Origin of the sequence: Curtobacterium sp. PhB146 (assembly GCF_004342995.1) — a bacterium.
Taxonomy (GTDB): Bacteria; Actinomycetota; Actinomycetes; order Actinomycetales; family Microbacteriaceae; genus Curtobacterium.
The window spans coordinates 286,847-402,189 of sequence record NZ_SMBN01000003.1; the positions used below are offsets into that span (position 1 = coordinate 286,847).

General features: G+C 71.1%; 101 protein-coding genes, 1 tRNA gene and 1 pseudogene (2 of these 103 running past the window's edge). 74 read left to right on the top strand and 29 right to left on the bottom strand.

Features of this window, described 5'->3' with window-relative positions; genetic code table 11:
- The 6 genes in view from carB to EDF33_RS13480 are tightly spaced (at most 27 nt apart) and all read left to right on the top strand, a layout consistent with a single transcriptional unit that may run on beyond the window.
- Window positions 1–419, top strand: partial view of a carbamoyl-phosphate synthase large subunit gene (carB, locus tag EDF33_RS13455; RefSeq protein ID WP_132100300.1) — the final stretch only. The gene continues 2,875 nt to the left of window position 1, outside the view; the window shows 419 of its 3,294 coding nt (coding positions 2,876–3,294); its start codon lies beyond the left edge, outside the window; the stop codon is at window positions 417–419.
- Window positions 416–1,300, top strand: a complete 885-nt coding sequence (pyrF, locus tag EDF33_RS13460; protein ID WP_279388063.1) for an orotidine-5'-phosphate decarboxylase — start codon at window positions 416–418, stop codon at window positions 1,298–1,300. The genes carB and pyrF overlap by 4 nt, the downstream gene beginning before the upstream one ends.
- The gene (gene gmk / locus EDF33_RS13465; protein WP_243692448.1) at window positions 1,297–2,250 is read left to right on the top strand and encodes a guanylate kinase; all 954 of its coding nucleotides are present in this window, start codon (window positions 1,297–1,299) and stop codon (window positions 2,248–2,250) included. Before pyrF ends, gmk begins: the two co-directional genes overlap by 4 nt.
- A gap of 27 nt (window positions 2,251–2,277) precedes the next feature.
- Entirely contained in the window at window positions 2,278–2,541 is a 264-nt protein-coding gene (rpoZ, locus tag EDF33_RS13470) for a DNA-directed RNA polymerase subunit omega (RefSeq protein WP_114849971.1), read from the top strand.
- 5 nt (window positions 2,542–2,546) lie between these two features.
- A complete protein-coding gene (metK, locus tag EDF33_RS13475) occupies window positions 2,547–3,758 on the top strand; it encodes a methionine adenosyltransferase (protein WP_111083919.1) in 1,212 nt (403 codons plus the stop codon).
- An 8-nt stretch (window positions 3,759–3,766) separates the two neighbouring features.
- Window positions 3,767–5,773, top strand: a complete 2,007-nt coding sequence (locus EDF33_RS13480) for a primosomal protein N' (protein WP_123339708.1) — start codon at window positions 3,767–3,769, stop codon at window positions 5,771–5,773.
- A gap of 210 nt (window positions 5,774–5,983) precedes the next feature.
- Here the strand turns inward: EDF33_RS13480 and EDF33_RS13485 are convergent, their stop codons facing one another.
- Window positions 5,984–6,439, bottom strand: a complete 456-nt coding sequence (locus tag EDF33_RS13485; RefSeq protein WP_123294323.1) for a DUF4383 domain-containing protein — start codon at window positions 6,437–6,439, stop codon at window positions 5,984–5,986.
- A gap of 96 nt (window positions 6,440–6,535) precedes the next feature.
- On the opposite strand from EDF33_RS13485, the gene EDF33_RS13490 reads away from it, so the two are divergent.
- From EDF33_RS13490 to EDF33_RS13575, 18 genes are all read left to right on the top strand, one after another.
- Window positions 6,536–7,471 carry a methionyl-tRNA formyltransferase gene (locus EDF33_RS13490; protein WP_132100301.1) on the top strand — a complete coding sequence of 312 codons (936 nt, stop codon included), beginning with the start codon at window positions 6,536–6,538 and terminating at the stop codon, window positions 7,469–7,471.
- Complete coding sequence (locus EDF33_RS13495; protein ID WP_243692449.1) at window positions 7,468–9,042, top strand: transcription antitermination factor NusB; 1,575 nt, start codon at window positions 7,468–7,470, stop codon at window positions 9,040–9,042. Before EDF33_RS13490 ends, EDF33_RS13495 begins: the two co-directional genes overlap by 4 nt.
- A 44-nt stretch (window positions 9,043–9,086) precedes the next feature.
- Window positions 9,087–9,746: a ribulose-phosphate 3-epimerase gene (rpe, locus tag EDF33_RS13500; protein ID WP_123294325.1), complete on the top strand. Its 660-nt coding sequence runs from the start codon at window positions 9,087–9,089 to the stop codon at window positions 9,744–9,746.
- 59 nt (window positions 9,747–9,805) lie between these two features.
- Window positions 9,806–10,069: a phosphoribosyl-ATP diphosphatase gene (locus EDF33_RS13505; RefSeq protein WP_111084162.1), complete on the top strand. Its 264-nt coding sequence runs from the start codon at window positions 9,806–9,808 to the stop codon at window positions 10,067–10,069.
- Between the two features lie 70 nt (window positions 10,070–10,139).
- A complete protein-coding gene (gene hisG, locus EDF33_RS13510) occupies window positions 10,140–10,979 on the top strand; it encodes an ATP phosphoribosyltransferase (protein ID WP_111083926.1) in 840 nt (279 codons plus the stop codon).
- Window positions 10,976–11,761 (top strand): imidazole glycerol phosphate synthase subunit HisF, encoded by a 786-nt coding sequence (hisF, locus tag EDF33_RS13515; RefSeq protein ID WP_243692450.1) that lies wholly within the window; start codon window positions 10,976–10,978, stop codon window positions 11,759–11,761. Before hisG ends, hisF begins: the two co-directional genes overlap by 4 nt.
- A 43-nt stretch (window positions 11,762–11,804) precedes the next feature.
- A complete protein-coding gene (hisI, locus tag EDF33_RS13520) occupies window positions 11,805–12,251 on the top strand; it encodes a phosphoribosyl-AMP cyclohydrolase (protein WP_132100302.1) in 447 nt (148 codons plus the stop codon).
- Window positions 12,248–13,792 (top strand): anthranilate synthase component I, encoded by a 1,545-nt coding sequence (locus EDF33_RS13525; protein WP_123294327.1) that lies wholly within the window; start codon window positions 12,248–12,250, stop codon window positions 13,790–13,792. The genes hisI and EDF33_RS13525 overlap by 4 nt, the downstream gene beginning before the upstream one ends.
- Window positions 13,789–14,454, top strand: a complete 666-nt coding sequence (locus tag EDF33_RS13530; RefSeq protein WP_132100303.1) for a Trp biosynthesis-associated membrane protein — start codon at window positions 13,789–13,791, stop codon at window positions 14,452–14,454. Before EDF33_RS13525 ends, EDF33_RS13530 begins: the two co-directional genes overlap by 4 nt.
- Window positions 14,451–14,690: an HGxxPAAW family protein gene (locus tag EDF33_RS20210; RefSeq protein WP_159571188.1), complete on the top strand. Its 240-nt coding sequence runs from the start codon at window positions 14,451–14,453 to the stop codon at window positions 14,688–14,690. Before EDF33_RS13530 ends, EDF33_RS20210 begins: the two co-directional genes overlap by 4 nt.
- Before the next feature lie 16 nt (window positions 14,691–14,706).
- Window positions 14,707–15,492: an indole-3-glycerol phosphate synthase TrpC gene (gene trpC / locus EDF33_RS13540; protein WP_123294446.1), complete on the top strand. Its 786-nt coding sequence runs from the start codon at window positions 14,707–14,709 to the stop codon at window positions 15,490–15,492.
- 64 nt (window positions 15,493–15,556) lie between these two features.
- A complete protein-coding gene (gene trpB / locus EDF33_RS13545) occupies window positions 15,557–16,771 on the top strand; it encodes a tryptophan synthase subunit beta (protein ID WP_132100305.1) in 1,215 nt (404 codons plus the stop codon).
- Window positions 16,768–17,562, top strand: coding sequence for a tryptophan synthase subunit alpha (trpA, locus tag EDF33_RS13550; RefSeq protein ID WP_123294330.1), 795 nt, complete (start codon window positions 16,768–16,770; stop codon window positions 17,560–17,562). Before trpB ends, trpA begins: the two co-directional genes overlap by 4 nt.
- A gap of 98 nt (window positions 17,563–17,660) precedes the next feature.
- Window positions 17,661–18,659, top strand: a complete 999-nt coding sequence (gene lgt, locus EDF33_RS13555; protein WP_132100306.1) for a prolipoprotein diacylglyceryl transferase — start codon at window positions 17,661–17,663, stop codon at window positions 18,657–18,659.
- A gap of 202 nt (window positions 18,660–18,861) precedes the next feature.
- On the top strand, window positions 18,862–23,379 hold the full coding sequence (gltB, locus tag EDF33_RS13560; RefSeq protein ID WP_132100438.1) for a glutamate synthase large subunit: 4,518 nt from the start codon (window positions 18,862–18,864) through the stop codon (window positions 23,377–23,379).
- A 53-nt stretch (window positions 23,380–23,432) separates the two neighbouring features.
- Complete coding sequence (locus EDF33_RS13565; RefSeq protein WP_131846522.1) at window positions 23,433–24,890, top strand: glutamate synthase subunit beta; 1,458 nt, start codon at window positions 23,433–23,435, stop codon at window positions 24,888–24,890.
- A gap of 157 nt (window positions 24,891–25,047) precedes the next feature.
- A complete protein-coding gene (gene pyk, locus EDF33_RS13570; protein WP_123294333.1) occupies window positions 25,048–26,493 on the top strand; it encodes a pyruvate kinase in 1,446 nt (481 codons plus the stop codon).
- Between the two features lie 482 nt (window positions 26,494–26,975).
- Complete coding sequence (locus EDF33_RS13575) at window positions 26,976–28,070, top strand: VIT1/CCC1 transporter family protein (protein WP_132100307.1); 1,095 nt, start codon at window positions 26,976–26,978, stop codon at window positions 28,068–28,070.
- An 18-nt stretch (window positions 28,071–28,088) separates the two neighbouring features.
- Here the strand turns inward: EDF33_RS13575 and EDF33_RS13580 are convergent, their stop codons facing one another.
- Window positions 28,089–28,628 carry a DUF308 domain-containing protein gene (locus EDF33_RS13580; RefSeq protein ID WP_165918821.1) on the bottom strand — a complete coding sequence of 180 codons (540 nt, stop codon included), beginning with the start codon at window positions 28,626–28,628 and terminating at the stop codon, window positions 28,089–28,091.
- A 211-nt stretch (window positions 28,629–28,839) separates the two neighbouring features.
- Here EDF33_RS13580 and EDF33_RS13585 point away from each other — a divergent pair, with 211 nt between their 5' ends.
- The 3 genes from EDF33_RS13585 to EDF33_RS13595 are packed head-to-tail and all read left to right on the top strand — an operon-like array spanning window position 28,840 to window position 32,010.
- A complete protein-coding gene (locus EDF33_RS13585; RefSeq protein WP_123294335.1) occupies window positions 28,840–30,381 on the top strand; it encodes an aldehyde dehydrogenase family protein in 1,542 nt (513 codons plus the stop codon).
- Complete coding sequence (locus tag EDF33_RS13590; RefSeq protein WP_111083940.1) at window positions 30,381–30,779, top strand: DUF779 domain-containing protein; 399 nt, start codon at window positions 30,381–30,383, stop codon at window positions 30,777–30,779. The genes EDF33_RS13585 and EDF33_RS13590 overlap by 1 nt, the downstream gene beginning before the upstream one ends.
- A 52-nt stretch (window positions 30,780–30,831) precedes the next feature.
- The gene (locus tag EDF33_RS13595) at window positions 30,832–32,010 is read left to right on the top strand and encodes a helix-turn-helix domain-containing protein (protein WP_132100309.1); all 1,179 of its coding nucleotides are present in this window, start codon (window positions 30,832–30,834) and stop codon (window positions 32,008–32,010) included.
- 79 nt (window positions 32,011–32,089) lie between these two features.
- Here the strand turns inward: EDF33_RS13595 and EDF33_RS13600 are convergent, their stop codons facing one another.
- A complete protein-coding gene (locus tag EDF33_RS13600; protein ID WP_131920094.1) occupies window positions 32,090–32,608 on the bottom strand; it encodes a hypothetical protein in 519 nt (172 codons plus the stop codon).
- A gap of 147 nt (window positions 32,609–32,755) precedes the next feature.
- On the opposite strand from EDF33_RS13600, the gene EDF33_RS13605 reads away from it, so the two are divergent.
- From EDF33_RS13605 to EDF33_RS13625, 5 genes are all read left to right on the top strand, one after another.
- Window positions 32,756–33,439: a response regulator transcription factor gene (locus EDF33_RS13605; RefSeq protein WP_243692451.1), complete on the top strand. Its 684-nt coding sequence runs from the start codon at window positions 32,756–32,758 to the stop codon at window positions 33,437–33,439.
- Window positions 33,436–34,944 (top strand): HAMP domain-containing sensor histidine kinase, encoded by a 1,509-nt coding sequence (locus tag EDF33_RS13610; protein WP_131920098.1) that lies wholly within the window; start codon window positions 33,436–33,438, stop codon window positions 34,942–34,944. Before EDF33_RS13605 ends, EDF33_RS13610 begins: the two co-directional genes overlap by 4 nt.
- 12 nt (window positions 34,945–34,956) lie before the next feature.
- Window positions 34,957–35,038: transfer RNA gene (locus EDF33_RS13615), tRNA-Leu, on the top strand.
- Window positions 35,039–35,151: 113 nt separating this feature from the next.
- Window positions 35,152–35,757 carry a response regulator gene (locus EDF33_RS13620; protein ID WP_071291723.1) on the top strand — a complete coding sequence of 202 codons (606 nt, stop codon included), beginning with the start codon at window positions 35,152–35,154 and terminating at the stop codon, window positions 35,755–35,757.
- Between the two features lie 276 nt (window positions 35,758–36,033).
- Entirely contained in the window at window positions 36,034–36,504 is a 471-nt protein-coding gene (locus tag EDF33_RS13625) for a GNAT family N-acetyltransferase (RefSeq protein ID WP_159571203.1), read from the top strand.
- 12 nt (window positions 36,505–36,516) lie between these two features.
- Here the strand turns inward: EDF33_RS13625 and EDF33_RS13630 are convergent, their stop codons facing one another.
- Both EDF33_RS13630 and EDF33_RS13635 read right to left on the bottom strand, forming a co-directional pair.
- Window positions 36,517–36,891: a VOC family protein gene (locus tag EDF33_RS13630; protein WP_131879602.1), complete on the bottom strand. Its 375-nt coding sequence runs from the start codon at window positions 36,889–36,891 to the stop codon at window positions 36,517–36,519.
- A gap of 46 nt (window positions 36,892–36,937) precedes the next feature.
- Entirely contained in the window at window positions 36,938–37,306 is a 369-nt protein-coding gene (locus tag EDF33_RS13635) for a hotdog fold thioesterase (protein ID WP_111084165.1), read from the bottom strand.
- Between the two features lie 100 nt (window positions 37,307–37,406).
- Here EDF33_RS13635 and polA point away from each other — a divergent pair, with 100 nt between their 5' ends.
- Window positions 37,407–40,076, top strand: coding sequence for a DNA polymerase I (gene polA, locus EDF33_RS13640; protein ID WP_132100311.1), 2,670 nt, complete (start codon window positions 37,407–37,409; stop codon window positions 40,074–40,076).
- Window positions 40,077–40,161: 85 nt separating this feature from the next.
- On the opposite strand, the gene EDF33_RS13645 is transcribed toward polA, so the two are convergent.
- Window positions 40,162–40,947 (bottom strand): VOC family protein, encoded by a 786-nt coding sequence (locus EDF33_RS13645; RefSeq protein WP_132100312.1) that lies wholly within the window; start codon window positions 40,945–40,947, stop codon window positions 40,162–40,164.
- A gap of 89 nt (window positions 40,948–41,036) precedes the next feature.
- Between EDF33_RS13645 and EDF33_RS13650 the strand changes: the two genes are divergently transcribed.
- From EDF33_RS13650 to EDF33_RS13675, 6 genes are all read left to right on the top strand, one after another.
- The gene (locus EDF33_RS13650; protein WP_132100313.1) at window positions 41,037–42,716 is read left to right on the top strand and encodes a DUF885 domain-containing protein; all 1,680 of its coding nucleotides are present in this window, start codon (window positions 41,037–41,039) and stop codon (window positions 42,714–42,716) included.
- Between the two features lie 161 nt (window positions 42,717–42,877).
- Window positions 42,878–44,356, top strand: coding sequence for a 30S ribosomal protein S1 (gene rpsA / locus EDF33_RS13655; RefSeq protein WP_111083948.1), 1,479 nt, complete (start codon window positions 42,878–42,880; stop codon window positions 44,354–44,356).
- Window positions 44,357–44,447: 91 nt separating this feature from the next.
- Window positions 44,448–45,050: a dephospho-CoA kinase gene (gene coaE, locus EDF33_RS13660; RefSeq protein WP_132100314.1), complete on the top strand. Its 603-nt coding sequence runs from the start codon at window positions 44,448–44,450 to the stop codon at window positions 45,048–45,050.
- Window positions 45,047–46,090, top strand: coding sequence for a hypothetical protein (locus EDF33_RS13665; protein ID WP_132100315.1), 1,044 nt, complete (start codon window positions 45,047–45,049; stop codon window positions 46,088–46,090). Before coaE ends, EDF33_RS13665 begins: the two co-directional genes overlap by 4 nt.
- A gap of 22 nt (window positions 46,091–46,112) precedes the next feature.
- Window positions 46,113–47,606 carry an AMP-binding protein gene (locus EDF33_RS13670; RefSeq protein ID WP_132100316.1) on the top strand — a complete coding sequence of 498 codons (1,494 nt, stop codon included), beginning with the start codon at window positions 46,113–46,115 and terminating at the stop codon, window positions 47,604–47,606.
- Window positions 47,603–48,808 carry an acyltransferase gene (locus EDF33_RS13675; protein WP_132100317.1) on the top strand — a complete coding sequence of 402 codons (1,206 nt, stop codon included), beginning with the start codon at window positions 47,603–47,605 and terminating at the stop codon, window positions 48,806–48,808. The genes EDF33_RS13670 and EDF33_RS13675 overlap by 4 nt, the downstream gene beginning before the upstream one ends.
- A gap of 289 nt (window positions 48,809–49,097) precedes the next feature.
- On the opposite strand, the gene EDF33_RS13680 is transcribed toward EDF33_RS13675, so the two are convergent.
- Window positions 49,098–50,426: an MFS transporter gene (locus EDF33_RS13680; RefSeq protein ID WP_132100318.1), complete on the bottom strand. Its 1,329-nt coding sequence runs from the start codon at window positions 50,424–50,426 to the stop codon at window positions 49,098–49,100.
- Between the two features lie 193 nt (window positions 50,427–50,619).
- On the opposite strand from EDF33_RS13680, the gene uvrB reads away from it, so the two are divergent.
- The 11 genes from uvrB to EDF33_RS13735 all read left to right on the top strand — a co-directional run bounded on the left by uvrB (window position 50,620) and on the right by EDF33_RS13735 (window position 64,842).
- On the top strand, window positions 50,620–52,692 hold the full coding sequence (gene uvrB / locus EDF33_RS13685; RefSeq protein WP_111084166.1) for an excinuclease ABC subunit UvrB: 2,073 nt from the start codon (window positions 50,620–50,622) through the stop codon (window positions 52,690–52,692).
- Entirely contained in the window at window positions 52,682–53,599 is a 918-nt protein-coding gene (locus tag EDF33_RS13690; protein ID WP_132100319.1) for an SDR family NAD(P)-dependent oxidoreductase, read from the top strand. Before uvrB ends, EDF33_RS13690 begins: the two co-directional genes overlap by 11 nt.
- A gap of 49 nt (window positions 53,600–53,648) precedes the next feature.
- On the top strand, window positions 53,649–56,675 hold the full coding sequence (gene uvrA / locus EDF33_RS13695; RefSeq protein WP_228505224.1) for an excinuclease ABC subunit UvrA: 3,027 nt from the start codon (window positions 53,649–53,651) through the stop codon (window positions 56,673–56,675).
- Window positions 56,676–58,769 carry an excinuclease ABC subunit UvrC gene (uvrC, locus tag EDF33_RS13700; RefSeq protein WP_132100320.1) on the top strand — a complete coding sequence of 698 codons (2,094 nt, stop codon included), beginning with the start codon at window positions 56,676–56,678 and terminating at the stop codon, window positions 58,767–58,769.
- Window positions 58,770–58,872: 103 nt separating this feature from the next.
- A complete protein-coding gene (gene rapZ / locus EDF33_RS13705) occupies window positions 58,873–59,772 on the top strand; it encodes an RNase adapter RapZ (protein ID WP_111083956.1) in 900 nt (299 codons plus the stop codon).
- Window positions 59,773–59,847: 75 nt separating this feature from the next.
- A complete protein-coding gene (gene whiA, locus EDF33_RS13710) occupies window positions 59,848–60,828 on the top strand; it encodes a DNA-binding protein WhiA (RefSeq protein ID WP_111083957.1) in 981 nt (326 codons plus the stop codon).
- Between the two features lie 280 nt (window positions 60,829–61,108).
- The gene (gene gap / locus EDF33_RS13715; protein WP_111083958.1) at window positions 61,109–62,113 is read left to right on the top strand and encodes a type I glyceraldehyde-3-phosphate dehydrogenase; all 1,005 of its coding nucleotides are present in this window, start codon (window positions 61,109–61,111) and stop codon (window positions 62,111–62,113) included.
- A 3-nt stretch (window positions 62,114–62,116) separates the two neighbouring features.
- Complete coding sequence (locus EDF33_RS13720) at window positions 62,117–63,334, top strand: phosphoglycerate kinase (protein ID WP_132100321.1); 1,218 nt, start codon at window positions 62,117–62,119, stop codon at window positions 63,332–63,334.
- Window positions 63,331–64,110, top strand: a complete 780-nt coding sequence (gene tpiA, locus EDF33_RS13725; protein WP_111084168.1) for a triose-phosphate isomerase — start codon at window positions 63,331–63,333, stop codon at window positions 64,108–64,110. Before EDF33_RS13720 ends, tpiA begins: the two co-directional genes overlap by 4 nt.
- Window positions 64,111–64,218: 108 nt before the next feature.
- The gene (gene secG, locus EDF33_RS13730) at window positions 64,219–64,470 is read left to right on the top strand and encodes a preprotein translocase subunit SecG (protein WP_017887256.1); all 252 of its coding nucleotides are present in this window, start codon (window positions 64,219–64,221) and stop codon (window positions 64,468–64,470) included.
- A gap of 3 nt (window positions 64,471–64,473) precedes the next feature.
- Complete coding sequence (locus tag EDF33_RS13735; protein WP_027465686.1) at window positions 64,474–64,842, top strand: RNA polymerase-binding protein RbpA; 369 nt, start codon at window positions 64,474–64,476, stop codon at window positions 64,840–64,842.
- A 446-nt stretch (window positions 64,843–65,288) separates the two neighbouring features.
- Here the strand turns inward: EDF33_RS13735 and pgl are convergent, their stop codons facing one another.
- From pgl to tkt, 6 genes are all read right to left on the bottom strand, one after another.
- Entirely contained in the window at window positions 65,289–66,059 is a 771-nt protein-coding gene (pgl, locus tag EDF33_RS13740; protein WP_132100322.1) for a 6-phosphogluconolactonase, read from the bottom strand.
- Between the two features lie 98 nt (window positions 66,060–66,157).
- Window positions 66,158–67,102 (bottom strand): glucose-6-phosphate dehydrogenase assembly protein OpcA, encoded by a 945-nt coding sequence (locus EDF33_RS13745; protein ID WP_111083961.1) that lies wholly within the window; start codon window positions 67,100–67,102, stop codon window positions 66,158–66,160.
- Entirely contained in the window at window positions 67,099–68,637 is a 1,539-nt protein-coding gene (gene zwf / locus EDF33_RS13750; RefSeq protein ID WP_132100323.1) for a glucose-6-phosphate dehydrogenase, read from the bottom strand. The genes EDF33_RS13745 and zwf overlap by 4 nt, the downstream gene beginning before the upstream one ends.
- 22 nt (window positions 68,638–68,659) lie before the next feature.
- On the bottom strand, window positions 68,660–70,258 hold the full coding sequence (locus EDF33_RS13755) for a glucose-6-phosphate isomerase (RefSeq protein WP_132100324.1): 1,599 nt from the start codon (window positions 70,256–70,258) through the stop codon (window positions 68,660–68,662).
- Window positions 70,258–71,370, bottom strand: a complete 1,113-nt coding sequence (gene tal / locus EDF33_RS13760; RefSeq protein WP_132100325.1) for a transaldolase — start codon at window positions 71,368–71,370, stop codon at window positions 70,258–70,260. Before tal ends, EDF33_RS13755 begins: the two co-directional genes overlap by 1 nt.
- A gap of 127 nt (window positions 71,371–71,497) precedes the next feature.
- A complete protein-coding gene (gene tkt / locus EDF33_RS13765; protein ID WP_123671736.1) occupies window positions 71,498–73,591 on the bottom strand; it encodes a transketolase in 2,094 nt (697 codons plus the stop codon).
- 445 nt (window positions 73,592–74,036) lie between these two features.
- On the opposite strand from tkt, the gene EDF33_RS13770 reads away from it, so the two are divergent.
- Complete coding sequence (locus EDF33_RS13770) at window positions 74,037–74,963, top strand: heme o synthase (RefSeq protein WP_111083966.1); 927 nt, start codon at window positions 74,037–74,039, stop codon at window positions 74,961–74,963.
- Window positions 74,964–75,304: 341 nt separating this feature from the next.
- Here EDF33_RS13770 and EDF33_RS13775 read toward each other — a convergent pair whose 3' ends face one another.
- Window positions 75,305–76,282, bottom strand: a complete 978-nt coding sequence (locus EDF33_RS13775) for a COX15/CtaA family protein (protein WP_111083967.1) — start codon at window positions 76,280–76,282, stop codon at window positions 75,305–75,307.
- 252 nt (window positions 76,283–76,534) lie between these two features.
- On the opposite strand from EDF33_RS13775, the gene sufB reads away from it, so the two are divergent.
- From sufB to EDF33_RS13800, 5 genes are all read left to right on the top strand, one after another.
- Window positions 76,535–77,953 (top strand): Fe-S cluster assembly protein SufB, encoded by a 1,419-nt coding sequence (gene sufB, locus EDF33_RS13780; RefSeq protein WP_111083968.1) that lies wholly within the window; start codon window positions 76,535–76,537, stop codon window positions 77,951–77,953.
- Complete coding sequence (gene sufD, locus EDF33_RS13785; RefSeq protein WP_132100326.1) at window positions 77,954–79,219, top strand: Fe-S cluster assembly protein SufD; 1,266 nt, start codon at window positions 77,954–77,956, stop codon at window positions 79,217–79,219. It begins immediately after the preceding gene.
- Window positions 79,219–79,545, top strand: coding sequence for a non-heme iron oxygenase ferredoxin subunit (locus EDF33_RS13790; protein ID WP_111083970.1), 327 nt, complete (start codon window positions 79,219–79,221; stop codon window positions 79,543–79,545). The genes sufD and EDF33_RS13790 overlap by 1 nt, the downstream gene beginning before the upstream one ends.
- A gap of 71 nt (window positions 79,546–79,616) precedes the next feature.
- Window positions 79,617–80,399: a Fe-S cluster assembly ATPase SufC gene (sufC, locus tag EDF33_RS13795; protein WP_111083971.1), complete on the top strand. Its 783-nt coding sequence runs from the start codon at window positions 79,617–79,619 to the stop codon at window positions 80,397–80,399.
- On the top strand, window positions 80,399–80,728 hold the full coding sequence (locus EDF33_RS13800; RefSeq protein WP_111083972.1) for a metal-sulfur cluster assembly factor: 330 nt from the start codon (window positions 80,399–80,401) through the stop codon (window positions 80,726–80,728). Before sufC ends, EDF33_RS13800 begins: the two co-directional genes overlap by 1 nt.
- Window positions 80,729–80,999: 271 nt before the next feature.
- Here the strand turns inward: EDF33_RS13800 and EDF33_RS13805 are convergent, their stop codons facing one another.
- The gene (locus tag EDF33_RS13805) at window positions 81,000–81,599 is read right to left on the bottom strand and encodes a biotin transporter BioY (RefSeq protein ID WP_123294377.1); all 600 of its coding nucleotides are present in this window, start codon (window positions 81,597–81,599) and stop codon (window positions 81,000–81,002) included.
- A gap of 115 nt (window positions 81,600–81,714) precedes the next feature.
- Between EDF33_RS13805 and EDF33_RS13810 the strand changes: the two genes are divergently transcribed.
- Window positions 81,715–83,313 (top strand): ABC-F family ATP-binding cassette domain-containing protein, encoded by a 1,599-nt coding sequence (locus EDF33_RS13810; RefSeq protein ID WP_123294378.1) that lies wholly within the window; start codon window positions 81,715–81,717, stop codon window positions 83,311–83,313.
- Between the two features lie 329 nt (window positions 83,314–83,642).
- On the opposite strand, the gene EDF33_RS13815 is transcribed toward EDF33_RS13810, so the two are convergent.
- From EDF33_RS13815 to EDF33_RS13825, 3 genes and pseudogenes are all read right to left on the bottom strand, one after another.
- Window positions 83,643–84,623, bottom strand: coding sequence for an SURF1 family protein (locus tag EDF33_RS13815; RefSeq protein WP_132100327.1), 981 nt, complete (start codon window positions 84,621–84,623; stop codon window positions 83,643–83,645).
- A gap of 98 nt (window positions 84,624–84,721) precedes the next feature.
- A pseudogene (locus EDF33_RS13820) lies at window positions 84,722–84,928 on the bottom strand (hypothetical protein); the annotation flags it as partial.
- Complete coding sequence (locus EDF33_RS13825; protein ID WP_123294380.1) at window positions 84,928–85,350, bottom strand: DUF3099 domain-containing protein; 423 nt, start codon at window positions 85,348–85,350, stop codon at window positions 84,928–84,930. The pseudogene EDF33_RS13820 and the gene EDF33_RS13825, both read right to left, overlap by 1 nt.
- A 165-nt stretch (window positions 85,351–85,515) precedes the next feature.
- Between EDF33_RS13825 and fabG the strand changes: the two genes are divergently transcribed.
- Window positions 85,516–86,229: a 3-oxoacyl-ACP reductase FabG gene (fabG, locus tag EDF33_RS13830; protein ID WP_027465673.1), complete on the top strand. Its 714-nt coding sequence runs from the start codon at window positions 85,516–85,518 to the stop codon at window positions 86,227–86,229.
- 92 nt (window positions 86,230–86,321) lie between these two features.
- On the opposite strand, the gene serB is transcribed toward fabG, so the two are convergent.
- Entirely contained in the window at window positions 86,322–86,960 is a 639-nt protein-coding gene (gene serB / locus EDF33_RS13835) for a phosphoserine phosphatase SerB (protein ID WP_131920127.1), read from the bottom strand.
- 73 nt (window positions 86,961–87,033) lie between these two features.
- On the bottom strand, window positions 87,034–88,275 hold the full coding sequence (glgC, locus tag EDF33_RS13840) for a glucose-1-phosphate adenylyltransferase (RefSeq protein WP_132100328.1): 1,242 nt from the start codon (window positions 88,273–88,275) through the stop codon (window positions 87,034–87,036).
- A 47-nt stretch (window positions 88,276–88,322) separates the two neighbouring features.
- Between glgC and glgA the strand changes: the two genes are divergently transcribed.
- From glgA to EDF33_RS13855, 3 genes are all read left to right on the top strand, one after another.
- Entirely contained in the window at window positions 88,323–89,522 is a 1,200-nt protein-coding gene (glgA, locus tag EDF33_RS13845) for a glycogen synthase (protein WP_132100329.1), read from the top strand.
- Between the two features lie 9 nt (window positions 89,523–89,531).
- The gene (locus tag EDF33_RS13850; RefSeq protein ID WP_111083979.1) at window positions 89,532–90,314 is read left to right on the top strand and encodes an ABC transporter ATP-binding protein; all 783 of its coding nucleotides are present in this window, start codon (window positions 89,532–89,534) and stop codon (window positions 90,312–90,314) included.
- A gap of 108 nt (window positions 90,315–90,422) precedes the next feature.
- Window positions 90,423–90,671, top strand: coding sequence for a type B 50S ribosomal protein L31 (locus tag EDF33_RS13855; protein WP_017887280.1), 249 nt, complete (start codon window positions 90,423–90,425; stop codon window positions 90,669–90,671).
- 79 nt (window positions 90,672–90,750) lie between these two features.
- On the opposite strand, the gene EDF33_RS13860 is transcribed toward EDF33_RS13855, so the two are convergent.
- A complete protein-coding gene (locus tag EDF33_RS13860) occupies window positions 90,751–91,515 on the bottom strand; it encodes a 3'-5' exonuclease (RefSeq protein ID WP_132100330.1) in 765 nt (254 codons plus the stop codon).
- 37 nt (window positions 91,516–91,552) lie between these two features.
- Entirely contained in the window at window positions 91,553–93,262 is a 1,710-nt protein-coding gene (gene treS, locus EDF33_RS13865) for a maltose alpha-D-glucosyltransferase (RefSeq protein ID WP_111084171.1), read from the bottom strand.
- A 113-nt stretch (window positions 93,263–93,375) separates the two neighbouring features.
- Between treS and EDF33_RS13870 the strand changes: the two genes are divergently transcribed.
- Window positions 93,376–94,383, top strand: a complete 1,008-nt coding sequence (locus EDF33_RS13870; protein ID WP_132100331.1) for an alpha/beta hydrolase — start codon at window positions 93,376–93,378, stop codon at window positions 94,381–94,383.
- Between the two features lie 5 nt (window positions 94,384–94,388).
- Window positions 94,389–95,462: a glycosyltransferase gene (locus EDF33_RS13875; protein WP_132100439.1), complete on the top strand. Its 1,074-nt coding sequence runs from the start codon at window positions 94,389–94,391 to the stop codon at window positions 95,460–95,462.
- Window positions 95,463–95,566: 104 nt separating this feature from the next.
- On the opposite strand, the gene EDF33_RS13880 is transcribed toward EDF33_RS13875, so the two are convergent.
- The 3 genes from EDF33_RS13880 to EDF33_RS13890 are packed head-to-tail and all read right to left on the bottom strand — an operon-like array spanning window position 95,567 to window position 97,845.
- Entirely contained in the window at window positions 95,567–96,307 is a 741-nt protein-coding gene (locus EDF33_RS13880; RefSeq protein WP_132100332.1) for a hypothetical protein, read from the bottom strand.
- A 57-nt stretch (window positions 96,308–96,364) separates the two neighbouring features.
- Window positions 96,365–97,003: a histidine phosphatase family protein gene (locus EDF33_RS13885; RefSeq protein ID WP_132100333.1), complete on the bottom strand. Its 639-nt coding sequence runs from the start codon at window positions 97,001–97,003 to the stop codon at window positions 96,365–96,367.
- Window positions 97,000–97,845 carry a Sir2 family NAD-dependent protein deacetylase gene (locus EDF33_RS13890; protein ID WP_123938113.1) on the bottom strand — a complete coding sequence of 282 codons (846 nt, stop codon included), beginning with the start codon at window positions 97,843–97,845 and terminating at the stop codon, window positions 97,000–97,002. Before EDF33_RS13890 ends, EDF33_RS13885 begins: the two co-directional genes overlap by 4 nt.
- Window positions 97,846–98,065: 220 nt before the next feature.
- On the opposite strand from EDF33_RS13890, the gene EDF33_RS13895 reads away from it, so the two are divergent.
- Window positions 98,066–98,884: an RNA methyltransferase gene (locus EDF33_RS13895; RefSeq protein WP_132100334.1), complete on the top strand. Its 819-nt coding sequence runs from the start codon at window positions 98,066–98,068 to the stop codon at window positions 98,882–98,884.
- A gap of 35 nt (window positions 98,885–98,919) precedes the next feature.
- Here the strand turns inward: EDF33_RS13895 and EDF33_RS13900 are convergent, their stop codons facing one another.
- From EDF33_RS13900 to EDF33_RS13910, 3 genes are read right to left on the bottom strand one after another with little or no spacing between them, the layout of a single operon-like run.
- Window positions 98,920–100,506, bottom strand: coding sequence for an AtzH-like domain-containing protein (locus EDF33_RS13900; RefSeq protein WP_132100335.1), 1,587 nt, complete (start codon window positions 100,504–100,506; stop codon window positions 98,920–98,922).
- A complete protein-coding gene (locus EDF33_RS13905) occupies window positions 100,503–101,603 on the bottom strand; it encodes an acetamidase/formamidase family protein (RefSeq protein WP_132100336.1) in 1,101 nt (366 codons plus the stop codon). The genes EDF33_RS13900 and EDF33_RS13905 overlap by 4 nt, the downstream gene beginning before the upstream one ends.
- Window positions 101,603–102,295: a FadR/GntR family transcriptional regulator gene (locus EDF33_RS13910; RefSeq protein ID WP_132100337.1), complete on the bottom strand. Its 693-nt coding sequence runs from the start codon at window positions 102,293–102,295 to the stop codon at window positions 101,603–101,605. The genes EDF33_RS13905 and EDF33_RS13910 overlap by 1 nt, the downstream gene beginning before the upstream one ends.
- A 147-nt stretch (window positions 102,296–102,442) precedes the next feature.
- On the opposite strand from EDF33_RS13910, the gene EDF33_RS13915 reads away from it, so the two are divergent.
- From EDF33_RS13915 to EDF33_RS13930, 4 genes are read left to right on the top strand one after another with little or no spacing between them, the layout of a single operon-like run.
- Entirely contained in the window at window positions 102,443–103,795 is a 1,353-nt protein-coding gene (locus EDF33_RS13915; RefSeq protein ID WP_132100338.1) for an amidohydrolase family protein, read from the top strand.
- Complete coding sequence (locus EDF33_RS13920; RefSeq protein WP_243692452.1) at window positions 103,788–104,366, top strand: DUF1097 domain-containing protein; 579 nt, start codon at window positions 103,788–103,790, stop codon at window positions 104,364–104,366. The genes EDF33_RS13915 and EDF33_RS13920 overlap by 8 nt, the downstream gene beginning before the upstream one ends.
- 25 nt (window positions 104,367–104,391) lie before the next feature.
- Entirely contained in the window at window positions 104,392–105,621 is a 1,230-nt protein-coding gene (locus tag EDF33_RS13925; protein ID WP_132100339.1) for a D-alanyl-D-alanine carboxypeptidase, read from the top strand.
- 50 nt (window positions 105,622–105,671) lie between these two features.
- Entirely contained in the window at window positions 105,672–107,054 is a 1,383-nt protein-coding gene (locus EDF33_RS13930; RefSeq protein ID WP_132100340.1) for a serine hydrolase, read from the top strand.
- 132 nt (window positions 107,055–107,186) lie between these two features.
- Here EDF33_RS13930 and EDF33_RS13935 read toward each other — a convergent pair whose 3' ends face one another.
- On the bottom strand, window positions 107,187–107,981 hold the full coding sequence (locus EDF33_RS13935) for an SGNH/GDSL hydrolase family protein (RefSeq protein ID WP_111084173.1): 795 nt from the start codon (window positions 107,979–107,981) through the stop codon (window positions 107,187–107,189).
- Window positions 107,982–108,004: 23 nt separating this feature from the next.
- On the opposite strand from EDF33_RS13935, the gene EDF33_RS13940 reads away from it, so the two are divergent.
- The 6 genes from EDF33_RS13940 to EDF33_RS13965 form a co-directional block, all read left to right on the top strand.
- Complete coding sequence (locus tag EDF33_RS13940) at window positions 108,005–109,198, top strand: acyl-CoA dehydrogenase family protein (RefSeq protein WP_132100341.1); 1,194 nt, start codon at window positions 108,005–108,007, stop codon at window positions 109,196–109,198.
- 190 nt (window positions 109,199–109,388) lie between these two features.
- Window positions 109,389–111,716 (top strand): FUSC family protein, encoded by a 2,328-nt coding sequence (locus EDF33_RS13945; protein ID WP_132100342.1) that lies wholly within the window; start codon window positions 109,389–109,391, stop codon window positions 111,714–111,716.
- 37 nt (window positions 111,717–111,753) lie between these two features.
- Entirely contained in the window at window positions 111,754–112,998 is a 1,245-nt protein-coding gene (dinB, locus tag EDF33_RS13950; protein WP_111083991.1) for a DNA polymerase IV, read from the top strand.
- Window positions 112,999–113,174: 176 nt separating this feature from the next.
- Complete coding sequence (locus EDF33_RS13955; protein WP_132100440.1) at window positions 113,175–114,968, top strand: DEAD/DEAH box helicase; 1,794 nt, start codon at window positions 113,175–113,177, stop codon at window positions 114,966–114,968.
- A gap of 25 nt (window positions 114,969–114,993) precedes the next feature.
- The gene (locus tag EDF33_RS13960) at window positions 114,994–115,191 is read left to right on the top strand and encodes a hypothetical protein (RefSeq protein ID WP_111083992.1); all 198 of its coding nucleotides are present in this window, start codon (window positions 114,994–114,996) and stop codon (window positions 115,189–115,191) included.
- A gap of 59 nt (window positions 115,192–115,250) precedes the next feature.
- A protein-coding gene (locus EDF33_RS13965) for an FAD-dependent oxidoreductase (RefSeq protein ID WP_111083993.1) crosses the window boundary here: on the top strand, window positions 115,251–115,343 show its 5' end (the start). 1,236 nt of this gene lie beyond the right edge of the window; only the first 93 of its 1,329 coding nucleotides appear in the window; it begins with the start codon at window positions 115,251–115,253; its stop codon lies beyond the right edge, outside the window.

Below are 115,343 nucleotides of genomic sequence, written 5' to 3' on the forward strand. Positions count from 1 at the left end.
GCCTGCCGACCAGCGGCACGGTCTTCGTGAGTGTCGCGGACACCGACAAGCGCGCCATCGTGCTGCCGGTGCACCGCCTGCAGCAGCTCGGCTTCACGATCATCGCGACCGAGGGCACGGCGGAGATCCTCCGCCGCAACGGCATCGAGGTCGGCATCGTCGGCAAGTACAGCCAGGGCGGCGAGAGCGTCGTCGACCTGCTGACGCGCAACGAGGTCGACATCGTCATCAACACGCCGTCGGGTGCCGCCGGTCGTGCGGACGGGTACGAGATCCGAGCGGCCACGGTCGCAGCGGACAAGCCGCTGTTCACGACGATCGCGCAGATCGGTGCGGCAGTCGCGGCGATCGAGACGATCGGCACGCCGCTCAACGTCCGGAGCCTGCAGGACTACGCGCGGGAGCGCGCCACCTGGTGAGCGAGGGGCAGACGGGAGGCCCGGCCTCCTTCGGTGATCGGCTCGCGTCCGCGATGCGCGAGCGTTCACCGCTCTGCGTCGGCATCGACCCCCACGCCACCACCCTGGCGGCGTGGGGGCTCGGCCGCGACGAGCAGGGCCTGACGGCCTTCGGCGCGGCCCTGGTCGACGCGGCCGCCGGCCGCGCGGCGATCGTGAAGCCGCAGATCGCGTTCTTCGAGGCGGCGGGGGTGGCGGGCTACCGCGCGCTCGACGCGACGATCCGTCGTGCACGTGATGCGGGCCTCCTGGTCGTCGCCGACGTGAAGCGCGGCGACATCGGGTCGACCGGTGACGACTACGCACTCGCGTGGCTCGACCGTGACGGGCCGTTCGCGGCCGACGCGATGACGGTGTCGCCGTACCTGGGCTACGGCTCGCTCAGCGGGACGGTCGACGTCGCTCGGCGGAACGGTGCCGGGGTCTTCGTGCTCGCCGCGACGAGCAACCCGGAGGCGCGGGTGCTGCAGACCGCGGTCCTGGCGGAGGGCCCGCGTGCCGGGCGGTCCGTGGCTGCCGGTATCGTCTTGGACGTGGCAGACGACAACCGGGCCGCGGGCGACCAGGCCCTCGGCGACGTCGGGCTCGTGCTCGGCGCGACCCTTCACCTCGACGACTTCGGCATCGACGCGGACGCGATCGACACCGCGCCGGTGCTCGCCCCGGGCTTCGGTGCCCAGGGCGCCCGGATCGAGGACCTCCGTGCGCTGTACGGTGCGCGCGCCGAGCAGGTGCTCGTGAGCGAGTCGCGCGGTCTGCAGACCGACGGTCCGGACGGGGTCGCGGCACTCGTGTCCGACCGCGCCGACCGGATCCGCGCCGCCCTCGGAGCCGCAGCATGACCACCGACGGCGACCGCACCGGCGGCGACCGCTCCGACGGCACCGACCTGCCGGCCCACCGCACCCCACCGGAGGTCGACCGCGTCGCGGCGGCCCAGGCGGCGGTCGCCGCGCGACGCGCCCGGGCCGCGGTGAAGTCCCAGGTCGCGTCGGGGGAGCGCTCGGCACTCGAGGTCGCTCGATCGGCATGGGACGACGCCCTCGTCGACACGACCTCGGCGGAGCGCTCGCTCCGGGTGCGCGACCTGCTCGTCAGCCTGTCCGGCATCGGTCCGGCGCGTGCCGAGTCGATCATGGGCACCCTGCGCATCGCGCCGTCGAAGCGCCTCGGGGGCCTCGGCACCCGGCAGCGCACGGCCCTGGCCGACTGGCTCGCCGCGCGCGGTCGCAAGCGCGGTGCCTCGAAGCTCGTCGTCCTCGCCGGGCCGACCGCCGTCGGCAAGGGAACGGTGAGCGCGTACATCCGCGAGCAGTACCCGGACGTGAACCTCAGCGTCTCCGCCACGACCCGGAAGCCCCGCCCGGGCGAGGTCGACGGCGTGCACTACTACTTCGTGGACGACGCCGAGTTCGACCGGATGATCCGCGAACGCGAACTGCTCGAGTGGGCCACGGTGCACAACTCGTACCGGTACGGCACCCCGCGGCCGCCGATCGACCGAGCGCTCGACGCCGGCGAGCGGGTCATGCTCGAGATCGACCTGCAGGGTGCTCGGCAGGTCCGTGACGCCATGCCCGAGGCCGTGCTCGTGTTCCTGCTGCCCCCGACGTGGGAAGAACTGGTGCGTCGACTCATCGGCCGCGGCACCGAGTCGCCCGAGGAACAGGCGCGTCGACTCGACACCGCGAAGGTCGAACTGGCCGCCCAGGACGAGTTCGACGTCCGCATCGTGAACTCCGATGTCGGCACCGCGGCACGACAGGTCGTAGACTTGTTCTCTGCGCCCTGACGGGTGCACCGACGACGAGGAGACTCCATGGCCAACCCCCAGGGCATCATCGACCCGCCCATCGACGACCTGCTCAGCAAGGTCGAGTCGAAGTACGCGCTCGTCATCTTCGCTTCCAAGCGCGCGCGTCAGATCAACGACTACTACGCCGACCTGCACGAGGGCTCGCTCTTCGACAACGTCGGCCCGCTCGTCGACTCGACGATCGACGACAAGCCGCTGTCCGTGGCTCTCCACGAGATCAACGAGGACAAGCTCACCGTCACCAAGCAGCAGCAGCCCTCCGACTGATCCCGGTGACTGCAGCTGCTCTGCGCCTCTTCACGTCCGAGTCGGTGACCGAGGGGCACCCCGACAAGATCTGCGACCAGATCTCGGACAGCATCCTCGACGCACTGCTCACGGTGGACCCGCACGCTCGGGTCGCCGTCGAGACGATGGTGACGACCGGCCTCGTGCACGTCGCCGGCGAGGTCACGACCTCGGGCTACGTCGAGATCCCCAAGCTCGTCCGCGACGTCATCACGGGCATCGGCTACAACTCGTCGGACGTCTCCTTCGACGGCGCCACGTGCGGCGTCGAGGTGTCGATCGGTGCGCAGTCGCCGGACATCGCGCAGGGCGTCGACGAGTCGCTCGACTCCCGCACCGGTGCGGTCGACCCGCTCGACCGTCAGGGTGCCGGCGACCAGGGCATCATGTTCGGCTTCGCGACCAACGAGACCCCCGAGTACATGCCGGTCGCGATCTGGCTGGCGCACCGCCTGGCCGAGCGTCTGGCCGCCGTGCGCAAGTCCGGCGAGCTGGCGTTCCTGCGCCCGGACGGCAAGACGCAGGTCACCGTCGGCTACGACGGCGTGGTGCCGAAGACCGTCGAGACCGTCGTCCTGTCGACGCAGCACTCGCCGAGCGTCACGCTGGAGCAGCTCACCGCCGAGATCACCGAGCACGTGATCCGTCCGGTGCTCGACCTCGTCGACCTCGACTCCTCGCACGTCGACGTCATCGTCAACCCGACCGGCCGCTTCGAGATCGGTGGCCCCCAGGGCGACGCCGGACTCACCGGCCGCAAGGTCATCGTCGACACCTACGGCGGGGCCTCCCGTCACGGTGGCGGCGCGTTCAGCGGCAAGGACCCGTCCAAGGTCGACCGCTCGGCGGCGTACGCGCTGCGCTGGGTCGCGAAGAACGCGGTCGCCGCGGGCCTCGCCGACCGGCTCGAGGTGCAGGTCGCCTACGCGATCGGCCGCGCGAAGCCCGTCGGGCTCTACGTCGAGACCTTCGGCACCGGACACGTCGACGACGCCACGATCGAAGCCGCGATCCGCCAGGTGTTCGACCTGCGTCCGGCCGCGATCATCCGCGACCTCGACCTGCTCCGTCCGATCTACGCGCAGACCGCGACGTACGGACACTTCGGCCGCGAGCTCCCCGGGTTCACCTGGGAGCAGCTCGACCGCGTCGAGGAACTCCGCGCCGCCGCAGGGCTCGTCACCGCCGCCGTCTGAGGCACCGCGTGACCACCGTCGCGCGCGTCGTCCTCGACTCGCCGCTCCCGCAGTTGGACCGTCTGTTCGACTACCGGGTGCCGGCCGAGCTCGAGGACGACTGCGTGCCGGGCGTCCGCGTGAAGGTCCCGCTCCGCACCGGGGCCCGGATGTCCGACGGCTACGTCGTCGAGATCGTCGACGAGGGCGACTACCCGGGTGAGCTCAGCGCGATCGAGACCCTGGTGTCACCCGTCCCGGTCCTGGCGCCGGAGATCTGGAAGCTCGCCCGCGCCGTGGCCGACCGTGCCGCCGGTGTGGCGTCCGACGTCCTCCGCCTGGCCGTGCCGACCCGCCAGGTCCGCGCCGAGAAGGCCTGGCTCGCGCGGGACACCTCGTGGTCCCCGCCCCCGGTGTCCGCACCGCCGGTGACCGGCTACACCCCGGGCATGCTCGAAGGCGTGATCGCCGAGCACGATCGCGCTGCGGTCGCCGCCGTTCCCCACCCGGTGGCGCTGGCCGGGCCCACCAGCGACGAGGGCGACGGCGACTCCGATCCGATCTGGGTGCCCGGCTGGGCCGCCACCCTCGCCCAGGCCGCCGCCCACACGCTGGCGAGCGAGCAGTCCGCCGTCATCGCCGTCCCCGACTTCCGCGACGTGATCGACCTCGAGCGCGCGCTGCTCGCGGTGCTGCCGCCGGAACGGGTCGTGCGCTTCGACGCCAAGCAGACGAACGGTCAGCGGGCCAAGGCACTGCTGCAGGCGCGGACGCACCCCGTCGTCGCGATCGGCAACCGCACGGCGGTGTACGCACCGGCGACCGACCTCGGGCTCATCGCGATGTGGGACGACGGCGACGCCTCGTTCATCGAGCAGCGCGCGCCGTACGTGCACACGCGTGACGTCGCCCTCGTGCGGGCAGCGCAGTCGGGTGCCGCACTGCTGTTCCTCTCGCACGCCCGCAGCACCGACGTGCAACGGCTCGTCGAACTGCACTGGCTGCAGGACGTCACGCCGTTCCGGGTGAAGACCCCGAAGGTCATCCCGACCGTGCAGCAGACCTCGGCCGAGGGGTACGCCGCGCAGGCACGCATCCCGAGCTCCGCGTGGCGTGCCGCGCGCGAGGCCAGCCAGCACGGCCCGGTGCTCGTGCAGGTCGCGAGCCCCGGGTTCGGCACCGGACTCGTCTGCGCGGAGTGCGGTGAGCGGGCGCACTGCCGCATCTGCGGCGGTCCGCTCGGCAGTCCGCACCGCGGTGCCACGCCGCAGTGCCGGTTCTGCGGTGCCCTCGCCGTGGGGTTCCGCTGCCCGACGTGCGGCAACGGCACCGTGAAGCCCGTGGGACAGGGCGCCCAACGCACCGCCGACGAACTCGGGCGGGCGTTCCCCGGCACCCGGATCGTGGTGGCCGACGGCTCACGCCCGCTCGACGAGGTGCCCGCGCGGCCCTCCGTCGTCGTCGCGACCCGTGGCGCCGAGCCGAGCGTGCCCGGGGGCTACGCGTGCGTCCTGCTGCTCGACGGCGAGAAGATGCTCGCGCGCGAGGGGCTGCGCGTGCAGGAGGACGTGCTCCGCTTCTGGACGAACGCCGCCGCGAAGGGTGCTCCCGGGGCCGAGGCGTACCTGGTCGGCATCGGCGGCAAGCTCGCTACGGCGATGGCGCTCTGGCGGCTCGACGGTCCCGCGCACGACGAACTCACCGACCGGCGCGAACTGCACTTCCCGCCGGCGGTCCGCGTGGCGACGATGACCGGCACCGACGAGGCCGTCACCGCCGCGGTCGAGGCCCTCGAGGGGGCGACCGCGGGCCCGGTGCTCGGCCCGGTCCCCGTCGAGGACGACGCCCTGCCGGGCACGGTCCGGGCGATCGTGCGGTTCCCGTACGCCCACGGTGCCGAGGTCGCGGCGACCCTGAAGGCCGAGGTCATCCGGCGGTCGTCGACCCGGCGGGTCCTGAAGGGCGGCAACCGGCGTCGGGCGGCACCGACGCTGCGGGTCCGGCTCGACGACGCCGAACCCTTCAGCGAGGTCTGACCCGCACCGGCCGTCGGGGCGGGGCCTCCGTGGCGGAGTTGCGCCGCGCCTCCCGGGCCGTGTGCCTTCGCACCTTGCGACGTTCCACGCGTCGATCACCTCGTGTTCTGTCGGCCGATGCGCACGCACCCGATGCGTGTGCACCTTCCGACGAACCACGCGTCGATCAACGAGTGGTTCGTCGCGAAACGAGTCCGCCGCGCAGCAGCGTCAGGCGCGCGCGGCCCGCCCACCGACGCGCGGGAACACCACGCCGAGCGCGACCATCCCGACCGCGAGCACGAGGTGCAGCCAGTTGTCCGCCCAGTTCAGCGGCACGAAGTTCGCGCCGAACGAGTGCCCGGCGGTGAACAGCCCGTAGACCCAGAGCACGAAGTAGACGACCCCGCCGAGCACCAGGTACATCCGCGACCCGGTGGCGTACCCCGCCGCGAGGACCCCGACGACCCCGAACAGCAGGTGCACGACGTTGTGCAGCACCGACACCTGGAAGACCCCGAGCAGCATCGCCATCGACCCGTGGCCGGCGCCCGCGAGCGAGCCGGACGTCAGCCCGGGCACGAACCCGGCGATCCCGACCAGCAGGAACACGACGCCGACGAGCAGCGCGACCTTCTGGATGCTGGACCCTGCGAAGCGGTCGGTGGACGTGGTGACATCGGACATGGGAACCCCTCTCGTGCTGTGCCGCAGACCGTACCCACCCGGCGCGGGCCCGGTTCGGGTCAGTCCACCGAGCGCGCGCGTGGGAGGATCGAACCCATGCGTCTCGTCGTCGCCGGCAGCCCCGCTGCGGCCGTCCCCACCCTCCGCCGTCTGGCGGCGTCCGACCACGAGATCGCCGCGGTCCTCACGCGTCCGCCGACACCGCAGGGCCGGAAGCGCGTCCTGACGCCGACACCGGTCGCGCAGGTCGCCGCGGAGCTCGGGCTGCCCGTCATCGAGGCCAGCCGCGTCGACGACGACGTCACCGCGCGCATCGCCGACCTCGACGTCGACCTCGGTGTCATCGTCGCCTACGGCGCGTTGCTCCGCCGTCCCGCGCTCGACGCCCCGCGCCTCGGCTGGGTGAACCTGCACTTCTCCGACCTGCCGGCGTACCGCGGCGCGGCGCCGGTCCAGCGGGCCGTGATGGCGGGGGACACCCGCACCGCCGCGTCGGTCTTCCAGCTCGTCGAGGCGCTCGACGCCGGCCCGGTGTTCGCGGCGGACCCGTTCGAGATCGACCCGGAGGCGACCGCCGGCGAGGTCCTCGCCGCCATGGCGGAGTCCGGTGCCGAGACCGTCGCCCGGGTGGTCGACGCCATCGCCGCCGGCACGGCCGTCGCGACCGAGCAGACCGGCGAGCCGACGCTCGCGCCGAAGACGACCATCGACGACGGGCGCATCGACTTCGACGCTCCGGCGGCGGTCGTGCACGCCCGTCTGCGCGGGGTCACCCCCGAGCCCGGCGCGTACGCCCACCTCGGCGAGACCCGCGTGAAGCTGCTCCGCAGCAACCGTCTGACAGGAGGCCCCGCGGACCCCGCCCCGCAGCTCGCGCCCGGTGCGCTGGCACTCCACGGCGGTCGGCTGCTGGTCGGGACCGGTGACACTCCGCTGGCGCTGCTCGAGGTGCAGCCGGCCGGCAAGAAGGCGATGGACGCCGCAGCCTGGGCCCGTGGCCTGGGCGAACTGGACGGGAAGGTCCTCGCATGAGCCAGCCGACGAACACCCGGGGCGCCCGCCGCGGTCCCCGTCCCGCGAACGCCCGTCGTGTCGCGTTCGACGTGCTCCGCGCCGTGCAGGTCGACGACGCGTACGCGAACCTGCTGCTGCCGACACGCATCCGTCGTGCCGGCCTCACCGCGCGCGACGCCGCGTTCGCCACCGAGCTCACCTACGGCTCGATCCGGATGCTCGGTCGCTACGACGTCATCATCGCGCTGGCGTCGGGTCGTCGGCCGGAGAACATCGAGGCCGACGTCCTCGACGTGATGCGGCTCGGCGCCCACCAGCTGCTCGCCATGCGCACCCCGACGCACGCCGCGGTCGACGCCACGGTCGAGCTCGCCCGCGAGGTCGGTGCCCGCCGTGCCACCGGCTTCGTGAACGCCGTGATGCGCAAGATCGCCGCGCGCACCGACGACGAGTGGGACGCGCAGATCACCGAGGGCCGTGGTGGCGACGCCCTGCTCGCCACGCGGTGGTCGCACCCGGTCTGGGTCGTCTCGGCACTGCGCGACGCCCTCGCCGCCGAACGCTCCCGCGACGAGCTCGCCGCCCTGCTCGCCGCCGACAACGCCGCGCCCCGGGTGCAGCTCGCGGCGCTGCCCGGGCTCGCCACCGACGAGGACATCGCCACCGCGACCACGCGCACGGTGCTCGACGAAGACGCAGACGACGACGCCGCGTTCGCCGACGCGACCGGCGCGGCGGACGTGCCAGCGGCCCTGGTACCCGCCGACGACGAACCGGAGGCCGACGGCGCGACCGGCACCGTGCCTCCCGTCCGGACCGCCGACCCCGTGCCGGCCGCCGACGCCCTGCCGGTCTCGCCCGTCGGGATCCGCGGCATCTCCGGTGACCCCGCGCGCGTGCCGGGCGTCGCTGCCGGGCGCCTGCGCGTGCAGGACGAGGGCTCGCAGCTCGCCGCCCTCGCGCTGAGTCGGTCGTCCGCGGTGCGCGAGGGCGAGCGCTGGCTCGACATGTGCGCCGGCCCCGGCGGCAAGGCCGCGCTGCTCGCCGCCGAGGCGCAGCAGGGTGGCGCGACCCTCGTCGCGAACGAGCTCGTGCCGGCACGTGCCGGACTCGTGCGGAACGCCCTCGGGGTGTTCGGCGACCACGTCCGCGTCGTCGAGGGCGACGCCCGGCGCTACGGCCGCGACGGCACCGGGATGACCTTCGACCGCATCCTGCTCGACGCGCCGTGCACCGGCCTCGGCGCCCTGCGTCGGCGTCCGGAAGCACGCTGGCGGAAGACCCCCGAGGACGTCCAGGAGCTCGCGGCACTGCAGACCGAGCTGCTCGACGCCGCGGTCCGGGTGCTCGCACCGGGTGGGACGCTCGCGTACGTCACGTGCTCGCCGCACCTGGCCGAGACGCGCGGGCAGGTCGACGCGCTGATGGGGCGGCACGGGGGAGTCCTCGAGCAGCTCGACACCGCGACGATCGTGCGGGGGGTCGCCGCGCGCGACCCGGAGATCGCGGACGGCGCGACGGCGCAGCTCTGGCCGCACCGGGTCGGCACGGACGCGATGTTCATCGCGTTGTTCCGTCGCGTGGGCTGAGGCCGTCGAGCGGGGCGTCGCGCTCGCGCCGGTAGGCTTGCCCGGTGACGATCCGCATCTCGCCGAGCATCCTGTCCGCCGACTTCGCGAACCTCGAGCGTGAACTCCACCGCATCGAGACCGCCGACCTGGTGCACGTCGACGTGATGGACAACCACTTCGTGCCGAACCTGACGCTCGGGCTGCCGATCGTCGAGCGCCTGCAGCAGGTCTCCCCGGTGCCGCTCGACGTGCACCTCATGATCACCGACGCCGACGTCAACGCACCGAAGTACGCCGAGACCGGTGCGTCGAGCGTGACGTTCCACTTCGAGGCCGCGGACGACCCCGTGGCCACGGCCGCCGCGATCCGCTCGAACGGGGCCCGTGCCGCCGTCGCGGTGAAGCCCGGCACCCCGATCACCCAGGTGCTGCACCACCTCGACGCCTACGACATGATCCTGCTGATGACCGTCGAGCCCGGCTTCGGCGGGCAGTCGTTCATGCCGTCCGTGATGCCGAAGCTCGCCGACGCCCGTGCGGCGGTCGACGCCTCGGGGCTCGACGTGTGGCTCGAGGTCGACGGCGGCATCTCGGTGGACACCGTGCCCGAGGCCGTGCGCAGCGGCGCCGACACGCTCGTCGCCGGGTCGGCCGTGTACGGCGGTGAGCCCGCCGCGCGGATCACGGACCTGCGCGAAGCGGCCGCGCGGGCGCGGGCATGAGCGCGACCCGTCCGGACGGTACGTCGGCAGCGTCAGCGGAGACCGGTAGCCTGGACCGCGTGAAGACGTTCGACGACCTGTTCCAGGAGCTCACCGAGAAGGCGCGCACGCGCCCCGAGGGCTCCGGCACCGTCGCCGAACTGGACGCCGGCGTGCACCAGATCGGCAAGAAGATCGTGGAAGAAGCGGCCGAGGTCTGGATGGCGGCCGAGTACGAGGGCGACGAGCGCACCTCGGAGGAGATCTCGCAGCTCGTGTACCACCTGCAGGTCCTCATGGTCGCGAAGGGGCTGTCCCCGGCGGACATCTGGCGACATCTGTAGGACGCGCTCGGGCACTGCCCCTGCACCGACCTCGATCCGCCACGACCCCGACCAGAAAGCAGACCCCCTGATGCTCCGCATCGCCGTGCCCAACAAGGGCTCCCTGTCCGAGACCGCGTCCGACATGCTGCGCGAGGCCGGGTACGCCGGTCGCCGCGACCCGAAGGCGCTGCACCTGCTCGACGAGCGCAACGGCGTCGAGTTCTTCTTCCTCCGCCCGCGGGACATCGCGACCTACGTCGGCTCCGGCGCACTCGACGTCGGGATCACCGGCCGCGACCTGCTGCTCGACTCCGGTTCCGAGGCGCACGAGGTCGACGCGCTCGGCTTCGCGGACTCCACGTTCCGGTTCGCCGGCACGCCGGGCCGGTACAGCACCCTGCAGGACCTCGACGGCGTCCGCGTCGCGACGAGCTACCCGGGCCTGGTCGGCGACTTCCTCGCTCGCCACGGGGTGACGGCGACGCTCGTCAAGCTCGACGGGGCCGTCGAGAGCGCCGTGCGTCTCGGTGTCGCCGACGCCGTGGCCGACGTGGTGTCGACGGGCAGCACGCTGCGGCAGGCCGGCCTCGAGATCTTCGGCCCGGTCATCCTCGAGTCGACCGCGCTGCTGGTGTCGACCGACGAGACGATCCCGGGCATCGACGTGCTCCGCCGTCGGCTGCAGGGCGTGCTCGTCGCCCGCGGCTACGTCATGCTCGACTACGACATCCCCACCGCGCTGCTCGAGCAGGCGACGGCCGTCGCGTCCGGCATCGAGTCGCCGACGGTGTCGCCGCTGCACGGCCGCGACTGGTCCGCGGTGCGCGTGATGATCCCGCGCGACGACGCGAACCTCATCATGGACGCCCTGTACGACCTCGGTGCCCGCGCCATCCTCGTCAGCCCGATCCACGCGGCACGACTGTGACCGCGGCTGCCACGGCGCCGGGCGGCGTGGCCGTCCGTGTCATCCCGTGCCTCGACGTCAAGGGCGGCCGGGTCGTCAAGGGCGTGAACTTCCTCGATCTGCAGGACGCCGGTGACCCGGTCGAGCTCGCCGCGCGCTACTACGAGCAGGGCGCCGACGAGCTGACCTTCCTCGACGTCGGTGCCACGGTCGAGAACCGCGCCACGATGTACGACACGGTCACCCGCACCGCCGAGCAGGTGTTCATCCCGCTCACGGTCGGTGGCGGCGTTCGTTCCGTCGACGACGTGTCCCGCCTGCAGCAGTGCGGCGCGGACAAGATCGGCGTGAACAGCGCAGCGATCGCCCGGCCCGACCTCGTCGGCGAGATCGCCGACCGGTTCGGTGCGCAGGCCGTCGTGCTGTCGCTCGACGTCAAGCGCTCCGACCGGACTGCGTCTGGCTTCGTGGTCACCACGCACGGCGGCCGCACCGAGACCGACATCGACGCGATCGCCTGGGCGCGCGACGCCGTCGAGCGGGGTGCGGGGGAGCTGCTCGTCAACTCCATCGACGCGGACGGCACGAAGAACGGGTTCGACCTCGAGCTCGTCGCCGCGGTGCGGTCGGTCGCGCGGGTCCCGGTCATCGCTTCGGGAGGCGCGGGTCGGGTCGACCACTTCGCCCCCGCCGTCGACGCGGGTGCGGATGCCCTCCTCGCCGCGTCCGTCTTCCACCGTGGCGAGATGACGGTGGGCGACGTCAAGGCCGCGCTGCGCGCGACCGGCCACGCCGTCCGCTGAACCGCCGCCGCCCGCTGATCCGCCGCCGTAGGCTAGGAGTCTCATGACCGACAGCACCAGCACCGACACCGACGCGGTCCTCGACCGCGCACGTTTCGGTGCGGACGGGCTGCTCCCCGCCATCGTGCAAGAGGAGTCGTCGAAGGACGTCCTCATGCTCGGGTACATGGACCGGGAAGCGCTCCGCCGCACCCTCACCGAGGGGCGCGTGACCTTCTGGTCGCGGTCGCGGAACGAGTACTGGCGGAAGGGCGACACGTCGGGGCACGCGCAGTACGTGCGCGACGCGGAGTTCGACTGCGACGCCGACACCCTGCTCGTCACCGTGCAGCAGGTCGGGGCCGCGTGCCACACCGGGGCGCACCGCTGCTTCGACGTCGATCCGCTCGCGCCCACGACGGCGTCAGCCCCGACCGGCACAGCGGCGTCGGCGCCGACGGACGCGACCGCGTCTGCCCCGGCCGACACGGCAGTGGAGGCGACCCGATGACGACCGCGACGATCTCCGATGCGCCGCACACCACCTCCCGGCCGGAGTTCGACGCCCTGCTGAGCGACCACCGCGTCGTCCCGGTGGTGCGCGCGCTCTACGCCGACAGCGAGACGCCGGTGGGCGTCTACCGGAAGCTCGCCGACGGCCGGCCCGGGTCGTTCCTGCTGGAGTCCGCGGGCCAGGGCGGCCTCTGGTCGCGCTGGTCGTTCGTCGGTGTGCGCAGCTTCGGCGTCCTCACGCAGGAGGGCGACCGCGCCGCCTGGATCGACACCGGCATCGACGCCGAACGTGCGGTCGGCTCACTCGACGGCGAACCGCTCGAGGTCCTGGCACGCTTGCACGAGCGCTGGGCCACCCCGCGGGTGCCCGGCTCCCCGCCGCTCGTCGGTGGGACGGTCGGGTTCATCGGGTGGGAGGCCGTGCGCCAGCTCGAGCACCTGCCGAACGTGCCGCCGGCCGACTTCGACGTGCCCGGACAGGCGCTGTCCTTCGTCTCCGAGCTCGTCGCGCTCGACCACCGCACGGGGCTCGTCCTGCTCGTCGCGAGCGTGCTGAACGACGGCACCGACGACGCCGACACGCTCTGGTCCGACGCGCAGCGCCGCCTGGACCGCCTGCAGGCCGACCTCGTCCAGCCGAGCGTCGCGACCGTCGCCGAGGCGTTCGAGATCGCCGAGCCGACGCCGACGCACCGTTCCACGCCGGACGAGTACATGGCCGCGGTGGAGCGCTCGAAGGAGTTCATCCGCGACGGCGACGTGTTCCAGGTCGTGATCTCGCAGCGCTTCGACCACGAGGTGACCGCCGACCCGCTCGACGTGTACCGGGTCCTCCGGACGCTGAACCCGAGTCCGTACATGTACTTCCTGGCCCTGGCGGACACCGCCGACGAGCGGTACTGGATCGTCGGTGCCTCGCCCGAGGCCCTGGTGAAGGTGCAGTCCGGCCGCGCCATCACGCACCCGATCGCCGGGTCGCGTCCACGTGGTGCGACCCCGGAAGAGGACGTCCGCTTCGGCGACGACCTGCTCGACGACCCGAAGGAACGCGCCGAGCACCTGATGCTCGTCGACCTGGCCCGCAACGACCTGCAGAAGGTCTGCGAGCCCGGTACCGTCGCGGTCACCGAGTTCATGACGGTCGAGCGGTTCAGCCACATCATGCACCTGGTGTCGAGCGTCGAGGGTGCGGTGCGCCCGGGGATGTCCGCCATCGACGTGTTCCGGGCGACGTTCCCGGCGGGCACCCTGTCCGGCGCGCCGAAGCCCCGCGCGCTGGAGATCATCGACGAGCTCGAGCCGGCGAAGCGCGGTGCCTACGCCGGTGTCGTCGGCTACTTCGACTTCGCCGGTGACGCGGACATCGCGATCGCGATCCGCACCGCCCTGATCAAGGACGGCGTGGCACGTGTGCAGGCCGGGGCCGGCCTGGTGGCGGACTCCGACCCCGCCACCGAGCACGAGGAGACCATCAACAAGGCGGCGGCACCCCTGCGGGCCGTGGCCACGGCGAACCGGATGCGCGAGGTGCGCTCGTGAAGCGCTCGCGCCCGATCGTCGTCGTCGCCGGACTGCTCGTCGCCGGCATCATCATGCTCGCGTGGACGCAGACCTGGTTCACCGTGGACCTGCACGCCGGTGCGGCCGTCACCTCGACGGTCGACGCCGACGGGGCCGCGGTCGTGCCGCAGTACACCGCCCTGGCGATCGCGAGCCTGGCCCTGTTCCTCGCGATGACGATCGCCGGCCGGGTGCTGCGCATCGTGCTCGCGTGCGTCGAGATCCTGCTCGGACTCGGCGTCGTGGTCAGTGGCATCACGGCCCTTGGTGACCCGGTCGCCGCGGCGAAGGGTGCCGTCGGCGCGGTGGCCGGGGTCAGCGACCTGACCGCCGTGCGCCGCGTCGTGTCCGGCGTCGACGTGTCGCTCTGGCCGGCCGTCGGCATCGCCGGTGGGGTCCTGGCCGTCCTGCTCGGTGTCGTCGTCATCGTCGTGCAGCGTGCGTGGCCCGGTCCGAGCCGGAAGTACGGGGCAGCGACCGCCGGAGCCGCCGCCGACGCGCGTGCCGCAGCCCCGGTCGTGCGCGACGCCGTCGTGGACTGGGACGACCTCAGTGCTGGGGTCGACCCGACCGACGGCACGGTAGGATCGGATGGGTGTCGGTCGACCGACGACGCCGGAGCAGAACGAGGAGCACCGTGAGCAACACTGAGCCCGCAGAACTCGGCGAAGGCCACTCGCCGGCCGCCTGGACCGCCGTCGTGATCATGCTGATCGGATTCGCGGCAGGCACGCTGTTCTTCTGGTTCGACCAGCCGTGGGGCGTCTGGGTCTCCGCTGCCGTCGTCGTCATCGGTCTGGTCATCGGCGCGGTCATGGCGAAGGCCGGCTACGGCGTGAACGGCCCGAAGTACGTCGCCAAGCACCACGCCGAGTAGGACTCGCATGCCGAACGTGCTCGAGACCCTCGTCGCGGGCGCGCTCGAGGACGCCGCCGCCCGTCGTGTCGACCGCCCGTACTCGGACGTCGAACGCGACCTCGACCGGGTGGCGTCGCCGCTCGACGCCCTCGCGTTCCTCGCCCCGGGCGACCGGGTGAAGATCCTCGCCGAGGTCAAGCGCGCCAGCCCGTCCCGTGGCTCGATGGCCCCCATCGAGGACCCGGCCGCCCTCGCTGCCGACTACGAGCGCGGTGGTGCGTCGACGATCAGCGTCCTGACCGAGGGGCGCAAGTTCCTCGGCAGCCTCGCCGACCTCGAAGCCGTCAAGGCCCGCGTGGGCATCCCCGTGCTGCGCAAGGACTTCATCGCCGACCCGTACCAGGTCGTCGAGGCCCGGGCCGCCGGCGCCGACGTCGTGCTGCTCATCGTGGCCGCGCTCGAGCAGCAGCAGCTGGTCGAGCTCCACACGCTGGCCGAAGAACTCGGCATGCGCGTGCTGGTCGAGGCGCACTCCGCCGACGAGGTCTCCCGTGGCCTCGACGCCGGTGCGCGGATCCTCGGCGTCAACGCGCGCGACCTCACCGACTTCTCGCTCGACCGCGACCTGTTCGGGTCGCTCGCCGACCGCATCCCCGACGGGGTCGTGCGCGTCGCCGAGTCCGCCGTCGCAGGTCCCGCCGACGTCGCCCACTACCGCGCAGCGGGTGCCGACGTCGTCCTGGTCGGGGAAGCGCTCGTCACGGGTGCCGACCCCGCCACCACCCTCGCGTCGTTCATCGAGGCCGCCGACCGCGGCTGAACGTTCCACCCGTCCGACCATCGGCACCGCCGGTCGCGTCGGACTCGTCCCGGGAAGACCCATCGTGACCTCACTCCGCGACCTGCACGGCCCGTACTTCGGTGACTTCGGCGGACGCTTCGTCCCCGAGTCGCTCGTCCTCGCGCTCGACGAGCTCGAGGCCGCCTTCCGCACGGCCTGGGCGGACCCGGCCTTCCGTGTCGAGCTCGACGAGCTCCAGCGCGACTACACCGGTCGTCCGTCGATCATCACCGAGGTGCCGCGGTTCGCGAAGCACGCCGGTGGTGCCCGCGTGATCCTGAAGCGCGAGGACCTGAACCACACCGGGTCGCACAAGATCAACAACGTGCTCGGTCAGGCGCTCGTGGCCCGTCGGCTCGGCAAGACCCGCCTCATCGCGGAGACCGGTGCCGGCCAGCACGGCGTGGCCACGGCGACCGCCGCGGCGCTGTTCGGCATGGACTGCGTCGTGTACATGGGCGCCGTCGACACCGAGCGGCAGGCGCTCAACGTCGCCCGGATGCGCCTGCTCGGCGCCGAGGTGATCCCGGTCGAGACCGGGTCGCGCACGCTGAAGGACGCCATCAACGAGGCCCTGCGTGACTGGGTGGCGAACGTCGACTCGACCCACTACCTGCTCGGCACGGTCGCCGGCCCGCACCCGTTCCCCGAGATGGTGCGCGAGTTCCACAAGGTGATCGGTGAAGAGGCCCGCCAGCAGGTCCTCGACCGCGTCGGGCGTCTCCCCGACGCCGTCGCCGCGTGCGTCGGTGGCGGCTCGAACGCGATGGGCATCTTCGAGGCGTTCCTCGACGACGAGTCCGTCGCGCTGCACGGCTTCGAGGCCGGTGGCGACGGCGTCGAGACCGGTCGGCACGCTGCGAGCATCACGCTCGGTCGCGAGGGCGTCCTGCAGGGCGCGAAGTCCTACCTGATGCAGGACGAGGACGGCCAGACCATCGAGAGCCACAGCATCTCCGCCGGGCTCGACTACCCGAGCGTCGGGCCGGAGCACGCCTACCTGGCGTCGATCGGTCGCGCACAGTACGCGCCGATCACCGACACCGAGGCGATGGAGGCGTTCCGGCTGCTCAGCCAGACCGAGGGCATCATCCCGGCGATCGAGTCGGCGCACGCGCTCGCGGGTGCGATGAAGCTCGGCAAGGACCTCGGCCCCGAGGGGGTCGTGCTCGTGAACCTGTCCGGCCGTGGTGACAAGGACGTGGCGTCCGCCAGTCGCTACTTCGGCATCCTCGACGAGAACGCGGTGCAGCTGTGACCACGAACCAGACCGTCGCCACGACGATCGACACCGCCAACGCCGAGCGTGCCGGGGCCGTCGTCGGCTACCTGCCCGCCGGGTACCCCGACGTGCAGACCAGCGTCGACGCTGCCGTCGCCCTCGCCGAGAACGGCGTGGACGTCATCGAGCTCGGCCTGCCGTACTCCGACCCCGTCATGGACGGCCCGGTCATCCAGCGTGCGGCCGAGGAGAGCCTGGCCAACGGCTTCCGGGTCGCGCAGGTCTTCGATGCCGTGCACCAGATCACCGAGCGCGCCGACGTGCCGGTGCTCGTGATGACGTACTGGAACCCGGTCCTCCGCTACGGCGTGGACCGCTTCGCCGACGACCTCGTCGCCGCCGGAGCCGCGGGCCTCATCACGCCCGACCTGATCCCGGACGAAGCCGCCGAGTGGATGGCCTCGTCGGAGCGGACCGGCCTGGACCGCGTGTTCCTCGCGGCACCGTCCTCGTCCGACTCCCGGATGCAGCAGGCGGTGCAGGCGAGCCGCGGGTTCGTCTACGCCGTCTCGACGATGGGCGTCACCGGAGCACGGGCCGGCGTCGACGTCGCTGCACGCACCGTGGTGTCGCGGCTCCGTGACGCCGGCGTCGCGCGCACCTGCGTGGGCCTCGGCATCTCGACGGCCGAGCAGGTCGCCGAGGTCCTGGAGTACGCCGACGGCGCGATCGTCGGCTCGGCGTTCGTCCGCGCACTGGCCGACCTCGGGGTGCAGGGGGTCGCCGACCGCGCGGCCGACCTCACCACCGGCGCCCGCCGCTCCTAGTCCAGTTCCTGGCGGGCCCACGACCCGCGCTACAGTGAGCGGGGCCGACGACACGTCGACACCGCGCCCCGTCAGTTCCGAAAGGCGACCGTTCCTCCATGCCCCTCCTGAGCATCCCGAGCCCGAGCACCGCCTGGCAGTACTTCGACCTGACCGCCTGGCTGCGCGACGTGTTCGGTTGGTCGCTGCCGCTCGACTTCCGCATCCACGCGTACGCGATCTGCATCCTGCTCGGGATCGTCGCCGCGGTCCTGCTCGCGAACCGCCGCCTCAACGCGCGCGGCGTCGAGCGTTGGATCATCATCGACATCGCGATCTGGGCGGTGCCCGCCGGCATCATCGGCGGCCGGCTCTTCCACGTGTTCACGCACGTGTCGGACTACTTCGGCCCCGGCATCGACCCGCTGTCCTTCCTGTACATCTGGGAGGGCGGGCTCGCCATCTTCGGCGCCCTGATCCTCGGGTCCGTCGGCGCCTGGATCGGCTGCCGCCAGGTCGGCCTGCGGTTCACGTCGTTCATCGATGCGGTGGTGCCCGGGGTGCTGCTCGCACAGGCGTTCGGTCGGCTCGGGAACTACTTCAACCACGAGCTCTTCGGCATGCCGACCAGCCTGCCGTGGGGCCTGCAGATCGAGTCGACGAACGCCGCGTTCCCGAAGGGCCTGCCCGAGGGCACGCTGTTCCACCCGACGTTCCTCTACGAGATCATCTGGAACGTCCTGGGCGTCGTCGTCATCCTGCTGCTCGACCGCAAGTTCACGCTCCAGTGGGGCAAGGTCCTCGCCCTGTACCTGATCTGGTACGGCGTCGGCCGGTCCTTCCTCGAGTCGATCCGCGTCGACACCAGCGAGACCTTCGCGGGCATCCGCACGAACGTCTGGATGTCGTTCGCGGCCATCCTGCTCGGGATCGTCATCTTCATCGTGCAGACCCGTCGGCACACCGGCAAGGAGCCGAGCCCGTACCTGACCGGTCGCGAGCCGCGTCCGAAGTCCGATGTAGACTCCGACGACACCTTCTCGGAGCACGAGGACGACGACGAACGCCTCGTCGCCCAGGGCTCCGGAGCGGTCACGACTCCCACTGACCGCGCCTAGGAGCACTCCTCCCCGCCACAAGCGGGGCACGGGCACCAGTCCCGCCCGTCTGGGCGGAACGCACCACCGGGCCACCGCTGTCCCTGTTCCACTTCCTCGTGAGGACGGTTCCCCCATGGCGCTCCAGCCACTCCAGCCCTCGGCACCGAAGTCCCTCGTGCCGCCGCACCGTCGGTTCTCGGCGGTCCCCGACGCCACCGGCATGTACGACCCGGCGAACGAGAAGGACGCCTGCGGTCTCGCGATGGTCGCGACGCTGCGCGGGACGCCCGGCCACGACATCGTCGACGCTGCACTCGGTGCCCTCCGCAACCTCGAGCACCGCGGTGCCGTCGGTTCGGACGCCGGCACGGGCGACGGCGCGGGCATCCTGTGCCAGGTGCCGGACGAGTTCCTGCGCGCCGTGGTGCCGTTCGACCTGCCGGCGGCGGGGGAGTACGCGGTCGGCACGGCCTACCTGCCGACCGACGAGGGCGACCGGCACGCCGTCAAGGGCGCCGTCGAACGACTGGCGCGCGAAGAGGGCCTCAAGGTCCTCGGCTGGCGCGAGGTCCCGGTGCGCCCCGAGGTGCTCGGCACCCTGGCGCGTGCGGCCATGCCGGCGTTCGAGCAGCTGTTCGTCGCCTCGGTGCGCCACGACGTGCACGGCGCGTCCTGGAGCGGCATCGCCCTGGACCGCCAGACCTACCGGCTGCGCAAGCGCGCCGAGCACGCGAACGACCTGTACTTCATGTCGCTGTCGAGCCGCACCATGGTCTACAAGGGCATGGTCACGACGCTGCAGCTCGAGCCGTTCTACCCGGACCTCAGCGACGAGCGCTTCGCGTCGAAGCTCGCGATCGTGCACTCGCGCTACTCGACCAACACGTTCCCGTCGTGGCCGCTCGCGCAGCCCTTCCGGACGATCGCGCACAACGGTGAGATCAACACGGTGCGCGGCAACCGCAACTGGATGCGCGCACGCCAGTCGCAGCTCGAGAGCGAACTGCTCGGCGACGTCGCGCCGCTGCTGCCGATCGTCAGCCCCGGTGCGAGCGACTCGGCGTCGTTCGACGAGGTGCTCGAGCTCCTGACCCTGACCGGCCGGACGCTGCCGCACGCGGTGTCGATGATGGTGCCGGAGGCCTGGGAGAACCAGGTCGGGATGGACCCGGAGCTGCGGGCGTTCTACGAGTACCACTCGATGCTCATGGAGCCGTGGGACGGTCCGGCCGCCATCACCTTCACCGACGGCTCGCTCGTCGGCGCGACCCTCGACCGCAACGGGCTGCGTCCCGGGCGCTTCCTCGTCACCGACGACGGGCTCATCGTCATGGGGTCGGAGACCGGTGTCATCGACGTGCCCGCCGCGAAGGTCGTCCGCAAGGGCCGTCTGCGCCCCGGCCGGATGTTCCTGGTGGACACCGAGGCCGGCCGCATCATCGAGGACGACGAGGTCAAGCAGGGCCTGGCGTCCTCCGGCCCCTGGGGCGAATGGCTCGACGAGGGGCGCATCAACCTCAACGACCTGCCCGACCGCGAGCACATCGTGCACACCCCGGCGTCGGTCACCCGCCGCCAGCGTGCGTTCGGCTACACCGAAGAAGAGGTCCGCATCCTGCTCCGCCCGATGGCGCAGGTGGGCGCGGAGCCCCTCGGTGCGATGGGGTCCGACACCCCGATCGCGGTGCTCTCGCAGCGCCCCCGGCTGCTGTTCGACTACTTCACCCAGCAGTTCGCCCAGGTGACGAACCCGCCGCTCGACTCGATCCGCGAGCAGGTCATCACCTCGATGGGCATGGGCCTCGGTCCGGAGCGGAACCTGCTGTCGGCCGGTCCCGAGCACGCGAAGCAGATCACGCTCGACTTCCCGGTGATCGACAACGACCAGCTCGCCAAGGTGCAGCACTTCGAGACGGAGTCGGGGCGGCACCTGACGGTCACGATCAAGGGCCTGTACCGCGTCGACGCCGGCAAGAAGGCGATGCAGAAGCGCATCGCCGCCGTGTGCGACGAGGTCGACGCCGCGATCGAGTCGGGCAAGCAGTTCATCGTGCTGTCGGACCGCGACGGCAACGCCGAGCAGGCGCCCGTGCCGAGCCTGTTGCTGCTCGCCGCCGTGCACCACCACCTGATCCGCACCGAGCAGCGCATGAAGGTCGGCCTGATCGTCGAGGCCGGCGACGTGCGCGAGGTCCACCACGTGGCGTCGCTCATCGGGTACGGCGCGTCGGCGATCAACCCGTACCTCGCGATGGAGACCTGCGAGAACCTGGTCCGTGCCGGCATGATCACCGGGATCACCCCGGAGCAGGCCGTCAAGAACGTGATCAAGGCACTCGGCAAGGGTGTCCTGAAGATCATGTCGAAGATGGGCATCTCGACGGTCTCGAGCTACGCCGGTGCCCAGGCGTTCGAAGCCGTGGGGCTCAGCCAGGAGTTCGTCGACAAGTACTTCACCGGCACGTCGTCGATCCTCGGCGGGGTCGACATCGACGTCATCGCGAAGGAGAACGCCGAGCGGCACGCCCAGGCGTACCCGCAGGACGGCGCGGTCCTGTCGCACGAGCGGCTGCAGACCGGCGGCGAGTACCAGTGGCGTCGCGAGGGCCCCCCGCACCTGTTCAACCCGGACACCGTCTTCCGGCTGCAGCACGCCACCCGTGCCCGCCGGTACGACATCTTCCGTGAGTACTCGAGCGCCGTGGACGACCAGTCCGAGGAGCTCATGACACTGCGCGGGCTGTTCCGCTTCAAGCACGGGGCGCGGAAGCCCGTCGCGCTCGACGAGGTCGAGTCGATCGAGTCGATCGTCAAGCGCTTCAACACGGGCGCGATGTCGTACGGCTCCATCTCGAAGGAAGCCCACGAGACGCTCGCGATCGCGATGAACCGCCTCGGTGGTCGCTCGAACACGGGCGAGGGCGGCGAGGACGTCGACCGGCTGCTCGACCCCGAGCGCCGCAGCGCGATCAAGCAGGTCGCCTCCGGGCGGTTCGGCGTGACGAGCATGTACCTCACCCACGCCACCGACATCCAGCTGAAGATGGCGCAGGGTGCGAAGCCCGGCGAGGGCGGCCAGCTGCCCCCGCAGAAGGTGTACCCGTGGGTCGCCCGCACCCGGCACGCCACCGCCGGCGTCGGCCTCATCTCGCCGCCGCCGCACCACGACATCTACTCGATCGAGGACCTCAAACAGCTGATCTTCGACGTGAAGCGCGCCAACCCGGCCGCACGCGTCCACGTGAAGCTCGTGAGCCAGTCCGGGATCGGCGCGGTCGCGGCCGGTGTGACGAAGGCCCTGGCCGACGTCGTGCTCGTGTCCGGACACGACGGTGGCACGGGTGCGTCCCCGCTCAACTCGCTCAAGCACGCCGGCACCCCGTGGGAGATCGGCCTCGCCGAGACGCAGCAGACGCTCATGCTGAACGGCATGCGCGACCGCGTCGTCGTGCAGGTCGACGGTCAGATGAAGACCGGGCGCGACGTCGTCGTGGCAGCCCTGCTCGGCGCCGAGGAGTACGGCTTCGCCACCGCTCCGCTCGTCGTCGAGGGCTGCATCCTGATGCGCGTGTGCCACCTGGACACTTGTCCGGTGGGGGTCGCGACGCAGAACCCCGAGCTCCGCAAGCGCTTCTCCGGCAAGCCCGAGTTCGTCGTGAACTTCTTCGAGTTCATCGCGCAGGAAGTGCGCGAGCTCCTCGCCGAGCTCGGCTTCCGCACCCTCGACGAGGCGATCGGCCGGTCCGACGCCCTCGACGTCGACCGTGCCCTCGAGCACTGGAAGGCGTCAGGGCTCGACCTCGCACCGGTCCTCGCGGGTCCGCACTTCGAGGACGCCGAGCCCCGTCGCCACCAGCGCGAGCAGGACCACGAGCTCGAGCAGCACTTCGACGTGGGGCTGATCCAGCAGACCGCCGACGTGCTCGACCACGGTGGCTCGATCGCGCTCGACCTGCCCATCCGCAACACCGAACGCGCGGTCGGCACGATGCTCGGCCACGAGGTCACCAAGCGGCACGGCGAGCACGGGTTGCCGAGCGGCTCGATCGACGTCACGCTGCGCGGTTCCGCCGGACAGTCGCTCGGCGCGTTCATGCCCGCCGGCATCACCCTGCGCCTCATCGGCGACAGCAACGACTACGTCGGCAAGGGCCTGTCCGGTGGCGAGATCATCGTGCGGCCGGACGCCGGCTCGGGCTTCGACCCGGCGGAGAACGTCATCGCCGGCAACGTGATCGGCTACGGCGCGACCCAGGGCAGCATGTTCATCCGCGGCATCGTGGGCGAGCGCTTCCTGGTGCGCAACTCGGGGGCGACCGCGGTGGTCGAGGGCGTGGGGGACCACGCGCTCGAGTACATGACGGGCGGGCTCGCGCTCATCCTGGGCGAGACCGGTCGGAACCTCGGCGCCGGCATGTCCGGCGGCACCGCGTACGTCCGTGGTCTGCGCGAGGAGCACGTCAACACCGACGCCCTCGCGACCGGTGAACTCCGACTCGAGGCGCTCGACAGCGCCGACGTCGAGATCGTCACCGACCTGCTCATCCGGCACGCCGAGGAGACCGGTTCGACGCTCGCGTCCGACCTGCTCGAGTCCGGCGACCTGAGCGACTTCGTCAAGGTGCTGCCGCGTGACTACGCGGCGGTGCTCGAGACCCGTCAGCGCGCCGTCGACGAGGGGCTCGACCCCGACGGCGACGTCGTCTGGAACAGAATCATGGAGGTGACCGGTGGCTGAGCGTCACGCACGTCCGGAACAGGCAGCGCCCGACACGACCCCGGAGGTGACCGGTGGCTGACCCCAAGGGATTCCTCAAGGTCCAGGAACGCGAACTGCCCGCACGGCGCCCCGTGCCCGTCCGGCTCATGGACTGGAAAGAGGTCTACGAGCAGCAGGAGTCGGGTGCCCTCAAGCGCCAGGCCGGCCGCTGCATGGACTGCGGCGTGCCGTTCTGCCACCAGGGCTGCCCCCTCGGCAACCTGATCCCGGAGTGGAACGACCTGACCTGGCGCGGTGAGGGCCGTCAGGCGATCGAGCGGCTCCACGCGACGAACAACTTCCCGGAGTTCACGGGCCGGCTGTGCCCCGCTCCGTGCGAGTCCTCGTGCGTGCTCGGCATCAACCAGCCGCCCGTCACGATCAAGCAGGTCGAGGTCTCGATCATCGACGAGGCGTTCCAGAACGGCTGGGTCACCCCGCACCCGCCCGAGCGCCTGACGGGCAAGACCGTCGCCGTCGTGGGTTCCGGCCCCGCCGGGCTGGCCGCCGCGCAGCAGCTCACCCGCGCCGGGCACACCGTTGCCGTCTACGAGCGCGACGACCGCATCGGCGGGCTGCTCCGCTACGGGATCCCGGACTTCAAGATGGAGAAGCGCCAGATCGACGCGCGCCTGTCCCAGATGCAGGCCGAGGGCACCCGCTTCCGTGCGGGCGTCGAGATCGGCCGCGACATCACCTGGGACGACCTGAAGTCGCGCTACGACGCGGTCGTCGTCGCCACCGGCGCGACGGTGCCGCGCGACCTGCCGATCCCGGGGCGCGACCTCGAGGGCGTGCACTTCGCGATGGACTACCTGGTCCAGCAGAACAAGGCGAACGCCGGCACCCGGGTCGACAACCAGCTGACCGCCGAGGGCAAGCACGTCGTCGTGATCGGCGGCGGTGACACCGGTGCGGACTGCATCGGGACCGCGCACCGGCAGGGTGCCCTGAGCGTGACGAACCTGGCGATCGGCAAGCAGCCGCCGCTGGAGCGTCCGTCCGAGCAGCCGTGGCCGATGTTCCCGACCGTCTTCGAGGTGACGAGCGCCCACGAAGAGGGCGGCGAGCGGCACTTCCTCGCCTCGACCGTCGAGTTCCTGGCGAACGAGGCCGGCGAGGTCCGGGCGCTCCGGGTCGCCGAGACCGAGTACCTCGACGGCCGTCGCGTGCCGAAGGCCGGCTCCGAGCGTGAGATCCCCGCAGACCTCGTCCTCGTCGCGATGGGCTTCACGGGTCCGGAATCCGACACGATCGAGCCGCAGCTCGGTCTGCCGACGACGGTGTCCGGTGCGCTCGACCGCCGCGCCGACTACACGACGAACGAGGCGGGCGTGTTCGTCGCCGGTGACGCCGGCCGCGGGCAGTCCCTGATCGTCTGGGCGATCGCCGAGGGCCGTGCCGCGGCGGCGAAGGTCGACGAGTACCTCGAGGGCTCGACGATCCTGCCGGCGCCGGTGAAGGCGACCGACCGCGCGATGTCGGTCTGAGATGACGGATCGCCGCATGACCAACCACCACCAGATGCTCACCCCCCGGTGAGCGAGGGGCCACCAGCACTCGATAAGGTGCTGGTGGCCTCGCTTCGTTCCGCGCGGCCCCACAGCGCGGAAACCAGAGCATCACCCACCACCACGAAGGAATCCATTGAGACGCGCAAAGATCGTTTCGACGCTCGGACCGGCAACGTCGGACTACGAGACCGTCAAGGAGATCATCGAAGCGGGCGTCGACGTCGCCCGACTCAACCTCAGCCACGGTGACTACAGCGTCCACGAGGCCAACTACGTGAACGTCCGTCGCGCTGCCGAGGAGCTCGGCAAGCCGGTCGCGATCCTCGTCGACCTGCAGGGTCCGAAGATCCGTCTGGCCAAGTTCGCCGACGGCCCGCACGACCTGGCGGTCGGCGACGTGTTCACGATCACGACCGAGGACGTCCCCGGCTCCAAGGAGATCTGCGGCACGACGTTCAAGGGCCTGCCCCAGGACGTCAAGCCCGGCGACCCGCTGCTCATCGACGACGGTCGGGTCCGCCTGCGCGTGCTCGACACCGACGGCGTCCGTGTCCGCACCGAGGTCGTCGTCGGCGGCACCGTGTCGAACAACAAGGGCATCAACCTGCCCGGCGTCGCCGTCAACGTCCCCGCGCTGAGCGAGAAGGACGAGGCCGACCTCCGCTGGGGTATCCGCCAGGGCGCCGACCTCATCGCGCTCTCGTTCGTCCGCAACGCCTCGGACGTCGTCCGCGCGCACGAGATCATGGACGAAGAGGGCAAGCGCCTCCCCGTCATCGCGAAGATCGAGAAGCCGCAGGCCGTCGACGCGCTCGAGGAGATCATCGACGCCTTCGACAGCATCATGGTCGCCCGCGGTGACCTCGGCGTCGAGCTGCCGCTCGAGGCCGTCCCGATCGTGCAGAAGCGGGCCGTCGAGCTCGCCCGCCGCATGGCGAAGCCGGTCATCGTCGCGACCCAGATGCTCGAGTCGATGATCTCGTCGCCGATCCCGACCCGCGCCGAGACCTCCGACGTCGCGAACGCCGTCCTCGACGGTGCGGACGCGGTCATGCTCTCGGGCGAGACCAGCGTCGGCGAGTACCCGGTGCAGACCGTCCGCACGATGGCCCGCATCGTCGAGTCGACCGAGGACCACGGCCTCGAGCGCATCGCGCCGCTCGGCACGAAGCCGCGCACCCTCGGCGGGGCGATCACCCTCGCCGCGGTCGAGATCGCGGAGTTCACCGAGGCCTCGTACCTCTGCGTGTTCACCGAGTCCGGCGACTCGGCGCGCCGCATGTCGCGTCTGCGCCACGGCCTGCCGATCATCGCCTTCACCCCGAACGAGGCCACGCGTCGCCGCATGGCGCTCACCTGGGGCGTCCGGTCGTTCCTGGTCGAGCGCAAGACCCACACCGACGAGCTCTTCTCGCAGGTGGACGACGTCCTGCTCGAGAACGGCCTGGCCGCCCCCGGCGACCGCGTCATCGTGACGGCCGGTTCGCCTCCCGGGATCGAGGGCTCGACGAACGACCTGCGCGTGCACCGGGTGGGCGACGCCCACGCCGAGGCCGCTCCGGCCTACGTGCGGGACTGATCCGCAGGATCCCGACGCCGACAGGGCGCGGACAGGAGGCCCGGCGCACGAACACGCGTCGCCTCCGGTCCGCGCCCTGCCGCGTTCCGCCCGGACGCCGGACGCCGGACGCCGGACGCTGGACGCGCCGCGGCTGCGCCCCGCCGTGGTCGTCGCGCCCCCGCACACCGGGGCGCGACGGCGTCTGCGGGGCGCGACAGCCCGGCCCGACACCGACGCCCGTCGCGTCCCATCCGGGCGCGGACGGAAGGCACGGGGCACGTGGTGCGCGCAGCCTCCGGTCCGCGCCCTGTCGCGTCCCGCCGCCAACGTACCCGTGGGGCGCCCCGCCGTGGTCGTCGCGCCCCCACACACCGGGGCGCGACGGCGTCCGCAGGGCGCGGACAGGAGGCACGGCGCACGAACACGCGTCGCCTCCGGTCCGCGCCCTGCCGCGTCTCCACGGCCCCGGTGGCGACCACCGGTCGGCCGCAGGCGGCAGGATGGCTGCTGTGAGCCTCCAGACCGAACACCCGACGCCGCGCGCCGACGTCCGCCGCTGGCGCCGCTACCTGGCCGACGAACGCGCCGAGGGCGCGGTCTACCGCAACCTGGCCGCTCGGCGGACCGGCGAGGAACGCGAGATCCTGGCCGCGCTGGCCGAGGCCGAGGGACGGCACGAGCAGCACTGGCTCGACCTGCTCGGTGACGACGTCGGACGTCCGCAGCGGGGCAGTCTGCGCACCCGGGTCCTCGCGACACTTGCGAAGCGGTTCGGGTCGGTGTTCGTCCTCGCGTTGATGCAGCGCGCCGAGGACCGCTCGCCGTACGCCGACGACGACGACGCGACCGCGAGCATGGCCGCTGACGAGCGCATCCACGGCGAGGTGGTGCGCGGGCTCGCGAACCGCGGTCGGATGCGGTTGTCGGGCACGTTCCGCGCGGCGGTCTTCGGCGCCAACGACGGACTCGTGTCGAACCTGGCCCTCATCATCGGCATCAGCGCCTCGGGCGCCGACCGGCACTTCGTCCTGCTGAGCGGCATCGCGGGCTTGCTCGCCGGCGCCTTGTCGATGGGGGCGGGGGAGTACGTGTCGGTCCGGTCGCAGCGCGAACTGCTCGAGGCATCTGCACCGCACCCCGAGGCCGGCCGCGCCGTGGCGGACCTCGACGTCGACGCGAACGAGCTGGCCTTGGTGTACCGCGCCCGCGGGATGTCCGAGGCCGAGGCGACCGAGCACGCAGCGCACGTGCTGTCCGGGATCGGTGAGCGACACCCGTCGACCGGTCCGGTCACCGTCACCGACGACCACGAGGCAGTGGGCAACGGCCTGAGTGCCGCGGTGTCGAGCTTCCTGTTCTTCGCGTCGGGCGCGATCATCCCGGTGCTGCCGTTCCTGTTCGGCATGCAGGGGTGGGCGGCCATCGCGGTCGCCGGCACGCTCGTCGGACTCGCCCTGCTCGGCACCGGTGCGGTCGTCGGCGTGCTGAGCGGTGCGTCGCCGGGCAAGCGGGCGTTCCGGCAGCTGGCGATCGGGTTCGGCGCCGCCGTCGTGACCTACGCGCTCGGGCTGCTGTTCGGGACGGGCACCGCGTAGCGGCGGACGGGGCACCGCCTACCGGCGGACGGCGGCTCGCGGCGGGAGCAGCAGCAGGGCCGCGGCACCGACGACGATGAGGGCGATGCCGGCGAAGACCATGAACACGGTGAGCGCGAGGCCGGGCGCGACGAGCACGACGACGCCGCCGAGGATCGACAGCACGCCGCTCACCAGCGTCGGCACCCGGGACGACCCGGGGTGGCCGACGAAGCCGGCCACGATCGACACGATGCCCTCGATCACGAAGCCGACCCCGGCGAGCACGGCGTAGACGACCAGCGGGATCGCGGGGTCGAGCAGCGCGACGAGTCCGGCGACCGCGACGAGCGCACCGACGATCCCGGAGGTCCACCGCCACACCGTCGGCGTCCCGTGCCCGCGCGCCGCAGCCACGACCCGCAGGGCGCCGGCGACGACGAGGTAGACGCCGAACAGCAGCGCCACGAGGACGAGCGACGGCCGAGGCCACACGATGGCGACGATCCCCAGGGCGATCGCGACGACCGCCGTGACGACGACGAACACCCGGAACGTGCGGACGGCACGAGAATCCACGGACACTCCTCCTGATCGGACCGCTGGAGTCCCGAACGCTACCCGGCCGACGGCGAGCCCGTGCGGTCCTCGGTCGAGCGGGCGTGAGCCCGTGCGGTCCTCGGAGGAGCGGGCGTGAGCCCGTGCAACCGGATGCAACCCCCGTGGTCGTACGGTGCGAGCAGCACGCGAACCGTGCGTGCCCCGACAGTGTCGTCGAAAGGCCACCACCATGACCATCGCACCATCGCCCACCAGCTACGCCGCACCCGGCGAACCGGGCTCCCTCGTGCAGTACCGATCGCGGTACGACCACTTCATCGGCGGCGAGTACGTCCCGTCGGCGAGCGGCCAGTACTTCGAGAACCCCACCCCCGTCACCGGCAAGGTCTTCACCGAGGTCGCGCGCGGTGACTCCACCGACGTCGACCGTGCGGTGGCGGCGGGCTGGAAGGCGTTCCCGACCTGGGGGCGGACGAGCGCCGCCGAGCGCGCGGTCATCCTCAACAAGATCGCCGACCGCATGGAGGAGCACCTCGAGATGCTCGCCGTCGCCGAGACGTGGGAGAACGGCAAGCCGATCCGCGAGACCCTCGGCGCCGACATCCCGCTCGCGATCGACCACTTCCGCTACTTCGCCGGAGCGATCCGCGCGCAGGAGGGTTCGGCCGGCGAGATCGACCACGACACCGTGGCGTACCACTTCCACGAACCGCTCGGCGTCGTCGGACAGATCATCCCGTGGAACTTCCCGATCCTGATGGCGGTGTGGAAGCTCGCGCCGGCCCTGGCCGCGGGCAACTGCGTCGTGCTGAAGCCCGCCGAGCAGACCCCGGCGTCGATCCACGTGCTCGTCGAGCTCATCCGCGACCTCCTGCCCGCCGGCGTGCTCAACGTCGTCAACGGCTTCGGCATCGAGGTCGGCGCACCGCTCGCCCAGCACCCGGACATCCGGAAGATCGCGTTCACCGGCGAGACCACCACCGGTCGGCTGATCATGCAGTACGCCTCGCAGAGCCTCATCCCGGTGACGCTCGAGCTCGGCGGCAAGAGCCCGAACGTGTTCTTCCCCGACGTCGCCGCCGAGAAGGACTCGTTCTACGACAAGGCGCTCGAGGGCTTCACCTTCTTCAACCTCAACCAGGGCGAGGTCTGCACGTGTCCGTCCCGGGCGCTCGTGGCGAAGGAGATCTACGACGGGTTCGTCGCCGACGGCCTCGACCGGGTGCGCGCCGTCAAGCAGGGCCACCCGCTCGACCTGTCCACGATGATCGGCGCCCAGGCGTCGAACGACCAGCTCGAGAAGATCCTGAGCTACATCGACATCGGCAAGCAGGAGGGCGCGAAGCTGCTCACCGGCGGGGAGCGCGCGGACCTCGGCGGGGAGCTCTCCGGCGGGTACTACGTCACGCCGACGGTGTTCGAGGGCGTCAACTCGATGCGGATCTTCCAGGAGGAGATCTTCGGTCCGGTCCTCGCGTTGACGTCCTTCAGCGGCTACGACGACGCGATCGCCACGGCCAACGACACCCTCTACGGACTCGGTGCCGGGGTGTGGAGCCGCGAGGCCACGACGCTGTACCGTGCCGGCCGTGACATCCAGGCCGGACGGGTGTGGTCGAACACCTACCACCAGTACCCGGCGGGTGCGGCGTTCGGTGGGTACAAGCAGTCCGGCATCGGGCGCGAGAACCACAAGATGATGCTCGACCACTACCAGCAGACGAAGAACCTGCTCGTGTCCTACGCCGATGGTCCGATGGGCTTCTTCTGATGCCCGACACCGCACGCGTGGCGGTCACGCCGGCGGCGGGGGAGCTCCTGCGCACCCTCGCCGCCCGGCACGGCCCGCTGATGTTCCACCAGTCGGGCGGCTGCTGCGACGGCTCGAGCCCGATGTGCTACCCCGTCGGCATGTTCCGGACCGGTTCCGGCGACGTGCTGCTCGGGGCGCTCGAGGTCGACGGCATCGACCCCGTCGAGGTGTACATGTCGGTGTCGCAGTTCGAGTACTGGAAGTACACGCACCTCACGATCGACGTCGTCGACGGTCGCGGCGGCGGGTTCTCGGTCGAGAGCCCCGAGGGCAAGCGGTTCCTGACCCGGTCGCGGATGTTCGACGACGCCGAGCTGGCGGATCTCGGCCTGGTCCCGGTCGCGCACCGGACGTAGGCTGGCCGTACTCGTCGCGACGGTGCGGCGGGTGGGGTCGATCGGAGGACGCATGCGCGCACCCGACCGGCTCCGCCCGCTCGTTGCCGCGTCCTGGCGGCGGTCCGCGGCGGTCGACCCGGACGGCGTGCCATCGCTCGCACTCGGTGACGACGAGCTCGACGCCGCCCGCCGGGACGGCCCGCTCGCCACCCTGCTGCCCGTGGTCCGGCACCTGCTGCTCGACGACACCCGGTCCGCCGGCTGCGTCCTGGCAGTCGGTGACGCCTCCGGTCGGCTCGTGTGGGTCGACGGCGCGCGGACGGCCCGACGTGCGGCCGAGGACATGGGCTTCGTCCCAGGCGCCGACTGGGCCGAGGACCGCGTCGGCACGAGCGCGCCCGGTACCGCCCTGCGGCTCGACCGGCCGGTGCAGATCCGCTCCGACGAGCACTACGCGAACGCCGTCAAGCCGTGGTCGTGCACCGCAGTGCCCGTGCACGACGCCCACGGGGCCACCGTCGGCGTGCTCGACCTGACAGGCGACGACCGGGCCGTCGAACGGCACACCCTCTCGCTCCTCGCGGCCACGGTCGCCGCCGCCGAGGCGCAGCTCGCCTTGGCCGCGAGCCGGTTGCCGAGGCCCGCCGCGTCGACGCCGCGCGCGCCCGGCGCGGAGCTGACGGTCCTCGGCACCGACACCGCCGTCCTGCGCGTCCACGACCGCCGGGTCCACCTGTCCGCGCGGCACTCCGAGCTCCTGGTCGTCCTCGCCGCCCACCCCGACGGGTTGGCGGCCGCCGACCTCGCGCACGCCGTGTACGGCGACGCCGGCGCCGTCGTGACGCTGCGCGCCGAGGTGGTGCGGCTCCGACGGGTCCTCGCGGAGCACGCGTCGGGCGTGACCGTGACGTCGCGACCGTACCGGGTGACCGGGATGGGGACCGACGTCGACACGGTGCTGTCCGCGCTCGACCGCGGGGCGCGCCTCCAGGCCGTCGACCGGTACACCGGGCCCGTCTTGCCGGGGTCGGCTGCGCCGGGGGTGGACGCCGTGCGCGACCTGGTGCGCGGTCGGTTCCGCGAGTCGGTCGTCGCGGACGGCAGCGTCGAGGCGCTGCTCGCGTGGGCGCGGACGCCGGACGGGGCGGCGGACGCGCGCGTGCTCCGCGCGCTGCTCGCGGTCCTGCCGCGGCGGTCGCCGCGACGAGCCGGTCTCGTGGCGGCGATCGAGGCGCTCGAGGGTCCCTGAGCCGGTCGGGACGACCCGGCCTGGAGGCACGCCCCGCGCGGTCGGGACCGCCGACGGTGCGCGCCTCCCGGCCTGGTGATCAGGAACCGGAGGTCGGCGCCGGCGTGGTGGTCGCGTCGGGCGTCGGCGGGGTGGGCGTCGTGGGCTTCGCACCGTCCTTCGGCGGGGTGGGTGCCGTGGTCTTCGCACCGTCCTTCGGCGGGGTGGGTGCCGTGGGCTTCGCACCGTGCTTCGGCGGGGTGGGTGCCTTCCCCTCGTCGCCCTTCGGCGGCACGGGCACCGTCGCGGTGTCGCCGGCCTTCGGCAGCGCCGTGCAGCCGGGCGCCGCCGCGGGGCCGCCCTCGGGTGGTGCGGGCACCGTCGCGGTGTCGCCGTCCGACGGAACCGGGGCCGGTGTGGTCGCGCTGTCCGGTGCACCGCTCGGCGCACCGGTCGGGGCGCTCGGCGCCGGGGTCGTCGTCGCGGCGTTCGCCGTGGCGATGCCGAACCCGCCGAGCACCAGCACCGCGGCTGCGGCCGTGCCGATCCCGACCCGTCGCAGGAGTGCGCCGCGTCGCGGGGTGGCGGTGGTGGTCGAGTCGTCTCGTTCGTCGAGCATGGTGGTTCCGTTCCGTGACCGGGCGGATCCGGGTGATCCGCCGCTGGAGACGACGCTCGAGTCCGAATCTGAAGCATGCCTGAAGCACAGGGGTTCTCCAGCGTCCTCCATGCTCGGTGGCCGCCGGAGCGTCCTACGGTGTCCGCCGTGCCTGTTCCCGCTCGAATCCTGGTCGTCGACGACGACGACTCCATCCGGACCTCCGTCGCGACGACCCTGCGTGCGGAGGGCTTCTCGGTCGCCGAGGCATCCGACGGACGCGACCTCGTCGAGGACCTCCGACGCGCCGCACCCGACCTCGTCCTGTTGGACTGGATGCTGCCCGGGCCGAGCGGCATCGTGCTCGCCGGCCGGGTGCGCTCCACCTCGGACGCCGCCGTCGTCATGATGACCGCGCGGGACGAGCTCGACGAGCGCTTGCGCGGCTTCGCCGAGGGTGCCGACGACTACGTGGTGAAGCCGTTCGCGATGGCCGAGCTGGTGGCGCGGGTGACGGCGGTGCTCCGGCGGCGCGGGCGGATCCCGTCGGTCGTCGAGGTCGGCGACCTCGTCCTCGACCCGGACGCCGCCACCGCTCGGCGTGCCGGGGTCCTGCTCGACCTCACCGCGACGGAGTTCCGCCTGCTGCGGTTCCTCGCCGAGAGCCGGGGCCGCACCGTGTCGAAGGGGCAGATCACGACGCAGGTGTGGGGCTACGACGACGTCGCGGCGAACGTCGTCGAGGTCCACCTCAGCGCCCTCCGACGCAAGATGGAGGCGCACGGGCCGCGGCTCGTGCACACCGTCCGCGGCCTCGGGTACCGGCTGAGCGACGAGCGGACGGCGGCGTGAGGGTCCACGACGGCGCGCTCCGCACGACCTCGTTGCGGCTGCGCACGGTCGTCGCGATCGTGGTCCTGCTCGCGGTGCTGCTCGCCGGGCTGGCGGTCGCCGTCGAGGTGCTGCTCGGCATCCGACTGCGCGCCCAGGCCGAGGACCGGCTCCGTGACCGGGCGTCGGCCGCCGCGGCGCTCGTCGGGACCGTCGACGCCGAGGACCTCGCCGACCGGCTCTCCGCGCAGGGGCTGTCGGTGCGCATCGTCCGGCCGGACGGCGGGGCCGTCGAGGCCGGTCCGACGCCGGACCAGCTGCGGACGGGCCCGCCGGACCCCGGCAGCCTGCCGGCAACGGTTCCGCGCGGCAGCGCACTCGTCGGCGGGACCACACCCACGGCCGCGGCGACGCCGACGACCACCGAGGACGGCGCCACGGTCACGTCGTCGTCCGTGCGCGAGGACGACGGGGTGCTCACCCTCGTGAGCCGACTCGACGACGGCACCCGCATCACGCTGACCGCCGGGACCCGCGATGTGCAGGACACCCTGGTCCAGCTCGGCTGGGTCATGGGCGGTGCCTCCGCGGCGTTCCTCGGGGTCGCCGTCCTCGGGGTGGTGGTCGTCGTCCGGCGGTCCCTGCGGCCGCTCGACGAGATGGCGACGACCGCGCGGTCGATCGCGGGCGGCGACCGTGGGCGGCGACTCCGACCCTCGCGGCAGGACACCGAGATCGGTCGCGTCGCCGTCGCCCTGGACGAGATGCTCGACGCCGTCGAGGGCGCGGAGCGTGAGGCGGTCGCCGCGGAGGCACGGGTCCGCTCGTTCCTCTCCGACGCCGCGCACGAGCTGCGGACGCCGGTCGCCGGGGTCCGGGCTGCAGCCGACACGCTCGTGCGCGACGGTGGCGGCGACGTCGCCACGCGCGAGGTGCTCGCCGTGCACGTCGTCCGCCAGGCCGACCGAGCCGCACGGCTCATCGAGGACATGCTCACGATGGCCCGGCTCGACCGGGGGATCGAACTCGACCGACGACCGGTGGACCTCGGCGCCTTCCTGGTGGCGGAGGGCGACCGGCTGCGGTTGCGGCTGCCGTCCGTCGCGCTCGAGGTCGTGGTGCCCGAGCGGCCCGTGTGCGCCGACGTCGACCCCGAGCGGCTCGCCCAGGTCGTCGGGAACCTCGTCGACAACGCCGCCCGCGCTGCCGGACCCGCCGGCCGGATCGTCGTCTCCCTCGACGACCGGGGAGCGGGCCCCGTGCTCCGGGTGGCGGACGATGGTCCGGGCATCCCGGCCCAGGACCGCGTGCGGGTGTTCGACCGACTCGTCCGCCTCGAGGCCGCTCGCGACGCCCGTTCCGGCGGGGCCGGACTGGGCCTGCCGATCGCACGGGGCATCGCCGAGGCGCACGGCGGGTCCCTGCAGCACGCCGACGACAACGAAGGCGGCGAGGGCGACGTGCTCGGCGGTGCGGTGTTCGACCTGCGGCTGCCGGCGGCGGTCGAGGGGCGGGGGCCCTGCTAGCCTGGAGGCCTCGCGAGTGTGGTGGAATCGGCAGACACGGGGCACTCAAAATGCTCTGCCTCACGGCGTGCGGGTTCAAGTCCCGCCACTCGTACAACGCAGGCTCACGGCGTGCGTGGCTGTTCCGGTACCGCGTCCCGCCACTCGTACCAACCGATTGTCGTGTGCTGACATGAAGCACTTCTGACGTCTAGTAGGCTTGCGGCTGTGAGTGACACAGAAGCAACTGCAACAGCACCCCGTCGCGTCGTCGTCGCCGAGGACGAGTCGCTCATCCGCCTCGACATCGTCGAGATCCTCCGCGACAACGGGTTCGACGTGGTCGGCGAGGCCGGCGACGGCGAGACCGCCGTGCAGCTCGCCACCGACCTCCGTCCCGACCTCGTCGTGATGGACGTCAAGATGCCTCAGCTCGACGGCATCTCCGCAGCCGAGAAGCTGTCCAAGAACCACATCGCTCCGGTGGTCCTCCTCACGGCGTTCAGCCAGAAGGACCTCGTCGAGCGTGCGACCGAGGCCGGCGCGCTGGCCTACGTGGTCAAGCCGTTCACCCCGAACGACCTGCTCCCCGCGATCGAGATCGCCCTCTCGCGGTACCAGCAGATCATCACGCTCGAGGCCGAGGTCGCCGACCTCGTCGAGCGCTTCGAGACCCGCAAGCTCGTCGACCGCGCCAAGGGCCTGCTCAACGAGAAGATGGGCCTCACCGAGCCCGAGGCGTTCCGCTGGATCCAGAAGGCCTCGATGGACCGCCGTCTGACCATGCACGACGTCGCCAAGGCGATCATCGAGCAGCTCAGCGCCAAGAAGTAGTACCACCCGTCGCTCACACCAGCGCCGTCGGACCCCGGTCCGGCGGCGCTGCTGCGTTCCCGGGCGCGTGGCGCGCTCGGTGTGTGTGCATGTTCCGACACGACACCGGTCGATCGACGCGTGTTCTGTCGCAGTGTGCAGACGCATCGTCTGCGTGTGCATGTTGCGACACGACACCAGTTGATCGACGCGTGGTCTGTCGGAGTGTGCGGACGCATGCACTGGCGGCCACGGGCGCGTGGGGCGGTGGAGGCGACCACCTGGCAGGCTGGAGCCGTGGACGACGTGGTGATCCGGGCCTCCCGGCCTGACGACATGCCGGCGGTGGCCGACCTGCGGTGGCGGTGGAGTGTGGGCGAGGGCGGCGCCGAGCCGGCCGCGACGCCGGACGACTACCGCGCGGCGATGACGGCCTTCGCCCGCGAACACCCGGACACGCACCGGTGCGTGGTCGCGGAGCGCGACGGTGCGGTGCTCGGCATGGCGTGGCTCGGACTCGTCGCCCGGCCGCCGACCCCGGACCGGCCGGGGCGACGCCTGACCGCCGACGTGCAGACCGTCTACGTGCACCCCGACCTGCGCGGGCTCGGCGTCGCCGGACGACTCGTCACCGCGCTGCTCGACATCGCGGACGACCTCGGCGTCGAGCGGACCTCGGTGCACTCGAGCGTCGACGGGGAGCGGCTGTACCGACGGCTCGGCTTCGGCGACGCACGGTTGCTGCTGCAGCGTCCGCCAGAGGACTGAGCGCCCGGTGCCTCAGCCGCGCGCGGGGAGCTGCTGGAGCGTCCAGGCGTTGCCGTCCGGGTCGGTGAAGAACACGAAGCGACCCCAGGCCAGTTCGTCGACACCGATCGCGTCGACGCCGAGTCCTTGCAGGTGGGCGAGGGCTTCGTCGGCGTCGGGGACCACCACCTGGACGGACTTCAGCGACCCGGGCTGGACGTCGGGCGACATGATGCCCTCGCCGAACGCGATCGAGCACGCCGACCCGGGCGGGGTGGCCTGCACGAACCGCACGTCGTCGGACACGCGCTGGTCGTGGTCGATCGTGAAGCCGATGCGTTCGTAGAACTCGCGGGCCCGGTCGACGTCGCTGACGGGGAACATGACGAGTTCGATCTTCCAGTCCATGACGGACTCCCTGCGTGCGTGCGAGGGGTTCAGCGCTGTTCGCAGTTCAGCGTGCCTCGCGGATGAGGTTGGTGATGCGGACGGTGGAGCAGCGGCGCCCCTGGTCGTCGGTGAGCACGATCTCGTGCGTGGTGAGCGTGTTGCCGAGGTGGATCGCGGTGCAGACACCGGTGACGGTGCCGGACGTGGCGCTGCGGGTGTGCGAGGCGTTCAGCTCGATGCCGACGGCGTAGCGGCCCTCGCCGGCGTGCACGTTGGCGGCCATCGAACCGAGGCTCTCGGCGAGGACGACGTAGGCGCCCCCGTGCAGCAGGCCGACCGGTTGGCGGTTGCCCTCGACCGGGATGCTGCCGACGGCGCGGTCGGCCGACATCTCGGTGATGACCATGCCCATCTTGTCGGCGAGCTCGCCCATCCCGCGGGCAGCGAGCCGCTCGTCGACGTTCCCGGTGATGGTGGCTTCGTCGGTCACGCGCTCGAACTCCTGTGTCGGATGGCGTCGGTAGGCTGTCCGGGTGTCGGACTCCGCAAAGCCTACCCTCATGGTCATCGACGGCCACTCGCTCGCCTTCCGGGCCTTCTACGCGCTGCCGGTCGACAGTTTCGTGAACCGCGACGGGCAGCACACGAACGCCATCCACGGCTTCATCTCGATGCTGCTCATGCTCCTGCAGCGCGAGAAGCCGACGCACCTGGCGGTGGCGTTCGACATCTCCCGGTTCTCGTTCCGCACCCGTGAGTACGAGGCGTACAAGGGCACCCGCTCCGAGACCCCGGCCGAGTTCAAGGGGCAGATCCCGCTGCTGCAGCAGGCGCTCGAGGCGATGGGCATCACGACGGTGACGAAGGAGGACTACGAGGCCGACGACATCCTCGCGACCCTGTCGTCCCAGGGTGCGGCGCAGGGGTACCAGGTGTACGTCGTCTCCGGCGACCGCGACGCCATCCAGCTCGTCAACGACGACGTGACACTGCTGTACCCGTCGGTCCGTGGCGTCTCCGAACTCACGCGGTACGACCGCGACAAGGTGTACGAGCGCTACGGCATCGAGCCGCACCAGTACCCGGACATCGCCGCGCTCGTCGGCGAGACCAGCGACAACCTGATCGGCATCGACAAGGTCGGCGAGAAGACCGCGGTGAAGTGGGTCACGCAGTACGGCTCGCTCGAGGGGGTCCTCGAACACGCGGACGAGATCAAGGGCGTCGTCGGCAACAACCTGCGCGAGCAGCAGGACCGTGCCGTCCGCAACCGCCGGCTCAACCGCCTGGTCACCGACGTCGAACTGCCCGTCGGTCCGGCCGACGTCGCGCTCCGGCCCCTCGACGAGACCGCCGTGCGCGAGCTGTTCGCCAAGCTGCAGTTCCGCACGCTGCTCGACCGCGTCTTCAAGGTCGCCGGCTCCGGTGAACCATCCGAGCAGCCGGCAGAGGGCGGGGTGACCGACGGCGCCGCGACCCCGCCGTCGGTGAAGACCCTGATCGACGAGGAACTCGGGTACTGGCTCGAGCGCCGCAACGCGTCCGAGGCGGCGAACGGCTACGGCGTCGCGGTCGAGGTCATCGACGGCCGACTCAGCACCATCGGCATCGCCACCCACGACGACGCCGTCCAGGTGCCCGGTGGCAGCGGCGCGAAGGACTACGAGCAGCTGTCGGCGTGGTTCGCCTCCGACGCTCCGAAGCACTTCCACGACGCCAAGACCGCGATCAAGGTGCTCGCGACCGCAGGTTTCGTCGTGAACGGCATCGCCGGCGACGCCCGCATCACGGGGTGGCTCGCCCAGCCCGGTAAGCAGGGCCAGCCGCTGGCCGACCTCGTCTACCAGGAGCTCGGCGAAGAGCTCCCCACCGCCGACCCGAACCAGCTCGTGCCGGAGACCGACCCGGTCAACGTCGGCGTGCACGCGTGGTTCGTCCTGCGGGTCACCACGGCGCTCCGTGCCCGGATCGACGAGTCGTCGCTCAAGGTCCTCGACGACATCGAGCTCCCGCTGGTGTCGGTGCTCGCGAGCATGGAGACGATCGGTGTCGGCATCGACCGCCCGGTGCTCACGGGGCTGTCGAAGGAACTGGGGGAGCGTGCCGCAGAGCTGGCGCAGCAGGCGTTCGCCGAGATCGGGCACGAGGTGAACCTCGGGTCGCCGAAGCAGCTGCAGGAAGTGCTGTTCACCGAGCTCGCGATGCCGAAGACCCGCAAGACGAAGACCGGGTTCTCGACCGACGCCGCGAGCCTGGCCGACCTGCAGGAGCAGCACCCGCACCCGTTCCTCGGCCTGCTGCTGCAGCACCGCGACGCCACGAAGCTCCGCCAGATCGTCGACACGCTCGACGCGGCGATCGTCGACGGGCGCATCCACACCCGGTACGAGCAGACCGGCAGCAGCACCGGCCGCATCTCGTCGACCGATCCGAACCTGCAGAACATCCCGGTGAAGACCGCGGTCGGACGCCGGGTCCGGTCGGCGTTCGCCGTCGCGGAGCCGTACACGACGCTCATCACGGCCGACTACTCGCAGATCGAGATGCGCATCATGGCGCACCTGTCCGGCGACCCCGGTCTCATCCAGGCGTTCAACGAGGGCGAGGACCTGCACCGCTTCGTCGGCGCCCGGGTGTTCGGCGTCGAGCCGGCCGAGGTCTCCGCCGAGATGCGCACCAAGGTCAAGGCGATGTCGTACGGCCTGGCCTACGGGCTCAGCGCGTTCGGGCTGTCGAAGCAGCTCCGCATCGAGCAGTCCGAGGCCCGGACGCTCATGACCGAGTACTTCGCCCGGTTCGGCGCCGTGCGCGACTACCTGCGCAACGTCGTCGAGCAGGCGCGCGAGGACGGCTACACCGAGACGATCTTCGGTCGTCGCCGGCCGTTCCCGGACCTGAAGAGCCCGAACCGCGTCCTGCGCGAGAACGCTGAGCGCGCTGCGTTGAACGCGCCGATCCAGGGCTCGGCGGCCGACATCATGAAGATCGCGATGCTCGGCGTCGACCAGGACCTGCGCGACGGCGGACTCGAGTCGCACCTGCTGCTCCAGGTGCACGACGAGCTCATCCTCGAGGTCGCGCCCGGTGAACAGGACCGCGTCGAGGAGATCCTGCGCACCCGGATGGGCAACGCCGCCGAACTCACCGTGCCGCTCGACGTCTCGGTCGGTCTCGGTGCGAACTGGGAGAGCGCGGCGCACTGACCGCGGGTCGCGACGCGACCACAGAACGGACGGGAGGCCCGGTGCCAGCTGGCACCGGGCCTCCCGTCCGTTCGTGGCCGGGCCCTCAGGCCGGCATCGCGACGACGCCGAACAGCTCGCCCTGGGGGCCGAGCACGATCGCCGAGCGCCCGAACGGGCTGTCGAACGGCTCCATCAGGGCGGTCCCACCCCGCTGGACGGCCGCCTCGACGGTCGCGTCGGTGTCGTCCGAGCCGAACCACGTCAACCAGTACGCCGGGACGCCCTCCGGCAGTCCGCCTGGTGGCGCGAAGACGCCAGCGACCGGGTCGGCCTCGGCGGGCGCTCCGGGCAGCTTCGCCGAGGCGTAGGGCTCCGACGGATCGCCGAACACGTCGTACGACCAGCCGAACAGGGCCGTGTAGAAGGCCTTCGCCGCCTCGGCGTCGCGCGTGTGCACCTCGGCCCAGCACGGAGCACCGGGCTCGTTGACCCGACCGGAGCCGTCGTGCGCCCCTGCCTGCCAGAGTCCCACGACCGCACCCGTCGGGTCTGCGGCGATCGCCATCCGACCGGCATCGAGCACGTCGAACGCGGGTGTCAGGACGCTGCCGCCTGCGGTGGTGACGCGAGCGGTGATGGCATCGACGTCGTCGGTGGCGAGGTACGCCGTCCAGCTCGGCGGCTGTCCCTCGCCCGTGAGCGGACCGATCCCGGCCACCGGGCGGCCACCGAGGAGCGCCGTGACGTACCCACCGGCCTCAGCGGGGCCGTCCTCGACGTGCCACCCGAACACCTCGGTGTAGAAGGTGCGGGCCGCGTCCACGTCGGGCACACCCAGGTCGGACCAGCAGGGCGTGCCCTCGGTCCAGCGACCATCGTGTTCGGACATGCAACATCCTTTCCTCTGACCGGACGGTCCCGGTGGCCACGATCCTAGGACCGCTGTCCGCCGTCCGAGCCGGTCGGTAGGGTCGAAGCATGAGCGAAGAGCGTCCCGTCCGCCAGCAGACCGCCGTCGACCACGTGGCCGAGGGATGGGTCGCCACCCTCGTCGACCTCGACCCGACGACGGCCACGTACATCGGTGTGCCGGGTCGCACCGGGGAGTACGGCGACACCTCGCCCGCCGGCGCGGCCGCCCTGGCCGACGCGGCACGGGCGGCGAAGCGCGCGCTCGACGCCGCGGCCGTGGTGGACCCCGTCGACGAGGTCACGAAGGCGGACCTCGGTGCCGAACTCGACCTGGTGCAGGAGTCGTACGCGCGGAAGCTGCACCTCCGCGACCTCAACGTGATCGCGAGCCCGGCCCAGTCGGTCCGCGAGATCATCGACCTGATGCCGACGGCGACCGAGTCGGACTGGCACGACGTCGCCAGCCGACTGCACGCGTTGCCGGACGCGCTCGAGGGCATCCGCGAGACCCTGCTCGAGGGCACGCGCGAGGACGTGACCCCGGCGAAGCGGCAGGTCGCCCTGGTCGCGGAGCAGGCCGCCCGCAACGGTGCCGAGGACGGCTTCTTCCGCCGGCTCGCCGAGGGTGCGGCGTTCGACGACGGCTCTCCCGTGCCGGACTCGCTCCGTGCCGAGCTGACCCGCGGGGCCGAGGTCGCGTCGGCCGCGTACCGGAGCCTCGGGCAGTTCCTCGAGCACGAGCTGTTGCCGCTCGCCACCCCGGTCGACGCCGTCGGGCGCGAGGCCTACGAGCTGCACTCCCGCCGGTTCCTCGGTGCCGTCGTCGACCTGGACGAGACGTACGAGTGGGGCCTCGAGGAACTCGCCCGCATGCGTGACGAGCAGGAGCGGATCGCGGACCGGATCGAACCGGGTGCCAGCGTGGCCCGGGCGATCGAGGTGCTGGACACCGACCCGTCGCGGATCCTGCACGGCACGGACGCCCTGCAGCGCTGGATGCAGGAGACGAGCGACGCCTCCGTCGCGGCGATGGCCGGCACGTACTTCGACATCCCGGAGCCGATCCGCCGGCTGGAGTGCCGCATCGCCCCGACGCAGGAAGGCGGGATCTACTACAGCGGGCCGTCCGACGACTTCTCGCGCGCGGGCCGGATGTGGTGGTCGGTGCCCGAGGGCGTCACCGAGTTCGGCACCTGGCGCGAGAAGACGACGGTCTACCACGAGGGCGTCCCCGGGCACCACCTGCAGATCAGCCAGGGCGTCTACAACCGCGGTGAGCTGAACACGTGGCGCCGCCAGCTGTCCGGATCGTCCGGGCACGTCGAGGGCTGGGCGCTCTACGCCGAGCGCCTGATGGAGCAGCTCGGGTTCCTCGACGACGACGGCGACCGGCTGGGCATGCTCGACGGCCAGCGCATGCGTGCCGCCCGCGTGGTGCTCGACATCGGCGTGCACCTGCAGAAGACCAACCCGGACGGCGGCGGCTGGACGTGGGAGTACGCCCTCGACTTCATGCGCGAGAACGTGAACATGGACGACGCGTTCGTGCAGTTCGAGGTCGCGCGGTACTTCGGGTGGCCAGGACAGGCGCCGTCGTACAAGGTGGGCCAGCGCGTGTGGGAGTCGATCCGCGACGAGGTCGCCGCCCGCGAAGGCGCCGACTTCGACCTGAAGTCGTTCCACCGTCGTGCGCTCGCCCTCGGCAGCATCGGTCTCGACACGCTGCGGAGCGCGCTGCTCGGCTGACGCGCGGGTGACACGCCCGGTTGTGGGGGCTCCGCCGGTGCGGTTAGACTTGTGCGGCGCAATCCGCGCCACTCAATCAATCGCCACGGCGGAGCACCACGGGGGTCTTCGACTCCCCGCACGCCACGGCCCGACTCATGTCCGTTCGGAGCAATCTCTACATGACAACCACTACGACCAAGGCTCCTAAGCAGGTCGCCATCAACGACATCGGTTCGGCTGATGACTTCCTGGCCGAGGTCGAGAAGACCCTGAAGTTCTTCAACGACGGTGATCTCATCTCCGGCACCGTCGTGAAGATCGACCGCGACGAGGTCCTCCTCGACGTCGGTTACAAGACCGAGGGCGTCATCCCCTCGCGCGAGCTCTCGATCAAGCACGACGTCGACCCCAACGAGGTCGTCAAGGTCGGCGACGAGGTCGAGGCCCTGGTCCTCCAGAAGGAGGACAAGGAAGGTCGCCTCATCCTGTCCAAGAAGCGTGCGCAGTACGAGCGCGCATGGGGCGACGTCGAGAAGATCAAGGAGTCCGACGGCGTCGTGACCGGCACGGTCATCGAGGTCGTCAAGGGTGGCCTGATCGTCGACATCGGTCTCCGCGGCTTCCTCCCCGCCTCGCTCATCGAGCTCCGTCGCGTCCGCGACCTCACGCCGTACCTCGGCCAGGAGATCGAGGCGAAGATCCTCGAGCTCGACAAGAACCGCAACAACGTGGTCCTGTCGCGCCGTGCGCTCCTCGAGCAGACGCAGTCCGAGTCCCGGACCACGTTCCTCAACAACCTGCACAAGGGCCAGGTCCGCAAGGGCATCGTGTCCTCGATCGTCAACTTCGGTGCGTTCGTGGACCTCGGCGGCGTCGACGGTCTCGTCCACGTCTCCGAGCTCAGCTGGAAGCACATCGAGCACGCCAGCGAGGTCGTCGAGGTCGGTCAGGAAGTCACTGTCGAGATCCTCGAGGTCGACCTGGACCGTGAGCGCGTGTCGCTCTCGCTCAAGGCGACGCAGGAGGACCCGTGGCAGGTCTTCGCCCGCACCCACGCGATCGGTCAGATCGCACCGGGCAAGGTCACGAAGCTCGTCCCGTTCGGTGCCTTCGTCCGCGTTGCCGACGGCATCGAGGGCCTGGTGCACATCTCCGAGCTCTCGAACAAGCACGTCGAGCTCGCCGAGCAGGTCGTCTCGGTCAACGACGAGGTCTTCGTCAAGATCATCGACATCGACCTCGACCGTCGCCGCATCTCGCTCAGCCTCAAGCAGGCGAACGAGGGCGTGGACCCCGAGGGCACCGAGTTCGACCCGGCGCTCTACGGCATGCCGACCGAGTACGACGACAAGGGTGACTACAAGTACCCGGACGGCTTCGACCCGGAGACGAACGAGTGGCTCGAGGGCTACGACACCCAGCGCACCGAGTGGGAGGGCCAGTACGCGGCCGCCCAGGGTCGTTGGGAAGCCCACAAGGCGCAGGTCGCGAAGACCATCGCCGACGAGGAAAAGGGTGGCTTCGACCTCCCGGCCGGCGCATCGACGTCGTCCGCTTCCTCTTCGTCGTCGTTCTCGAGCGAGACCGGTGGTGCAAGCCCCCTCGCCGACGACGCTTCGCTGGCGGCGCTCCGCGAGAAGCTCAGCTCGACCAACTGATCGAGCGAGTCGCACTGACCGGAAGCCCGGCATCCCCCAGGGGGTGCCGGGCTTCCGGCGTTTCCACGCTGCGGGTCGTTAGCCTGTCGCAGTGCGCATCATCGGTCTCACGGGCGGCATCGCCGCGGGCAAGTCGACGGTCTCCAAGCGGTGGGCGGAGCTCGGCGGCATCGTCGTCGATGCCGACCGGCTGGCACGGGACGCCGTCGCACCCGGCAGCCCCGGGCTCGCGCAGGTCGCCGAGCGCTTCGGTCACTCGGTGATCGCGGCCGACGGCTCACTCGATCGCCCCGCGCTCGGAGCGATCGTGTTCTCCGACCCGGCGGCACGCAAGGACCTCGAGGCGATCACCCACCCCGAGGTCTGGCGGCTCGCCCAGCGTGCGTTCGACGCGGCCGAAGCCGCCGACCCGGACGCCGTCGTCGTGTACGACGTACCCCTGCTCGCCGAGGCCCGCGGATCCCGGCCGCTCCGGTTCGATGCGGTCGTGGTCGTCGACGCCCCCGCTGCGCAGCGCATCGAGCGGCTGGTGGAGCACCGTGCCATGGAACGCGACGAGGCCGAGCGCCGGGTGGCCGCACAGGCGAGCGACGCCGACCGACTCGCCCTCGCCGACCACGTCGTCGACGCGACGGGCACCCTCGACCAGACGATCCGATCGGCCGACGAGGTGTGGTCGCGGATCACCTCGTGAAGCACCGTCTGCTGCTCGTCCTCGCCGCGATCGTGCTCGTCGCGATCGGCGGCGGCGCGCTGGTCGCGGCGAACCTGCTCGGTGCGCAGCGCATCGAGGACGAGGGACGGGTCCCCACGATCGATCGTTCGCACGCCGACGAGCCACCGTCGGGCGACGAGCGCGGACCCGAGGGGGAGTTCCACCGCTTCCGTCTCGGAACCGTCAACGGCGAGCGACTGACCCCGAACCGCGACGACTTCGCCGCCCGCACCTCGACCGACGGCCCCCTGCTGTTGTTCCTGCCCGCGACGAGGTCCCGCCCGGCGGAGTACCAGCGGTTCCTCGGGCAGGCCCTGGCGGACGGGTACCACGTGCTCGGGCTGGACTACTGGAACCTCGGTCGCACCCTGTCCGGCACGTGTGAGTCCGACGCCCGCTGCTACGGCATGGTGCAGCGCAACCGGTTCGACGGCACCCGTCAGTCCGAGTTCAGTTCGGTGACGCCCGCCGGGTCGATCGTGTCGCGTTTCCGTGACGCGGTGGCCTACCTCGACGACCACGACCCCGACGGCGGGTGGGGCCGCTTCGTGCAGGGTGACGACGACATCGCCTGGCAGGACATCGTCGTGGCGGGACACTCCCAGGGCGGCGGCGAGGCGGCGTACATCGCGCACATCCGGTCCGTCCGCGGCGCGCTGATGTTCTCGTCGCCCGTCGAGTCACGGGGGCCGTCGCACGCGGCGTGGATGAACCGCCCCGGCAAGACCCCCGTCGCCCGGATGTACGCCGTCGACGACGTCCGCGACACCTTCGGCCCGCGGATCACCGGGTCGTGGCGGGTCCTCGGGCTCGACGGCGTCGACGGCCCCTTCCGGACGGACACCGATCCACCGCTCGCCGGCGCGGACCCGCACGCGATCCTGACCGACGTCCGGGGCCGGGGGAAGGCGCACTCGTTCATCATCAAGGACTCCACGCCGCTCGGACCGGACGGGGAACCCCGGATGACCGCGCTCTGGCAGTGGATGCTGCACCGGTTCCCCTCTGACGGCTCATAGGCTCGCGCAATAGCCTCTGCTGGTGCAGCCCGTCGACGGAGAACCCGACCTGCGCTCGCTCATCCGCGACCGCGCGGCGGAGAGCCCCGAGCGCCCCTACCTGGAGGACGCCCGTTCCGCGCGCGTCCTGACCTACCGAGCGCTCGAGGACGCCGTGACCGCCTGGTCCGCGACGTTCGACGCGATCGGCGTACCCGCCTCCGGAGCCGTCCTCGTCGACGTCGGCGACCCCCTCGCGTTCGCCGTGGTGCACCTGACCGCCGTGGCGACCGGGCGCCGTGCCGTCCCGGTGGACACCGGACAGCCGGCGACCGAGCCGGGCCGTCTCGCAGACCTGATCGGCGGGGCCTCGATCGTGGTGTCGGACCGCGCCGTGGACGGGACCGTCCCCGGAGTGCCCGCCAGCGGGATCGACGCGGCCACGTTCCTCCCGGCCGCCGTCCGTGACGGTGACGTGCCCACGCAGAGCCCGGACGCACCGGGCGAGGGGTCCGTGGTGCTCTTCACCTCCGGGTCGACCGGCGCTCCGAAGGGCGTCGAGCTGCCGGAGTCGCAGCTGCTGTTCGTCGCGCGGGCGGTCGCGCGGCACAACGGGTTGACCGGCCGCGACCGCGGGTTCAACTCGCTGCCGCTGTTCCACGTCAACGCCGAGGTCGTCGGCCTACTGGCGACGCTCGTCGCCGGGGCGACGCTCGTGCTCGACGTGCGCTTCCGGCGGACCGGGTTCTGGGAACTGCTCGCCGAGCGGCGCATCACCTGGCTGAACGCGGTGCCGGCGATCCTCGCCGTGCTCGCGAAGACCGGGCCGTTGGACTTCCCGGAGGGCCTCCGGTTAGTCCGGAGCGCTTCGGCACCGCTGCCGGACCCGGTGCGCACGGCACTCGGTGACGTCCCGCTCGTCGTGAGCTGGGGGATGACCGAAGGTGCGTCGCAGATCACCGCGACACCGCTGGACGCGCCTGCTCGCCCCGGGACCGTCGGCGTGCCCGTCGGGTCCGAGGTGCAGGCACGCGACGAGGACGGCGCAGCCCTGCCCGCCGACGAGGTCGGTGCGCTGTGGGTGCGCGGCCCGGGGATCGTCGGGCGCTACCTGTTCGGGCGCGCTCCCGACCGCTTCGACGCCGACGGCTGGCTGAGCACGGGAGACGTGGGGTCCGTCGCTGCGGACGGCTGGGTCTCGCTCGCCGGACGCTCCGACGACGTCATCAACCGTGGCGGCGAGAAGGTCTACCCCTCCGAGGTCGAGGACGTCCTGCTCGGCGATCCCCGGGTGCTCGAAGCCGTGGTGGTCGGGCGGCCGGACGACGTGCTCGGGGCCGTCCCGGTGGCGTACGTGATCCTGCAGCAGGACGCAGCGGACGCCGCTGGGCTCGTCGCCGACCTGACCGCGCGCGCCGAGGCCCACCTCACCCGCTTCCGCCGCCCCGTCGAGATCATCGTGGTCCCCGACCTGCCGCGCGCGCCCACCGGCAAGGTGCAGCGGGCGAAGGTGCGGACGATGGCGCAGCCGTCGTGACCGGCGTGCAGCCGCAGCCACAGGCCCAGCCGCAGCCGCAGGTCCAGCCGCAGGTCCAGACCCCGACCCGCACCGCGGCGGGCAAGCCACGCCACCTGTACGAGGTCGACGTCCTCCGGATCCTGACCTTCGCCTGCGTCATCGGCGTGCACACCACCAGCCACACCGCCGCCTCCGACGACGTCGGCCTGAACGCGCTGCTCGCCCTGCTGCACTTCACGCGGCTCGTCTTCTTCTCGCTGACGGCGTTCGTGCTCGTCTACAGCTACACACTGCGACCGCGGCCGATGGCGCAGTTCTGGCCGAAGCGGTTCCTGCTCGTCGGCGTGCCGTACCTGGCGTGGTCGTTCGTGTACGTCGGCTCGAGCTGGCTCCTCAGCAGCACCCGTCGGGGCGACGTGCCCGACCTGGTGCGCACCCTCGCCGAGGGCATCGTCACCGGCTCGTCCTGGTACCACCTGTACTTCCTGCTCGTGACCATGCAGGTGTACCTGCTGTTGCCGGTCATCGTGTGGCTGGTCCGGAAGACCCGCGGGCACCACGTCACGACGCTCGTCGTGGCGCTGGTGGTGCAGCTCGTCGTGTTCGCCGGGTACAAGTACTTCCCGGCGAGCGACGCCTGGCTGCACGGCTACCAGAAGCAGTTCTTCTTCTCGTACGTGTTCTTCATCGTCTCCGGGGCGATCGCCGCCGACCACGCCGACGCGTTCCTCCGGTTCATCCGGGTGCACCGCCGGGCCGCGCTCTGGGCCTTCGCCGGCGTCGGCGCACTGACGCTCGGTGTCTGGGCGCTCCAGGTCGCCCTCGGACAGTCGCTCTACGCCGCCGGCACGCCACTGCAACCGATCGAGGCCGTGTGGAGCACCGCGGTCTTCGTCGGCTTCCTGGCGATCGGTGCGCGCTGGGCGGATCGTCGGCGTCCCGGCAGCCCGGTCGCGCGCTTCGTCGACTACGCCTCGGACCGGTCGTTCGGGATCTTCCTGAGCCACCCGTTCCTGATCTGGATCCTGCTGTACGGCGACAGCTGGCTCGAGGCCGTGGTGCCGCGGCCGTGGCTGACGCTCGTCACGTACCTGCTCGTGGTGGTGCTGTCCGTGGCGGTCACCGAGGTGTTCCGGTGGACTCCGCTGAGCGTGCCGCTCACCGGCCGGCCGTCGCTCGCGTCCCGCGCCCAGCGTCGGGCGCGCAGCCCGCAGCGCTGACCCGTGCGTTCCGGGCGTCCCTGGTCGGTCCTCCCGACCAGGGACGCCCGTTCCTGCTTGCTGTGCGCGGCGGCGGGTGCGCGTCGCGGCGGTGGAGGCGCTGCGCGGCGGACGGGAGGCGCGGGTCGGCCCAGACCCGTGCCTCCCGTCCGCCTCGTGGGGACCACCAGGGCCCCGCGCACGCCCGCGGGTCCCGCTGCGAACAGTGGAATCGGGCGTACCTGGTCGTTCCTCTCGACCAGGTACGCCCGATCCGGCGCGGCGTGCCGCTGACAGCGCGAGTCGCGGGTCAGGCGGCGCGCTGCTCGGCGGCGGGGGTGCCGACCTCGAGGACGCCGTTCGTCGACGTGAGCCGCTGCGGCTTCATGAACCACGCGACGACCGCCGCGGCGCCGAGCAGCACGCACGACAGGGCGAACGGCAGCTGCCAGCCTGACGCGTCGATGAGCAGCCCGAAGACAATGGGGGAGACCACGCCGGCGATGCCGAAGCCGGTGTTCATGAAGCCGGACGCGGTGCCGGACCACTGCGGGGCGACGTCCATCGGGATCGCCCAGAGGTTCGCGTTGCAGAGCTCCAGGAAGAAGAACGACAGCGCGAGCGAGATCGTCGCGACGAGCAGGCCCTGCCCGATGACGAGCGGGATGAGGCAGACGAGCGACCCGCCGAGTCCGATCACCAGGACGGTCCGTCGGGCGTTCCGGGTGTTGCCGCCGCGGTGGATGATCCGGTCGCTGAGCATGCCGCCGACCGTGTCCCCGACGACGCCGGCGAGCAGGATGAGCGTGGTGAACAGCGCGAAGTCGCCGATCTCGAGCCCGTAGGTCGAGCTGAGGAACGTCGGCAGCCACGTGAGGAACACCCAGAGGGTCCAGCCGTAGCCGAAGTCGACGAAGGTCACCGGCAGGATCTGCCGCGCCATCTGCCGCCACGGCACCGGCGGACGGGTCGCACGCGTCTCGACGGGCGGGAGCTCGTCGATCTCGACCTGCGTGATGCCCTTCGTGGACTCGGGCTTGTCGCGGAACCAGACGAACCAGACGATGCCCCAGGCGAAGGACAGGACCGCCGTGGCGAAGAACGCCCACCGCCAGCTGCCCGTCGAACCGATCACCCAGGCGACGAGCAGCGGGGCCAGCGCGTTGCCGAGCCGGGCCGCGGAGTGCACGACGCCCTGCGCGAAGCCGTTGCGGTCGCGGGGGATCCAGCGGGTCATGGCCTGGGTCGCGGTCGGGAACGCCGCGGCCTCGCTGAGCCCGAGGAGCGCCCGGGCCGCGAACAGGGTCCAGAAGCCGACGGCGAAGCCGGTCCACAGTGTCGCGACGCCCCACACCACGGTGATGACGAAGAGGGCCTTGCGCGGTCCGAACTTCTCGCTGATCGTGCCGCCGAAGACCTGCAGCAGCGCGTAGGGCAGCGAGAACGCGGACACGATCAGGCCCGCGGTGGCCTCGTTGAAGCCGAACTCCTCGGTGATGTGCGGCAGTGCCGTCGAGATGTTCGTCCGGTCGATGTACGAGATCGCGTACATGCAGCAGAGCAGGAGGAGCACTCGTCCGCGGATGCGACCGCGGAACGGGGTGCCCTTCGTCGGTGCGGCGGGGGTCGCCGTCGTCATGGGGCCTCTTCGGGTGTGGCTCGTGCTGGCTCGTCGGGGACGTGCGGAGCGATCGGGTTGCTGAACGGACCGGATGCTATGCCCGCTGGTTATCAGCGGACTTGGAGGCTGCTTGGCGAGGACGATACGCCCAGGGCGAGCAGGGGCGCCGGTGTCAGGGGTGCCGACTACCGTTGATGCCATGGGTGTTGCGATCGAACCGACCCGAGCGGTACGTCCGTTCGAGGTCATCAGCGAGTACACGCCGAGTGGCGACCAGCCCGCGGCCATCGCCGAGCTCGCCGGGCGCATCAACGCCGGTGAGACCGACGTCGTGCTGCTCGGTGCGACCGGTACGGGCAAGTCAGCGACGACCGCGTGGCTCATCGAGCAGGTGCAGCGGCCGACGCTCGTGCTCGCGCACAACAAGACCCTCGCGGCCCAGTTGGCGAACGAGTTCCGCAGTCTGATGCCGAACAACGCGGTCGAGTACTTCGTGTCGTACTACGACTACTACCAGCCCGAGGCGTACGTCCCGCAGACGGACACCTTCATCGAGAAGGACTCCTCGGTGAACGCCGAGGTCGAGCGGCTCCGGCACTCGACGACCAACTCGCTGCTCAGCCGGCGCGACGTCGTCGTGGTGTCGACGGTGTCCTGCATCTACGGCCTCGGCACACCCGAGCAGTACATGAACGCCTCGGTGGCACTGCACGTCGGGCAGACGATCTCGCGCGACCAGCTCGTGCGCAAGTTCGTCTCGATGCAGTACCAGCGCAACGACGTCGACTTCGCCCGCGGTACCTTCCGCGTGCGCGGCGACACCATCGAGATCATCCCGATGTACGAAGAGCACGCCATCCGGATCGAGATGTTCGGCGACGAGGTCGAAGCGCTCTCGTCCCTGCACCCGCTGACCGGCAACGTGATCAACGACCTGCCCGCCGTGTCGATCTTCCCGGCGTCGCACTACGTCGCCGACACCGACGTCATGCACCGCGCCATCGTCGACATCAAGGCGGAGCTCGCCGAGCGCCTGGCCGAGCTCGAGGGGCAGGGCAAGCTGCTCGAGGCCCAGCGGCTCCGCATGCGCACCACGTTCGACATCGAGATGATGGAGCAGATCGGCTTCTGCTCCGGCATCGAGAACTACTCGCGGCACATGGACGGCCGCGTCGCGGGCGAGGCACCGCACTGCCTCATCGACTACTTCCCCGACGACTTCCTCATCGTCATCGACGAGTCGCACGTCACCGTGCCGCAGATCGGCGCGATGTACGAAGGCGACGCCTCGCGCAAGCGCACCCTCGTCGACCACGGGTTCCGGCTGCCGAGCGCGCTCGACAACCGTCCGCTGCGGTTCGAGGAGTTCCTCGACCGCGTCGGGCAGAAGGTCTTCCTGTCGGCGACGCCCGGTCGGTACGAGCTCGGCATCACGGACAGCGTCGTCGAGCAGATCATCCGCCCGACCGGCCTCGTCGATCCCGAGATCGTCGTGAAGCCGAGCGACGGCCAGATCGACGACCTGCTCGAGGAGATCAAGCAGCGCGTCGACAAGGACGAGCGCGTGCTCGTCACGACCCTGACGAAGCGCATGGCGGAAGAGCTGACCGACTTCCTCGGCAACGCCGGTGTGCGGGTGCGGTACCTGCACTCCGACGTCGACACGCTCAAGCGCGTCGAGCTCCTGACCGAACTGCGACAGGGCGTCTACGACGTGCTCGTCGGCATCAACCTGCTTCGAGAAGGCCTCGACCTGCCCGAGGTGTCCCTGGTGGCCATCCTCGACGCCGACAAGGAAGGCTTCCTGCGGTCGTCGACGTCGCTCATCCAGACGATCGGTCGCGCGGCCCGCAACGTGTCGGGCCAGGTGCTCATGTACGCCGACAAGATGACCGACTCGATGAAGACCGCGATCGAGGAGACCGATCGTCGTCGCGAGAAGCAGGTCGCCTACAACCTGGAGCGCGGCATCGACCCGCAGCCGCTCCGCAAGAAGATCGCCGACATCACCGAGGTGCTGCAGCGCGAGAACGACGACACGAAGGCGCTGCTGCAGGGTCGTCCCGGCGCCGACGGTCGCCGCTCGCCCACGCCCAACCTGAAGCGGGGCGGCATCGCGGGCGAGGGCGCGACCCAGCTCGAGGCGACGATCGGCGACCTCAACGACCAGATGCTGCAGGCCGCGGCCGAGCTGAAGTTCGAGCTCGCCGCGCGACTCCGTGACGAGGTGCAGGACCTGAAGAAGGCGCTGCGGCAGATGGAGTCGGCCGGGCATGTCAGCTGACGGTCGCCGCACGGTCGTCGTCACCGGGGCGAGCGCGGGCCTCGGGTACCACGCGGCCGAGCAGCTCGCCGCGTCGGGGCACCGGGTCGTGCTCGCCACCCGCGACCGCGGTCGCGCAGCAGCAGCGGAACAGAGCATCCGGCGGCACGTGGACGGAGCGTCGTTGGCGCACGTGCACCTCGACCTCGCCGACCTCGACTCCGTCCGTGCCGCCGCTGACGAGCTCGCGGCCCTCGAACCGGACGGCGTCGACGCGATCGTGAACAACGCCGGCGTCGTCGGGGCCTCGACCCCGAGCACCACTGCACAGGGCACCGAGCTGCAGATCGGCACGAACCACCTGGGGCACTTCGCCTGGACGGCGCTGACGATGCCGCTGCTCGAACAGCGTGGCGGTCGCGTCGTGCACCTCGGGTCGATCGCACACCGGTGGGCCAGCCTCGACACGGGCGACCCGTTCCGCGTCGGCCACTACTCCAGCTACCGGCAGTACGGCCGCAGCAAGCTCGCGGTGATGCTGTTCGGCTTCGAACTCGCCCAGCGGTTGGCGGATGCGGGCTCGTCCGTCGCCAGCGTGGTCGCGCACCCCGGACTGTCGCTCGACGCGCTCTCGCCGGAGCGCCCGGACGTCGCACCGTCGCGCCCGGAACCCGCGTGGACCCGGCCGGCGCAGCGTCTGTACGCCCAGGGCAAGGACGCCGGTGCCGAACCCCTCGTGCACGCTGCGGTCGCCGCGGACGTGCGCTCGGGGGAGTACTGGGGCCCGGCCGGGTGGATGCAGCTGCGCGGACCCGCAGCCGTGGTCCGTGCCGAGCCGCGCGCCCACGACCGGACCGCCGCCGCTCGGCTCTGGACGGCCAGCGAGCGTCGTTCCGGGGTCGCGTTCGCTCTCGACGCACTCGTCTGACCACCGACTCGCGGGCGGATGTCGGACCCCTTTCGTAGAATCGACGGCGATGACAATCACCTCTGACCGCGGCACCGCGACCTCGGGCCGGAACGCCTTCGGCGAGCCGACCGACCCCCACCTCCCCGGCGTGACCGTCCCGACCGGCTCCTCGACGCTCAGCGTCCGCGGGGCCCGGGTGCACAACCTCCGGAACGTCGACCTCGAGATCCCCCGTGACTCCCTCGTGGTGTTCACCGGCCTGTCCGGATCCGGCAAGTCGTCACTGGCCTTCGACACGATCTTCGCCGAGGGCCAGCGACGCTACGTCGAGTCCCTGTCCGCGTACGCGCGACAGTTCCTCGGCCAGGTCGACCGGCCCGACGTCGACTTCATCGAAGGGCTGTCGCCCGCGGTGTCGATCGACCAGAAGTCGACGAACCGGAACCCGCGGTCGACGGTGGGCACGATCACCGAGGTCTACGACTACATGCGTCTGCTCTGGGCGCGCATCGGGGTGCCGCACTGCCCGACGTGCGGCGAGGTCATCAGCAAGCAGACCGTGCAGCAGATCGCCGACCAGCTCATGGAGTTCGAGTCCGGCACGCGCTTCCAGGTGCTCGCCCCGGTCATCTCCAAGAAGAAGGGCGAGTTCGTCGACCTCTTCCAGGAACTCGCGGCGTCCGGCTACGCCCGCGCGATCGTCGACGGTGAGCGCATCCAGCTCAGCGACCCGCCGAAGCTCAAGAAGCAGGTCAAGCACGACATCTCGGTGATCGTCGACCGTCTGGTGTCGAACGAGGACATCCTCGGTCGGCTCACCGACTCGCTCGAGACAGCACTGCGCCTGACCGGTGGCACCGTCGGCATCGACCTGGTCGACCACGACGGCCCCGGTGCGGTGCGCACCTACTCCGAGAACCTGTCGTGCCCGAACAACCACCCGCTCGCGCTGACCGAGATCGAGCCCCGCACGTTCTCGTTCAACGCGCCGTTCGGCGCCTGCCCGGAGTGCTCCGGGCTCGGCACGCGCATGTCGGTGGACCCGGACCTGGTGCTCGGCGACCCCGATGCCTCGCTGCGCGACGGCGTCCTGCTGCCCTGGACCGGAGCGAGCGGGCTGTACTCGTACTTCGAGAAGCTCCTCGCCGGCCTCGGCAAGGACCTCGGGTTCACGCTCGACACCCCGTGGAGCCAGCTCGACGCCTCGGTGCAGGCCGCGATCCTGACGGGCAAGGACTTCCAGGTGTCGGTGTCGTGGCGCAACCGCTTCGGCCGCGAGATGCGCTACACCAGCGGGTTCGAGGGCGTCATGCCCTACATCGAGCGCAAGTTCGCCGAGGCCGAGTCGGACTCGCAGCGCCAGCGCTTCCAGGGCTACCTGCGCGAGGTCCCCTGCCCGGTGTGCGAGGGCACACGACTGAAGCCCGAGGTCCTGGCGGTCACGGTCGACGGCCGCAGCATCGCCGACGTCACCGACATGTCCCTCGACAACGCGTACGCGTTCATGGACACCCTGACGCTCACCGACCGCGAAGCGCACATCGCCGCGGCGGTCCTGCGCGAGATCCGGGCGCGCCTCGAGTTCCTGCTCGAGGTCGGCCTGAACTACCTGACCCTGGCGCGCGGCGCCGGTGGGCTGTCCGGTGGCGAAGCACAGCGCATCCGCCTCGCGACGCAGATCGGCTCCGGCCTGACCGGGGTGCTCTACGTGCTCGACGAGCCGAGCATCGGGCTGCACCAGCGGGACAACCGCCGTCTCATCGACACCCTGGTCAAGCTCAAGGACCTCGGCAACACCCTGATCGTCGTCGAGCACGACGAGGACACCATCCGCACGGCCGACTGGGTCGTCGACATCGGCCCCGGGGCCGGCGTCAACGGCGGCAACGTCGTGCACTCGGGCTCGTACGAGGGCATCATCGCGAACCGCGAGTCGGTGACGGGGGACTACCTCGCCGGCCGTCGTGCGATCGAGGTCCCCGCCGAGCGCCGCAAGGTGAACCTGAAGCGCACCATCAGCGTGCAGGGCGCACGGGCGAACAACCTCAAGACGATCGACGCCGACTTCCCGCTCGGGGTGTTCACCGCGGTCACCGGCGTGAGCGGGTCGGGCAAGTCCACCCTGGTCAACGACATCCTGTACAAGGTGCTCGCGAACCAGCTCAACGGCGCCCGGCACATCGCCGGCAAGCACACCCGCGTCAAGGGCCTCGACCAGCTGGACAAGGTCGTGCACGTCGACCAGGCCCCGATCGGCCGCACGCCGCGCTCGAACCCGGCGACCTACACGGGCGTGTTCGACCGGATCCGTCAGCTGTTCGCCGAGACACCCGAGGCGAAGACCCGTGGCTACCAGCCCGGTCGGTTCAGCTTCAACGTCAAGGGCGGCCGGTGCGAGAACTGCTCCGGTGACGGCACGATCAAGATCGAGATGAACTTCCTGCCCGACGTCTACGTCGCGTGCGAGGTCTGCGGCGGCGCGCGGTACAACCGCGAGACGCTCCAGGTCCACTACAAGGGCAAGAGCATCTCCGAGGTCCTGGACATGCCGATCAGCGAGGCGGCCGAGTTCTTCGAGCCGATCTCCGCGATCCACCGGTACATGGCGACGCTCGTCGACGTGGGCCTCGGGTACGTCCGTCTCGGCCAGAGCGCGACCACACTCTCCGGCGGCGAGGCACAGCGCGTGAAGCTCGCCACCGAGCTGCAGCGCCGCTCGAACGGCCGCACCGTGTACGTGCTCGACGAGCCGACGACGGGTCTGCACTTCGAGGACGTCCGCAAGCTGCTCATCGTGCTGCAGAGCCTGGTCGACAAGGGCAACACCGTCATCACGATCGAGCACAACCTCGACGTGATCAAGTCGGCCGACTGGGTCATCGACATGGGCCCAGAGGGCGGCGCCGGCGGCGGTACGGTGCTCGCCACCGGCACCCCGGAGCACGTGGCGGACGTGCCGGAGAGCTTCACGGGCGTCTTCCTGCGGGAGATCTTCGACGCACAGGACGCCCGGGTCGGCAAGCAGCAGGCGGTGGAGGCCCGCACGGCGAGCCGACCGGGCAAGTCGACCAAGCAGAAGGCGGGTGCACGGTAGGTGGCGGACACCGTTCCGTGGCGCCCGAAGGCGGGGGAGATCCCGACCGACCCGGGCGTCTACCGCTGGCGTGACGAAGCCGGCCGGGTGCTCTACGTCGGCAAGGCGAAGAACCTCCGCGCCCGGCTGAGCAACTACTTCGCACCGCTGCCCACGCTGCACGAACGCACCCGGCGCATGGTGCTGACGGCCCGCAGCGTGGAGTGGACGACGGTCGGCTCCGAGATCGAGGCACTGCAGCTCGAGTACACCTGGATCAAGGAGTTCGACCCGCCGTTCAACGTCAAGTTCCGTGACGACAAGTCGTACCCGTACATGGCGATCACCATGGCGGACGAAGCCCCACGGGTGATGGTCACGCGGAACCGGAAGATCAAGGGTGCGAAGTACTTCGGGCCGTACCCGAAGATCTGGGCGGTGCACGACACCATCGACCTGATGATCAAGGTGTTCCCGATCCGCACCTGCTCGGACTCCTCGTACAAGCGCGCGATGCAGACGGGCAAGCCCTGCTTCCCCGGGCAGATCGGCAAGTGCGGCGGTCCCTGCTCGCAGCGCGTCACCATCGAGGAGCACCGTGCGCTCGTCGAGGAGTTCGTGCGGTTCATGAACAGCTACGACCGCCGGGTGATCACCGAGCTGCGCCAGCGCATGGGTGCCTCGGCCGACGCCATGCAGTACGAACAGGCCGCGAAGTTCCGCGACCAGGTCGAGGCGCTCGAGGCCGTGCTCGAGAAGTCCGCCGTGGTGCTCCGCGACTCGGTGGACCTCGACCTGTTCGGCATCGCCGAGGACGAACTCGCCGCCGCCGTCCAGCTGTTCTCGGTCCGTGGCGGGCGCATCCGCGGTGTCCGCGGGTGGGTCGTCGACAAGGAACTCGACATCTCGACCGGTGACCTGGTCGAGCAGATCGTGCAGGGCGTCTACGCCGACAACGAGCTCACGCCGGCCGCCGTCGCCGAGGAACCCCCGCGCGAGGTCGTGGTGCCGACCCTGCCCGAGGACGCCGACGCGCTGCAGCAGTGGCTCAGCGAACGACGGGGCGGCCGCGGCACGAAGCTCAGCACGGCGCAACGCGGTGACCGTGCCGGCCTGGCCCGCACGGCCGCGCAGAACGCCGCCCAGGCGCTGATGCTCTACAAGACGAAGCGGTCGGCCGACTACACGACGCGCTCCGCGGCCCTCGCCGACATCCAGGACGCCCTCGGCATGACCGAGGCCCCGCTCCGCATGGAGTGCTACGACATCTCGCACCTGCAGGGCACGAACGTCGTGGCGTCGATGGTGGTGTTCGAGGACGGCCTGCCCCGCAAGGACCAGTACCGCCGCTACACGATCGCCGAGACCACCGACGACACCGACAGCATGTACCAGGTGCTCACCCGGCGCCTGGCGCGCCTCGACGAGGACGCCGACCTGCCGGACGTCCCCGACGTGACGAGCGCCGAGGTGGTCGAGGGCTCCAAGCCCTCGAAGCGGTTCGCCTACCGGCCGCAACTGCTCATCGTCGACGGTGGACAACCCCAGGTGCAGGCCGCCAAGCGCGCGCTGGACGAAGCCGGGGTGCAGGACATCGCGCTGGTCGGCATCGCGAAGCGTCTCGAGGAGCTCTGGCTGCCCGACGACGACTTCCCGGTGATCATGCCGCGCAACTCCGAGGCGCTCTTCCTCATCCAGCGCATCCGCGACGAGGCGCACCGGTTCGCGATCACGCACCAGCGCACCCGCCGCAAGCGCGACGTGCGGTCCCGGCTGTCGGAGATCCCCGGGCTCGGGCCGTCGCGGGTGAATGCGCTGCTCAAGCACTTCGGATCCGTGGCACGGCTGCGCGAGGCCACGGCCGACGAGATCAGCGAGGTCAACGGTGTCGGTCCGGCGACCGCCGCGGCGGTCGTCACGAAGCTGCAGCAGACCCCGACGAGCGCGCCGGCCACCAGCACGGCGAGCCCGACGAGCGCGCCGGACGCCGAGACGGACCCGACGGACACCGCGGACTCCACGGACCCCACGGACCCTGCGGACGCTGCGCCGCTCCCAGGAGGCCCGGTGCGGGTCCCCGACGTGACCCACGACGGTCCGCAGCTGCCCACGTGACGCATCCCGTGCCTCACGACACCTGTCGGGCGATACCCTGGTCCCGCAGCCGAGACCTCCCCGGGCGACGCGCCCGGGCCGCCACGACGGAGCCCACTCCCAGATGACCGACAGCGCCACAGCGACCGCGCACGCGTCGCAGCACGACATCCTCATCGTCACCGGCATGTCCGGGGCCGGGCGTTCGACGGTCGGCAAGGCCCTCGAAGACCTCGGCTGGTACGTCGTCGACAACCTGCCGACGCAGATGCTGGCACCGCTCACCGAGCTGGCCGACCGCGCCGGCGAGAAGATCCCGAAGATCGCCACGGTCGTCGACGTCCGCGGCGGACGGTTCTTCACGGACCCGGAGCACGCGGTCGAACAGGTGCGGTCGACCACGTCCGCACGGGTCCGGGTGCTGTTCCTCGAAGCCACCGACGCCGTCCTGGTGCGGCGCTTCGAGCAGGTCCGACGACCCCACCCGCTCCAGGGCGAGGACACCCTGCTCGACGGCATCGCGCGCGAGCGGACACGGTTGGCTGGTCTGCGCGAGGCATCCGACATGGTGATCGACACCTCGGACCTCAACATCCACCAGCTCGCGAACACCGTCACCGAGCAGTTCGCCGACGATCACTTCGTGGGTGTTCAGGTGACGCTCATGAGCTTCGGGTTCAAGTACGGACTGCCCGCCGACGCCGACATGGTGGCCGACGTCCGGTTCCTGCCGAACCCCTACTGGGTCCCGGAACTCCGGGCCCACACGGGCCTCGACCAGCCCGTCTCGGACTACGTCCTGGCCCAGGCCGGAGCCCGTCCGTTCGTCGATCGGTACGTCTCCGTGCTCGAGCCGGTGCTCGAGGGGTACCAGCGCGAGAACAAAAGACACGCTACGATCGCCATCGGCTGTACCGGCGGGAAGCACCGCTCGGTCGCCATCGTCGCCGAGTTGGCGAACCTCCTCCGCGGGATGCCTGGCGTCGCCGTGCGTGTGAAGAACCGAGATCTCGGCCGGGAGTGACCGTCCCTCCGGCCGCTCCCCACGTACGTGCCGCCGGAATCGCGGGACCACCAGATGAACGTTAGGAATGATGCTGTGCCGTTGACTGCCGAGGTCAAGGACGAACTGGCCAGGGTCGCCGTGAACCGCAACACGGTCCGCGCCGCCGAACTGGCCACGATCCTCCGGTTCGCGGGTGGCCTGCACGTCATCTCGGGCCGCATCGCGGTCGAGGTGGAGCTCGACACCCGGATCATCGTGCACCGGGTCCGCAAGGACCTCGCCGAGCTGTACGGCGTCCGCAGCGAGGCGTCGGTGGGCTCGTCCGCGTCGTCCCGTCGTGGCACCCGCTACCTGGTCCGCGTGCTCGAGGCGGGGGAGACCCTCGCACGCCAGACCGGTCTGATGGACGCCCGTCGTCGCCCCGTCCGCGGGCTGCCGAACCGGCTCACCACGGGCAACCGCGAGGACCTCGCCGCGATCTGGCGCGGTGCGTTCCTCGCCTCCGGCACCCTGACCGACCCGGGCCGGGCCGCAGCGCTCGAGGTCACGTGCCCCGGCAACGAGGCCGCCATGGCCCTCGTCGGCGCCGCGTCGCGTCTCGGCGTCGCCGCGAAGGGCCGCGAGGTCCGTGGCGTCCACCGCGTCGTCATCCGCGACGGCGAGGCCATCGGCCAGATGCTCACGGTGATGGGCGCCGCCCGCACCACCGCCGACTGGGAGGAGATGCGGCAGCGTCGCGAGGTCCGTGCGACCGCGAACCGCCTCGTCAACTTCGACGACGCCAACCTCCGCCGTTCGGCGCAGGCCGCCGTCGCCGCCTGCGCCCGCGTCGAGCGCGCGCTCGAGATCCTCGGCGACGAGGTCCCCGACCACCTGCAGTACGCCGGCGCGCTGCGCCTGCAGCACCGCGACGCGTCGCTCGACGAGCTCGGCCAGCACGCCGACCCGCCCATGACGAAGGACGCCATCGCCGGTCGCATCCGCCGACTCCTCGCCATGGCCGACAAGCGCGCGTCCGACCTCGGCATCCCCGGGACGGAAGCGAGCGTCCCCGAGGAGCTCGAGGGCGTCTGAGACGGGTCGTCCGACCTGCATGACGGGAGGCGCGGTGCCAGCTGGCACCGCGCCTCCCGTCCGTTCTGTGGGGGCGCTCACGGGCCGCACCGACGTCGTTCCGGACGTTGCGGACGACCGTCCGGACGGACCGTCACACCGCACTGCCTGGCAGGGTCCGACTGCTAGGGTCGTTACGGCGACGTTACGGGGCGTATCGTCCACCACACGCGGGCCCGACAGGGCCAGCGCCCTCCGAAAGCAGCGCCCCTCGGGCGCTCCACACCCACCAGGAGATCCATTGACCGTCAAGATCGGTATCAACGGCTTCGGCCGTATCGGCCGCAACTTCTTCCGGGCCGCCCTCGCGAAGGGCTCCGACCTCGAGATCGTGGCGGTGAACGACCTCACCGACAACGCCGCTCTGGCGAACCTGCTGAAGTTCGACTCCATCACGGGTCGTCTCGGTGTCTCCGTCGAGCTCGACGGCGACAACATCGTCGTCGACGGCAAGGCCATCAAGGTCCTCGCGGAGCGCGACCCCGCCAACCTCCCCTGGGGCGAGCTGGGCGTCGACATCGTCATCGAGTCGACCGGCTTCTTCACCAAGGCCGCCGATGCGCAGAAGCACATCGACGCGGGCGCCAAGAAGGTCATCATCTCCGCCCCGGCCACCGGTGACGACGTCACCATCGTCCTCGGCGTGAACGAGGACCAGTACGACCCGGCGAACCACAACATCATCTCGAACGCGTCCTGCACCACGAACAGCCTCGCGCCGCTCGCCAAGGTGTTCAACGACAAGTTCGGCATCGAGCGTGGTCTCATGACCACGATCCACGCCTACACCGCCGACCAGAACCTGCAGGACGGCCCGCACAAGGACCCCCGTCGTGCCCGTGCGGCCGCGCTGAACATCGTCCCGACCTCGACCGGTGCCGCCAAGGCCATCGGCCAGGTCATGCCGGAGCTCGCCGGCAAGCTCGACGGCTTCGCGCTCCGCGTCCCGGTCCCGACCGGCTCGATCACCGACCTCACCCTCGAGACCAAGTCCGAGGTCACCGTCGACGAGATCAACGCCGCGTACAAGGAGGCCGCAGAGGGCCCGCTCAAGGGCATCCTGCTCTACAGCGAGGACCCGCTGGTGTCGACCGACATCACGACGGACCCGCACTCCTCGATCTACGACTCCGGCCTGACCAAGGTCATCGGCGGTCTCGTGAAGATCACCTCGTGGTACGACAACGAGTGGGGCTACTCGAACCGTCTCGTCGACCTGACCGAGTACGTCGGCGAGCGTCTGTAACACATGGCCCTCCGCACCCTCGAGGACCTCGGCGACCTCGCCGGCAAGCGCGTCGTCGTCCGTTGTGACCTGAACGTCCCGCTCAAGGACGGCACGATCACGGACGACGGCCGCGTGCGGGCGTCCCTGACGACCCTCAACACCCTCATCACCGCCGGCGCGCGCGTCATCGTGATCTCCCACCTGGGCCGCCCCGACGGGGAACCCAAGCCGGAGTTCTCGCTCGCGCCGGTCGGCCAGCGGCTCTCCGAGCTGCTCGGCAAAGAGGTCACGTTCGTCGGCGAGACCGTCGGCGACGAGGCGACCGGAGCCGCCGAGGCCCTCGAGGACGGTGACGTCCTGCTGCTCGAGAACCTCCGGTTCAACCCGGAGGAGACCTCGAAGGACGCTGCCGCGCGGTCCGCCTTCGCGGACCGCATCGCGGCTCTCGGTGACGCCTTCGTCTCCGACGGCTTCGGTGTCGTGCACCGCAAGCAGGCCTCGGTCTACGAACTCGCATCTGCGCTGCCCAGTGCAGCCGGTTCGCTCATCGAGACCGAACTGCGGGTGCTCGAGCGCCTGACCTCCTCGCCGGAACGGCCGTACACGGTCGTGCTCGGTGGCTCGAAGGTCAGCGACAAGCTCGGCGTCATCGACCACATCCTGCCCAAGGTCGACACGCTGTGCATCGGCGGCGGCATGCTCTTCACCTTCCTCGCGGCCCAGGGCCACGGGGTGGCGAAGTCGTTGCTCGAAGCCGACCAGCTCGACGTCGTCCGCGAGTACCTCTCGCGGGCGAAGGAGCTCGGTGTGACGATCGACCTGCCGACCGACGTCGTGGTGGCCTCCGGGTTCTCCGCCGACGCGGCGCACGAGACGGTGGCGGCCGACGCGATCGAGTCGTCGTCGTTCGGCCCCGACGGCATCGGCCTCGACATCGGGCCGGAGACGGCGGCGCGGTTCGCGTCGGCGGTGTCCGGTTCGAAGACGGTGTTCTGGAACGGCCCGATGGGCGTGTTCGAGTTCCCGGCCTTCGCCGCCGGCACGAAGACCGTCGCCAAGGCCCTGACCGAGGTCGACGGCCTCGGTGTGGTCGGTGGTGGCGACTCCGCTGCTGCGGTCCGCTCGCTCGGCTTCTCGGACGACCAGTTCGGGCACATCTCGACCGGTGGCGGTGCGAGCCTCGAGTTCCTCGAGGGCAAGTCGCTTCCCGGTCTCGAAGCACTGGGGTGGTCCGCATGACCCGTACGCCGCTGATCGCCGGCAACTGGAAGATGAATCTCGATCATCTCCAGGCCATCGCGACTGTACAGAAGCTCGCGTGGACCCTGAAGGACGCCCGCCACGACTTCGACGACGTCGAGGTCGCGGTCTTCCCGCCCTTCACCGACCTGCGGAGCGTGCAGACGCTCATCTCGGCCGACAAGCTGCCGATCCACTTCGGTGCGCAGGACCTGTCGCAGTACGACTCCGGTGCCTACACCGGCGACGTCTCCGGCGCGTTCCTGTCGGCGCTCGACGCGCAGTACGTCATCGTCGGACACTCCGAGCGGCGCACGCTGCACGGTGAGACCGACGAGGTCGTCGCGGCCAAGACCGCCGCAGCCGTCAAGCACGGCCTCGTGCCGGTGGTCTGCGTCGGCGAGACCGGTGAGCAGCGCGAACAGCGCGGCGCCGGCGTCGTGCCGGTCGAGCAGCTCCGCGTCGTGCTCGACGCCGTGCAGCCGTCCGACATCGTCGTCGCCTACGAGCCCGTCTGGGCGATCGGTTCCGGCCAGGCGGCCACGGCCGAGCAGGCGCAGGACGAGTGCGCCGCGATCCGTCGCGGCATCGCTGCTGCCTGGGGCGACCAGGCCGCTGCCGACACGCGCGTCCTGTACGGCGGTTCGGTCAAGTCCGGCAACATCGCCGGGTTCCTCCGTGAGCCCGACATCGACGGCGCCCTCGTCGGCGGCGCATCCCTCGACGTGCAGGAGTTCGCGGCGATCGCCCGGTTCCGCCAGCACGTCGGGCTGTAGCCACACCGGCTGGCGTCGGGCTGTAGTCCGCACCACTCCCGTCCGTGTACCGGCCGTGCCCCGCGCGGCCGGTACACTGGTACGGCTGACTGACACGAAAGGTACGTCGTGGCGATACTCTCCGTCGTGCTGCAGGTCCTGCTCGCAATCACGAGCCTCCTGCTCACGCTCCTCATCCTCCTGCACAAGGGCCGCGGTGGCGGCCTCTCCGACATGTTCGGTGGCGGCGTGACGAGCAACCTCGGGGCGTCCGGCGTCGCCGAGCGCAACCTCAACCGCATCACGGTGATCCTCGGTCTGGTCTGGATCGTCTCCATCATCGTGCTCGGTCTCATCAACAAGTTCACGGCGGGGGTCTGATCCATGGCTAGCGGAGGCAGTGCAATCCGAGGGTCCCGCGTCGGCGCCGGACCGATGGGCGAACAGGACCGTGGTGTCCAGGCCGAGCGTGTGGCGATCTCCTACTGGGACGCCCTCGGCAACGAGGTCGTGCGGTACTTTGCCGCGAACCTCCCGGACGAAGAGATCCCCGAGACGGTCGATTCGCCGTCGAGCGGGCTCCCCGCCGGGCGCGACAAGGAGAACCCTCCCGTGGTCTCCAAGACGGAGCCCTACAAGACGCACCTCGCGTACGTGAAGGAACGTCGGACTGAGGAAGAGGCAGCGCAGCTCCTCGAGGACGCGCTTCAGCAGCTCCGCGAGCGTCGCGGTACCGCTGCCAAGAAGGCGTAGCGCCCACACACACTGACGAAGGCCCCCGCACCGCGATGGTGTGGGGGCCTTCGTGCGTCGTGGGCGCGGTTGGCAGTGCTCACCGCGCGGGGGCTTACTCGCCGAGTGGTCACGACGCGCCGTGTGCGGCTCGCGGTGGTGGCACGTTCTGTCGCTTGCGGCGCCCGCAGCCGACAGTTCTTGACCGCTCGGCGTCGTGTCGGCGGGGTGTCGCAATCGTTCGGTTGCCTGGTGCCGCGCGGAGAGCCGGATCGCCGAGTGGTCATGACATGCCGCGTGCGGTTCGCTGCGGCGGCGGGTTCTGTCGCCCGGGCCCGCGTTCAGGCGACACTTCTTGACTGCTCGGCGCCGGCGAGCGGGTGTGGGGCGGCGGTGGGAGCGACCACAGACGGACGGGAGGCCCGGTGCCAACTGGCACCGGGCCTCCCGTCAGGCAGGACGCGCGTCTAGTACGTCGACGCGATGAGGTTCTCGGGGACGTCGCGCGCGGCGTCCTGGTCCACGAAGAAGACGGTGCGCTTGCGACCCTGGACGCCGCCCACGGGGACGTCCTCGACGGAGGCGCCCGCCAGGGCGAGCCCGAGGACCGACGCCTTCTCGGCACCGGACAGGATGACCCACACGCGCTGCGAGGCGTTGATCACCGGGTAGGTGACCGTCAGGCGCTGCGGCGGCGGCTTGGGGGAGTCGTCGACCGACACGACGGCGCGGTCGGTGACCGTGAGCTGCGGGAACTCGGGGAAGAGCGACGCGGTGTGCCCGTCGGGGCCGACACCGAGCAGCGTGATGTCGAAGCGCGGAGCGACGGCGCCCTCGTACGCGGCGTCCTGGAGCTCACGCTCGTACTGCAGCGCGGCCACTTCGATGTCGATGCCGGCGTCGGACGCGGGCATCGGGTGGATGTTCGACTCCGGGATGTCGACGTGGTCGAAGAAGTCGGTCTGCGTCCCCGTGGTGTTGCGGTCGGCGTCACCGGCCGGCACCCAGCGCTCGTCGACCCACCAGACGTGGACCTTCGACCAGTCGACGCTCTCGCGCGCCGGCGACTGGCCGATCGCGGCGAGGACGAGGGACGACACCGAGCCACCGCTGATCGCGATGTCGGCACGCTCCTGCTCGTCGAGCACGTCGATGATCTTGGTGATGAAGCGTGCGGCGACCGAAGCGCCGAGGGCCTGCTTGTCCGGGTGCACGAGCACCCGCCGTTCGTTGGTCACGTGACTCCCGTGTTCGTGGCGGCCGACCGGTCGTACGACCGCCTTCGGTCCGGTCGGGCCGCCTGCACCAGACAGACGACCCGACCGTTGTGGGGTGCTCAGCGGGCGATGGTCTCGCGCAGCTGGGGAACCCCGTGCTTGACGACGTCTCCGAAGAGGACGTCCGGGTCGAGTCTACGGAGTTCCTCGGCCAGGCAGTCACGCAGGTTGCGGCGTGGCAGCGACAGGTCGTGCGTGGGCTGACCGGGCATCGAGAGCGTCGCGACGTCCACCAGGGAACGCTCGAGGTCGATGGTGCCCGACTCGCGCACGAGCTTGACGCCGTGGATGCCGCTCGAGCCGGTCGCACGCGGCGACGTGGTGACCGTCACCGGCACCTCGAGCTGGAGCTGCAGCCACGCGGCGAGCAGGATCGTCGACGGGCTGTCCGACGCGCCCGTCACCTCGACGCCCGTGATGGGCTCGTACGGCGGCTGGTCGAGCGCCGCGGCGAGCTGGTTCCGCCAGAGGGTCAGTCGGGTCCACGCGAAGTCGGTGTCGCCCGGCACGTACGAGGCACCGAGCGCCTCGATCGCCCCGTTCGGGTCCTTCTGCGCGGCGGCGTCGGTGATCCGGCGCTGGGCGATGCGGCCCAGTGCCGAGGCCGACGGCTGCGACGGCGCGGTCTGCGGCCACCAGGCCACGACCGGGGCGTCCGGCAGGAGCAGGCCCGTGACCAGGCTCTCCTCGTCGGTCGCGGTCTCGCCGTAGGCGCGGAGGACGATGACCTCACTGGCGCCCGCGTCGCTGCCCACGCGGATCTGTGCGTCGAGACGGCCGGGCGACTTCGTGTCGCCGTCGTTCTTCGACACGATGATCACGCGCATCGGGTGCTCGCGGGACGCCTCGTTCGCCGCCTCGATCGCCTCTTCCTCGTGGCCGAGGGCCGTCGAGATGATCAGCGTCAGGACACGACCGAGGGCGACGGCGCCGCCCTCCTCGCGGATGTGGACGAGCTTCTTCTGGATCTTCGAGACCGTGGTGTTCGGCAGGTCGATCTTCATGGACGCCTCCAGGTCCGGCCGTCGCGGGCGAGCAGGGCATCGGCGGACGCCGGACCCCACGTGCCGGGACGGTACTGCTCGGGCTGGCCCTGCGTGGCCCAGAACTCCTCGATCGGGTCGAGGATCTTCCAGGACAGCTCGACCTCCTGGTGCCGCGGGAACAGCGGCGGGTCGCCGAGGAGCACGTCGAGGATGAGTCGCTCGTACGCCTCAGGGGATGCCTCGGTGAAGGCGTGGCCGTAGCCGAAGTCCATCGTCACGTCGCGCACCTGGGTGCCGACGCCGGGGACCTTCGAGCCGAACCGGAGCGTGACGCCCTCGTCCGGCTGGACGCGGATCACGAGCGCGTTCTGACCGAGGGGGGACTGCGAGTTGCCGTAGACGTCCTCGGGGACGCGCTTGAAGACGATCGCGATCTCGGTCACACGGCGCCCGAGCCGCTTGCCGGCGCGCAGGTAGAACGGGACGCCCTGCCAGCGACGGGTCGCGATGTCGAGCTTGATCGCGGCGTACGTCTCGGTGCCGGACTCGGGGTTCATCCCGGCCTCGTCGAGGAAGCCGAGCACCTTCTCGCCGCCCTGCCAGCCGCCGGCGTACTGTCCACGCGCCGTGGCGGTCGACAGGTCCTCGGGCAGCCGCACGGCGGACAGCACCTTCTCCTTCTCGGCACGCAGGTCGGCGGCCTTGAACGAGACGGGCTCCTCCATCGCGGTGAGCGCGAGGAGCTGCAGCAGGTGGTTCTGGATGACGTCGCGCGCAGCGCCGATGCCGTCGTAGTACGCGGCACGTCCCGCGACGCCGATGTCCTCGGCCATCGTGATCTGCACGTGGTCGACGTAGTTCGAGTTCCAGATGGGTTCGTACATCTGGTTCGCGAACCGGAGCGTCAGCAGGTTCTGGACGGTCTCCTTGCCGAGGTAGTGGTCGATGCGGAACACGTCGTCGGGCGCGAAGACGCTCTCGACGATCGCGTTCAGCTCGCGCGCGGTGCGGAGGTCGGAGCCGAACGGCTTCTCGACGACCACGCGGCTCCACGAGCCCTCGCGCTTCGCGGTGAGGCCGGACAGCTTCAGCTGCTCGGTCACCACCGGGAACATCTTCGGCGGGATGGACAGGTAGAACGCGTGGTTGCCCAGCGTTCCGCGCTCGGTGTCCAGGTCGTCGACGGTCTGCTTGAGCTGCAGGAACGCCTCGGGGTCGTCGAACGAGCCCTGGACGAAGCGGATGCCCTGTTCGAGCTGACGCCAGACGTCCTCGTCGAACGGGGTGCGGGAGTGCTCCTTGACGGCGTCGTGCACGAGCTGGGAGAAGTCTTGGTCCTCCCAGTCGCGACGGGCGAAGCCGACGAGCGCGAACCCCGGGGGCAGGAGCCCCCGGTTGGCCAGGTCGTAGACCGCCGGCATCAGCTTCTTGCGTGACAGGTCGCCCGTCACGCCGAAGATGATGAGCGTGCTCGGTCCCGCGATCCGGTTCAGTCGACGATCCGTCGGCAGCCGGAGCGGGTTGTGCTCCGGGGTGATTGCCACCGGTGACATGAGTCGGTGAACTCCTTACGAGTCAGTGGGAGACGGCGGAGGCGATGGCCGCGGTGGCGGCGCGGACGTCCGACGTCGTGAGGGTGAGGACCGGGCGGCCGTGCTGCGCGAGGACACTCGCGTCACCGGCTGCCTGGGCCTGGAGGAGCTGGCCGAACGTGAACGGCCGGCCCGGGATCGCCAGGTCGTCCGGTTCGTCCGCCACGATCTGCAGGAACACTCCCGTGGCGGGTCCGCCCTTGTGGTACTGCCCGGTCGAGTGCAGGAACCGCGGGCCGTACCCGAAGGTGACCGGCCGACGCGTGCGCGCCGCCAGGGCGTCGCGGAGCGTCTCGAGGTCACGGTTCGTGGTGCGGTCGACGTACGCCTGCACCGCCACGTAGCCGGTGGCGTCCAGTTCGGACAGGAGGCCCGTCACGGCTTCTGCGAGCGTCGTCCCGACCGCCAGTCCGGGCGTCGCGGAGACGGCGATGCCGTCCTCGGTGAACGCGGGGTCCGCAGGCGCGGGACGGTCGTCGAGCAGCGCACGGGTCGCGACCTTGGCGGCCTCGACGTCGGGCTGGTCGAACGGGTCGATGCCGAGCAGCCGCCCGGCGACGGCGACGGCGTACTCCCAGACGAGGATCTGACCACCGAGCGTCCCGGTGATCTCGACCTCGCCCTCGGCGACGTGGCGCTCGTCCTCGCGCGAACCGACCAGGCGGATGACCTGGACGTCCGGCAGGGCTGCGGAGACCTCGGGGGAGTCGGCGTGCAGCACGACGGGCAGCAGGCCACGTCCGCTCTTGCCGGTCGACTCCGCGATCAGCTGCTCCACCCAGTCGCCGAACCCGACGATGTGGGTGCCGTCCGGCACGATGGCGATCTTGTCGCGCAGCGGGTCGGTGCCGGCGAGGACCGCACCGAGCACGAGCCCGGGGTTCTCGTCGAGGTCGACCGACAGCAGCGCGGAGATGGCGTCGGCCTCGTCCAGCAGCTCGGCGATGTCCGCTCCGGCGAGACCGGAGGGCACCAGCCCGAACGCGGTGAGCGCCGAGTAGCGGCCGCCGACGGTCGGGTCGGCGGTGAAGACCCGGTAGCCGGCGTCGATCGCGGCGGCCTCGAGCGCGGAGCCCGGGTCGGTGACGACGACGATGCGGCCGGTGGGGTCGATGCCCGCGTCGCGGAACGCCTGCTCGTAGACGCGGCGCTGGGAGTCGGTCTCGAGCGTGGAGCCGGACTTCGACGAGACGACGAGCACGGTGCGCTCGAGGTCCGTCGTGACGGCGGCGCGGACCTGCGCGGGATCGGTCGAGTCGAGCACCGTCAGCGGGACGCCGGCGGTGCGCGTGATGACCTCCGGCGCGAGCGACGAGCCGCCCATGCCGGCGAGGACGACGTGGTCGACCCCTTCGGCACGGAGCGACTCGCGCAGCGCGGCGATCTGGGCGACGAGCGGGCGGGAGACCGAGACGGCCTCCACCCAGCCGAGGCGCTTGGACGCCTCGGCCTCGGCATCCGGTCCCCACAGCTCGGGGTCCTGGGCGGTGATGCCCGAGGCCACCAGGTCAGCGACGAGCCGCGGGACCACCGAGTCGATGGCCCGCGCGGCATCGCCGCTGGCAGCGATGGAAACCGTCACTACTTGGCGCCCTCGAGCGCGGTCTTCACGGTGTCGACGAGCTCGCCCCACGAGACGTTGAACTTGTCCACGCCCTCCTTCTCGAGCAGCGCCACGACGTCGTCGTAGTCGATGCCCTGCGCGGCGAGCTGGTCGAGGACCTGCTGCGCGGCGTCGAAGGTGCCGGCGATGGCGTCGCCGTGGATCTCACCGTGGTCGAACGTGGCGTCGAGCGTCTTGCCCGGCATCGTGTTCACGGTGTTCGGGGCGGCGAGCTCGGTCACGTAGAGCGTGTCGGGCAGCGACGGGTCCTTGACGCCGGTCGAGGCCCAGAGCGGACGCTGCGTGTTCGCACCGGCCTCGAGCAGGCCGAGGGCGCGCTCGGAGGCGAACGCCTCGGTCCAGACCTGGTAGGCGAGCTGCGCGTTGGCGATGCCGGCCTTCGACTTCAGGGCCGTGGCCTCGTCGGTGCCGACGGCGTCCAGGCGCTTGTCGATCTCCGAGTCGACGCGCGACACGAAGAACGAGGCGACCGAGTGGATCTTCGACAGGTCGTGGCCGGCGGCCTTGGCCTTCTCGAGCCCACCGAGGTAGGCGTCGATGACGGCGCGGTAGCGCTCGAGCGAGAAGATCAGGGTGACGTTGACGGAGATGCCGGCGCCGATGACCTCGGTGATGGCCTCGAGACCCTCGACCGTTGCGGGGATCTTGATGAGGACGTTCTCGCGGCCGACCTTCTCGAACAGGAACTTGGCCTGCTCGATGGTCTTGGCGGTCTCGTGGGCGAGGCCCGGCTCGACCTCGATCGAGACGCGGCCGTCGAAGCCCTTGGTCTCGTCGTAGATCGGCTTGAAGACGTCGGACGCGTTGGCGACGTCCTGCGTGGTGATCTCGAAGATCGCCTCGGTCACATCGGTACCGGCAGCGGCCAGCTCCTTGACCTGAGCGTCGTAGCGCTCGCCCTTGGCGAGGGCCGACGCGAAGATCGTCGGGTTGGTGGTCACGCCGACGACGTTCTTCTGCGCGATGAGGTCGGTGAGCTTGCCGGTCTCGAGGAGCTCGCGGGACAGGTCGTCGAGCCAGATGCTCACGCCGACCGCGGAGAGGGCGGCAGTGGGGGTGTTCTCAGCCATGTGTTTCTCTTCTTTCCTTCATCGGCCTGATGGCCGGGGTCTGGGGGACCGGGGGCGCGTGGCGGAGCCGAACCGCGCCTCCCGGCAGAAGGGCCGGATCCGGCGAACCGGACCCGGCCCCTGCGGGTCAGGAAGCCGCGATGGATTCCTTCGCGGCGGCCACGACGTGTTCCGTCGTGAAGCCGAACTCCTTGAAGAGCGTCTGGTAGTCGGCCGAGGCACCGAAGTGCTCGATCGAGACGCTGCGGCCCTTGTCGCCGACGATGTCGCGCCAGCTCATGGCGATGCCGGCCTCGACCGACACGCGAGCGGTGACGTCCTTCGGGAGCACCTGGTCCTGGTAGTTCTCGGATTGGGCGCGGAACCACTCGATGGACGGTGCGCTCACGACGCGGGCGTTGATGCCCTCGCCCTTGAGCTGCTCACGGGCCTCGACGGCGATCTGGACCTCGGACCCGGTCGCGATGAGGATCACGTCCGGGGTGCCGTTCGGCGCCTCGGCCAGGATGTACGCACCCTTGGCGACGTTCTTCGCCGAAGCGAAGACCTCACCGGAGGCGTCGCCCTCGCCACGCTCGAACACCGGCAGGTTCTGACGGCTCAGCGCGATGCCGGCCGGGCGGTCGGTGTGCTTGAGCATCTCGAGCCAGGCGTACGCGACCTCGTTGGCGTCGGCGGGGCGGACCACGTCGAGACCCGGGATCGCACGGAGCGACGAGACCTGCTCGATCGGCTGGTGCGTCGGGCCGTCCTCGCCGAGGGCGACGGAGTCGTGGGTCCAGACGTAGATCGCCGGCGCGCCCATGAGCGCGGCGAGACGGACCGCCGGACGCATGTAGTCGCTGAAGATCAGGAACGTGCCGCCGAAGGGGCGGGTGTTCCCGTGCAGGACGATGCCGTTGAGGATCGAGCCCATGGCGTGCTCGCGGATGCCGAAGTGCAGCACGCGGCCGTACGGGTCGGTGCTCCACGTCGACGTCGAGGCCTCGGCCGGACCGAAGGACTTGGCGCCCTCGATCGTGGTGAGGTTCGACTCGGCGAGGTCGGCCGAGCCACCCCAGAACTCGGGCATCAGCGGCGCGATGGCGTTGATGACCTTGCCGGAGGCGGCACGGGTCGAGACGGCCTTGTCGGTCGGGAAGACCGGCAGTGCTGCCTCGAGGTCCGCGGGGAGTTCCTTGGCGTTGACGCGGTCGAACAGCGCCTTCTTGTCGGCGTTGGCAGCAGCCCACGCGTCGAAGGTCTTCTGCCACTCGGCGTGCTGCGCCTGGCCCTTGGCGACGGCGCCGCGGGTGTACTCGAGGACCTCGGGGGCGACCTCGAAGGTCTTCGCGGTGTCGAAGCCGAGGACCTCCTTGAGGCCCTTGATCTCGTCGGCGCCGAGCGCCGAACCGTGGATCTTGCCGGAGTTCTGCTTGGTCGGCGACGGCCAGCCGATGATCGTCTTGAGGACGATGAGCGACGGCTTGTCGGTGACCTGCTGGGCGGCCTCGATCGCGGCGTGGAGCTCCACGGCGTCCTCGGAGTACTCGCCGGTCTTCTTCCAGTCGACGATCTGGACGTGCCAGCCGAGCGCCTCGTAGCGCTCGGGGACGCTCTCCGAGAACGCGATGTCGGTGTTGTCCTCGATCGAGATCTGGTTCGAGTCGTAGAACGCGATCAGGTTGCCGAGCTGCTGACGGCCGGCGAGCGAGCCCGCCTCGTTCGTCACGCCCTCCTGCATGTCACCGTCACCGGCGATCACGTAGGTGAAGTGGTCGAACGGCGACTGGCCGGCCGGGGTCTCCGGGTCGAACAGGCCGCGCTCGAAGCGCTGGGCGTAGGCGAAGCCGACCGAGGACGCGAGGCCCTGGCCGAGCGGGCCGGTGGTGATCTCGACACCGTCGGTGTGGCCGTACTCCGGGTGACCCGGGGTCTTCGAGCCCCACTTGCGCAGGTGCTGCAGGTCGTCGAGCTCGAGGCCGTAGCCGTGCAGGTAGAACTGCACGTACTGCAGGATCGAGGCGTGACCGGCGGAGAGGATGAAGCGGTCGCGGCCGATCCAGGTGGAGTCGCTCGGGTCGCGACGCATCACCTTCTGGAAGAGCAGGTGTGCGAGCGGCGCGAGGCTCATCGCGGTGCCGGGGTGACCGTTGCCGGCGGCCTCGACCGAGTCGGCGGCGAGAACGCGGGCCGTGTCGACGGCCTTCCGGTCGATGGCGTCCCAGGTGAATTCAGCCACTTGGATGTTGACCCTTCTTGATGCGACATGTGCGAGGGCTCGTGCCATCGCACGGACATGTGGCCATCCCGGGGCCGAGTCGTGTCGCCGTCTAGCGGCGGCCGACCGGCTCATCGCGGCCGACGTCATCGGGGCGCGCACTGCGGGAGGGCAGGTCCAGCATAGTGACCAGCCACTCAGAAGGGGTTCAGGTGACGCCCGATGTTCACGAGTCGGGTCACCCGGCCCCTCGTCCGCCGGGCGTGTCGTGCTCCGCGGCCCGTCGTTCTGCACGGGGTGTCTGCACGGGATGGGGGAGCGGGGCATCATCGCGGCGCTTCCATCGCGTAAACTGTCGACGACCCGTGGACATTCCGGGTCAGCGCATGCCCGGACGCCGCCGCAGTCGTCCACCGAGTGTGCGAGCTGATGCGAACAGACTGAGGTTCCCTTGCCGACTGCCACCGTGACCAGGCCCGACACCGATCGACCCCGATCGACGCTGTCCCGCAAGGTCCGTGCGTACGTCTCGTTGACCAAGCCGCGCGTCATGGAGCTGCTGCTCGTGACCACCGCGCCGACCATGTTCCTGGCCGAGCGTGGCGTGCCGGACCTCTGGCTCGTGTTCTGGACGATGCTCGGCGGGGCGATGTCCGCCGGCTCGGCGTCGGCCTTCAACTGTTACATCGACCGTGACATCGACCGCCTGATGAAGCGGACCAGCACCCGCCCGCTGGTGACCGGTGAGCTCTCGGACCGCGAAGCCCTCGTGTTCTCGTGGATCCTCGGCGTCCTGTCGACGGCGGTGCTCGGGTTCCTGGTGAACTGGCTCGCCGCAGCCCTGAGTGTCATCGCGATCCTCATCTACGTGTTCGTCTACACGCTGTGGCTCAAGCGCCGCACCCCGCAGAACATCGTGTGGGGCGGCTCGGCCGGCTGCATGCCCGTGCTCATCGGCTGGGCGGGCGTCACCGGCTCGCTCACCTGGGCCCCGGTCATCCTCTTCATGGTGATCTTCCTCTGGACGCCGCCGCACTACTGGCCGCTGTCGATGAAGTACCGCGACGACTACGACGCCGCCGACGTCCCGATGCTCGCCGTGGTCCGCGGCCGCACCGTCGTCGGCCTGCAGGTCGTGCTGTACGCCTGGGCGACGCTCGTCTGCTCGCTCCTGCTCATCCCCGTTGCGCACATGGGGCCGCTGTACACCGTGGTCGCACTGGCCGGTGGCATCTGGTTCGTCGTCGAGTCGCACCGGCTGTACTCGCGGGCGATCCAGCACGTCGAGCACGTCCAGCCGATGCGCGTGTTCCACAGCTCGATCACGTACCTGACGCTGCTCTTCATCGCCGTGGGCATCGATCCGCTGCTGCCGCAGGTCTTCACCTTCTAGGCACTGCGGGCCGCCACTGGGCGACGTCGTACGACGAACTCGATGTCGCACGACGTCGCCTTCGTCGTCGGTGCGCGTGCGCGACGGTTGCGCGCGCGGGGATGCGACGTCCTCGACGTCGTTGCGGGTCAGCGCGCGATCTGGCGCGGCTGTGGACGTGCCCACCAGGCGGCCGGGAGGCCCGTGGCGGCGCCGCCACGGGCCTCCCGGCTGCCCTGTGTGTCCGTGGGCGCGGGGCGCACGCGTGGCCCGGGATGCGTGTGCAACGAACGACACTCCACGAGTCGATCGACTCGTGGGGTGTCGCGAAACGGGTGTTGCGCGTGCGACGCGCCCGGGCGTCAGGCGGCGTCGAGTGGTTCGCGCACGGCCTCGCGACCGGCGCTGGCGCGCGTGGCGAGCACGACCGCCGTGGTGGCCCCGACGAGCAGCCCGGCGAGCACCATGTGCGTGCCCACCAGTCCGACGGGCAGGCCGGTGCGGGCCTGGGTCAGGCCGACGGCGATCTGCAGGAACTCGACGACGAGCAGCAACAGCGCCCACTTGCTCGAGATCCGCAGTCGGACGGCGCCGACGACGAGCACGAGGGTCAGCGCGAACAGGGCGTACGCGGGCCAGGCGTGCACGTGCTCCATGACCGCGGGGTCGAAGCCCGTGCGGTGCAGCATCCCGCCGTCGACGGCCTCGTCGGCACCGGCGTGCGGGCCGCTGCCGGTCGTCAGGATGCCGACGAGCACGGTGACCACGACGGCGGCGACGGTGCCGCGGACGACGCCGGTGTACCAACCGGGAACGAGGCGGTGGCTGGTGCGGGGGCCGTGCATCGTCCGGTAGACCAGGGCCGCGGTGACCGAGGTCAGGGCGGCGGACACGACGAAGTGCAGCCCGACGACGAACGGGTTGAGGTTCGTGAGCACGCTGAGCCCGCCGATGACGGCCTGGACCGGGATCGCGACGCCCTGAGCGAACGCGAGCCAGAACAGTTCGGGGCGCGTGCGGAGCATCCGGACCACGGCCAGGAACATCGCGATCGCCACGATGACGAGCACGAAGGTGAGCAGTCGGTTGCCGAACTCGATGATCCCGTGGATGCCCATCTCGGGCGTGGAGACGAGCGAATCGGCCGTGCACTTGGGCCAGGTGGGGCATCCGAGGCCCGACGCGGTCAGGCGGACGAGGCCGCCGGTGCCGATCAACACGACCTCGACCACGAACGAGGCCCACGCCAGCGCGATGACCCGGCGGTCGACGACCCGGGGGAGCGACCACCACCGTGCGGTCCGGAGATCCTGGTCGACGGGGGGTCCGACGCGAGTCACGAGGGTGGTGCCTTCCTGTTGTTCCGTGCAGTGAACCTGTAGGATTCGAGGGTTCAGCAGCAGTCAAGTCTAGGCAGGCGCCGGCTCCGAATGGGCCGAGATCGCCGATCGATCCAGGGACTGCGTGGAACCATTGTCGTTGCGAGGGAGCAGCACCGTGTCCGCCTGTCGGCGGTCTGCGGTGGAATGGCGTCCAGACGCCACGGGTTCACACCTGAAGACGCTGCCCCGCGAGAAGGAAACGAGGAGACCATGTCCGACGTGCTCATCGACCGTCCCGAGCTCGAAGGGCTCGGGCAATACGAGTTCGGCTGGTCCGACTCCGACTCGGCCGGGGCCTCGGCCCGCCGTGGGGTCTCGGACGAGGTCGTCACCGACATCTCGAACCTCAAGCACGAGCCCGAGTGGATGCTCAAGAACCGGCTCAAGGGCCTGCAGCTCTTCGGCCGCAAGCCGATGCCGACGTGGGGTGCCGACCTGACGGGCATCGACTTCGACAACATCAAGTACTTCGTGCGCTCGACAGAGAAGCAGGCGCAGTCGTGGGAAGACCTCCCCGAGGACATCCGCGCGACCTACGAGAAGCTCGGCATCCCCGAGGCCGAGCGCCAGCGCCTCGTCGCCGGTGTCGCCGCGCAGTACGAGTCCGAGGTCGTGTACCACCAGATCCGCGAGGACCTGGAGCAGCAGGGTGTCATCTTCATGGACACCGACACCGCGCTCCGCGAGCACCCCGAGCTCTTCCAGGAGTACTTCGGCACCGTGATCCCGGCCGGCGACAACAAGTTCGCCGCGCTGAACACGGCCGTGTGGTCCGGCGGCTCGTTCGTATACGTCCCCAAGGGCGTCCACGTCGAGATCCCGCTGCAGGCCTACTTCCGGATCAACACCGAGAACATGGGCCAGTTCGAGCGGACGCTGATCATCGCGGACGAGGACTCCTACGTCCACTACATCGAGGGCTGCACCGCGCCGATCTACAAGTCGGACTCGCTGCACTCGGCCGTCGTCGAGATCATCGTGAAGAAGAACGCCCGCGTTCGGTACACGACGATCCAGAACTGGTCGAACAACGTCTACAACCTCGTGACCAAGCGTGCGATCGCGCACGAGGGCGCCACGATGGAGTGGATCGACGGCAACATCGGCTCCAAGGTGACGATGAAGTACCCCTCGATCTACCTCGCCGGTGAGCACGCCAAGGGCGAGACCCTGTCCGTCGCGTTCGCCGGCCCCGGCCAGCACCAGGACGCCGGCGCGAAGATGATCCACATGGCGCCGTACACGACGTCGTCGATCGTCTCGAAGTCGATCGCCCGTGGCGGCGGTCGTGCGGGGTACCGCGGCGAGGTCCGGGTCGACCCGGCGGCGCACCACGCAGCGAACACCGTGCGGTGTGACGCGCTGCTCGTCGACACCATCAGCCGGAGCGACACGTACCCGGCGATCGACATCCGCGTCGACGACGTCCAGCTCGGGCACGAGGCCACGGTCTCGCGCGTGAGCGAGGAGCAGCTCTTCTACCTGATGTCCCGCGGCATGGCCGAGGACGAAGCGATGGCGATGATCGTCCGTGGCTTCATCGAGCCGATCGCCCGCGAGCTCCCGATGGAGTACGCGCTCGAACTCAACAAGCTCATCGAGATGAGCATGGAAGGATCCGTCGGCTAGATGTCCAGCACCACCCCTCCCCACATCGACCAGCCGATCGAGCCCGCGGCACCCGCCCAGGGTGCCGAACAGCACGGCGCCGGAGCCCACTCCGACGGCGGCTGGGACGCCCCGGACAAGAAGATCCCGGTCCAGACCCGCTCCGAGCGGTTCCAGTCCGGCGACCTCGAGGCGTTCCCGACCGTCACCGGCCGCGAGGTGAACTGGAAGTTCGCGCCCCTGGCGAAGCTCCAGCCGCTCCTCGACGGCGGTCTCGACGGATCCGCCTACCGGTTCCTCGCCCGCCAGTCCGACGGTGCCGACGTCGAGTGGGGTCGCAGCGACGACCCCCGCGTCGGCACCGCCGGTCTGCCCGAGGACCGTGCAGCGGCCGCTGCGTGGTCCGCGCGCGACGCCGTCCTCGCCGTCACCGTCAAGGCAACCGAGGCGCACGAGTTCATCACCATCACGCGTTCCGACTTCGGCACGCAGCCCCGCGCGGCGCACACGGTCATCACGGCCGAGCCGCACGCCCAGGGCATCGTCGTGCTGGACAACCGCGGCAGCGCACTGCTCAGCGAGAACATCGAGATCGTCGTGCAGGACGGCGCACGCCTCACCGTCGTCAGCCTGCAGGACTGGGACGACGACGCGGTGCACGTCTCGACGCACTTCGCCGAGGTCGGCCGCGACGCCTTCCTGAAGCACGTCGTGGTCTCGCTCGGCGGCGACGTCATCCGGGTCAACCCCTCGACGCACCTCGGTGCGCAGGGCGCCGACACCGAGATGTACGGCGTGTACTTCGCCGACGCCGGTCAGTACATCGAGCAGCAGGTCTACGTGAACCACGACGCGCCGAACACGCGCGGTCGGGTCAACTACAAGGGCGCGCTGCAGGGCAAGGGCGCGCACACCGTGTGGATCGGTGACGTGCTCATCGGTCGCGCCGGTGACGGCACCGACTCGTACGAGCAGAACCGCAACCTCGTGCTGACCGACGGCACCCGTGCCGACAGCATCCCGAACCTCGAGATCGAGACCGGCAACATCGAGGGCGCCGGCCACGCGAGTGCGACCGGTCGCTTCGACGACGAGCAGCTGTTCTACCTGCAGGCCCGCGGCATCCCCGAGGAAGAAGCGCGTCGGCTCGTCGTGCTCGGCTTCCTGGTCGAGGTCATCCAGAAGATCGGTGCGCCCGAGCTCGAGGAACGACTCATCGCCGCGGTCGAGCAGGAACTCGCCGAGGGACGCTCGGTGATCGTCGCGCCGGCGGAGGCCGACGCCTGATGCCCACGAAGGTCTGCGCGGAGTCCGAGATCGCGGTGGACAGCCCCATGCGCGCCGTCGTCGACGGCACCGCGGTGGCCATCGTGAAGGACTCGTCCGGCACCGTGCACGCCATCGGCGACACCTGCACCCACGGGGACATCTCGCTGGCCGAGGGCTTCATCGAGGGCGACACGCTCGAGTGCTGGGCCCACGGCTCCCGCTTCTCGCTCGCCACGGGGAAGCCGCAGAACTTCCCGGCGTACGAGCCCGTCCCGGTGTTCCGGGTCGAGGTGCGCGAGGGCGACGTCTACGTCGACGTGCACGACCCCGTGCCCGTCGACTGACACCGCCTCCCGGCCCCCACACTTTCCGCGGCCCGTCCGCGACACGACAGAAAACCGAAGGAACCCACGCAATGTCCACTCTGGAAATCCGCGACCTCCAGGTCTCGATCGACACCGATCAGGGCACCAAGGAGATCCTCAAGGGTGTCGACCTCACGATCAACGAGGGCGAGATCCACGCGATCATGGGGCCGAACGGCTCCGGCAAGTCCACGCTGGCGTACACGATCGCCGGGCACCCCCGGTACAACGTCGTCGGTGGCTCGATCACCCTCGACGGCGAGGACGTCCTCGCGATGAGCGTCGACGAGCGCGCCCGTGCCGGCATGTTCCTGGCGATGCAGTACCCGGTCGAGATCCCCGGCGTGACGGTGTCGAACTTCCTCCGCACCGCCAAGACGGCGATCGACGGCGAGGCCCCGGCCCTGCGCGGCTGGATCAAGGAGCTCCGCCAGTCGATGGCCGACCTCAAGATGGACTCGTCGTTCGCCGAGCGCAACGTCAACGAGGGCTTCTCCGGTGGCGAGAAGAAGCGCCACGAGATCATGCAGCTCGAGCTCCTCAAGCCCCGCTTCGCCGTGCTCGACGAGACCGACTCCGGCCTCGACGTCGACGCGCTGAAGATCGTGTCCGAGGGCGTGAACCGCGCCAAGGCCGCGACCGGCCTGGGCGTGCTGCTCATCACGCACTACACGCGCATCCTCCGCTACATCAAGCCGGACTTCGTGCACGTGTTCGTCGCGGGCAAGGTCGCCGAGCAGGGTGGCCCCGAGCTCGCCGACCGCCTCGAGAACGAGGGCTACGACCGCTACGTGCAGGCCGCGGCGGCGTCCGCCGCAGAGGCGCAGGCGTGATGATCGCGGCACTCGCCCCGGAGAAGTTCGACGAGGTCGTCGAGGGCCTGAAGGAGGTCCAGGACCCGGAGCTCGGCGTCAACATCGTCGACCTCGGCCTGATCTACGACCTGGCCTGGGACGACGAGGCCTCGGCGCTCGTGATCAGCATGACGCTGACGAGTGCCGGCTGCCCGCTGACCGACGTCATCGAGGGCGACACCGCGAACGCCCTCGACGGCATCGTGGACGCCTTCCGCATCAACTGGGTCTGGATGCCGCCGTGGGGTCCGGAACGGATCACCGACGACGGGCGCGAGATGATGCGCGCGCTCGGGTTCGCGATCTAGTCGCGACCACACCGCAGACGGGAGGCCCGGTGCCAGCTGGCACCGGGCCTCCCGTCTGTCCGTGGTCGCGTCACGCGCGGGGCGCGACACGCCGCTCACGTTCGCCGAGTGGTCACGTTCTGTCGGCCGACCGCGCTCCGGGCGACGGAAGGTGACCACTCGGCGTCCGGCTGGCGGGGAGTCGTGACCGACCCACGGCCCGCCGCCCCGCACGCAGCGGACGCAGAACGGCCCCGCACCGATCGGTGCGGGGCCGTTGTCGTGCGCAGCGTCAGCGGCGGCCGAGCGCCTTCCACGCGAGCGGCACGATGCCCGCGGCGATGAGCGCCTTCGCGATCCCACCGACGATGAACGGGTACAGGCCGGCGGCGAGCACCGACTGCAGGTCGTTCGGTGCGCCGAGCTGCCCGAGCACGACCGCCAGGTACGGCAGGCCGGTCACGAACGGGATGGCACTCGCGAGCAGCATCGCGACGGCTGCGCGCCCGAAGTGTCGGTCCCAGTTGCGGCGGGCCAGCCAACCGACGACGCCCGCGGCGGGGATGAACCCGATGACGTAGCCGAAGCTCGGCACGGCCAGGGCCTGCAGGCCGCCGGTCATGTCGGCGAAGAACGGTGCGCCCGCGAGGCCGGCGACGGCGTAGACGAGCAGCGAGAGCATGCCGCGGCGGGCACCCAGGGTCGCGCCGACGAGGACGACGGCGAGCGTCTGCCCGGTGATCGGGACCGGCCACATCGGGACCTCGAGCTGTGCCATCGCAGCGGTGAACAGGGCTCCGCCGGCGACGAGGGCGGCGTTCGTGGCCAGCCCGTGCGTCCGCAGACGGTCGGCGAGGACTGCGCGGGGAGCGAACCCGGTGGCGTTCGTCATGGATTCTCCTAGAATGGACTGCTGGTCCCGTTCGGAACCATCGGTCCCGTCAGCGTAGCGGTGCACCTCACGCACACGTCGTTGTGCAAACCCACCAACTGATTGGACGTCCACTGTGCTTGCCGTGCACGAACTCGAGATCCGCGTCGGAGCTCGTCTCCTCATGGAAGACGTGTCCTTCCGTGTCGAGAAGGGCGAGAAGATCGGACTCGTCGGCCGCAACGGCGCGGGGAAGACGACGATGACCAAGGCCCTCGCGGGCGAGACGCAGCCGAACGGCGGCACGATCGACCGCGGTGGTGAGATCGGCTACCTGCCGCAGGACCCGCGCTCCGGCGACCCGGAGGAGACCGCACGCAAGCGCATCCTCGACGCCCGCGGGCTCGGTGAGCTCGTGGAGGGCATCCGCCTCGCCACGCTCGACATGGCGAGCGAGGACACCGCCGTCGCCGAGAAGGCGATGCGCCGGTACAGCCGACTCGACGACCAGTTCAACGCGCTCGGCGGCTACGCGGCCGAGGCCGAGGCGGCGTCGATCGCGTCGAACCTCAAGCTGCCGGACCGCATCCTCGACCAGCAGCTCAAGACCCTGTCCGGTGGTCAGCGTCGTCGCATCGAGCTCGCGCGGATCTTGTTCTCGGACGCCGAGACGATGATCCTCGACGAGCCCACGAACCACCTCGACGCCGACTCGGTCGTGTGGCTGCGCGAGCACCTGAAGACCTACCCCGGTGGCGTCATCATCATCTCCCACGACGTCGAACTCGTGGAAGAGGTCGTCAACCGCGTGTTCTACCTCGACGCCAACCGCCAGACCATCGACATCTACAACATGGGCTGGAAGCTCTACCAGCGGCAGCGCGTCGCCGACGAGGAGCGTCGTCGCAAGGAGCGCGCCGGCGCCGAGAAGAAGGCCGCCACGCTCAAGGACCAGGCCGCCCGGTTCGGGGCGAAGGCCTCGAAGGCCGCCGCTGCGCACCAGATGGTCGCGCGTGCCGACAAGCTGCTCGCTGGTCTCGAGGACGAGCGCGTCGCCGACCGGGTCGCCAAGATCCGCTTCCCCACGCCGGCCCCCTGCGGCCGCACGCCACTGATGGCCGAGGGGCTGTCGAAGTCCTACGGATCGCTCGAGATCTTCGCGGGAGTCGACCTGGCGATCGACCGCGGTTCGCGCGTTGTCATCCTCGGGTTCAACGGTGCCGGCAAGACGACGCTGCTCCGGATCCTCGCGGGTGCCGACCTGCCCGACACCGGTGAGATCCAGCCCGGCCACGGTCTGCGCATCGGGTACTACGCGCAGGAGCACGAGAACATCGACATCAACCGCACCGTGATCGAGAACATGGTGTCGGCGTCGACCGACCTCAACGAGACCGAGGCCCGTCGCGTGCTCGGTTCGTTCCTGTTCACCGGGGACGACGGCTACAAGAAGGCCGGGGTCCTGTCCGGCGGTGAGAAGACGCGTCTGTCGCTCGCGATGATCGTCGTCTCGGGCGCGAACGTGCTGCTGCTCGACGAACCGACGAACAACCTGGACCCGGCGTCGCGCGAGGAGATCCTCAACGCCCTCGCGGGGTTCGAGGGCGCCGTCGTCCTGGTGTCGCACGACGCCGGTGCCGTCGAGGCGCTCAACCCCGAGCGCGTGCTGCTCCTGCCGGACGGCACCGAGGACCACTGGAACAAGGACTACGCGGAGCTCATCGAGCTCGCCTAGCGGGCGGTCACGACACCCCGCTCAGGTTCGCCGAGTGGTCACCATGTGTCGTCGCCGTCGCCGGCGAGCGACGGTTCGTGACCGCTCGGCGGCACGCGTGCGAGCGCGTCGTGACCAGCGGCCGGGCGGCGTGCGGTGGTCGACGTGACCGTAGGACGGACGGGAGGCCCGTGGCGACGCCGCCACGGGCCTCCCGTCCGCTGTCCCGTCGGTCAAGGCAACCCGCTCACGTCCGCCGAGTGGTCACCACGTGGCGTCACCGGCGTCGACGGGCGACGGTTCGTGACCGCTCGGCGGCGCGCCCGCGGCGAGCGGCCCGGCGCAGCGCGTCAGCGGCGGGACGCGATCAGGTCGTCCTCGATCTCGGCGTCGGTCTTCGGCTTGGCGTCCTTGCGGCGCTGCCGCTCCTGGGCGCGCTCGCGTTCCTCCGGGTCGTCCTGGTTGAGGTTCCGGTACTCCTGCACCATCACGTACGCCAGGAACCCGAAGCCGCCGGCCGCGAACAGGAACCACTGGATGAAGTAGCTCAGGTGCAGGCCGGTGTCGGCGGTGGGACGCTCCCAGCCGAGCGGGCGCGCCTCGGTCGGGGCGGGGGACTCGGAGGCGAGCTCGCCGTACGCACCGGTCCAGATGGGGGTGTCGACCTTCTTCGCGACGTCGGCCAGGGTCACCGACTGCACCTGGTCCGTGTGCGCGGGGTCGGTGCGGCCGGGGATCCGGGGCTCGCTCTGCTGCAGGCGGACGATCGCCGTGACCTCGCCCGACGGGGGAGCGGGCACGTGGTCGGGGGCGTCCTGCGCGTCGCCGGTCGGGACCCAGCCGCGGTCGACGATGAACGCCCGGCCGTCGTCGGTGACCAGGGGGGTCAGGACCTCGAAGCCGGGCTGGCCGTTGTGCACGCGGTTGCGGACGAGCAGCTGTGCGTCGATGTCGTAGCGGCCGGTCACGGAGACGCGGAGCCACTCCTGCTCGTCCTGCCAGCTCGACGCCGTCGGCAGCGCCTGGTCGAGGGGGACCGGGGTGTGGTCGTAGTTCTGGGCGACCTGCTCGTTCTGACGCACGGCCTCGTTGCGGCGGTCCCACTGCCACATGCCGAACAGGGCGCAGACGATCGCGAAGGCCACGGCGATCGCGAAGTACCCGAGCCAGCGGCGACTGCGGACGAAGTGCCAGCCGACGAAGGGCTCGTCCGGGTCCTGGGTGGGGCGTACGTCGTCCGGCACGGAGCGACGGGCGTGGTCGGCGGCGCGTTGCAGCTTGGCAGCGTGCTTCCGGCCGTACCGGGAGTGCGGGTCGAAGTCGTCGGTCATCGACCGGTGCCGGTGGAGCGCACCCCGACGTCGTTCTTCGGCGACGAGGCGGGGTCGCGTTCGTCGTCGAGCCGGTCGACGTCCTCGTGCATGCCGGTGACGCGCACCGGGAAGGTGCGGGACCTCAGGTAGTCGGCGAGGAAGTCGCGGTGCTCCTCGCACGCGGCCCAGATCTTCACGCGGTCGGCGGAGTGGATCCGGGGGTTGCGCCAGTTCACCCGCCACGCTGCCGTGTTGGAGCAGCCGGCTCGGGAGCAGACGGGGGTCGAGCCCGGTTCGGTGTGCAGGTCGAAGGTCGCGCCCATCAGCGGGGTCCCCACATCTTCGAGCGGTCGCCGTTGCGCTGCCACTCGTCCTGCGCGTGCTGGGCCTGCTGCCGGAGGCGGTCCTGCTCGTCGCGGTAGGCCTGGGCCCGGTCCTCTTCCTGCTGCTCGCGGAGGCCCGGGTCGACCGCGTCGTAGAGCTGCATCGCACCGGCGGGCGAGATCATGTCGCTCTCGGTCCGGCTGCCGGCGTTCGCGACGATCACGGCGACCCAGGGGATCACGGCGGCGAGGACGATCGGCACGACGGCGATCCAGGAGTGCCAGATGGAGTAGACGAGCACGGCCACGACGAAGAGGACGACGCGGATGGCCATCTGCCACACGTAGCGGGACAGGCGGTGCGCCCGGTCCAGCTCCGGCGAATCCGGGAGCGTGGTGATGCTGGTGTGCGTGCTCTTCATACAGATGGTCTCCGTCTACCCGTGGTCCAGCCTAAGCCTCCGGGGCCGATCGTGGGTGCGCCGCGCGCGAACGGGCTGCGGTGCTGGCTCCGCTACGCTCGTCCGGGCGTGTCCGCCGACCCGTCGGCACGACACGACCGCACACCACCACCGAACGGAGCGACCATGAGCACCCCCCGTACCGTCCTGATCACCGGCGGCAACCGTGGCATCGGCCACGCCCTCGCCGAGCGTTTCGTCGCCGCCGGGCACCGCGTCGCGGTCACGTCGCGCAGCGGACAGGGCGGACCCGAAGGGGCCCTCACCGTGCAGGCCGACATCACCGACACGGCCTCGGTTGACGCCGCCTTCACGCAGGTCGAGGCCGAGCTCGGACCGATCGAGGTGCTCGTGGCCAACGCCGGCATCACGAACGACCAGCTGCTGCTCCGCATGTCCGAGGACGACTTCACGAGCGTCGTCGACACCAACCTGACCGGCACGTTCCGGGTCGTGAAGCGCGCCACCAAGGGCATGATGAAGGCGAAGTTCGGCCGCATCGTGCTCATGTCGAGCGTCGTCGGCGCCTACGGCCAGATCGGCCAGGTCAACTACGCGTCGTCGAAGGCCGCGCTGGTCGGCATGGCCCGGTCGATCACCCGTGAGCTCGGCTCGCGCGGCATCACCGCCAACGTCGTCGCGCCCGGGTTCATCCAGACCGACATGACGGCCGCGCTGTCCGACGAGCTGCAGGCCGAGTTCAAGAAGGCGATCCCGGCGGCCCGGTACGGCACGGTCGACGACGTCGCCGACGCCACGCTGTTCCTGGCGAGCGACGGGGCCGGCTACGTCTCCGGCGCGATCATCCCGGTCGACGGCGGCCTCGGCATGGGCCACTAGCCAGCGCCTGCGCGTCGTCTCGTGCTCAGCGACAGTTCACGGGTGCTCGCGCGCGTGACGTGTAGCTGAGCGCGGGGAACCGGACGGTCCGCTCAGCCGCGCAGGCCGAGCGTCGCGAGCACGGCGGACAGGTCGCGGTCCACGACGGCGACGTCCGCCTGCTCCCGCACGCGCGGCTTCGCGTCGAACGCCACCGACAGGGCGGCGACGCGCATCATCTCGAGGTCGTTCGCCCCGTCGCCGATCGCGACGGTGCGGACCGCGTCCACGCCGTCGGCCTCGGCCCACTCGCGGAGGGCGACGGCCTTGGCGTGCGCGTCCACGACGTCGCCGAGCACACGGCCGGTCAGCACGCCGTCGGACACCTCGAGTCGGTTCGCCCGGCAGTGGTCGAGACCGAGCTGCTCGGCGAACGGGTCGAGGACCTCGTGGAACCCGCCGGACACGACACCGACGGTCCCACCGGCGGCGTGCACGCCGCGGACGAGTTGGTCGGCACCCCGCGTCACGCGGACCGCCTGCTGTGCGCGTCGGAAGACGTCGACCGGGAGGCCCGCCAGGGTTGCGACACGCTCCCGGAGGCTCTCGGCGAAGTCGATCTCCCCGCGCATGGCGCGCTCCGTGATCGCCGCGACCTGTGGCCGGGTCCCGGCGGTGTCCGCGAGGAGTTCGATCACCTCGTCCTCGAGGAGGGTGGAATCGGCATCGAGGACGACGAGGAAGCGGGGCACGGACCAACGGTACCGACAGACGGAGGCACGGCTCGCGTCCGTGACGCGAGCCGTGCCTCCTGACCGGTTGTTCCTATGCGTCGACGCGGACGCCCTTGCCGACCACGGTGATGCCGGACTCGGTCACGGTGAAGCCGCGGGCCTCGTCGGCCTCACGGTCGATGCCGACCTGCGCTTCTGGCGCGATGACGACGTCCTTGTCCAGGATCGCCCGGTTCACGACCGAGCCGGCGCCGATCGTCGCCCGCTCGAACACGATCGAGTCGAGGACCTTCGCGCCGGAGTCGATCCCGCACCACGGCCCGATCATGCTGCGTTCGACCTGTGCGCCCGACACCAGGCAGCCGAGCGACACGAGTGAGTCCACCGTCGAGCCGGTGTTGCCGTTGGCGTCCCGCACGAACTTCGCCGGCGGCAGGTTCGTCTGCTGGTTGAAGATCGGCCAGTCCTGGTTGTACAGGTTGAACACCGGCACCGGGGCGATGAGGTCCATGTGCGCGTCGAAGAACGAGTCGATCGTCCCCACGTCGCGCCAGTAGTACTTGTCGCGGTCGGTGGACCCCGGGACCTCGTTGCGCTGCAGGTCGTAGACCCCGGCGTCGCCGCGGTCCACGAAGTCGGGGACGATGTCGCCGCCCATGTCGTGCGCAGATGACTCGACCTGGCCGTCGCGAAGCACCGCGTCGACGAGGGCGTCCGCGTTGAACACGTAGTTGCCCATCGAGGCGAGGACCTCGCCGGGGGAGTCGGCGAGGCCGACCGGGTTCTTCGGCTTCTCGAGGAAGGCGTCGATCTTCGTCGGGTCGTCGGCGTCCACCTGGATGACGCCGAACTGGTCGGCGAGCTCGATGGGCTGACGGATTGCCGCGACGGTGGCGCTGCGACCCGAGGCGATGTGCGCCTCGACCATCTGGTGGAAGTCCATCCGGTACACGTGGTCGGCGCCGACCACGACGACGATGTCGGGACGCTCGTCGCGGAGCAGGTTGAGCGACTGCAGGATCGCGTCGGCCGAACCGGCGAACCAGCGCTTGCCGAGTCGCTGCTGCGCGGGGACCGACGCCACGTAGGACCCGAGCAGGCCCTCCATGCGCCAGGTCTCGGCGACGTGCCGGTCGAGACTGTGCGACTTGTACTGGGTGAGGACGACGATCTTCTGCAGACCGGAGTTCACCAGGTTCGACAGCGCGAAGTCGATGAGACGGAAGTTCCCGCCGAACGGGACTGCGGGCTTCGCCCGGTCGGCCGTGAGCGGCATGAGCCGTTTCCCCTCGCCGCCAGCGAGCACGATGCCGAAGACCTTCTTTGGTGCCATGCCGCTCACAGTAGGCGTCAGCACTGGGAACCGGTTACCTTGAACCCGTGCGAGTCGATCTACTGACCAGGGAGTATCCGCCGGAGGTCTACGGCGGAGCGGGTGTCCACGTGGCCGAACTGACTGCTGCGTTGCGGTCGGGGACCGACACCGATGTCCGGGTCCGGGCCTTCGGGGCCTTCCGCGACGAAGCCGACGTCTGGGGGTACCGCACGCCGGCCGGCCTCGAGCAGGCGAACGGCGCGCTGCAGGCGCTCGGCACCGACGTGGCCATCGCCGCCGACGTCGAGGGTGCCGACCTCGTGCACTCGCACACCTGGTACGCGAACTCGGCGGGCCGGATCGCGCAGTTGACCTACGGGATCCCCCACGTCGTCACGGCGCACAGCCTCGAGCCGCTCCGCCCGTGGAAGGCCGAGCAGCTCGGCGGCGGCTACCGCCTGTCGAGCTGGATGGAACGCGAGGCGTTCGAGAACGCCGACGGCGTCATCGCGGTGTCGAAGGCCATGCGCGCCGACATCCTGCGCTCGTACCCGTCGATCGACCCGGCGAAGGTGCACGTCGTCTACAACGGCATCGACATCGACGCCTGGAAGCCGCAGGTCGACGAGGACGCCGTCCGCGCCCTCGGCATCGACCCGTCGCGCCCCAGCGTCGTCTTCGTCGGTCGCATCACCCGGCAGAAGGGCCTGCCCTACCTGCTCCGTGCCGTGGCGTCGCTCCCCGAGGACGTCCAGATCGTGCTGTGCGCCGGTGCCCCGGACACCCCGGAGATCCTCGCCGAGGTCACCGGGCTGGTCGAGGGCCTGCGCGAGCAGCGCGAGGGCGTCGTCTGGATCGACCGGATGCTCGCGCACGAGGAGATCGTGAACGTGCTGTCCTCGGGCACCGTGTTCGTGTGCCCGTCGATCTACGAACCGCTCGGCATCGTGAACCTCGAGGCCATGGCGTGCGGCATCCCCGTCGTCGGCACCGGCACCGGGGGCATCCCCGAGGTCGTCGCGGACGGCTTCACCGGTCGCATCGTGCCGCTCGACCAGGCGCAGGACGGCACGGGCACCCCGACCGACCCCGACAAGTACGTGGCGGACCTGGCTGCGACCCTCAACGAGGTGCTCGCCGACGAGGGGCTCGCGAAGCTCATGGGTCGCGCCGGACGCCTGCGCGTCGAGTCCGAGTTCACCTGGGACGCGATCGCCACGAGGACACGGCAGGTCTACGACGAGGTGCTCGGCCGGACCCCGTAGGCTGGTCGCATGCCCTCGGTCGTGCGCTTGTCAGACGTCTCCGTGGTCCGCAACGGGGCCACCATCCTCGACTCGATCTCGTGGGGGGTGCAGGACGACGAACGCTGGGTCGTGCTCGGCGCGAACGGCGCCGGCAAGACCACGCTGCTGCAGGTCGCCGGTGCCCAGACGTTCCCGACCTCGGGTGACGTCGAGGTGCTCGGCACCGAGCTGGGCGGCGCCGACCTGTTCGAGCTCCGCCCGCGCATCGGCTTCGCGTCGACCGCCCTGGCCCGGCGCATCCCGGTGACCGAGAAGGTCATCGACGTCGTGCTGACGGCCGCGTACTCGGTCACGGGTCGCTGGAACGAGGAGTACGAGGAGCTCGACGTCCGCCGTGCCCAGCGCGTGCTCGAGGAGTGGGGCCTGGGGTCGTTCACCGACCGCACCTTCGGCGAGCTGAGCGACGGCGAGCAGAAGCGCGTCCAGATCGCCCGTGCCGTCATGACCGACCCGGAGATCCTGTTCCTGGACGAACCGGCCGCCTCGCTCGACCTCGGCGCCCGTGAGAGCCTCGTCCGCACCCTCGGCGGCTACGCCCAGAGTGCCGACTCGCCGGCCATCGTGATCGTCACCCACCACGTCGAGGAGATCCCCGCCGGGTTCACCCACGCGCTGGTGCTCGCCGACGGCCACGTGCAGGCCGCCGGGCCCATCGACGAGGTCCTGACCGACCAGACCCTGACCGAGGCGTTCGGCATCGCGCTGTCCGTCACGAAGGACGCCGGCCGGTACACGGCGCGCGCGTCCTAGCGCTGCGATCGCGCCGTCCGTCTGGTAACGTTGACGGCTGGCGCAAGCCGATGACTTCCCGCGCATCTCGCGCAATCCCACCACCGCTACCGCTATCGAGGAAACTCCATGAAGACCGACACCCACCCCGAGTACCGCGCCATCGTCTTCCGTGACCTGGCCTCCGGTGAGACCTTCCTGACGCGTTCGACCGCGAACAGCGACAAGACGATCGAGCTCGACGGTGCCACCTACCCGGTGATCGACGTCGAGATCTCGTCCGCTTCGCACCCGTTCTACACGGGCAAGCAGCGCATCCTCGACTCGGCCGGTCGCGTCGAGAAGTTCAACCAGCGCTTCAAGGGCTTCTCCAAGTAAGCAGCCCCACAGCACGTCGGAACGGGCGGTCCTCCTTCGGGAGGACCGCCCGTTCTGCGTCGTGCGGCCGGTGCGCGGGTCAGGCGCCGTTGCGGTGCGGCCAGCGACCGTCGGCGGTGAAGGACGGGTCGCGCTTCTTGCGCATGTACTCCTGGAACGAGGTCGCCTGCTCGGCGCACCACCCGACCTGCTTGCGGTGGAGCTCTTCTGCCGAGATGCCGAGCTCGTCCTGGTACTTGCCGGCGATGGCCTGGGCGACGCGACCGGCCGCGATGGCGTCGGCACCGGCGTCGTGTGCGTCGTCGAGGGTGACGCCGTACAGCTCGGACGCCGCCTCGAGCGTGCGCTTGCCCTTGCGGAAGGTGTCGAGTGCCTTGTCGATCACGAGCGGGTCGACGACGTTGCCGATGACGGGGGAGGCGAACCCGTGCCGCTTTGCCTCGCGGTCGAGGACCGTCAGGTCGTACGGGGCGTTGTAGATCACCAGCGGGATGCCGCGGGCGAACACCGCCTCGATCGCGGCGATGATCTCGGCGACGACCTCGGCCGCGGGACGCCCCTCGGCCTGGGCGCGCTCGGTGGTGTAGCCGTGCACGGCCGCGGCGCCCTCGGGGATCGCGATGCCCGGGTCGGCGATCCACGCACCCTCGGCGATGGAGGCACCCGTCATGTCGATGAGGCCGACGTGCGCCGTGACGATCCGCGCCGTCTCGACGTCGACTCCGGTGGTCTCGAGGTCGAAGACGCCGAGGGCGTGCCACCAGGGGCGTCCGGAGAGGTCCTGCGCCGGGGCGGGCGTGTCGAGCCGTGCTGTCGGATCCAGCTGTGCTGTGGGGAACGTCACGCGGTCAGGCTAACGGGACGCACCGACACGACCGGTGCTACCCGACCGGCGCGCCGACGTGCAGCCAGTAGAACGACTGCGTCCCGAGGGTCAGCGTGACGGTGCCGTCCTCGTCGAACGCGGGGAACGAACCGCCGCCGAACAGGTCGTAGAGCGGCCGACCGGCGAACTCCGGCGCCGACACCGTGACCGACGTCGGGTTCGTGGCGAACGAGAACACGCACAGCACGTCCTCCGCCGACGGCCCGAACTGCTGGCCGGAGCCCTCCCACGAGCGCACGAACGCGAGCACCGACTCGTTCGAGGTCTCCTGCACGTGCAGGGTCCCGAGCCCGAACACCGGGTGGGCCTTCCGCACGTGGATGACGTTGCGCACCCAGTGCAGCAGGGAGCGGGACTGGGCGAGCTGCGCCTCGACGTTGACCTGCGCGTAGTTGTACACGAGCGACTGCACCACGGGCAGGTAGAGCTTGCCCGGGTCTGCCGTGGAGAACCCGGCGTTGCGGTCGGGGGTCCACTGCATCGGCGTGCGGGACGAGTCGCGGTCGGGGAGCCAGATGTTGTCGCCCATCCCGATCTCGTCGCCGTAGTACAGGAACGGCGAGCCCGGCAGCGAGAACAGCAGTGCGTGGATGAGTTCGAGTTCGGCCCGCGAGTTGTCGAGCAGGGGAGCGAGGCGGCGGCGGATGCCGATGTTCGAGCGCATCCGGGGGTCGTAGCCGTACCAGCCGTACATGGCCTGCCGGTACTCCTCGCTGACCATCTCGAGCGTGAGCTCGTCGTGGTTGCGGAGGAACACACCCCAGGCTGCCGCGGACGGCACGTCGAGCGTCTCCGACAGGATCGCCGACAGCTCCTTGGCGTGCTGCGCCCGGAGCGAGTAGAAGATGCGGGGCATCACCGGGAAGTCGAACGCCATGTGGCACTCGGGCTCCTCGTCGGTGCCGAAGAAGGCGGCGGTCTCGCGCGGCCACTGGTTCGCCTCGGCGAGCAGGACACGGCCGGGGTACTCGTCGTCCACCATCGCGCGCATCTTCTTGATGAACTCGTGGGTCTCCGGTTCGCCCTCGCCGTTGCCCTCTTCCGACTCGAACAGGTACGGGATCGCGTCGAGCCGCAGACCGTCGACACCGAGGTCGAGCCAGTGCCGCACGACGTCGTACACGGCCTCGACCACCGCGGGGTTCTCGAAGTTCAGGTCGGGCTGGTGCGAGAAGAACCGGTGGAAGAAGAACTGCCGGCGGACCGGGTCGAACGTCCAGTTCGACTCCTCGGTGTCGACGAAGATGACCCGGATGTTCGGGTACTCCTCGTCGGTGTCCCGCCAGACGTAGAAGTCACCGAAGGGGCCGTCGGGGTCCTCGCGGGACTGCTGGAACCACTCGTGCTGGTCGCTGGTGTGGTTGATCACCATGTCGATGACGATGCGCATGTTGCGCTCGTGCGACTTCGTGACGAGCTCGCGGAAGTCGTCGAGCGTGCCGAACTCCGGCAGGATCGCCTTGTAGTCGGCGATGTCGTACCCGCCGTCGCGCATCGGCGACTGGAAGAACGGCGGCAGCCACAGGGCGTCGACGCCGAGCCACTGCAGGTAGTCGAGCTTGCCGATCACGCCCTGCAGGTCACCGATCCCGTCGCCGTTCGAATCGACGAACGAGCGGATCATGCACTCGTAGAAGACCGAGCGCTTGTACCACTGCGGGTCGAGCGTCAGGCCGGGCAGCTGGATCGGGGCTGTGAAGGTCACCGTGCTCCTCGTCGTCATCGACGGGCCCGTCGACGGCCCGCCCCGGACACGATAGGCGCGCGATGCTGCGGGTGTCCGGGGTTTCGTGCGGTTGTCTTCGTAGACTGGCGCCGATGCAACCGCCCGTGCTCTCCCCGTACCAGTCGCTCATGGCCGCCACCCCGGTGGTCCACCGGTCCGTGCAGGTCGACGGCCGAACCACGCACTACTGGGAGTACGGGCCGTCCGACGCGACGCAGACCGTCCTGGCGGTGCACGGGTTCCGCGGCGACCACCACGGCCTCGAGACGATCGCCGCGCACCTGCAGGACGTCCGCGTGATCGTGCCCGACCTGCCCGGCTTCGGCGTGTCCGACCCGTTGCCGGTGTCGGACATCGAGTCGTACGTCGGCTGGCTGCGCGCGTTCCACGAGGCGCTCGGGCTCGGGCGCGACGCCGTCGTCCTCGGCCACTCGTTCGGGTCGATCGTGGTGTCCGCCACCGTGGCTGCCGGGCTCGACACCCGGCTGCTCGTCCTCGTGAACCCGATCGCCGCGCCGGCGCTGCAGGGACCCCGTGCCGTGGGCACCGGGATCGCGATCGGCTACTACAAGGCCGGCGCGGTGCTGCCGAAGCCGATCGGGCTCGGGATCCTGCGGAACGCCGCCATCGTGCGGGTGATGAGCATCGCGATGCTCAAGTCGCACGACCGCGGGATGCGCCGCTGGGTGCACGACCAGCACGACCGGTACTTCTCGGCCTTCGCGAACCGCACGAGCGTGCTCGAGGCGTTCCGGACCTCGGTCACCCACGACGTGTCCGAGTACGCGGACCGCATCGACGTGCCGGTGCTGATGATCGCCGCGGAGCACGACGACATCACGGCCGTCCCCGAGCAGCGCGCCCTGGCCGCCCGCCTCCGCGATGCCGAACTCGTGGTCATCCCCGGGGTCGGGCACCTGGTGCACTACGAGACACCGGCACCGGCCGCTGCGGCGGTGCTGCGCCGGATGGCGGACACGGCCGCGCGCCCTGGACGGGGCCGCAGCACCAAGGCACGCCGACCGTCGGGCGTGGGACGGGCCTCCCGGACGACCGCGACGAAGACGACGGCGAGCGACGCGAAGGAGTCCGACGCGTGACGCGCCTGCGGATCGGCATCGACTGCCGGTACGTGCGGATCGGCCGGCACGACGGCATCAGCCGCTTCACCGCCGGAGTGGCCTGGAACCTGCCCGACCGGCACGACGCCGTGCTGCTCGTCCACGACGAGCGCCAGCTCGAGTCACTGCCGCGCGACCTGCCGTGGGAGCTGCTGCCGGCACCCACCGACGTGGGGGAGCCGCTCGTAGCACGGCGGGTGAACCGGCTCGGCCTCGACGCGGTGTTCTCGCCGATGCAGACGATGGGTTCGCGGGGGCGCGACTACGCGCTCGTGCTCACCCTGCACGACCTGATCTACTACCGGAACCGGACGCCTCCGCGCGAGTTCTCGTGGCCGCTCCGGCTCGGGTGGCGCGCGTTCCACCTGTCGTGGGTGCCGCAGCGCGTCCTGCTGAACGGCGCCGACGGGGTGGTCACGGTGTCCGAGACCACCGCGGGGCTCATCGCCGAGCACCGGCTGACGAAGCGTCCGGTGACGGTGGCGTACAACGCTGCCGACCCGGCGGCTCCGCGTGCGGCGGGTGCGCCGCGGGAGCGCTCGCTCGTCTACATGGGGTCGTTCATGCCGTACAAGAACGTCGAGACGCTGGCGGCCGCGCTGCCGCTGCTCGGCGCGGACTGGACCCTGCACTGCATGTCGCGGGTGTCCGACGCCGACCGCGCACGGATCGAGGGGCTCGCGCCGACCGGCTCGATCGTGTTCCACGACGGTGCGACCGACGAGGAGTACCTGTCGGTGCTCCGATCCGCCACGGCCCTGGCGACGGCGTCGTACGACGAGGGCTTCGGCATCCCGCTGGTCGAGGCGATGGGCGTCGGGACCCCGGTCGTGGTGAGCGACATCCCGATCTTCCGCGAGATCGGGGGCGATGCGGCCGAGTACTTCGACCCGGCGTCGCCGTCGGCGGTGGCGGCTGCGGTGCGGCGGGTCGAGGAGCGGTGGGACGAGGCCTCGGCGCAGTCGGTCGAGCGGGCCGCGCGGTTCCGGTGGCAGGACTCGGCGGAGCAGGTCGTGCGGGCGGTCGAGCGGGCCGTGGCCGACCGGCGCGCGCGGTAGCGGGGGGCGGGGGCGGGGCGCGGGGGCGGAGCGCGCGCACGCGGTTTGCGACAGACCACGCGTCGATCGACTCGTGGATTGACGCAGAACGCGCGCGGGTCGTGCTACTTCGCCGCGACCACCTCGACGCTCGCCCCGGGGAACACTTTGTGCGTCTCCTCGGTCACCCGCGCCACGATCGGCGGGACGGCGGCCCCTCGCCCCGGGGTCTCGACGACGATCGACTGGTCGGCGGCGCGGTCCGACGGCGTGCCACCGCGTTCCCACGAGCAGCGGACGGCCGTGACCCCGCCGATGTGGTCGAGCGTGTCCGCCAGTACCAGGCGCTTCGCGGTCACCGTGCGCGAGTCGGAGACACCCACCTCGAGGGTGCCGAGGTCGGCGATCGCGACGACCCGGACGCCGTTGCCACCGGACGAGTCGGTCGCGCGGCTCAGCGTCTCGACCAGGTCGGTGCGCGCGGCGGCGTCGAGCGACGGGTCGGCCGTGATCGTCGCGGTGGCGTCGTAGCTCGCGAAGCCGGTCTTCTCGGCCGGGTGGTGGCGGACCTCGGTGACGCCCGGCACGTCGGCGAGCCGGTCGTCGAGGCGGTCGAGTGCCAGGTCCGGCCGGGGGAACACGCCGCCGATGCCGGTCTGCACGCTGCCGATGATGGTACCGAGCACGAGGGCGATCACCCCGGCGACGACGACGGTGCTGCCGCCGATGACGAGCCAGGTGCGTGCCCGTTGCCCGATCGTGCGGGTCTGCACGCTGGCGGTCTCGGGGCCGAAGGCACGGTCGAGGTCGTCGTCCTGCTGGTCAGTGGCTTGCCAGCCACCCGGGTCGGTTCCGTCGGTCACCATGTCGCCCCCTGGTTCGGGTGCGTCGGAGCCTAGTCGCAGGACGGCCGCGCCGCCCGCTCAGCCCCGGCGTTCCAGCGGGTTCTGGTAGTCGAACGCGTACCGCCCGGGCCCGTCCGAGACGTCGTCGATCGGGTCGTCGAAGCGGACGAGCTCCGCGTGGAAGCGTTCGGGGTCCCAGCGGAACGAGTGGATCGAGCCGTTGCGGATCGGGGTGGCGTGCCGGTCGGCGGTGCCGGGCGCCGCCTCGTTGACCACGCTCCGGATCACCGCGCCGTGGGTGGCGACGACCACGACCCCGCCGTCGAAGCGCACCGCGATCTCACCGAGCGTCTCCGTGATGCGGGCGAGCAGCGCGGACCGGGACTCGCGGCCCGGGATGTCGTCGTGCGGGTACATCGCCGTGACCTCGGTGTCGGTGAGCCCCTCGGCTTCGCCGTAGGAGCGTTCGGCCAGCCCGGCGTACGTCACGGGTGCCGCGAGGCCGAGCCGGTCGGCGATGATCGTCCCGGTCTCGGCGGCGCGGGACAGCGGCGAGGCGACGACGGCGTCGAACTGCCGGCGGGTGAGGAGTTCGGCGGCCTCGGTGGCCTGTCGCCGTCCGGTGTCGTTGAGCGGGATGTCGGTGGAACCCTGGATGCGGCGCTGCGCGTTCCAGTCGGTCTCACCGTGCCGGACCAGGTACAGGAGCGTCGTCACCCGTCGATCATCCCAGACGCCGCGGGACCGAGCCGCTCGGCCAGGTGCACCAGCGTTTCGGTCGTCCCGCCGTCGAGCTTCACAGCGGCACGGCGGTCGCTGCGGGTCGCACCGCGGTTCACGATGACCACCGGGTTCTTGCGGCGCGCAGCGTGGTCGACGAGCCGCACGCCGGAGTTCACCGTCAGCGACGACCCCACCACGAGCAGCGCCTCGGCGTCGGCGACGATCGACACCGCCTCGTGGAACTTCTCGGTGGGCACGAACTCGCCGAAGAAGACGACGTCGGGCTTGAGCATCCCGCCGCACACCGAGCAGTCCGGCACCACGAAACGCTCGACGTCGGTGATCTCGACGTCGCCGTCGGGCTGCAGCTGCACCGAGCCGGGCTCGTCGATCCACGGGTTGGCGCGGTCGATAGTCGTGGCGAGGTCGGCGCGGGAGAACACCTGCCCGCACGTCAGGCAGAGGGCGCGGTCCATCGACCCGTGGATCTCGACCACCCGGCGGGACCCGGCGCGCAGGTGCAGGCCGTCGACGTTCTGCGTGATGACGCCCGTGACGACACCGGCGTCCTCGAGGGCGGCGAGCGCCCGGTGCCCCTCGTTCGGTCGGGCGGCGGCGAAGCTCCGCCAGCCGAGGTGCGAGCCGGCCCAGTACCGCTGCCGTTTGGCGGCGTCGGCGCGGAACTCCTGGAAGGTCATCGGCTTGCGCACGACCCGCCCGGCGCCGCGGTAGTCGGGGATGCCGGAGTCGGTGCTCAGGCCGGCTCCGGAGAGCACGGCGACGCGCTTGCCGGCGAGCACCTCGAGCACGCGGTCGAGGTCCGCCGCGGTCGGCAGACCGGTCGGCTGACCGGTCGTCGCCCCGGTGGGCGGTCCGGTCGTCGACGCAGCATCATCCAGCACCCTGTTCACGGTACCCTCAACAGCCGACCGTCCCGGTCGCTTCCCCCTTCGGCGAGACGCGGCGAGACACCGGCCGGTACGCCAGCCGCGACACCGGCCAGCACGCCAGCCGCGACACCGACCGGCGCCCACGAACGACCCCGAAACGAGCCCCGTGCACCCCGTCCGCATCGACTCCCTCGACGACCCCCGCCTCGACGACTTCGCCCGTCTGACCGACGTGGCACTCCGCCGGGTGAGCGAACCGGAGGGCGGCCTGTACATCGCCGAGTCGAACACGGTCATCGAGCGCGCGGTCCGTGCCGGGCACACCCCGCGGAGCATCCTGGTGCAGGAGAAGTGGCTCGACAGCGTGCTGCCCCTGGTCGCGGAGCACGACGGTCCGGTCTTCGTCGGCCCGGACGCCCTGCTCGAGGAGCTCACCGGCTTCCGCATGCACCGTGGCGCGATCGCCGCCGTGCAGCGCCCCGAGCTGCCGACGGTCGCCGAGGTGGTGCGGGACGCGAAGCTCGTCGTCGTGCTCGAGGACATCGTCGACCACACGAACGTCGGTGCCGTCTTCCGCAGCGTCGCCGGCCTGGGCGCGGACGCGGTCCTCGTCAGCCCGCGCTGCGCCGACCCGCTGTACCGCCGGAGCGTCCGGGTGAGCATGGGCACGGTCCTGCAGATCCCGTGGACCCGGATCGGCGAGTGGCCGGCGGCGGGCGAGGATCTGCGCGAGCAGGGCTTCCACCTCGCCGCGATGGCGCTCACCGACGAGTCGGTCGACCTCGCCGAGTTCACCCGGGACGTCCCCGGCAAGGTCGCGCTCGTCATGGGCACGGAGGGGCAGGGGCTGACGCCCGCCGCGATCGCGTCGGCGGACACCACGGTGCGGATCCCGATGGCGCACGGTGTCGACTCGCTCAACATCGCCGCGGCGAGCGCCGTCGGACTGTGGGCGGTCACCCAGGCCCAGCGGCTCGCCTCCTAGCCACGCCACGGGCGGACCGGGAGGCCCGACTCGCCTCAGTGCTGCAGCATCCGTCCGGCGCGGATCACCAGGGCACGGTCGGTGCCTGGTTCGCCGACCAGGCACACGCCGACGGGGGCTCCGTCGACGGTGAGCGCCGGTGCGCTGACCGCAGGGACGCCGCCGACGCTCGCGAGGCTCGTCATCGCCGTCGTCGCGGTCCGGGTGCGTTCGAGCGCCGCGGTGTCGGCGGCGATGAGCGGTGCGGGCCCCGGGACCGTCGGGAACAACAGGGTCCGGTCGGCGAGCGCCGTGCGGATCGTGGCCCGGACGTCGTCGAGTCGCGCGACGGCGTCGGCGGTGGCTGCGGGGTCGTTCGCCCGGGCGGCGGCGAACCGGTCGCCGACGACGGTGCTCAGGGCGCCGGGGTGGGCGTCGATCCAGGCACCGTGGGCGGCGACGGCCTCGGCGGCCTGCACGAGGCGCAGCAGTTCGCGCAGGTCGTCGAGGGGCGGGATCCCGAGGTCGGCGAGCTGCACGGTGCCGATCGGTCGGCCGTGCCCTGCGACGAACGCGGTGAAGGCCTCGGCGACGGCCGGCTCGACGAGGTCCAGGAGCTCGGCGGGTACGAGGAGTTCCGGCTCCGCAGGAGCGTCCGGATCCGACGGCACCGTGGCGTCGAGCGCCGCGAGCAGGACGTCGGCGCTCCGGGTGAGCCACCCCACCGTGTCGAACGACGGTGCGAGGGGGAGCAGCCCTTCGCGGGAGACCGTGCCGTGGGTCGTCCGGAGGCCCCAGAGTCCCTGGTACGAGGCGGGGACCCGCACCGATCCCGCGGTGTCCGTGCCGATCCCGATCTCAGCCGTGCCGAGACGGACGGCCGATGCGGATCCGCTGGACGAGCCTCCTGGCAGTCGGGTCGGGACCGCCCCGTTGGGTGGGGTGCCGTGGTGTTCGTTGCGTCCCGTCAGGTTGTAGGCGAACTCGTCGGTGCGCGCGATGCCGCGGACCGCGGCGCCGGCGTCGAGGAGCGCCGCGACGGCCGCTGCCGGCGTCGCCTGGACGGGGGACTCGCGCAGGTACGTCGGGTTGCCGCCGCCGACGGGCTGGCCGGGGACGGCGTACAGGTCCTTCACCGCGACGGTGAGCCCGTCGAGCGGTCCGGACGCGGTGGGGGCGACGAGCGGGTCGCCGACGGCGCGCCAGACGGTGGTGTCGAAGGCCTTCGGGCGGCCGGTGACGTGGGCTGCCTCGATGCGCCAGCGCGGACCGGCGTCGCCGTGGTCGCTGTTGCTGTTGCTGTCGCGTCGCCACAGCTGCGTCTGGAGGCCCTGCCCGCCCGCCGCGAACTCGGACACCGACACGACGAGGGCGAGTCCCTCGGCCAGGGGGCGGACCTCGACGCGCGTCAGCGACCGGGCCTGGACCCCACCCCGTATCCCGCGGAACGCGCTGATCGCGTCGTGCCCGACGAGCAGGCCGCGGTCGTCACCGCGCATCGTGCCGGGTGCGTCGACGAATGCGGCGTCGAGCGCGTCGAGGTCGTTCGCGGCGAGGGCGGCCTCGTACGCGTCGAGCGCGTCGAGCAAGCCCTCCGGTGCCGCGGTGCTCGTCTCGTGCGTGCTCGTCTCGTGCGCGCTCATCGTGCGGGCTCCTCGAAGTCGGCCTTGCGGATGCGGGCGTGCGCGCCGGTGACCAGGTCGACCACCTGCGAGATGTTGAAGTCCGTCGCCGCCGACAGGTAGGCGTACGCCAGGTGCGGCTCCATGCCCCAGCGGGCACCGAGGATCGCGACCGCGTGCCGGACACAGGCGCGGACGGCCTCGTCGAGGTCCGGGTCCATGCCCGTCGGCACGAGGAACTCGTGGGTCTCGACGAGCGGCCAGACCAGGTCGCCGAACTGCTGCGCGGCCTCGGCGGCGGGTGTCACGTCGAACCGGACGGTCGCGCGGAGCGACGCCTCCATCGCGGTGAGCGCGACCTCGCCGTCCCCCTGCGCGAAGTGCGGGTCACCGACGTACGCGAGCGCCCCGGGGACCAGGACCGGCAGGTGCAGCTGCGCGCCGACCTGCAGCAGGTTCACGTCGACGTTGCCGCCGTGCCGGCCCGGCGGCACCGAGTGCAGCCGCTTGCCCGGGGTGGCGACGCCCATGATCCCGAGGAAGGGGGCGAGCGGGAAGTGCGCGAAGCGGTCGCGGGCGCCGGTCAGGGGGATGCGGCCCCGCTGACCCGCGGCCGTCTCGACCACGTCGGCGAAGACGCTGACCGTGGTGCCGTCGACCGGGTACTCGCCGTGCAGGGCGCCGCGGCCGTGCCGGTTCGACACGACGCCGTAGTGCACCCGTGGCAGTGTCTCGAGCACCGTCATGGTCAGGACGTCGCCCGGCTCGGCGCCCGCGATCGCGATCGGACCGGAGACGACGTGCGGGCCGTCGGTGGCGGGGTCCCGGTGGCCGCTCCTGGCGATCGCGACGGCGTCGTCGAGGACGTGCTCGGCGGCGACGCCGTGCGACGCGAAGTACGCGCGGGGGTCGCTGCCCTGGTCGGGCAGGATCCCCTCGTGGCTGACGGTGTCGATCGTGACGTCCTCGCCGGACGCGATCGTGATGACCGGCCGGTCGTCGGCGTTCGGCAGCCGACCCCGCAGGACCGTGTCCGGGTCGACGGGCAGGTAGCGGTCGGACCGGATCGGGCCGGCGCCGGGCTGCAGGGTCGGGATCGCGGGGGTGTGTGTGGTCATCATCGGTCGGCCTTCCGTTCGACGAGGTGGGCGACGTCGGCGAGGTGGGCGGTCATCGCGTCACGGGCGCCGTCCTCGTCGTGCCGTCGGATGCAGTCGAGGATCCGTTCGTGCCAGACGAACGACGAGCGGCGACCTTCGCTGGTGCTGTGCGACCGGGCACGGACGTCCTGCACCCACCCGCTGCTGAGCTCGCACAGGGACACCAGCAGCGGGTTGCCGGAGGTGCGCGCGACCTGCACGTGGAAGGCGACGTCCTGGGCCAGCGACTCCTCGGGACTGAGTCCCGCGTGCGTGGCGGCGAGGATGCGTTCGAGGGCGAGCAGGTCCGCTTCGCCGGCACGGACGGCGGCGAGACCGGCGACCCGGGGCTCGACCACCGTGCGGAACTCGGCGACGTGCTCGGCCCGCCGTGCCAGGTCGTCGCCGTGCGCTGCGCCCGTCTGCTGTTCGAGCAGGGCGGTCGCCTCCTCGGAGCGCGGCAGCACGACGGTGCCACGGCCGGGTGTCCGGGAGACCAGTCGGCGGCGCTCGAGCTCCTGCATGGCCTCACGCACCGTGGTGCGGGACACGGCGAGGTCCTCGGCCAGGGTCCGTTCCGGCGGGAGCTTGTCGCCGGGTGCCAGGTCCTCGAGCACCAGGCGGGCCAGGTGCGCGGCGGTCGCGGCGCTCAGGGTGTGGCCTCTCTGCATGGACAGGAGCCTAGGGTCCGTTGGTCCGTTTGGTTCATTGGTACGACCAATTTTTACACGCTCGTCACACGTGGCGTCCGAGTCGGAAACACGGCGGGCGAAGGGTGGGTCACGTCCGATCCATCCGATCCGAGGAAGACCCCCACCATGGACCTGATCCTGCGCACGGCCCGCCTGACCGACGGCCGCCTGGTCGACGTCCACGTCGCCGACGGCACGATCGTCCGGGTCGCCGAAGCGGGCACAGAGGTCGCCGAAGCGGGCACAGAGGTCGCCGAAGCGGGCACCGAGGTCGCCGAAGCGGGCACGGAGGTCGAGCCGACCGAGGCGGCGCGCGTCGTGGACTGTGCCGGTCGCGTCGTGATCCCGGGGCTCATCGAGTCCCACCTGCACGTCGACAAGGCACTGCTCGACCGCGAACGACCGAACCCCGACGGCACCCTCGCCGGCGCGATCGCGGTGACGGGGGAGCTCAAACGCGGCTTCACCCACGACTCCGTCCGCGACCGCGCCCGGACCCTGCTCGACCAGGCGATCGCCAACGGCACGACACTCGTCCGGGCGCACCCCGACGTCGACCCCGTCGTCGGACTGACCGGCGTCGAGGTGCTCCTCGCCCTGCGCGACGAGTACCGCGACGCCCTGGACCTGCAGATCGTCGCGTTCCCGCAGGAGGGGATCGCGAAGGCGCCGGGCACGCTCGCCCTGCTCCGCCAGGCGCTCGCCGCCGGGGCCGACGTGATCGGTGGCTGCACCTACAACGAGGCGACCCTGGCCGCATGCCACGAGCACGTCGAGACCGTCCTCGACCTCGCCGAGGAGTTCGACGTGCCGGCCGACCTGCACGCCGACTTCGCCGACGACACGTCCGACCCGCGGTTCGCCCTCGCCGGGCACATCGCCGACCGTGTCGCCGCTCGCGGGCTGCGCGACCGGGTCGCCCTCGGACACGTGACCTCGCTCGCCAGTCTGCCCCCGGTCTCGCGCAGCGCCGTGCTCGCGAAACTCGCAGCAGCGGGTGTCGCGGTGGTGCCGCTGCCGGCCACGGACCTGCACCTCGGCGGTCGCTCGGACGACCGAGACGTCCGCCGAGGGGTCGTCCCGGTGCGCGAGCTCTGGGACGCCGGCGTCACGAGCGCCTACTCGTCGAACAACGTCCGCAACGCGTTCACGCCGTTCGGCAACGCGGACCTGCTCGACATCGGGTTGCTGCTCGCGCAGGTGGGACACCTGTCCGGCCCGGCCGACCTCGGGCGTGTGCTCGAGATGGCCACGTCGTCCGCAGCCCGCGTCGTCGGGGTCGCCGACACCCACGGCATCCGGCCCGGAGCCGCCGCCGACCTCGTCGTCCTGTCGACGACCGACCCCGCGGGCGTCCTGCTCGACCGCCCCGACCGGAACCTCGTGTTCAAGCGCGGCCGCGTCGTCGCGGAGACCACCAGGACCACCCGACTCACCACCGGGTCCACCACTCGATCGAAGGAGCTCACCCATGCGTGAACGGATCCCGCACGAGATCGTCGCCTCGGTCCTCGCCGGCACCACGGCGTTCATCGGCGGCAACGCGCTGCACCTGCCCACCTGGGCGATCTTCATCAGCTGGGCGGGGATGTTCCTGCTCGGGGCGAAGCCCACGCTCCGGAACGCCACCCGGCTCTGGGCGGCGATGCCGATCGGGTCCGCCTTCGGCCTCGTGATCGTGCTGCTCGACCAGCGGTTCGGCACCGTGCTCGGCGAGGGGCAGGCCGCGCAGAACACCGTGCTCGCGCTGCTGATCCTGGTCGTCAACTGCGCGCTGATGTACACGGGTCGGACGCGGCTGTTCGGGCTCGTGCCCGGCATGTTCCTCGGGTTCGCGTCCTTCTTCGCCACGTGCTTCGGCGGCTTCGGGTTCGATCCGGGCAACGCGTGGGCGGCATGGGCGTCGGTCGTCGTGATGAACGCGCTCGGTCCGGTGTTCGCGTACCTGTCCCGGCGGCTGACGTTCGCGCGGCCGACCCAGCCCGGCGCGACGACGGACAGGCCCACGACGACCCCCGCCGTCGAGCAGCCGGTCGCAGCCAGGGTCTAGGCACCGACCGGTACGCTCGGTTCCCGTGTCACGAGTCGTCCGTCGCCCCCGCTCCGTCGTCCGGAGGCCCGTGACGATCTCCGTCGTCGCGGTGCTGGTGCTCGTCGCCGGGTACCTCGTGGCCGCCGCCGTCGTGCCGTTCGGTCCGGCGAGCGCCGCGACCACCACGTACTCGGCCCCGACGTCGAGCGTGCCGGCGCTGAGCTTCCCGGGCTACGGCGCCACCGCGGTCGAGGCCACCGACTTCCCGGAGAGCCTGCGCACCAGCGGTGACACGAAGCCCCGGTCGATCGCGAGCATCACCAAGATCGTCACGGCGCTCGTGGTCCTCGACGAGAAGCCGATGGCGGCGGGGGAGTCCGGCCCGGCGATCACCTTCACGCCGAAGATGGAGTCGCTCTACGCCAAGTACGCGGCGATGAACGGCGAGGTCGCGCCGATGCCCGCCGGCCTGAAGCTCACCGAGCACCAGGCGTTCCAGGTGATGCTCATGAAGTCGGCGAACAACTACGCCGGCGCCCTCGCCATCTGGGCCTTCGGGTCGATCGCCGAGTACGAGCAGGCGGCGACGAAGTGGCTCGAGGAGCACGACCTCGACGACACCACGATCCACGAGCCGACCGGTCTCGACCCGCAGAACACCTCGACCGCGACCGACCTGGTCGACCTCGGGCAGCTCGCGCTCGCGAACCCGGTGGTCAAGGAGATCGTCGGCACCAAGGACGTCACGATCCCGACGGTCGGCGAGATCGAGAACTCGAACAAGCTGCTCGGTCTGGACGGCATCGAGGGCATCAAGACCGGCACCCTCGACGAGGCCGGCGCCTGCCTGCTGTTCGCGGCGACCTACGAGCGCGGCGGCCGTGACGTCACCGTCATCGGCGTGATGCTCGGCGGGGTCGACCACGACTCGCTCGACGTCGACGTGCAACGGCTGCTCCGGTCGGTCGCGGACAACTTCCAGGTCGTGCCCCTGACCCACGCCGGCCAGACCTTCGGCACGTTCTCCACCCCCTGGCAGGACGAGGCCGACGCGGTCACCGCGAAGGCGGCCGAGGTCCTGGTCTGGGGCAAGACGAAGGTCCGGGCGAAGGCGCACCTCGACGAGGTCACCCTCGGGACGAAGGGCGAGCGGGTCGGGAAGGTCCGCTTCACTGTCACGAACCACGACCCGGTGTCGGTGCCGCTCGTGCTCGAGCGGACGATCGACGACCCCGGCGTCTGGTGGCGCTGGACGAACCCGTTCCAGGGCTGACGGTGCTCGCGCGCTGACGCGCACCACCCGGAGTCCGTACTGTCGGACGGGTGACGACGACGAAGACGTTCCCCCGGACCACCCCCTCCGCCCTCGACATCGACGCCCGCGGTGTGCTCGCGTTCGTCGACGCCCTCGAGTCGACCGCCGGTGTCGAGCCGCACAGCCTGATGCTGCTCCGCCACGGCCAGGTCGTCGCCGAGGGGTGGTGGCAGCCGTACGCAGCCGACCGGGTGCACCTGCTCTACTCGCTCAGCAAGAGCTTCACCGCAGCGGCGGTCGGCATCGCCGTGCGCGAGGGACTGATCGACCTCGACGCGACCGCGCTGTCGTACTTCCCCGAACTCGACGACGAGATCACGGACGAACGCAGCCGTCGCATCCGGGTCCGGCACCTGCTCGCGATGGCGAGCGGGCACCGCGAGGACGCCATCGACCGGGCCCGTGAGGCCGACCGCATGGACGTCGTGCGTGGCTTCCTGCTCCTGCCGCCGGACGAGGAACCCGGCTCGCTCTTCACCTACAACCAGCCGTGCACGTACACGCTCGCCGCGATCGTCCGGCGGGTCAGCGGCGGTTCGCTGGTCGACTACCTGCGTCCCCGGCTGCTCGACCCGCTCGGCATCGACGACCTCGCCTGGCGCCGCGACGAGTCCGGCGGCGAGCTCGGCTTCAGCGGCTGCTACACCACGACGTCGGCGGTCGCCGCGCTCGGGCAGCTGTACCTGCAGCGCGGCGTCTGGGAGGGCGAGCGGATCCTCGACGAGGACTGGGTCGCGGCCGCCACGCGCAAGCAGATCGACAACCTCGACGAGGAGAACCCGGACTGGTCGCAGGGCTACGGCTTCCAGTTCTGGATGGCCCGCCACGGCTTCCGCGGCGACGGCGCCTACGGCCAGTTCTGCGTCGTCCTGCCGGAGCACGACGTCGTCCTCGTGATCACCGGACAGAGCCTCGACATGCAGGCGGTCCTCGACGCGGCCTGGCAACACCTGCTGCCCGCCGTCGACCGTCCGTCCGACACGGGTTCGGACACCGCCCTGGAGGCCCGGCTCGCCTCCCTGGGGCTGCCCGCGGTGAGTGGCGCCGCGGTCCTCGAGCACGTGGCCGGTCGTGCACTCCAGGTGCTGCCCGGTGCGGCGCTCGACGCCGTGGGCTTCGACCGCGGGACCCACGGGATCCGGCTGACCGTGTCGGCCGACGGAGCGTCGGCGTCGGTGCCGGTCGGCGAGGGGGAGTGGGCCGTCGAGGGTGCCCTCGCAGCGAGCGCCGCGACCCAGCCGGACGGCGCCGTGCTCGTCGCGCTCCGTTTCGTGGAGACACCGCACCTGCTGCACCTGCGTGTCGACCTCGCTGCCGGCACGGTCGGCACGACGTGGGAGACCGAACCGCTGCACGACGGCGCGCTCACGCTGCACCGGCCCGCCGACTGACCTGCGCCGACCACAGGGTGCACGACCCGGTTCGCGCCCCCGTGCCGTCATCGCGCCCTGGGGAGTCGGGGCGCGATGACCGTGGTGGGGCGCGGTCGGGGAGGCGTGCGGACTCGGATGGCCCTCGTTCCGCTACGGGGTGTCGGACTTGTGCTCGACGACGTCCTGCAGCTCGGGGCGCTTGGCGGAGACACCGTCGCCCGACGAGGTGTGCTTGATGCGGCGGACGACCCACGGCACCAGGTACTCCTTCGCCCAGCCGAGGTCCTCGGCGCGGGCCTCGCGCCACGGCCGCGCCTCGAGCGGTTCGGGGTTGAACGGTTCCAGACCGTGCGGCACGCCGAGGGCGTCGAGCACCGCGGCGGCGATCGTGGCGTGCCCCGTGGGGGAGTGGTGCAGCCGGTCCGGTGCCCACATGCGCGGGTCGCGGAGCACCCGGAGCGCCCACATGTCCGCCACCAGTGCGCCGTGCTTCAGGGCGATCGCGTGCAGGTTCTCGTTGTAGATCGCCGTCTTGCCGCGCACCATGCCGAGCACCGGCGTCATGCCGACGTCGGGCCCGGTGAACAGCACCACGGTGGCGCCGTCGCTCCGCAGCCTGGACACCATGGCGTCCACCCGCTCGGCGAGTTCGTCCGGATCGGAGCCCGGCCGGATGATGTCGTTGCCCCCGGCGGACACCGTGACCAGGTCCGGACGGAGCGCGAGCGCCGGTTCCACCTGCTCGTCGATGATCTGCTGCAGCAGCCGCCCGCGGATCGCCAGGTTGGCGTACGCGAAGTCGTCGGACCCGTGGGCGAGCACCTCGGCCACTCGGTCCGCCCAACCCCGGTTCCCCCCGGGGACGGTGGGGTCGGGGTCGCCGATCCCCTCGGTGAACGAGTCACCGATCGCGACGTACCTGGACCACGGATGACGATCTGACACGCTCCGGACCATAGTCTCGTGCCATGACGAAGGCCAACACGGGCGCAGCCGCCAGCGCGGACGGCGGCACGGACGCAGCCGCCTGGACCGTGCCGGACGGCCTGCTCGCCCGCATCGCCGAACGCGCCCCCGGGTACGACGCCGCGAACGCGTTCTGCGCCGAGGACCTCGAGGAACTCCGCGCCGCGGGCTACCTGCGCATCGGGGTGCCGGTGGCGCAGGGCGGCTCCGGCCTCGGCCTCCGCGCCACGGTCGGTGTCCAGCGGACCCTCGCCCAGGCCGCACCGGCGACGGCGCTCGGCCTGGGGATGCACCAGGTGTGGGTGCAGGCGGCGCGCGCCGTGACCGCGCGGGGTGCGTCGTTCCTCCAGGCCGTCACCGACCACGCGTCGGACGACCACCTGCTGGCCTTCGGGGTGAGCGAACCCGGCAACGACGCCGTCCTGTTCGACTCGTCGACGACGGCGGAGCCGGACGGCGACGGCGGGTACCGCTTCACCGGCACCAAGGTCTTCACCTCGCTCGCACCGGCGTGGGACGTCCTGAGCGTGTTCGGCAAGGACACGTCCGGCCCGGAACCGCGGCTGGTGCACGGCTTCGTGCTCCGGTCCGACGGCGACGTCGAGCACCTGGACGACTGGGACACCCTCGGCATGCGGGCCACGCAGAGCCGCACGACGAAGCTGCACGGCGTGCACGTCCCCGCCGACCGCATCGTGCGGTCGCTGCCGGTCGGGCCGAACCAGGACCCGCTCGTGTTCAGGGTCTTCGCGGCGTTCGAGCTGCTCATCGCCTCGGTGTACGTCGGGATCGCCGAACGTGCGATCACGCTGGCGGTGTCCGCCGTCGGACGTCGCGTCGCGGCCGACGGCTCGCTCCGGTCGCAGGACCCGGACGTCCGGCGTGCGATCGCGGACCTGCGCGGCGCCGTCGACGCGATCACCCTGCAGGTCGACGCGCTCGCCCGCTCGGTGGACGAACAGGACGACCTCGGTGCCCGGTGGTTCCCGCTGCTCGTCGGCACGAAGGCGCGGGCGGTGGACACCGCCCAGCACGTGGTGGACGAGGCCATGCGGGTGGTCGGGGGCTCGGCGTTCCGGTCCTCGAGCGAACTCGCCCGCCTGGCGCGCGACGTCCGGGCCGGCCAGTACCACCCGTCGTCGCGGGACTCGGCGGCGCGCACGCTCGCGGCGTCGGTGCTCGGCCCGCCCGCCTGACGCGGTCGCGTGCGGCCGGCCGCGTGCCCCGGTGCGAGGTTGATCACTCCGTGCGGCCCTGTAGCGCCGCACCGAGCGATCAACCTCGCACCGAGCGCCGAAGGCCGCACCGTGCGGCTGCCGACCGCACGACCGGATAGTTAGCATCCGGTACGATTGGCCTCCCGAGCGCAGAGGAGGCGGCCGACTCGTGCCGAGGACCGACACCACGAACCGGACCTCTCCCCGTCGACGGACCCGCTCCCGGCGGCTCGCCGACGCGGTCCTCGCGCTCGACCCCGGGCTCGTGAAGACCGACGGTGCCCTCCGCACCCTGGTCGCGGTGCCCGCCGGCATGGCCGTGGGGTACGCCGTCGCGACCGCGTTCGGCCTGCCCGCGATCCTGGGCGTGATGATCGGCGCGATGCCCGCGTTCATCACCTGCCTGGTCATCGTCGACCCGAGCACCGGCCGGACGGCTGCCCGCACCGGAGCCGTCCTCGTGCCGTTCGTCGTCGCCCTCGCCGGCAGCATCGCCCTGCAGCCGTTCCGGCTCCTCGAGCTCGTGCTCATCGTCGTGCTGCTGTTCCTGCAGTTCGCCGCGGCCGCGTGGGGCGCGTGGGCCGCCGACGCCGCGATCGTCGGGTTCGCCGGGTACCTGTGCGGGCTGCTCCTCCCGCTGCCCGAGACGAGCGTCGTGCCGCTCGGCCTCGTCGTGGCCGCCTCGCTCGCCGCGACGGTCCTGGTCCGCCTGGTGCTCCGACCGGACGCGCACCGTACCCTGTTGCGCACCCGCCGTGGCTTCGTCGCCCGTGGCTCGGCCGTGCTCGAGGCCGCTGCCGCCGTCCTCGCCGCGGCGGACGACCCGTCCGCACGACGCCGCACCCTGCGCCGCCTCCGTCGCAGCCGCGACCGGTACCACGAGATCGCGTTGACGGTTGACGGGATGCTCGCCGCGAGCGGGGTGGACGCCGACACCACGGCGGAGGAACTCCACCGGCTCGTGTTCGACACGCACTTCGCCGTCGACGAGCTCGGGCGCGGTGCTGGTGCCCTCGTCGAACACGGCGCGCCGTCGGACGTCCGGCACGCCGCGCTCCGTGCCGTCACGATCGTCCTGCGCCACGGCGGCGGGCACGGCGAGGACGCCGCGCAGACACTGCTCGCCCGCTACGGCATCACGGCGTCCGCCGGCGACCCCGACTCGCGCACGACGGCCGTCGTCCGTCGGATGGCCGCCGAGTTCACCGACCTGCAGGGCGCCGGGCTGCGGTGGCGCGAGCTCCGCGACGAACTGCCGCGCCGCGGCGACGGCGTCGCGTTGGCAGCGCCCTTCGTCACGCCCGTCGTCCTCGCCGGCGGCCGCCCGGCCGGAGCCGTGCCGGTGCTCGCCGACACCGTCGCCGACGGCCCCTGGCGCCGCTGGCGACTCTCCGTCTCGCTGCGCACCGCGGTGCACGCCGCGATCGCCGTCGCGATCGTCGAGCCCCTCGCGCTGCTGCTCGACGGCCCGCGGTTCTACTGGGGCGTGATCGGCGTGATGATCGTCCTCGCCGGCACGAACACCACGCACGAGCGGGTCCGCAAGGGCCTGCACCGTGCCGTCGGCACGGTCGTCGGCGGCGCCGTCGGCATCGTCCTCGTGCACGTCGTCGGCACGGCGCACCCCTGGTTCACGCTCGTGCTCGTCTGCGTCCTGCTCGCGGTCGGCACGTACGGCTTCGGCGGCGTCTACTCGGTCTGGGTCGCGTGCCTGGTCGTCGTCCTGTGCCAGGTGTACGCGTTCTCCGGCAGCTTCACCGACTCGCTCGTCCCGATCCGCCTCGCCGAGAACCTGCTCGGCGCCGCGGTCGCCGTGCTCGTGAGCGCCGTCGTCCTCCCGATCGCCACCCGGGCCGTCATCCGACGGGCCGTGCGCCGGCAGCTGACCGCCGTCCGGGCGTTCGTGCTCGCGCTGGTCGGGGTCGATGCGGACGCCGAGGCGGACGCGACCGTCGGTGCGGGCGCGAGCCGGGCCTCCCGGTCCGCCGAAACGGCCACCGACGCCGCCGCACCCGACCTGCGCGCACGATCGCGCGCCGTCGACGCGGCCACCTATCAACTGGACGCCGTCCTGCGCCCGATGGTGCGGTTCCCGACGGGCGGACCCGCCCGCGCGGACGCCAGGACCCGGACGTCCCTGCAGGCGGCGGCGACGTTCGCGCGCGAGGCGGCCGGGAGGCTCGGCTCGCCCCCGCAGGACCCGCCCGCCGCCCTGGTCGGTGCCGCCCACCGCCTCGCCGCGTCGATCGCGGACCTGGCCGACGGCATCGTGGCCGGGCCCCGGTCCGCCGCGCCGGCGCCGGTGTGGGCGCGGGTCGGCGACCAGCTCGACACGGCGGTGGGCGCGGCGGCGGGTGGTCCGGACCAGCAGACCGTCGAGGTCGCGGCGCACGCGCTGGGCCGCATCGACGAGGCGCTCGCGCTGCTGGCCGACCGACACCGGGCGACCGTGCTCGGCGAGACCGCCACGCGTTCGGCGGCCACCGGCGCACGGTGAGCCCGGCGATGTCGGTGGTCCCTGGCATCATCTCGGTGTGAGCAAGCAGGACGGAAGCAACCGGCTCGTCTCCGACGCACCGGTGGACGACGTCTCGGCGACCGTGCTGCACGTCGACATGGACGCCTTCTTCGCCTCCGTCGAACTGCTCGACCGACCCGACCTGGTGGGTCTTCCGGTCATCGTCGGCCACGACTCCGACCGCTCCGTGGTCACCGCTGCCACCTACGAAGCCCGTCGGTACGGCGTGAACTCGGCCATGCCGATGGCCATCGCGAAGCGCCGCTGCCCGAACGCGATCATCGTCGAGCCGCACTTCGAGAAGTACCGCGACCAGTCCGCCGCGGTGATGGCGGTCTTCGACCGGTTCACGCCGCGGGTCGAACGGCTCGGCATCGACGAAGCGTTCCTCGACGTCGCCGGCGCGCTCCGGCTGTACGGCACGCCGTGGGAGATCGGCCGGGCCATCCGGCGCACGGTCCACGCCGAGACGGGCCTGCACTGCTCGGTCGGTGCCGCGTCGACCAAGTTCGTGGCGAAGCTCGCATCGAGCCGGTCCAAGCCGGACGGGCTGCTCGTCGTGCCCGCGGCCGACACCATCGCGTTCCTGCACCCGCAGCCGGTCTCGGCGCTGTGGGGCGTGGGCGGCAAGACGCAGGAGACCCTCGAGCGCCGCGGCATCCGCACCGTCGGCGACCTCGCGAACACGCCCCTCGGGTCGCTCGTGTCCGCGCTCGGGCCAGCCGGTGGCCAGCGCCTGCACGACCTGTCCTGGGGGCGCGACCCACGCGTCGTCGACACCGGTGTGGGCGAGAAGTCCATCGGGCACGAGGTCACCTTCGGCCACGACCTGACCGAGCGGGACGACGTCGCGCGCGAGCTCCTGCGCCTCGCCGACAAGGTCGCCGTCCGCCTGCGCCACGCCGACGTGCAGGCCCGCACCGTCGCACTCAAGGTCCGCTACACCGACTTCACCACACTGACCCGGTCGCGCACCCTCGCCGAGCCCACCGACGTCGCCAAGCGGCTGCACCGCGAAGCCGTCGAGCTGTACGACGTGCTGCACCGACCGGGCAACCGGATCCGGCTCATCGGGGTCCGCGGCGAGAACCTCGTGCCGGCCGCCGCGAGCAACGCGCTCTGGGACGACGACGCGCCGTGGCGCGAGACCGAGACCACGGTCGACGCGGTCGCCGCGCGCTTCGGCGCAGGCGTGCTGCGACCGGCATCCCTGGTCCGCCGGACCCCCGACGGCCACGTCCCGCACGCCAGGCAGGACTGACGGTGGCGGTAGAATCAGGTCCAGTGAGCGCAGCGGAGTACGAACAGCAGCAGCCCGCCACGCTGTGGGCAGAGTCGGGGGACGACCACACGTCGTCGACGTCTTCGTCGTCGGTGTCCGCGCAGTCATCGGCGCACGCCGACGCCGTCGCACGGGACGAAGCCGACGCAGCCGCACTGGCCGAGGCAGCCGGCAACTCGGCCGTCCAGCACCTGTCGCCGGCGTTCCCGGACCGAGCCGCGTGGGGCACCGCGTCGAAGCTCCGGGCGTGGCAGGTCGAAGCCCTCACGAAGTACTTCGAGTCCGAGCCGCGTGACTTCCTGACGGCCGCGACACCCGGCGCCGGCAAGACGACGTTCGCGCTCCGACTGGCCACCGAGCTGCTGGCGCGCGGGACCGTCGACCGCATCGTGGTCGTCGCCCCCACCGAGCACCTGAAGCGGCAGTGGGCGGACTCCGCCGACCGCGTGGGCATCCGCATCGACCCGATGTTCAAGAACGGCGACGGCATGTTCGGCCGGCACTACCAGGGCGTCGCGATCACGTACGCCCAGGTCGGCATGAACCCCGAGGTGCACAAGAAGATCACCGAGGGCGGGCGCACCCTGGTCGTCCTCGACGAGGTCCACCACGGCGGCGACGCACTCACCTGGGGCGACGGCATCAGGGAAGCCTTCTCCGGTGCCACCCGACGGCTCTCGCTGTCCGGCACGCCGTTCCGGTCCGACACCGCGCCGATCCCGTTCGTCCAGTACGCCCCCGACGAGCAGGGCATCCGCACTTCGATCTCCGACTACAACTACGGCTACGGCCGGGCGCTCAAGGACGGCGTCGTCCGGCCGGTGCTGTTCATGGCCTACGCCGGCCAGATGCGCTGGAAGACCCGGATGGGCGACGAGATGTCGGCTTCCCTGGGCGAACAGGTCACGAAGGACATCACCGCGCAGGCCTGGCGCACCGCGCTGTCGCCCGAGGGTGAGTGGATGCCGGCCGTGCTGTCCGCCGCCGACAAGCGCCTGACCGAGGTGCGCCGTGGCGTGCCCGACGCCGGTGGTCTGGTCATCGCGACGGACACCACCACGGCCCGCGCCTACGCCCGGATCCTGCAGCAGATCACAGGGGAACGGCCGACGGTCGTCCTGTCCGACGAAGCCGCCGGGTCCAGCCGGATCAGCGCGTTCGCCGACGACACCTCGCGGTGGATGGTCGCCGTGCGCATGGTGTCCGAGGGCGTCGACGTCCCACGGCTCTGCGTCGGCGTGTACGCCACGAGCGCGAGCACCCCGCTGTTCTTCGCCCAGGTGATCGGCCGCTTCGTGCGTGCTCGGCGCCGTGGCGAGACCGCCTCGGTGTTCCTGCCGAGCGTGCCCGGACTGATGGCACTGGCGGCGACGCTCGAGCTCGAACGCGACCACGCCCTCGACCGTCCGAAGGACGCCGAAGACGGCATGTACAACCCCGAAGACGCGATGGTGGCCGAGGCCAACAAGGAAGACCGCGCGTCCGAGAGCCTGCTCGAGGTCCAGCCGTTCGAGGCGCTCGACTCGCAGGCGTCGTTCGACCGTGTCCTCTACGACGGCGGCGAGTTCGGCACCGGCGGCGAGGTCGGGTCGCTCGAGGAACTCGACTTCATCGGCATCCCGGGGCTCCTCGAACCCGACCAGGTGCTCGACCTGCTCCGGGCGCGCCAGGCGACCCAGGCGAAGCGCTCCAAGGGCCGGGCGGTCAAGGACGGCCAACCGAAGGCCGCCGAGCCCGAGAACCGCCCGATGTACATGACCATCAAGGAGCAGCGGACCGAGCTCGCGCGCCTCGTGTCGATCTGGTCCCGGCACTCCAACGAGCCGCACGGCTCCATCCACGCCGAGCTCCGGCGCATCAGCGGTGGGCCGGCCGTGGCGCAGGCGAGCATCGAGCAGATCCAGAAGCGCATCGACGTCCTGCGCTCCCGCATCGGCGGGCGCCGGTGATGGGTCCGGTCCGGGCGGTCCGCCCGTGATCGAGTCCGTCGACGACCGCACCTGGTACGTCAAGCGCGACGCGGAGTCCTCTCCCGAGGCGATCATCGACCGGTTCGGTGGTGGGTACCGGTTGCGACGGTTCTCGCTGACCGAGTCCCGACGCACCCCGCACGGGGTCTACATGGGTCTCGACCTCGCTGAGACGGCCTGGTGGCGACTCCGAGAGCGCTGATTCGCTCAGGAAGTGCGGCGTTCATGACGTTGACGGCCCGTATCCGGTAGACCGGAGGAATGGCAGACTCGATCCCTCACGTCCTCGTCCTCGGCGGCGGCTCCGCTGGCTACAGCACCGTCAAGCAGCTGCAGAAGCACGCCGCGACCGTG

Excerpts from the sequence above, each read along its gene's own strand:
- EDF33_RS13495 (WP_243692449.1), top strand. The coding sequence starts at position 7,468 with ATGAGCCAGCCGACGAACACCCGGGGCGCCCGCCGCGGTCCCCGTCCC.
- EDF33_RS13920 (WP_243692452.1), top strand. The coding sequence starts at position 103,788 with ATGCGTGAACGGATCCCGCACGAGATCGTCGCCTCGGTCCTCGCCGGC.
- EDF33_RS13680 (WP_132100318.1), bottom strand. The coding sequence starts at position 50,426 with ATGACGACGGCGACCCCCGCCGCACCGACGAAGGGCACCCCGTTCCGC.
- hisI (WP_132100302.1), top strand. The coding sequence starts at position 11,805 with ATGACCGACAGCACCAGCACCGACACCGACGCGGTCCTCGACCGCGCA.
- zwf (WP_132100323.1), bottom strand. The coding sequence starts at position 68,637 with ATGTCACCGGTGGCAATCACCCCGGAGCACAACCCGCTCCGGCTGCCG.
- rpsA (WP_111083948.1), top strand. The coding sequence starts at position 42,878 with ATGACAACCACTACGACCAAGGCTCCTAAGCAGGTCGCCATCAACGAC.
- EDF33_RS13850 (WP_111083979.1), top strand. The coding sequence starts at position 89,532 with ATGCCCTCGGTCGTGCGCTTGTCAGACGTCTCCGTGGTCCGCAACGGG.
- EDF33_RS13745 (WP_111083961.1), bottom strand. The coding sequence starts at position 67,102 with ATGAAGATCGACCTGCCGAACACCACGGTCTCGAAGATCCAGAAGAAG.
- EDF33_RS13735 (WP_027465686.1), top strand. The coding sequence starts at position 64,474 with ATGGCTAGCGGAGGCAGTGCAATCCGAGGGTCCCGCGTCGGCGCCGGA.
- rapZ (WP_111083956.1), top strand. The coding sequence starts at position 58,873 with ATGACCGACAGCGCCACAGCGACCGCGCACGCGTCGCAGCACGACATC.
- sufD (WP_132100326.1), top strand. The coding sequence starts at position 77,954 with ATGTCCAGCACCACCCCTCCCCACATCGACCAGCCGATCGAGCCCGCG.
- EDF33_RS13600 (WP_131920094.1), bottom strand. The coding sequence starts at position 32,608 with ATGCTCGACGAACGAGACGACTCGACCACCACCGCCACCCCGCGACGC.
- EDF33_RS13575 (WP_132100307.1), top strand. The coding sequence starts at position 26,976 with ATGGCTGCTGTGAGCCTCCAGACCGAACACCCGACGCCGCGCGCCGAC.
- EDF33_RS13525 (WP_123294327.1), top strand. The coding sequence starts at position 12,248 with ATGACGACCGCGACGATCTCCGATGCGCCGCACACCACCTCCCGGCCG.
- EDF33_RS13855 (WP_017887280.1), top strand. The coding sequence starts at position 90,423 with ATGAAGACCGACACCCACCCCGAGTACCGCGCCATCGTCTTCCGTGAC.
- EDF33_RS13595 (WP_132100309.1), top strand. The coding sequence starts at position 30,832 with ATGCGCGCACCCGACCGGCTCCGCCCGCTCGTTGCCGCGTCCTGGCGG.
- EDF33_RS13825 (WP_123294380.1), bottom strand. The coding sequence starts at position 85,350 with ATGAAGAGCACGCACACCAGCATCACCACGCTCCCGGATTCGCCGGAG.
- EDF33_RS13690 (WP_132100319.1), top strand. The coding sequence starts at position 52,682 with ATGTCAGCTGACGGTCGCCGCACGGTCGTCGTCACCGGGGCGAGCGCG.
- hisG (WP_111083926.1), top strand. The coding sequence starts at position 10,140 with ATGCTCCGCATCGCCGTGCCCAACAAGGGCTCCCTGTCCGAGACCGCG.
- EDF33_RS13800 (WP_111083972.1), top strand. The coding sequence starts at position 80,399 with ATGATCGCGGCACTCGCCCCGGAGAAGTTCGACGAGGTCGTCGAGGGC.
- EDF33_RS13900 (WP_132100335.1), bottom strand. The coding sequence starts at position 100,506 with ATGAGCGCGCACGAGACGAGCACGCACGAGACGAGCACCGCGGCACCG.
- gltB (WP_132100438.1), top strand. The coding sequence starts at position 18,862 with ATGTACGACCCGGCGAACGAGAAGGACGCCTGCGGTCTCGCGATGGTC.
- EDF33_RS13585 (WP_123294335.1), top strand. The coding sequence starts at position 28,840 with ATGACCATCGCACCATCGCCCACCAGCTACGCCGCACCCGGCGAACCG.
- EDF33_RS13940 (WP_132100341.1), top strand. The coding sequence starts at position 108,005 with ATGACGAAGGCCAACACGGGCGCAGCCGCCAGCGCGGACGGCGGCACG.
- EDF33_RS13905 (WP_132100336.1), bottom strand. The coding sequence starts at position 101,603 with ATGACCACACACACCCCCGCGATCCCGACCCTGCAGCCCGGCGCCGGC.
- EDF33_RS13490 (WP_132100301.1), top strand. The coding sequence starts at position 6,536 with ATGCGTCTCGTCGTCGCCGGCAGCCCCGCTGCGGCCGTCCCCACCCTC.
- EDF33_RS13720 (WP_132100321.1), top strand. The coding sequence starts at position 62,117 with ATGGCCCTCCGCACCCTCGAGGACCTCGGCGACCTCGCCGGCAAGCGC.
- EDF33_RS13880 (WP_132100332.1), bottom strand. The coding sequence starts at position 96,307 with ATGGTGACCGACGGAACCGACCCGGGTGGCTGGCAAGCCACTGACCAG.
- EDF33_RS13645 (WP_132100312.1), bottom strand. The coding sequence starts at position 40,947 with ATGTCCGAACACGATGGTCGCTGGACCGAGGGCACGCCCTGCTGGTCC.
- tpiA (WP_111084168.1), top strand. The coding sequence starts at position 63,331 with ATGACCCGTACGCCGCTGATCGCCGGCAACTGGAAGATGAATCTCGAT.
- rpoZ (WP_114849971.1), top strand. The coding sequence starts at position 2,278 with ATGGCCAACCCCCAGGGCATCATCGACCCGCCCATCGACGACCTGCTC.
- sufC (WP_111083971.1), top strand. The coding sequence starts at position 79,617 with ATGTCCACTCTGGAAATCCGCGACCTCCAGGTCTCGATCGACACCGAT.
- glgC (WP_132100328.1), bottom strand. The coding sequence starts at position 88,275 with ATGGCACCAAAGAAGGTCTTCGGCATCGTGCTCGCTGGCGGCGAGGGG.
- sufB (WP_111083968.1), top strand. The coding sequence starts at position 76,535 with ATGTCCGACGTGCTCATCGACCGTCCCGAGCTCGAAGGGCTCGGGCAA.
- EDF33_RS13915 (WP_132100338.1), top strand. The coding sequence starts at position 102,443 with ATGGACCTGATCCTGCGCACGGCCCGCCTGACCGACGGCCGCCTGGTC.
- uvrA (WP_228505224.1), top strand. The coding sequence starts at position 53,649 with ATGACAATCACCTCTGACCGCGGCACCGCGACCTCGGGCCGGAACGCC.
- EDF33_RS13870 (WP_132100331.1), top strand. The coding sequence starts at position 93,376 with ATGCAACCGCCCGTGCTCTCCCCGTACCAGTCGCTCATGGCCGCCACC.
- fabG (WP_027465673.1), top strand. The coding sequence starts at position 85,516 with ATGAGCACCCCCCGTACCGTCCTGATCACCGGCGGCAACCGTGGCATC.
- tal (WP_132100325.1), bottom strand. The coding sequence starts at position 71,370 with ATGGCTGAGAACACCCCCACTGCCGCCCTCTCCGCGGTCGGCGTGAGC.
- EDF33_RS13485 (WP_123294323.1), bottom strand. The coding sequence starts at position 6,439 with ATGTCCGATGTCACCACGTCCACCGACCGCTTCGCAGGGTCCAGCATC.
- EDF33_RS13590 (WP_111083940.1), top strand. The coding sequence starts at position 30,381 with ATGCCCGACACCGCACGCGTGGCGGTCACGCCGGCGGCGGGGGAGCTC.
- EDF33_RS13790 (WP_111083970.1), top strand. The coding sequence starts at position 79,219 with ATGCCCACGAAGGTCTGCGCGGAGTCCGAGATCGCGGTGGACAGCCCC.
- EDF33_RS13635 (WP_111084165.1), bottom strand. The coding sequence starts at position 37,306 with ATGGGCGAGCTCGCCGACAAGATGGGCATGGTCATCACCGAGATGTCG.
- EDF33_RS13650 (WP_132100313.1), top strand. The coding sequence starts at position 41,037 with ATGAGCGAAGAGCGTCCCGTCCGCCAGCAGACCGCCGTCGACCACGTG.
- EDF33_RS13910 (WP_132100337.1), bottom strand. The coding sequence starts at position 102,295 with ATGCAGAGAGGCCACACCCTGAGCGCCGCGACCGCCGCGCACCTGGCC.
- EDF33_RS13805 (WP_123294377.1), bottom strand. The coding sequence starts at position 81,599 with ATGACGAACGCCACCGGGTTCGCTCCCCGCGCAGTCCTCGCCGACCGT.
- gmk (WP_243692448.1), top strand. The coding sequence starts at position 1,297 with ATGACCACCGACGGCGACCGCACCGGCGGCGACCGCTCCGACGGCACC.
- lgt (WP_132100306.1), top strand. The coding sequence starts at position 17,661 with ATGCCCCTCCTGAGCATCCCGAGCCCGAGCACCGCCTGGCAGTACTTC.
- EDF33_RS13630 (WP_131879602.1), bottom strand. The coding sequence starts at position 36,891 with ATGGACTGGAAGATCGAACTCGTCATGTTCCCCGTCAGCGACGTCGAC.
- EDF33_RS13815 (WP_132100327.1), bottom strand. The coding sequence starts at position 84,623 with ATGACCGACGACTTCGACCCGCACTCCCGGTACGGCCGGAAGCACGCT.